This is a genomic window from Aminobacter sp. Y103A (assembly GCF_030294925.1).
In the GTDB taxonomy this organism is placed as follows: Bacteria; Pseudomonadota; Alphaproteobacteria; order Rhizobiales; family Rhizobiaceae; genus Aminobacter; species Aminobacter ciceronei.
Window position 1 is genome coordinate 1,052,235 of the sequence record NZ_AP017986.1, and the last position, 115,343, is coordinate 1,167,577.

97 protein-coding genes and 14 pseudogenes are annotated in these 115,343 nt (G+C 60.2%); 58 read left to right on the forward strand and 53 right to left on the reverse strand.

From position 1 onward, the window contains the following. Positions 1–1,000 precede the first annotated feature (1,000 nt). Positions 1,001–1,261, reverse strand: coding sequence for a transcriptional regulator (locus Amn_RS05100; RefSeq protein WP_006333988.1), 261 nt, complete (start codon positions 1,259–1,261; stop codon positions 1,001–1,003). A gap of 788 nt (positions 1,262–2,049) precedes the next feature. On the opposite strand from Amn_RS05100, the gene Amn_RS05105 reads away from it, so the two are divergent. Then, the gene (locus tag Amn_RS05105; protein WP_010913525.1) at positions 2,050–3,135 is read left to right on the forward strand and encodes a cytochrome-c peroxidase; all 1,086 of its coding nucleotides are present in this window, start codon (positions 2,050–2,052) and stop codon (positions 3,133–3,135) included. Between the two features lie 626 nt (positions 3,136–3,761). Further along, positions 3,762–4,445 carry a transposase gene (locus Amn_RS05110; RefSeq protein WP_080511922.1) on the forward strand — a complete coding sequence of 228 codons (684 nt, stop codon included), beginning with the start codon at positions 3,762–3,764 and terminating at the stop codon, positions 4,443–4,445. Between the two features lie 303 nt (positions 4,446–4,748). Here the strand turns inward: Amn_RS05110 and Amn_RS05115 are convergent, their stop codons facing one another. The 7 genes and pseudogenes from Amn_RS05115 to Amn_RS05150 form a co-directional block, all read right to left on the reverse strand. Next, positions 4,749–6,242: an NAD-dependent succinate-semialdehyde dehydrogenase gene (locus Amn_RS05115; RefSeq protein WP_010913527.1), complete on the reverse strand. Its 1,494-nt coding sequence runs from the start codon at positions 6,240–6,242 to the stop codon at positions 4,749–4,751. A gap of 551 nt (positions 6,243–6,793) precedes the next feature. Next, on the reverse strand, positions 6,794–8,443 hold the full coding sequence (gene groL, locus Amn_RS05125; RefSeq protein WP_286295021.1) for a chaperonin GroEL: 1,650 nt from the start codon (positions 8,441–8,443) through the stop codon (positions 6,794–6,796). Positions 8,444–8,508: 65 nt separating this feature from the next. Further along, entirely contained in the window at positions 8,509–8,805 is a 297-nt protein-coding gene (gene groES / locus Amn_RS05130) for a co-chaperone GroES (protein ID WP_010913529.1), read from the reverse strand. A 364-nt stretch (positions 8,806–9,169) separates the two neighbouring features. Further along, positions 9,170–9,661, reverse strand: a pseudogene (locus tag Amn_RS05135) (Tn3 family transposase); the annotation flags it as partial. Between the two features lie 268 nt (positions 9,662–9,929). After that, positions 9,930–10,742, reverse strand: coding sequence for an arylamine N-acetyltransferase family protein (locus tag Amn_RS05140; RefSeq protein ID WP_010913531.1), 813 nt, complete (start codon positions 10,740–10,742; stop codon positions 9,930–9,932). A 325-nt stretch (positions 10,743–11,067) separates the two neighbouring features. Beyond that, positions 11,068–12,387 (reverse strand): oxygen-independent coproporphyrinogen III oxidase, encoded by a 1,320-nt coding sequence (hemN, locus tag Amn_RS05145; protein ID WP_010913532.1) that lies wholly within the window; start codon positions 12,385–12,387, stop codon positions 11,068–11,070. Between the two features lie 274 nt (positions 12,388–12,661). Then, positions 12,662–13,180, reverse strand: a complete 519-nt coding sequence (locus Amn_RS05150) for a beta-propeller domain-containing protein (RefSeq protein ID WP_353622415.1) — start codon at positions 13,178–13,180, stop codon at positions 12,662–12,664. Between Amn_RS05150 and Amn_RS05155 the strand changes: the two genes are divergently transcribed. Continuing rightward, positions 13,092–13,277, forward strand: coding sequence for a hypothetical protein (locus Amn_RS05155; protein ID WP_202362419.1), 186 nt, complete (start codon positions 13,092–13,094; stop codon positions 13,275–13,277). The two genes, Amn_RS05150 and Amn_RS05155, sit on opposite strands and share 89 nt — an antisense overlap. A gap of 119 nt (positions 13,278–13,396) precedes the next feature. Here Amn_RS05155 and Amn_RS05160 read toward each other — a convergent pair. Further along, positions 13,397–13,602: pseudogene (locus Amn_RS05160) on the reverse strand (MFS transporter); the annotation flags it as partial. 104 nt (positions 13,603–13,706) lie between these two features. Between Amn_RS05160 and Amn_RS05165 the strand changes: the two are divergent. The 4 genes and pseudogenes from Amn_RS05165 to Amn_RS05180 all read left to right on the forward strand — a co-directional run. Then, positions 13,707–14,084 carry a hypothetical protein gene (locus Amn_RS05165; protein WP_199201475.1) on the forward strand — a complete coding sequence of 126 codons (378 nt, stop codon included), beginning with the start codon at positions 13,707–13,709 and terminating at the stop codon, positions 14,082–14,084. A gap of 41 nt (positions 14,085–14,125) precedes the next feature. Continuing rightward, entirely contained in the window at positions 14,126–15,643 is a 1,518-nt protein-coding gene (locus Amn_RS05170) for a radical SAM family RiPP maturation amino acid epimerase (protein WP_286295032.1), read from the forward strand. Positions 15,644–15,933: 290 nt separating this feature from the next. Then, positions 15,934–16,229 (forward strand): annotated as a pseudogene (locus tag Amn_RS05175) (acyl carrier protein). Next, positions 16,230–17,435: pseudogene (locus Amn_RS05180) on the forward strand (beta-ketoacyl-[acyl-carrier-protein] synthase family protein); the annotation flags it as partial. Here the strand turns inward: Amn_RS05180 and Amn_RS32715 are convergent. Next, positions 17,435–17,566: pseudogene (locus Amn_RS32715) on the reverse strand (LysR family transcriptional regulator); the annotation flags it as partial. The pseudogenes Amn_RS05180 and Amn_RS32715 overlap by 1 nt on opposite strands. 162 nt (positions 17,567–17,728) lie before the next feature. Here Amn_RS32715 and Amn_RS05185 point away from each other — a divergent pair. Together Amn_RS05185 and Amn_RS05190 are read left to right on the forward strand one after the other, a co-directional pair. Then, positions 17,729–17,893: pseudogene (locus tag Amn_RS05185) on the forward strand (SDR family NAD(P)-dependent oxidoreductase); the annotation flags it as partial. A 305-nt stretch (positions 17,894–18,198) separates the two neighbouring features. Next, the gene (locus tag Amn_RS05190; RefSeq protein WP_010913541.1) at positions 18,199–18,390 is read left to right on the forward strand and encodes a hypothetical protein; all 192 of its coding nucleotides are present in this window, start codon (positions 18,199–18,201) and stop codon (positions 18,388–18,390) included. Positions 18,391–18,835: 445 nt separating this feature from the next. On the opposite strand, the gene panD is transcribed toward Amn_RS05190, so the two are convergent. The 13 genes from panD to Amn_RS05260 form a co-directional block, all read right to left on the reverse strand. Continuing rightward, positions 18,836–19,288 (reverse strand): aspartate 1-decarboxylase, encoded by a 453-nt coding sequence (gene panD, locus Amn_RS05195; RefSeq protein ID WP_010913542.1) that lies wholly within the window; start codon positions 19,286–19,288, stop codon positions 18,836–18,838. Between the two features lie 58 nt (positions 19,289–19,346). Further along, positions 19,347–20,330, reverse strand: a complete 984-nt coding sequence (gene bioZ, locus Amn_RS05200) for a 3-oxopimeloyl-[acyl-carrier-protein] synthase BioZ (RefSeq protein ID WP_286295033.1) — start codon at positions 20,328–20,330, stop codon at positions 19,347–19,349. Beyond that, a complete protein-coding gene (locus Amn_RS05205) occupies positions 20,327–21,592 on the reverse strand; it encodes an adenosylmethionine--8-amino-7-oxononanoate transaminase (RefSeq protein ID WP_286295034.1) in 1,266 nt (421 codons plus the stop codon). Before Amn_RS05205 ends, bioZ begins: the two co-directional genes overlap by 4 nt. Continuing rightward, positions 21,592–22,227, reverse strand: coding sequence for a dethiobiotin synthase (bioD, locus tag Amn_RS05210; protein WP_286295035.1), 636 nt, complete (start codon positions 22,225–22,227; stop codon positions 21,592–21,594). Before bioD ends, Amn_RS05205 begins: the two co-directional genes overlap by 1 nt. Continuing rightward, entirely contained in the window at positions 22,224–23,363 is a 1,140-nt protein-coding gene (locus tag Amn_RS05215) for an 8-amino-7-oxononanoate synthase (RefSeq protein ID WP_286295036.1), read from the reverse strand. The genes bioD and Amn_RS05215 overlap by 4 nt, the downstream gene beginning before the upstream one ends. Next, a complete protein-coding gene (gene bioB / locus Amn_RS05220; RefSeq protein ID WP_286295037.1) occupies positions 23,360–24,355 on the reverse strand; it encodes a biotin synthase BioB in 996 nt (331 codons plus the stop codon). The genes Amn_RS05215 and bioB overlap by 4 nt, the downstream gene beginning before the upstream one ends. A gap of 503 nt (positions 24,356–24,858) precedes the next feature. Beyond that, positions 24,859–25,740 carry a carboxylating nicotinate-nucleotide diphosphorylase gene (nadC, locus tag Amn_RS05225; protein ID WP_202308799.1) on the reverse strand — a complete coding sequence of 294 codons (882 nt, stop codon included), beginning with the start codon at positions 25,738–25,740 and terminating at the stop codon, positions 24,859–24,861. Position 25,741: 1 nt separating this feature from the next. Beyond that, positions 25,742–27,283, reverse strand: coding sequence for an L-aspartate oxidase (locus Amn_RS05230; protein WP_286295038.1), 1,542 nt, complete (start codon positions 27,281–27,283; stop codon positions 25,742–25,744). Continuing rightward, the gene (nadA, locus tag Amn_RS05235) at positions 27,280–28,254 is read right to left on the reverse strand and encodes a quinolinate synthase NadA (protein WP_286295039.1); all 975 of its coding nucleotides are present in this window, start codon (positions 28,252–28,254) and stop codon (positions 27,280–27,282) included. The genes Amn_RS05230 and nadA overlap by 4 nt, the downstream gene beginning before the upstream one ends. 64 nt (positions 28,255–28,318) lie before the next feature. Further along, positions 28,319–29,275 carry an NUDIX hydrolase gene (locus Amn_RS05240; protein WP_172352497.1) on the reverse strand — a complete coding sequence of 319 codons (957 nt, stop codon included), beginning with the start codon at positions 29,273–29,275 and terminating at the stop codon, positions 28,319–28,321. Between the two features lie 566 nt (positions 29,276–29,841). After that, positions 29,842–31,557: a nif-specific transcriptional activator NifA gene (gene nifA, locus Amn_RS05250; protein ID WP_202334545.1), complete on the reverse strand. Its 1,716-nt coding sequence runs from the start codon at positions 31,555–31,557 to the stop codon at positions 29,842–29,844. Positions 31,558–32,211: 654 nt separating this feature from the next. Further along, on the reverse strand, positions 32,212–33,243 hold the full coding sequence (locus Amn_RS05255) for a LacI family DNA-binding transcriptional regulator (RefSeq protein ID WP_069091033.1): 1,032 nt from the start codon (positions 33,241–33,243) through the stop codon (positions 32,212–32,214). 318 nt (positions 33,244–33,561) lie between these two features. Continuing rightward, on the reverse strand, positions 33,562–34,995 hold the full coding sequence (locus Amn_RS05260; protein WP_096453579.1) for a dicarboxylate/amino acid:cation symporter: 1,434 nt from the start codon (positions 34,993–34,995) through the stop codon (positions 33,562–33,564). Positions 34,996–35,269: 274 nt separating this feature from the next. Here Amn_RS05260 and Amn_RS05265 point away from each other — a divergent pair, with 274 nt between their 5' ends. From Amn_RS05265 to Amn_RS05290, 6 genes and pseudogenes are all read left to right on the forward strand, one after another. After that, a complete protein-coding gene (locus tag Amn_RS05265) occupies positions 35,270–37,123 on the forward strand; it encodes a sensor histidine kinase (RefSeq protein ID WP_502874765.1) in 1,854 nt (617 codons plus the stop codon). Further along, complete coding sequence (locus Amn_RS05270) at positions 37,120–38,487, forward strand: sigma-54-dependent transcriptional regulator (protein WP_172352494.1); 1,368 nt, start codon at positions 37,120–37,122, stop codon at positions 38,485–38,487. Before Amn_RS05265 ends, Amn_RS05270 begins: the two co-directional genes overlap by 4 nt. Positions 38,488–38,546: 59 nt before the next feature. Further along, positions 38,547–39,086, forward strand: a pseudogene (locus tag Amn_RS05275) (IS3 family transposase). Between the two features lie 370 nt (positions 39,087–39,456). Continuing rightward, a complete protein-coding gene (locus Amn_RS32580; RefSeq protein WP_353622430.1) occupies positions 39,457–39,654 on the forward strand; it encodes a hypothetical protein in 198 nt (65 codons plus the stop codon). Further along, complete coding sequence (locus tag Amn_RS05285) at positions 39,647–39,784, forward strand: methionine adenosyltransferase domain-containing protein (protein WP_425280318.1); 138 nt, start codon at positions 39,647–39,649, stop codon at positions 39,782–39,784. The genes Amn_RS32580 and Amn_RS05285 overlap by 8 nt, the downstream gene beginning before the upstream one ends. Positions 39,785–39,911: 127 nt before the next feature. After that, positions 39,912–41,078, forward strand: a complete 1,167-nt coding sequence (locus Amn_RS05290) for an NAD(P)/FAD-dependent oxidoreductase (protein ID WP_044551214.1) — start codon at positions 39,912–39,914, stop codon at positions 41,076–41,078. A 73-nt stretch (positions 41,079–41,151) separates the two neighbouring features. On the opposite strand, the pseudogene Amn_RS05295 reads toward Amn_RS05290, so the two are convergent. Continuing rightward, positions 41,152–41,547, reverse strand: a pseudogene (locus Amn_RS05295) (transposase family protein); the annotation flags it as partial. Positions 41,548–42,009: 462 nt separating this feature from the next. On the opposite strand from Amn_RS05295, the gene Amn_RS05300 reads away from it, so the two are divergent. The 3 genes from Amn_RS05300 to Amn_RS05310 all read left to right on the forward strand — a co-directional run bounded on the left by Amn_RS05300 (position 42,010) and on the right by Amn_RS05310 (position 45,282). Then, positions 42,010–42,999, forward strand: a complete 990-nt coding sequence (locus Amn_RS05300) for a nodulation protein NodZ (RefSeq protein ID WP_096453585.1) — start codon at positions 42,010–42,012, stop codon at positions 42,997–42,999. Positions 43,000–43,140: 141 nt separating this feature from the next. Then, a complete protein-coding gene (gmd, locus tag Amn_RS05305) occupies positions 43,141–44,241 on the forward strand; it encodes a GDP-mannose 4,6-dehydratase (RefSeq protein WP_286295051.1) in 1,101 nt (366 codons plus the stop codon). A gap of 72 nt (positions 44,242–44,313) precedes the next feature. After that, positions 44,314–45,282, forward strand: coding sequence for a GDP-L-fucose synthase family protein (locus Amn_RS05310; RefSeq protein WP_010913562.1), 969 nt, complete (start codon positions 44,314–44,316; stop codon positions 45,280–45,282). Between the two features lie 1,079 nt (positions 45,283–46,361). On the opposite strand, the gene Amn_RS05315 is transcribed toward Amn_RS05310, so the two are convergent. The 13 genes from Amn_RS05315 to Amn_RS05375 form a co-directional block, all read right to left on the reverse strand. Further along, positions 46,362–47,273 carry an SIR2 family NAD-dependent protein deacylase gene (locus tag Amn_RS05315; RefSeq protein WP_044548978.1) on the reverse strand — a complete coding sequence of 304 codons (912 nt, stop codon included), beginning with the start codon at positions 47,271–47,273 and terminating at the stop codon, positions 46,362–46,364. A gap of 41 nt (positions 47,274–47,314) precedes the next feature. Next, positions 47,315–47,527 (reverse strand): putative nitrogen fixation protein NifT, encoded by a 213-nt coding sequence (gene nifT, locus Amn_RS05320; RefSeq protein ID WP_010913564.1) that lies wholly within the window; start codon positions 47,525–47,527, stop codon positions 47,315–47,317. Continuing rightward, complete coding sequence (locus Amn_RS05325) at positions 47,524–47,850, reverse strand: nitrogen fixation protein NifZ (protein ID WP_096453587.1); 327 nt, start codon at positions 47,848–47,850, stop codon at positions 47,524–47,526. Before Amn_RS05325 ends, nifT begins: the two co-directional genes overlap by 4 nt. A 90-nt stretch (positions 47,851–47,940) precedes the next feature. Then, positions 47,941–48,135 (reverse strand): 4Fe-4S binding protein, encoded by a 195-nt coding sequence (locus tag Amn_RS05330; protein ID WP_010913566.1) that lies wholly within the window; start codon positions 48,133–48,135, stop codon positions 47,941–47,943. Between the two features lie 32 nt (positions 48,136–48,167). Continuing rightward, the gene (gene nifB / locus Amn_RS05335) at positions 48,168–49,649 is read right to left on the reverse strand and encodes a nitrogenase cofactor biosynthesis protein NifB (protein ID WP_096453589.1); all 1,482 of its coding nucleotides are present in this window, start codon (positions 49,647–49,649) and stop codon (positions 48,168–48,170) included. A 250-nt stretch (positions 49,650–49,899) separates the two neighbouring features. Further along, on the reverse strand, positions 49,900–51,660 hold the full coding sequence (gene nifA / locus Amn_RS05340) for a nif-specific transcriptional activator NifA (RefSeq protein WP_044548983.1): 1,761 nt from the start codon (positions 51,658–51,660) through the stop codon (positions 49,900–49,902). Positions 51,661–51,816: 156 nt separating this feature from the next. Then, the gene (locus tag Amn_RS05345; RefSeq protein WP_006333856.1) at positions 51,817–52,116 is read right to left on the reverse strand and encodes a ferredoxin family protein; all 300 of its coding nucleotides are present in this window, start codon (positions 52,114–52,116) and stop codon (positions 51,817–51,819) included. Between the two features lie 12 nt (positions 52,117–52,128). Beyond that, positions 52,129–53,436: an FAD-dependent oxidoreductase gene (locus Amn_RS05350; protein WP_286295057.1), complete on the reverse strand. Its 1,308-nt coding sequence runs from the start codon at positions 53,434–53,436 to the stop codon at positions 52,129–52,131. Between the two features lie 11 nt (positions 53,437–53,447). Further along, a complete protein-coding gene (locus tag Amn_RS05355) occupies positions 53,448–54,554 on the reverse strand; it encodes an electron transfer flavoprotein subunit alpha/FixB family protein (protein WP_010913570.1) in 1,107 nt (368 codons plus the stop codon). Between the two features lie 20 nt (positions 54,555–54,574). After that, a complete protein-coding gene (locus Amn_RS05360; protein ID WP_010913571.1) occupies positions 54,575–55,426 on the reverse strand; it encodes an electron transfer flavoprotein subunit beta/FixA family protein in 852 nt (283 codons plus the stop codon). Positions 55,427–55,612: 186 nt separating this feature from the next. After that, a complete protein-coding gene (gene nifW / locus Amn_RS05365) occupies positions 55,613–55,993 on the reverse strand; it encodes a nitrogenase stabilizing/protective protein NifW (protein ID WP_202308795.1) in 381 nt (126 codons plus the stop codon). Further along, positions 55,974–57,230: a cysteine desulfurase NifS gene (gene nifS, locus Amn_RS05370; RefSeq protein WP_286295058.1), complete on the reverse strand. Its 1,257-nt coding sequence runs from the start codon at positions 57,228–57,230 to the stop codon at positions 55,974–55,976. The genes nifW and nifS overlap by 20 nt, the downstream gene beginning before the upstream one ends. A 530-nt stretch (positions 57,231–57,760) precedes the next feature. Further along, positions 57,761–57,916, reverse strand: a complete 156-nt coding sequence (locus Amn_RS05375; RefSeq protein WP_286295059.1) for a hypothetical protein — start codon at positions 57,914–57,916, stop codon at positions 57,761–57,763. Positions 57,917–57,950: 34 nt separating this feature from the next. Here Amn_RS05375 and Amn_RS05380 point away from each other — a divergent pair, with 34 nt between their 5' ends. The 4 genes from Amn_RS05380 (at position 57,951) to Amn_RS05395 (ending at position 61,629) form a co-directional block, all read left to right on the forward strand. Continuing rightward, a complete protein-coding gene (locus Amn_RS05380; protein ID WP_286297862.1) occupies positions 57,951–59,849 on the forward strand; it encodes an ABC transporter ATP-binding protein in 1,899 nt (632 codons plus the stop codon). Positions 59,850–60,467: 618 nt separating this feature from the next. After that, positions 60,468–60,671: a CCE_0567 family metalloprotein gene (locus Amn_RS05385; protein WP_027033180.1), complete on the forward strand. Its 204-nt coding sequence runs from the start codon at positions 60,468–60,470 to the stop codon at positions 60,669–60,671. Further along, positions 60,668–60,985, forward strand: coding sequence for a ferredoxin III, nif-specific (fdxB, locus tag Amn_RS05390; protein WP_286295060.1), 318 nt, complete (start codon positions 60,668–60,670; stop codon positions 60,983–60,985). The genes Amn_RS05385 and fdxB overlap by 4 nt, the downstream gene beginning before the upstream one ends. Then, a complete protein-coding gene (locus Amn_RS05395; protein WP_010913578.1) occupies positions 60,982–61,629 on the forward strand; it encodes a nitrogen fixation protein NifQ in 648 nt (215 codons plus the stop codon). Before fdxB ends, Amn_RS05395 begins: the two co-directional genes overlap by 4 nt. On the opposite strand, the gene rpoN is transcribed toward Amn_RS05395, so the two are convergent. Both rpoN and Amn_RS05405 read right to left on the reverse strand, forming a co-directional pair. Then, positions 61,626–63,080, reverse strand: a complete 1,455-nt coding sequence (rpoN, locus tag Amn_RS05400) for an RNA polymerase factor sigma-54 (protein ID WP_096453603.1) — start codon at positions 63,078–63,080, stop codon at positions 61,626–61,628. The two genes, Amn_RS05395 and rpoN, sit on opposite strands and share 4 nt — an antisense overlap. A gap of 74 nt (positions 63,081–63,154) precedes the next feature. After that, the gene (locus Amn_RS05405; RefSeq protein ID WP_096458527.1) at positions 63,155–63,703 is read right to left on the reverse strand and encodes a peroxiredoxin; all 549 of its coding nucleotides are present in this window, start codon (positions 63,701–63,703) and stop codon (positions 63,155–63,157) included. Between the two features lie 1,001 nt (positions 63,704–64,704). Between Amn_RS05405 and Amn_RS05410 the strand changes: the two genes are divergently transcribed. The 12 genes from Amn_RS05410 to asnB all read left to right on the forward strand — a co-directional run bounded on the left by Amn_RS05410 (position 64,705) and on the right by asnB (position 77,490). Then, entirely contained in the window at positions 64,705–65,136 is a 432-nt protein-coding gene (locus tag Amn_RS05410; protein WP_010913581.1) for a hypothetical protein, read from the forward strand. Positions 65,137–65,153: 17 nt separating this feature from the next. After that, entirely contained in the window at positions 65,154–66,371 is a 1,218-nt protein-coding gene (locus Amn_RS05415; protein WP_010913582.1) for a cytochrome P450, read from the forward strand. Positions 66,372–66,409: 38 nt separating this feature from the next. Further along, entirely contained in the window at positions 66,410–66,655 is a 246-nt protein-coding gene (locus Amn_RS05420; RefSeq protein ID WP_027056547.1) for a ferredoxin, read from the forward strand. Between the two features lie 211 nt (positions 66,656–66,866). Beyond that, positions 66,867–67,406: a nuclear transport factor 2 family protein gene (locus Amn_RS05425; RefSeq protein WP_286295064.1), complete on the forward strand. Its 540-nt coding sequence runs from the start codon at positions 66,867–66,869 to the stop codon at positions 67,404–67,406. A gap of 183 nt (positions 67,407–67,589) precedes the next feature. Continuing rightward, entirely contained in the window at positions 67,590–69,230 is a 1,641-nt protein-coding gene (locus Amn_RS05430) for an SDR family oxidoreductase (protein WP_286295066.1), read from the forward strand. Positions 69,231–69,480: 250 nt separating this feature from the next. Further along, complete coding sequence (locus Amn_RS05435) at positions 69,481–70,524, forward strand: LLM class flavin-dependent oxidoreductase (RefSeq protein ID WP_010913587.1); 1,044 nt, start codon at positions 69,481–69,483, stop codon at positions 70,522–70,524. Positions 70,525–71,031: 507 nt separating this feature from the next. Beyond that, complete coding sequence (gene aepX / locus Amn_RS05440; RefSeq protein WP_010913588.1) at positions 71,032–71,940, forward strand: phosphoenolpyruvate mutase; 909 nt, start codon at positions 71,032–71,034, stop codon at positions 71,938–71,940. A gap of 44 nt (positions 71,941–71,984) precedes the next feature. Further along, the gene (locus tag Amn_RS05445; protein ID WP_286295069.1) at positions 71,985–73,175 is read left to right on the forward strand and encodes an aminotransferase class I/II-fold pyridoxal phosphate-dependent enzyme; all 1,191 of its coding nucleotides are present in this window, start codon (positions 71,985–71,987) and stop codon (positions 73,173–73,175) included. A gap of 30 nt (positions 73,176–73,205) precedes the next feature. Beyond that, positions 73,206–74,024, forward strand: a complete 819-nt coding sequence (locus tag Amn_RS05450; RefSeq protein WP_286295070.1) for a phosphocholine cytidylyltransferase family protein — start codon at positions 73,206–73,208, stop codon at positions 74,022–74,024. Then, a complete protein-coding gene (locus Amn_RS05455; RefSeq protein WP_286295071.1) occupies positions 74,021–74,620 on the forward strand; it encodes a CDP-alcohol phosphatidyltransferase family protein in 600 nt (199 codons plus the stop codon). Before Amn_RS05450 ends, Amn_RS05455 begins: the two co-directional genes overlap by 4 nt. Positions 74,621–74,650: 30 nt before the next feature. Beyond that, a complete protein-coding gene (locus Amn_RS05460) occupies positions 74,651–75,565 on the forward strand; it encodes a class I SAM-dependent methyltransferase (RefSeq protein WP_202296329.1) in 915 nt (304 codons plus the stop codon). Between the two features lie 32 nt (positions 75,566–75,597). Beyond that, positions 75,598–77,490, forward strand: a complete 1,893-nt coding sequence (asnB, locus tag Amn_RS05465) for an asparagine synthase (glutamine-hydrolyzing) (RefSeq protein WP_202296327.1) — start codon at positions 75,598–75,600, stop codon at positions 77,488–77,490. A 38-nt stretch (positions 77,491–77,528) separates the two neighbouring features. Here asnB and Amn_RS05470 read toward each other — a convergent pair whose 3' ends face one another. Then, a complete protein-coding gene (locus Amn_RS05470; protein WP_199201500.1) occupies positions 77,529–78,836 on the reverse strand; it encodes an alkaline phosphatase family protein in 1,308 nt (435 codons plus the stop codon). Positions 78,837–79,002: 166 nt separating this feature from the next. On the opposite strand from Amn_RS05470, the gene Amn_RS05475 reads away from it, so the two are divergent. The 7 genes from Amn_RS05475 (at position 79,003) to Amn_RS05505 (ending at position 87,097) form a co-directional block, all read left to right on the forward strand. After that, positions 79,003–80,709, forward strand: coding sequence for a pyridoxal phosphate-dependent aminotransferase (locus tag Amn_RS05475; RefSeq protein WP_286295078.1), 1,707 nt, complete (start codon positions 79,003–79,005; stop codon positions 80,707–80,709). A 54-nt stretch (positions 80,710–80,763) separates the two neighbouring features. Next, positions 80,764–81,555 (forward strand): DeoR/GlpR family DNA-binding transcription regulator, encoded by a 792-nt coding sequence (locus Amn_RS05480; protein WP_286295080.1) that lies wholly within the window; start codon positions 80,764–80,766, stop codon positions 81,553–81,555. A 218-nt stretch (positions 81,556–81,773) separates the two neighbouring features. Next, positions 81,774–83,306: an ABC transporter substrate-binding protein gene (locus Amn_RS05485; RefSeq protein WP_286295082.1), complete on the forward strand. Its 1,533-nt coding sequence runs from the start codon at positions 81,774–81,776 to the stop codon at positions 83,304–83,306. A 5-nt stretch (positions 83,307–83,311) separates the two neighbouring features. Next, the gene (locus Amn_RS05490; protein ID WP_202330545.1) at positions 83,312–84,343 is read left to right on the forward strand and encodes an ABC transporter ATP-binding protein; all 1,032 of its coding nucleotides are present in this window, start codon (positions 83,312–83,314) and stop codon (positions 84,341–84,343) included. Beyond that, entirely contained in the window at positions 84,340–85,299 is a 960-nt protein-coding gene (locus tag Amn_RS05495; protein WP_199201504.1) for an ABC transporter ATP-binding protein, read from the forward strand. The genes Amn_RS05490 and Amn_RS05495 overlap by 4 nt, the downstream gene beginning before the upstream one ends. Further along, positions 85,299–86,240, forward strand: a complete 942-nt coding sequence (locus Amn_RS05500; protein WP_010913600.1) for an ABC transporter permease — start codon at positions 85,299–85,301, stop codon at positions 86,238–86,240. The genes Amn_RS05495 and Amn_RS05500 overlap by 1 nt, the downstream gene beginning before the upstream one ends. Then, positions 86,237–87,097, forward strand: a complete 861-nt coding sequence (locus Amn_RS05505; protein WP_010913601.1) for an ABC transporter permease — start codon at positions 86,237–86,239, stop codon at positions 87,095–87,097. Before Amn_RS05500 ends, Amn_RS05505 begins: the two co-directional genes overlap by 4 nt. A gap of 44 nt (positions 87,098–87,141) precedes the next feature. Here Amn_RS05505 and Amn_RS05510 read toward each other — a convergent pair whose 3' ends face one another. The 3 genes and pseudogenes from Amn_RS05510 to Amn_RS05520 form a co-directional block, all read right to left on the reverse strand. Then, the gene (locus tag Amn_RS05510; protein ID WP_286295085.1) at positions 87,142–87,528 is read right to left on the reverse strand and encodes a 3'-5' exonuclease; all 387 of its coding nucleotides are present in this window, start codon (positions 87,526–87,528) and stop codon (positions 87,142–87,144) included. Between the two features lie 80 nt (positions 87,529–87,608). Beyond that, a pseudogene (locus Amn_RS05515) lies at positions 87,609–88,623 on the reverse strand (nucleotidyl transferase AbiEii/AbiGii toxin family protein). Then, positions 88,616–89,209: a DUF6088 family protein gene (locus Amn_RS05520; protein ID WP_044551219.1), complete on the reverse strand. Its 594-nt coding sequence runs from the start codon at positions 89,207–89,209 to the stop codon at positions 88,616–88,618. Before Amn_RS05520 ends, Amn_RS05515 begins: the two are co-directional and overlap by 8 nt. Before the next feature lie 464 nt (positions 89,210–89,673). Between Amn_RS05520 and Amn_RS05525 the strand changes: the two genes are divergently transcribed. After that, entirely contained in the window at positions 89,674–89,973 is a 300-nt protein-coding gene (locus tag Amn_RS05525) for a hypothetical protein (protein ID WP_286295086.1), read from the forward strand. Beyond that, the gene (locus Amn_RS05530; RefSeq protein WP_202296314.1) at positions 89,970–90,401 is read left to right on the forward strand and encodes a PIN domain-containing protein; all 432 of its coding nucleotides are present in this window, start codon (positions 89,970–89,972) and stop codon (positions 90,399–90,401) included. Before Amn_RS05525 ends, Amn_RS05530 begins: the two co-directional genes overlap by 4 nt. A gap of 164 nt (positions 90,402–90,565) precedes the next feature. On the opposite strand, the pseudogene Amn_RS05540 reads toward Amn_RS05530, so the two are convergent. Continuing rightward, positions 90,566–91,124, reverse strand: a pseudogene (locus Amn_RS05540) (transposase); the annotation flags it as partial. Between the two features lie 371 nt (positions 91,125–91,495). On the opposite strand from Amn_RS05540, the gene nifH reads away from it, so the two are divergent. The 10 genes and pseudogenes from nifH to Amn_RS05590 form a co-directional block, all read left to right on the forward strand. Then, positions 91,496–92,389, forward strand: coding sequence for a nitrogenase iron protein (gene nifH / locus Amn_RS05545; protein ID WP_010913608.1), 894 nt, complete (start codon positions 91,496–91,498; stop codon positions 92,387–92,389). A gap of 104 nt (positions 92,390–92,493) precedes the next feature. Then, entirely contained in the window at positions 92,494–93,999 is a 1,506-nt protein-coding gene (gene nifD / locus Amn_RS05550) for a nitrogenase molybdenum-iron protein alpha chain (RefSeq protein ID WP_286295089.1), read from the forward strand. A 131-nt stretch (positions 94,000–94,130) separates the two neighbouring features. Further along, complete coding sequence (gene nifK, locus Amn_RS05555) at positions 94,131–95,672, forward strand: nitrogenase molybdenum-iron protein subunit beta (RefSeq protein WP_286297875.1); 1,542 nt, start codon at positions 94,131–94,133, stop codon at positions 95,670–95,672. A gap of 59 nt (positions 95,673–95,731) precedes the next feature. Next, entirely contained in the window at positions 95,732–97,222 is a 1,491-nt protein-coding gene (gene nifE, locus Amn_RS05560) for a nitrogenase iron-molybdenum cofactor biosynthesis protein NifE (protein ID WP_286295091.1), read from the forward strand. Between the two features lie 9 nt (positions 97,223–97,231). Then, positions 97,232–98,614: a nitrogenase iron-molybdenum cofactor biosynthesis protein NifN gene (gene nifN / locus Amn_RS05565; RefSeq protein WP_286295093.1), complete on the forward strand. Its 1,383-nt coding sequence runs from the start codon at positions 97,232–97,234 to the stop codon at positions 98,612–98,614. Next, positions 98,580–99,077: a nitrogen fixation protein NifX gene (gene nifX / locus Amn_RS05570; RefSeq protein WP_010913613.1), complete on the forward strand. Its 498-nt coding sequence runs from the start codon at positions 98,580–98,582 to the stop codon at positions 99,075–99,077. The genes nifN and nifX overlap by 35 nt, the downstream gene beginning before the upstream one ends. Positions 99,078–99,093: 16 nt before the next feature. Further along, a complete protein-coding gene (locus tag Amn_RS05575) occupies positions 99,094–99,573 on the forward strand; it encodes a NifX-associated nitrogen fixation protein (RefSeq protein ID WP_096453648.1) in 480 nt (159 codons plus the stop codon). A 105-nt stretch (positions 99,574–99,678) separates the two neighbouring features. Further along, positions 99,679–100,383 carry a response regulator transcription factor gene (locus Amn_RS05580; RefSeq protein ID WP_286295096.1) on the forward strand — a complete coding sequence of 235 codons (705 nt, stop codon included), beginning with the start codon at positions 99,679–99,681 and terminating at the stop codon, positions 100,381–100,383. Positions 100,384–100,481: 98 nt separating this feature from the next. Further along, a complete protein-coding gene (locus Amn_RS05585) occupies positions 100,482–101,369 on the forward strand; it encodes a universal stress protein (RefSeq protein ID WP_010913616.1) in 888 nt (295 codons plus the stop codon). A 173-nt stretch (positions 101,370–101,542) separates the two neighbouring features. Continuing rightward, a pseudogene (locus tag Amn_RS05590) lies at positions 101,543–101,857 on the forward strand (FAD-dependent oxidoreductase); the annotation flags it as partial. Positions 101,858–101,895: 38 nt separating this feature from the next. Here Amn_RS05590 and Amn_RS05595 read toward each other — a convergent pair. From Amn_RS05595 to tnpA (Amn_RS05610), 4 genes are all read right to left on the reverse strand, one after another. Next, positions 101,896–102,513, reverse strand: coding sequence for a plasmid pRiA4b ORF-3 family protein (locus Amn_RS05595; RefSeq protein ID WP_286288506.1), 618 nt, complete (start codon positions 102,511–102,513; stop codon positions 101,896–101,898). Beyond that, on the reverse strand, positions 102,510–104,093 hold the full coding sequence (gene tnpC, locus Amn_RS05600; protein WP_286297879.1) for an IS66 family transposase: 1,584 nt from the start codon (positions 104,091–104,093) through the stop codon (positions 102,510–102,512). The genes Amn_RS05595 and tnpC overlap by 4 nt, the downstream gene beginning before the upstream one ends. Before the next feature lie 93 nt (positions 104,094–104,186). After that, entirely contained in the window at positions 104,187–104,534 is a 348-nt protein-coding gene (tnpB, locus tag Amn_RS05605) for an IS66 family insertion sequence element accessory protein TnpB (RefSeq protein WP_286288509.1), read from the reverse strand. Then, positions 104,531–104,932, reverse strand: coding sequence for an IS66-like element accessory protein TnpA (gene tnpA, locus Amn_RS05610; RefSeq protein WP_286288512.1), 402 nt, complete (start codon positions 104,930–104,932; stop codon positions 104,531–104,533). The genes tnpB (Amn_RS05605) and tnpA (Amn_RS05610) overlap by 4 nt, the downstream gene beginning before the upstream one ends. Before the next feature lie 79 nt (positions 104,933–105,011). Here tnpA (Amn_RS05610) and Amn_RS05615 point away from each other — a divergent pair. Beyond that, positions 105,012–105,326, forward strand: a pseudogene (locus tag Amn_RS05615) (NAD(P)/FAD-dependent oxidoreductase); the annotation flags it as partial. A 341-nt stretch (positions 105,327–105,667) separates the two neighbouring features. On the opposite strand, the gene tnpB (Amn_RS05620) reads toward Amn_RS05615, so the two are convergent. Together tnpB (Amn_RS05620) and tnpA (Amn_RS05625) are read right to left on the reverse strand one after the other, a co-directional pair. Next, a complete protein-coding gene (gene tnpB, locus Amn_RS05620) occupies positions 105,668–106,015 on the reverse strand; it encodes an IS66 family insertion sequence element accessory protein TnpB (protein WP_286288509.1) in 348 nt (115 codons plus the stop codon). Further along, a complete protein-coding gene (gene tnpA, locus Amn_RS05625; RefSeq protein WP_286288512.1) occupies positions 106,012–106,413 on the reverse strand; it encodes an IS66-like element accessory protein TnpA in 402 nt (133 codons plus the stop codon). The genes tnpB (Amn_RS05620) and tnpA (Amn_RS05625) overlap by 4 nt, the downstream gene beginning before the upstream one ends. A 76-nt stretch (positions 106,414–106,489) precedes the next feature. On the opposite strand from tnpA (Amn_RS05625), the pseudogene Amn_RS05630 reads away from it, so the two are divergent. Continuing rightward, a pseudogene (locus Amn_RS05630) lies at positions 106,490–106,807 on the forward strand (NAD(P)/FAD-dependent oxidoreductase); the annotation flags it as partial. Between the two features lie 1,042 nt (positions 106,808–107,849). Here the strand turns inward: Amn_RS05630 and pyrE are convergent. After that, complete coding sequence (pyrE, locus tag Amn_RS05635; RefSeq protein WP_096453656.1) at positions 107,850–108,446, reverse strand: orotate phosphoribosyltransferase; 597 nt, start codon at positions 108,444–108,446, stop codon at positions 107,850–107,852. Positions 108,447–109,157: 711 nt separating this feature from the next. On the opposite strand from pyrE, the gene Amn_RS05640 reads away from it, so the two are divergent. After that, positions 109,158–109,481 (forward strand): hypothetical protein, encoded by a 324-nt coding sequence (locus Amn_RS05640; RefSeq protein ID WP_286295101.1) that lies wholly within the window; start codon positions 109,158–109,160, stop codon positions 109,479–109,481. 33 nt (positions 109,482–109,514) lie between these two features. Here the strand turns inward: Amn_RS05640 and Amn_RS05645 are convergent, their stop codons facing one another. Further along, on the reverse strand, positions 109,515–110,258 hold the full coding sequence (locus tag Amn_RS05645) for an acetoacetate decarboxylase (protein ID WP_286295102.1): 744 nt from the start codon (positions 110,256–110,258) through the stop codon (positions 109,515–109,517). Between the two features lie 1,212 nt (positions 110,259–111,470). Between Amn_RS05645 and Amn_RS05650 the strand changes: the two genes are divergently transcribed. Next, positions 111,471–112,316: a radical SAM/SPASM domain-containing protein gene (locus tag Amn_RS05650; RefSeq protein WP_036241273.1), complete on the forward strand. Its 846-nt coding sequence runs from the start codon at positions 111,471–111,473 to the stop codon at positions 112,314–112,316. Between the two features lie 85 nt (positions 112,317–112,401). On the opposite strand, the pseudogene Amn_RS05655 reads toward Amn_RS05650, so the two are convergent. Beyond that, positions 112,402–113,175: pseudogene (locus tag Amn_RS05655) on the reverse strand (GDP-mannose 4,6-dehydratase); the annotation flags it as partial. A gap of 529 nt (positions 113,176–113,704) precedes the next feature. On the opposite strand from Amn_RS05655, the gene Amn_RS05660 reads away from it, so the two are divergent. Then, entirely contained in the window at positions 113,705–115,009 is a 1,305-nt protein-coding gene (locus Amn_RS05660) for a lysine N(6)-hydroxylase/L-ornithine N(5)-oxygenase family protein (protein ID WP_027056518.1), read from the forward strand. The last annotated feature ends 334 nt before the right edge of the window (positions 115,010–115,343 follow it).

The window sequence follows — 115,343 nt, forward strand, 5'->3', positions numbered from 1 at the left end:
GGTGGCTGGCAGACCGAACCTGCGTCGGCATGTGGGCTGTCAGGCGACCGGCGGCTAGGCAAGGCGAGGCAAACCAGAACAGGTTTTATGAGTATGGCTAGTGAGCGATGTCGAAACGACAGGCTGGCCGAATTGTTGAGACGGCAGTTTTCCGGCGAGATTGTCAGACGACACTTGCGCATCCGATGTAACGGCATGCGCTGCTACAGCCGCTCGAGTTGCGGAAGGTGATCGGCAATATCAGTCGATCAGATGCGCGATAAGGTTCGTTGCCATGTACGGCAGGCGCGACATGAGCGGCCTGGCACTCTGACGGGGGTAGGCCAGCATGCGCCGGGCCTGACTGGCGGGGGCTCGCAAGAGAAACGCGGCACCGGCTGACGAAGATAATACGCTCCTGCGCGCCGGTGACGGACCGGGGCCATTAGGCGTAGGCGCATCGCTATCGCCATGCCACGTGGACAATCCTATTCGGGCTGGGCAGATGGACGGTAATTCCAGCTTTCGACGGCGTTGACTTCGTCGATGCAGACCGGCCCCGATGCACCGCAGTCCTCGCATTTCATCACAACGCGCGCCTCGTCCGTTTCATATGGCCTAACCTCGCAGCTTGTGCAGAACGGGCAAGGGATCGCTTTCATCGTGACGAATCTTCCTGATGGCCTCGGGTGGTTCCGCCGAAATCTTTCGCCTAAGCGCTCGACTTCGCAAGCGCTGATCGTTGTGCCGTAGTTCGGCGCCACCATCGGGTAGGGATATTTTGTCCACATGCCCTCGTACCATCAACGCGGCTAGCCGGTTCTCTCTATCCACAGATCTGGCCTCTCGTGCGGGCCAAGGTTACATCCGTGTCGCCCAGCATGAGGCCGATCTCCCGCAGAGCGAATCGATTCCGTAGAAATAAGAATTCTGCCACCGCCCCGCCGCCGTAAGGGTATTGATATACCCTTGGGATTTTGATCCGACCTGGCAGGCGGCGGGTAATCTTCAGAGGCCGACGTCAGGCAGCGTTCGGGATACCCGAGATTTCATCGAAGATACTCTCAGCCAAGCCAAGCGCCCGAGCGATCCGATCGCGATAGCCCTTGTCGAAACAATGGCCAGATTCGATCAGCCCGACCTCCTCGACTGTCAGACCGCTGGTCACGGCAATGTCCTCGGTCGAATAGCCAAGATGTTCCCGATATGCCTGAATTACGGGTTTTCCGTTTGAGATTGCGGTAAGCACTGCCTCGGGCAGCGCGAAAGGCGTTGCGGTCATTTTGCCTCCAAATGCAGAGAACGGCCATTCGATGACTCGAAACAAGCGGCGGCCGATGTTGAAATAGGATGCCGAAACGGCCCGAGCCGGCGGCATCCAAAAATGCGATCACTCTCGAACGTGTGAGAGGCGCTACGTTAATATGGCGGCCGCCGCCGTTTAGATCAAGAACCTTGGCTCGCTTTACGAGGATTGCTCCAGTGGCCACAATTCGACGACACAGTGCGCAGCGCCGTCATCACGCTCACATCGATGATTGCGCGGCCGCTTTAACGCGCCGTCGGCTTGCGGCGCGATTGAGGAGCCGCGATCTGGCGGTCGGGCACTAGGCGCACCAGCTCGCGGACCAGCGTCAAAGTATCTGCGGGGACTGTCTAGCGATGCTTGCCGGCGGCGTTCATCTTGAGCTTTAATACCGTGTGGTCCCCTCCCGCCCATGCAGGAGGCCGGGTGCCCATCGGACAAGACGCTGAGGGACCAACATCTCTCTGTTTCAGCCCGACTGTTGGCTGTCAGATCCGCGACACCGGAGTAGGGCTGCGCTTTGCTGCGAATTCCTTCAACCTATTGAATGATGACCAGAAAATCCCCGGAGGTTCCTTCTGCTCAGTTGGCACGACTTTTGATGCTTCTCGAGAGGCGACAGGAGATACCGACTGGCGTTCATCGTGGGTGATATCGCGCAATGCAACGAAGGAAGACAATATGTCAGGTCCGCGTCAGAATCGATTTTATTCAAAGAGGATTGCCGCCTTTAGCGCAAGGCGTTCACGAACCGCATATCAACAATGGCTTCCGTGCAAAACGCAGGGAGATCACTTGTGAAAATCCTATTCACTACGGTGGCTGTCGCGTTGCCGGCCATCGCTTTTGCTGCGCAAACGATCCCCGTATACCTCAGAGAAACAGCACGGGCCACCTTCAAGCCTCTACCATCCATCACGCCGACAGTCGCCAACAACCCGATCACACCGGAGAAGATAGCCCTAGGCAAGGCAATGTTCTTCGATCCACGCGTCTCGGCGTCAGGCGTCTTGTCGTGCAATTCGTGCCACAACTTGGCCACCGGGGGCGACGACAATCAAGAAAGCTCGATCGGCCATGGTTGGCAGAAGGGACCGCGCAACGCGCCGACGGTACTGAACGCTGTCTTCAACATAGCGCAGTTCTGGGATGGTCGTGCTGAAGACCTGAAGGTTCAGGCCAAGGCACCGATCCAAGCCGTTGTCGAAATGGCCAACACACCAGGTCAACTCATCGCCACGCTCAAGTCGATGCCGCAATATGTCGAGTGGTTCAATTCAGCTTTCCCGGGCGAAGCCGATCGCGTCACCTTCGAAAACGTCGCCAAGGCAATCGAAGCCTTTGAGGCGACACTGGTCACACCGGCGCCCTTCGATGCCTTCCTCAACGGCGATGACGCCGCTATGACTTCCGAACAGAAACAGGGCCTGACGCTTTTCATGGACAAAGGCTGCTCGTCCTGCCACGGCGGTATCAACGTGGGTGGGGAGGGCTATTCCCCATTCGGCCTCGTTGAAAAGCCCAACACCGATGTCCTGCCGGAAAACGACAAAGGCCGATTTGCCGTGACCCATGAAGCCGACGATTCCTATGTTTTCCGCGTGGCGCCGTTGCGCAACGTAGCACTCACCGCGCCATACTTTCATTCGGGCAAGGTTTGGGATCTGAAACAGGCCGTCGCCATTATGGGGACCACCCAGCTCGGCCAAGAATTGACGGAAAAAGAAGTCGACCTGCTCGTTGCCTTCCTTAATTCGCTGACCGGAAAAGTACCGGAGGTCGCCTATCCCGTCTTACCCGCCGAAACGCCGACAACGCCTCGACCTGTATTGCATATCCTCCCGCAATGATTGGCCGGAGCTGGCTAGCGAAGGTCGCAATCACGAATGATTGCGACCTTCACTGGGACGAGACGATCATGACTTCCGGCGAGGCCTATCCAACTGGAAAGCTAGGGGGACTTTCATTTCCGAATTCAATTGAAACGCTAAATGAAAACCTGACCCGTCGACGCCCACTTGCGTCACGACAGCATGACCCGCCTTGCCGGCCACGTCGATCAGACGCTCCGACTAGCCGACTGTGTCGTGATGTGTCGTTACATGTACCCCCTACCCCCGCTTTAGATCCGCTGACAAGCTCGCAACCACCTGATCGAGCCATCGCGGACAATATTCCGCGAGCCGCTGGCGTGCGCCCAGCAGAAACCGGATGCCTTCAGATCCACCCCTTCAAAACGTGCTCGATGGCGTTGCGACGCGCGAGCCGCTGTTCCAGCTCTGCAAACGCATCGATATGAAAACAAAGCTGCGGCCAGCCAGCGACGTGGCCCGAGCATTTGTCAATGCACACCGCAAGTGCCGCTTGCTCTCGGGCTATCTCATCCATATAGCTCGGCGCAACAGAGGAAGCGCCAGTTGTTCAGTCATCGTCAGCCGCGACCTCCTGTGCAATTCGTTCTAACAAGGAAGAAACTATGAGGCGGCAGACCCGACCGTTCACTGTGGAGGTCAAACAAAAGCGCAATTATCAAAAACGGGGCCATTCCATCTGGAGCGATGTCGATCTCTCCGCGGCTATAGCCGACACAACAAGGGAGCTCAAAGATATGGATCTGCCAAATCGTCGGCTGATTGACTCTAATGTCATAGCCCTTGATGCTGAACACGCCCACAAACCGCGAGCGGAGTATCTCATGGCAAATCCCCTAGAAGCTGAATCAGTAGAAGCTGCAACCGAACACGCTCCCAAAGGAAGGACGCCGGAAACGAAGAAGAAAACCCAACCTTCGCGGAAGGCCAAGACTGATCCTGGTCGCAAGAATGGCGCCAATGCGGCGTCCCCGGCGGAAGCAACAGCAACAGCAGCGGCCGTGCGGAGCGCCCGGAAGGTCTACTCCGGAAAAGAGCGCGCCCAAATGCTCGCTCAGGTCGAGACGTCGATCAGCGGCGGCACCACTCTCAAGAGCGCCGTAAAGCAGGCGGGTATATCGGAACAGACCTATTATCACTGGAAGAAGGCCGCGGCGCCTAGATCCGATGGCGACGATCTGAAGGACCTGGTCGCCCTCGAGAAAGAAAACAAGCGATTGAAGAGCCTGCTCGCGGAACGCCTACGCACAGAGAACGCGGAACTGAAGAGGAAGCTAGGACTGCAATAAGGCTTAAGATGCCGCCATTCGACCAGACGGTAGAACTGTGATCGAAGGCTCGCCGGCTGTCGGATGGACGGAGATTTTGCGCACCAGCACCCTGATCTGTCGCGGCCGAGACAGGACAAACCACTCCCGGCGGATTGAAGCGGCACATGGCAAGCACGTGTCAATCAGGGATCGGTGAACGCGGCCGAAGGCAAGGATGACAGCATCAAGGTTTTACGCTGGGCCTTGATCGAAGGCCACCATTCCATCGATGGCCGCGGCGGATTATCAGGGCGAAGTCAATGGGACGCGGATGCTGTGGGATTATAGCCCACCCATGCACAGGTACTTCATTTCGAGATAATCCTCGAGGCCGTGGCGCGACCCCTCACGACCGATCCCTGATTGCTTCATTCCGCCAAAGGGTGCGGCCTCGGATGACATGCGTCCCGTATTGATGCCGACCATTCCGTATTCGAGGGCTTCAGCCACGCGCCACACGCGCTTTAGATTGGAAGCGTAGAAGTAGGCTGCAAGACCGTAAATCGTGTCATTCGCCTCGCGCACCACCTGGTCGGGATCGTTGAAGCGGATTATGGGAGCCAGCGGTCCGAAGGTTTCTTCCTGAGCGACCCGCATTGTCCTTTCGACGTCGGTGATCACCGTGGGCTCGAAGAAGGTTCCCGATTCGCCGATACGGTTGCCACCGCAACGGATCTTCCCACCCTGCCGCACAGCATCGCGAATATGATCTTCAATCTTTGCAAGCGCGCACTTATCGATCAGGGGACCGATCGCAACTTCTGGCTCGAAACCGTCACCGACGCGCAATGCACTGACGCGCTTGGTGAATTTGTCGCAGAATTCATTATACACGCTGGACTGTACGTAAAGCCGATTGGCTGAAACGCAGGTCTGGCCTGCATTCCGAAACTTTGCCTGTAGCGCACCATCGACGGCAGCGTCGACGTCTGCATCATCAAAAACAATGAAAGGAGCGTTACCACCAAGTTCGAAGCTGGTTCTTTTGATCTGATCCGAACACTCCCTCATGAGCAGCCGCCCGACCTCGGTCGACCCAGTGAAGCTGATCTTGCGGACCTTCGGGTTCGAGCAAAGTTCACGCCCAACCGCATCGCCTTCCGATGCGTAGATCAAGTTTAGAACGCCATCGGGAAAACCTGCCATCCGGGCAAGCGTGAACATAGCACCCGCGACAAGCGGTGTTTGCTCCGCGGGTTTCAGAACAATCGCGCAGCCGGCAGCAAGCGCAGGCGAAATCTTGCGAGCCACCATCGAGGCGGGAAAATTCCAAGGAGTAATGGCGCCGACAACACCGATCGGCTGTTTGATTACCAGCATACGCCTGTCGTTAGAAGGCGGCGAAATCGTCTCGCCATAGATGCGATTGGCCTCCTCGGCATACCATTGGAGGTAGGCTGCGGCATGGGCGATTTCAGACTTCGCCTCTGCAAGCGGCTTACCCATTTCAGCCGTCAAAATGGCTGCAAGATCCTCGCTGTGGTCGAGGATCAGTTGGTGCCATTCCCATAAGATGTCGGAGCGCTCGCGCGCGGTGAGCGCCGCCCAATGTTCCTGCGCAGCTTCAGCCTTATCGATTGCCTTGGAAACGTCCCGGACATCCATATCTGGAAGCTCAGCCAACAGCTCGCCCGTTGAGGGATTGAACACCGAAAAACGCCTCGTGGATTGCTCCGCCTTCCGACCAGGCACACCGGCCAGATCGTCAAATAGCTCGGGATTTTTGAGACGTCTCGTCAGCGACTGTGTCACGGTCAAACCGTCGTCCCCCTTCATGGTTAAGTTACTAGCTTCGCAACGTACTAATAAGCACAACTTGTGCCAGATGATCGGACGAAATCGTTCCGGCCCTCCGTCATTGCAAGCGCAGCTTCCCGACTGATTAGCCCATAGCAATGACAGCCTCAATCACGAGTCGCGCTAAGGCTTTCGCTCCATAACAGGCAAGCGCGGATAGAGCTCGTGAAGAGCTGGCATAGGCGGAGTCGATCATCGAAATCGCCGACGTTGGCAACAGCACTGCGGTATCATTCTTTGAGCGGCTTCCACGGCCGCTCATATCAGGCATATCGAAAACCGACCGCCATGGTCGAACGTGCCATCGATGTAGTGGCTTAAGCGCTGCTAAGTCTTGATAGTCGCGCACAAAGCCATGTTTGTTCAGTTCGCCACCCGAAAGCTCCACTGCGACGATGTAGTGTGGCCGTGTAGGCGCGCGCACGACAATATCACGCGAGCCCAAACCTTTTCCGACCGGCTCCGTCCCAAAAAAAAGGGGGCGGCGTCGGTGCCGCCCTCTCGGTATCCGAAAGCTGATAGAGGCTAGATTAGAAATCCATGCCGCCCATGCCGCCGCCGCCCATGCCGCCGGGCATGCCGCCGCCGCCAGCCGACTCCTTCTTCGGAGCCTCCGCGATCATGGCTTCGGTGGTGACCAGCAGGCCGGCGACCGAGGCCGCGTCCTGGAGAGCCGTGCGCACGACCTTGACCGGATCGACGATGCCCATGGCGATCATGTCGCCATATTCGCCGGTCTGGGCGTTGAAACCGAAGGTCGCGCCCTTGTTCTCAAGGATCTTGCCGGCAACGATCGAGGCTTCCGCACCGGCGTTGGCCGCGATCTGGCGGGCCGGAGCCTGCAGCGCACGACGCACGATGCTGATGCCAGCGGTCTGGTCGGAGTTTGCGCCGACAGCGTTGATGCTCAGCGAAGCGCGCAGCAGGGCAACGCCGCCGCCGGGAACGATGCCTTCTTCGACGGCTGCGCGTGTCGCGTTCAGCGCATCGTCAACGCGGTCCTTCTTTTCCTTGACTTCGACTTCCGTCGCACCGCCGACGCGGATCACCGCAACGCCGCCCGCGAGCTTGGCGAGACGCTCCTGCAGCTTCTCCTTGTCGTAGTCCGAGGTGGTCTCCTCGATCTGCTGCTTGATCTGGGCGACGCGGCCCTGGATCTCTTCCTTCTTGCCGGCACCGTCTACGATGGTGGTGTTCTCCTTGGAGATCGACACCTTCTTGGCGCGGCCGAGCATGTCAAGGCCGACGTTCTCGAGCTTGATGCCGAGGTCTTCCGAGATGACCTGGCCACCGGTGAGGATGGCGATGTCTTCCAGCATGGCCTTGCGGCGATCACCGAAGCCCGGCGCCTTGACGGCGGCGATCTTCAGGCCGCCGCGCAGCTTGTTGACGACCAGCGTGGCCAGGGCCTCGCCTTCGACGTCTTCCGAGATGATGAGCAGCGGCTTCGAGGTCTGCACGACGGCTTCGAGAACCGGCAGCATCGCCTGCAGGTTCGAGAGCTTCTTCTCGTGCAGCAGGATGTAGGCGTCCTCGAGATCGGCAACCATCTTGTCGGCGTTGGTGACGAAGTAGGGCGAGAGATAGCCGCGGTCGAACTGCATGCCTTCGACGACTTCGAGTTCGGTCTCGGCGGTCTTGGCTTCCTCAACCGTGATGACGCCTTCGTTGCCGACCTTCTGCATCGCTTCCGCGATCATCTTGCCGACCGACTCGTCGCCATTGCCGGCGATTGTGCCGACCTGGGCAACCTCTTCCGAGGTCTTGATCTTCGTGGCGTTCTTGATCAGCGTCGAGACGACGTCGCTAACCGCGAGGTCGATGCCGCGCTTCAGGTCCATCGGGTTCATGCCGGCGGCAACCGCCTTGTGGCCTTCCTGGACGATCGACTGCGCCAGAACGGTTGCGGTCGTGGTGCCGTCACCGGCGATGTCGTTGGTCTTCGAAGCAACTTCGCGGACCATCTGTGCGCCCATGTTTTCGAACTTGTCTTCAAGCTCGATTTCCTTGGCGACGGTGACGCCGTCCTTGGTGATGCGCGGGGCGCCGAACGACTTGTCGATAACGACGTTGCGGCCCTTGGGGCCGAGCGTCACCTTCACCGCGTCGGCGAGGATGTTGACACCGCGCAGCATGCGCTCGCGGGCGTCACGGGAGAATTTTACGTCTTTGGCAGCCATTTTGTACTCCTGGGCATTTCGCCCGAAATTCAGATTGTATGGTACGGATGAAAGGCAGCGGCGTGTTAGCCGATGATGCCCATGATGTCGGCTTCCTTCATGATCAGAAGGTCTTCGCCATTGAGCTTGACTTCGGTGCCCGACCACTTGCCGAACAGGATGCGGTCGCCGGCCTTGACGTCCAGCGGAACGAGCTTGCCGGCTTCGTCGCGGGCGCCGGAACCGACGGCGATGATCTCGCCTTCCTGCGGCTTTTCCTTTGCCGTGTCGGGTATGATGATCCCGCCGGCGGTCTTGGATTCGGATTCGACTCGGCGAACGACCACGCGGTCATGAAGCGGCCGCAAATTCGACTGTGCCATTTTTACTATCCCTGGTGCGCAGGTTGAAAGGTTCTCCGTTGCCGGAGGGTGGTTAGCACTCGCTATTGGGGAGTGCTAAGATGATCGTGAGATAGGCTGTAGGTTCGTACTTAGTCAAGACGGGCGGGGGGACGGACCGGAGGGCAAAAGATGTGGAATCGGCGCGGAAGCCGGACCCCCATTTACGGCGCAATCCCACTGCCTACGCGCGTTTCGGCCGTAAGCTTTGGGCCGACTTTTGTGTCTTATTTGGAATGTGAAATTATGTGAAATTAACGGCCGAGCAGTCGGCCGGAATCGACGGCCAGCCGAACAGTCTTGAGCCTTTTGCAATTCATCCCTAACCTCGGGTTGCATCGCCAAAAGGAGCGCTCATCGCTTCGGAGAACGTGCGGAACTTCCGGTCCTTGAGGTTGCGTAGTCGCGGCGCGAAGCGTTTGCCGATCAGGGCAAACAGCCCGAAGACGTGATCGCTCGCGCCGCCCGTATCGGTGAAGTGTTCCTGGATGTCGAGGATCGTGTCCTGGTCGAACAGCCCATCGAGCACATAGGCTGCCTCGCTTTCGGTCGGGCTGATCGGCAGGATGCTGAAGTAGCCGTACTGATCTGACAGATGGCTATAGAACTTCGAGCCCGGCTCGCTGCCATAGTGCAGATTGACGTCGCCGCGCTTCGCCGCTCGGTCGCTCGCGCGAAAGAACTGCCCATCGGATGACGCGGTCGTTCCATTGCCCCAAAATCGAGAATGTGGATGCCGGGTGTGCGCATCGGTGATGCATGCTTGCGCCGCGCGATAGGTCTCCGACCGGGCATGGAAGGTTCTCATCCAGCCGATCTGGTGAGCGCTAGTAGCGCGCGGTGGACACGGCAGCGCAGCCTGATGCTGGGTCGACTGGTATGCTTGATCGCTTGTGGCGACACCGTAACCGACGCTCACCTTTCCAATTCGGAGATCATGGTTAGAGCTGCCGATTGGCTGCCACCGCTGACGGCTGGTGAGCGGTCTTAAGCGAGCAGGGTCATTTACGTATGGGGCTTCGAGTGATGCCACACACGGTGCCTGCAAAAAGGGCAAATCCGACTGCTGAAAACCGCCGCAGTGCAAGGCTTGACGGCCTTCTTTCCTATACCCGTCCACGCGACCCAAGCTTTTCCCACAACGAATCAATCGTGGACCGAGGAAGGTGCAGCCGAAAAACATCGGACAAGACTCGCTGCAGTTCGCTCTTCGTTTTGAGGGTTTCTGTTTCCTCAATTTGGTTCCGAATCAAGCTGAAATCCTTGTTGAACAAGTTCGCAGGCCCTTCGGCTGTCAGCACGCTCATCATGAGGCTGGATGGAAACGGCGAACGGTCCCAGCGAGCGCAGATGAAGTTGGCGCCCTCAAAATCTGAGGGCAAGGCGGTGGCTCGATCGAAACCATAAAGAGGGAACCATTCATTCCCGTTCTTGCGTTCAACGACGAGTTCTCCGCTGGCGGAGTCAGCTCGCAGGCGAAACACGTCACGGCCAGCTGTTTGCAGTTCCTCTGTATCGATCCGTAGCGGTGCAATCGGTGCTGGACCACCGAAGCCAGCGTCGGCGAGCCAGTCGACGCCCTCGATGGTTAAGATGAATGCCTGGTGTGTGCGTGGCCCACCCTCCGCAGCACCCATACGCACTCTGCAAAGGATGGGCTGGATCGTGAAACCGAGTGCTTCGAGCGCCAAGCCAAACAACTTGTTCAATTCGAAGCAATACCCCCCTCGCCGGGCATTGATCAGTTTGGCCCAGATCGAATTCTCAGTCAGATTGGGTATATCACCCAACAGCACATCGATGTTTTCAAAGGGAATCGCGCGCATTTGAGCCTGCTGAAGGGCAACAAGACCGTCGACCGTTGTCGGCACTCGAGCAAGGCCGATACGATTCAGATAGATCGCAATATTGAATGCCATGGGATGTCCTTAACACTTAGGATTCGTATTCGTTGAACGCCTGCCGAAAGCGCGATGACGTCCCAGGGTTCACGGAGCAGAGTAAGGTGGCCATCTCCCCCTATAGAAGTGAACATGCCGACCATTCCTCGTGTTCGCACTGAACCAAAGCGGCGGTTCGAGCGCTGCAAATACCCCTCGTGATCCGGAAACGCGGGCATTGCTCGTACAGGGCACTGAACATCACGGTGCTGCAAAAACGGGTACACAAAGGACTTCCGATCCACAGCGGATTGCAACAGTCGACCTTCTCAGGCCTCCGCTCATGGTGACTCGCTGTGGCTCACTACGATTGGTCGAGATAAGCGTCGAACGCGGCAGCAACAGAGCGAAGCAAAATGCGATGGCCATGCCGCACGCGGATGAAGCCATTCTCGACGTCCACTATCCCGTCGTCGGCCAGCATCGCCAAGCGCTCAGCTGAATCGAGAAAATGGGTCCAATCAAATCCGTGGGCGGCACAGATTGCCGGTACGTCGGCCTCGAGATCACACATCAGTCGCTCGATGATTGCGCCTCGGACGCGGTCTTCGCCGATGAGACGGTAGCCCTTCGACGTTGCCAAGCGACCAGCTGCGATATGCTGACTATAGGCCTCCAGCGCGCCTGCGTTCTCGACGTAACCCTCTCCAACACGCCCGATAGCCGACGCACCAAAGGCGATCAGGGTTTTGCAGGTGTCGGCAGAGTAACCTTGGGAGTTGCGCCGCAGGCGACCGGTTTTCTGAGCCAATGCGAGCTCGTCGTCCGGCAAGGCGAAGTGGTCGACCCCAATCTCTCGGTAGCCGGCAGCAACCAGCGTCTCGGCGACGGCCGCAGCTTGTTCGGCGCGGGCAGCGCTGTCCGGTAGTCCTGCCTTTTCGATGAGGCGCTGATGTTTATTAGAAGACGGCGTGTGAGCGTATCCGAACACGGCAATCCGCTGCGGGCGCATCGCCACCGCCACCGTGGCGGTCTGGACGCAGGACTGCATCGTCTGATTGGGAAGACCGTAGATGAGATCGATGTTAATGCGGTTTATTCCCTGCTGGCGCAGGTTTTCGACGGCAGTCGCCGTCTGCTCTACACTCTGGATACGATTGATCGCTTTTTGAACACTGGGGTCGAAACTTTGCACGCCGAGGCTCGCGCGGTTCACCCCGGCTGCACTTAAGGCTTCGGCCATCTCCGCGGTGAACGTGCGCGGATCGATCTCGACGGCGATGGCGGTCTTTTGCCTGAACGCGAAGCGGCGGCGTAGAAGCTCCGTCAAGGCGAGGAATTCCGTTGGCTCAAGGAGCGTGGGCGTTCCGCCGCCAAAGTGCACGTCGCTCACGGGCAGCGCCTGCGGCGTTAGCTCTGAGACCAAATGGATCTCGCCGCGCAGCGCCGCCACGTAATTTTGGTTCGGCGGGTCCCGCTGGGTGATGGTAGTAGGGCAGCCGCAATACCAGCACATCGACCGGCAGAACGGAATATGGATATAGAGCGATACGGGATCGTTAGCCGATAGGCCGCCGAGCCATTCCCCATAGGCCTCCGCGCCGATCGCTGCGGAGAACTGCGGTGCAGTTGGATAATTGAAATACCAAGGCAGGCACGCCTCGCTATGTTTTGTCTGTAGCATAGCCGTTTCTCATCTTGATGTTAGCTCCATACCTGCCGCGCTCTCCTATGTCTCTGATCTTCAACTGTCGCGGCGCAACTTGTATTTCCGTCGTGCCAATTAGCCTGTGTACAATAGTCTCCATGGAAGCGCGCACGGGTGCGCTTTATTGGGGCGCTGTTGGCGAAGGGCGGATTTGGTCGGCGCATCTGGTGCAGGTGTTCGATTCCACCCGTAGTGCGCGCCACGTCTCCGCCCTCGCCGCCGGCTTCATCTCGCTTCAATCCACACGGTCCTAAGGCTTGCGCACTATTGTCCATGAGTTTTTGAGACATGTGGGTGTATTCGAGGGCGTAACGGCGGGCGTATCCCTGCAGGTTGCCCTCGGCCTTGGACAGTGCATCGACATCGAGGATGGTGCGCCATTGCGGCTTGCCTGACCTGTAGGATTCCCAGTTCGCACGCCGCCACAAGGCTTGCACGTGCGTCCCGTCCTGCTAGAGTTGTCGATCATGTCGCCTTGCGCAAGGCCGGGCGAAGCAATACGATCGGTGGCCTGTAGGATCTTCAGAATGTCGGCTTGGTATTCTCTGTAGCGCGGATCTTTCGACAGCTTATTGACGGTCGATAGGTTATGCGCCCTGACCCAGGTCATCGCCTCGACGTCGTCGACCTCGTTCAGATAGGCGCGGGGGTCGGTGGCATCGTTAGGAGCCTCGTTGGGGTTGGAACCGATCGCCTTGGCGATGGTGGTCATCTGGGGCTGGGCGGAAGCCGTCATGGCGGTCGCCGTAGCTAAGGCCGTCGCCGTCATTAAGCTGTTCATAGATGTACTGCTGATGGTTAGCTCTTTCGAAAGCCTCGAAAAACGTAGCCGAAGCGATGGAAATGAACCGCTTCGCCTCTTCTAGGCAAGAGCTGTGCCAGTAAGACACGCTTGAATTCAATGGATTATTCTGGGGCGGTGGGCGGCCGTCTAGGATAAGTCGCACCGTAATTGTCGCAAGCGCGACACGCTTGTCGCTTGGGAGCATGCTGCCCAAGCGACAGAGGCGAACGCCACCAGCTTGTTTTGAGACGTGATTCGCCTCAGGTAGCCGTTGCTCATGCCCGCGATGAAAGCACCGGTGCCGAAGCCGCCAATAAAATGCCGTAGACGATCCGTCCGCTCTTCAATTGATTCCGGACGACGAGAGGGAGCAGCGCCAGTATGGAAATGCTGGCCAAGCCGAAAATCAGAGATGTGAGGTTGGTACGGAGCTTGCTGGTACATCAGCCGATCGCTTGTGAGAGCGAGATGGCTGGATAGCTCGGACACTGAGCAGAGGCGGGAATTAGCTATGGCGCGAGCTGACGTAGAGCGATTCATCAACGAGTTGGGAAAAAAAGGCAGTCCGCTTGAAAACCTCAAACGGCGTGCTGGAGGGCTTGCATCGATTGTAGAATTTGCAAAGGACCTCGACTACAACATCACACTCGACGAGGTTAAAGGTTTTATCCGATCGAACAGCCGAGAAAAACCAAATAGCAAGAAGCTTCGCGCGACTGCGGGCCGCAAGGGTGGTTCGAGTGTTTCGACCTTGACCAGCCTTGTACACACCAATGCGTTGGCTAATTGCGCTCCGTGTACGTCCATGAGCCCTGTTAAAGTCGATGGAAAAACTGCAGCGGTCGCGGTCGTTGTCGTTGTTGTGATAGTTGTAGCTGTCGCGAGCTAGCTCTGATCGCATTGGCTCGAAGGAGCCGGTCTGAAGAGAACATGATCGCAAAGCTTGTCAACGAGATAATGCCATCAGGCGGACAAGGGACCGCTGCAAGGGCTCATCTCTACCCTCGGAGCGAACGCTGGCGGCAGATTTTTGATCGGCGCACGCCTAAGGAACGGCGCAGTTTGTCACATATCAAGCGCTTCATGGAGCGGCTGGCCGGTGATGGGAAATTCCGTACGGCGCTTTCCGAGAACCTCGACAACCCTCGGATAGTGACCGCGCGATACGGCATCGAAGTTGACCCAATGGAGATGCTGCCGCTCTGGTGCGGTGACTACCTGAAGTATCGCTTCAAGCCGGAGTCTGCCCCGTGGCCGCTGGCTATGATGTGGGATGAGTATACGCGGGAGATGTTGCGCCATCGCGACCTCCTGCGCGGCCAAGGCGAAATGTCGACTATCAATCCTCGCTTTCATGCCTGGCGCGAGCGCCAAATCCGGCGCTGTAACGACGAAATGGGCGAATTGGCGCCGTCAATCGCGCACTCTGTCATCGCTTTCGAGCTGAGCGAAGGCTGCACCGTCGGTTGCTGGTTCTGTGGCCTCTCGGCGGGTACCTTCAAAGGTTACTATGAATACACTGAGGAGCATGCAGAGGTTTGGCGCGGCGTGCTCCGTGCGGCGAGCGAAATGTTTGGTTCGGCAGTCCGCACTGGCTTCTGTTACTGGGCCACAGACCCGATCGACAACCCGGAGTACGACCGTTTTCTGTTCGACTACCATCAGATCACGGGCGAATTGCCACAAACGACGACGGCGGCCCCGCTCAAGGATCAGGCACTCACCAACCGCGTGCTCGAACTGTTCGAACGCTACGGTCGCGTGACCAATCGTTTCTCAGTGCTAAGCACGGACCATCTTAATCAGATACACGCGGCGTTTTCGCCCGAGGACCTGATGGGGGTCGAACTCATCTTGCAGGGCAAGGACGGGCCGACCGCAAAGGCTTTCACCGGGCGCGCACGAGCGCGGAAGGAGAAACTCAGGGCAGCCGGCAAAGACGCCGCAATCGCCGTGCCGGAGGGCTGTCCCACGACAATCGCCTGTGTTTCTGGCTTTCTCGTGAACATGCGGCAGGGACGTTTACAACTGGTGACGCCGGTACCGGGTAGCGAACGCTGGCCTCTTGGGTGCCGAATCGTGGCTCAACGTTTCTTCAGCACGCCCGACGAGTTCCTGGAAGGTCTCGATAGCATCATCGACGAGAATATGCTCGAAAGCCCCCCTCCCAACCGGCCAATTCGCTTCCGCGGAGACCTGCAATACGAGGCAGGGGACCACTGCTTCCATCTCCGCTCACGCAACAGTGAGCATCGAGTGCTCGACGGGGTGGTTCCGATTCCCATTGGCCATCTAATCGCGAGCGGGAACTGTACAGCCTCGGAGCTGATTATGCGGGCCACGGACGGAGCGAGCGTCCTTGCAGTCGCCGACTTGCTCGATCAGCTATACGCGGCTGGGGTGATCGAAGAGGACCTCGACGACATTTCGCTTGGCAAAACGGGATGACGGGCGCGGGCCGCGGGCTTTTTTGTCCGCAACGCCACTGCCCTGCGTCCCGCTCGGGTGAAGCGGGCTATCGCGGCCGGCCTCGACGAAATCGAGGTGCTCGCCGAAGGCTTCGCCAATGACAATGGCGCCAAGCTTACCGGACCGCTCTATGCCGACGGTTGGCATTGAAGTCATTGGCGAGCCAGGCCGGCGTGGCGTTCCCCTCACGGATCATCTGGTCCCACCTCCAGGTCATCGAACGCGATGTTGCCCGCTCGGCTCTCGCGGATGAAGGCGTGAAGCGGCTGATGACCATTCCCGGCGGGGCTGCGAAGCCCCTGAGCCACGCGACCGAAAGCGGCGCAACAGGGAACCGCGTCGAATCGGAAAGCGGCGAGAGTGTGTCCACCATCGGCGAAATAACGACTGCCACGGAACTGACCTCGCTCGGAGTCGATTCGCTGGGTCTGGCGGATCTCCTCTGGGATGTGGAGCAGGCCTACGACATCAAGATCGACATGACGCGGCTGACGCCTGGTCGAATCTCAAGAATGTCGGCGACATGGTGGAAGCCGTCCGCGGTTTGCTCGCGAAGGAGGTCTGATTGGACAGGCGAGTCGTCATTACTGGGATAGGGGGGCTTTGCGGCTAGGCAACAACGCCGCCTCTATCTGGAAAGAGATGCGCGAAGGTCGCTCCGCCATCCGCCCGATGGTCACTTCCGCGCTTCATGAGATGAAGGGGACTGTCGGTACCGAGATCAAGGAGCTGCCCCAGCACGACATCGGCCGCAACCAGCTCGTCTCCATGGACCGCCACAGCTTGCTCGCTGTGCTTGCAGCGCGTGAAGCCATGCAGCACGCCGGACTTTCCTGCGATAAGGGAAATCCGTATCGCTTCGGCGCGACAGTGGGCGTCTGCGGCTGGGGCTGGGGAACGGTCGAAGAAACCTACCGTGACCTCCTTTTGGGCGGCGCGAAGCGTGCTGGCATTTACACTGCACCAAGGGGGTTGCCGAGCGCCGCTGCCAGCCAGGTCAGCATGAGTCTCGGCCTGCGCGGCCCGGTCTTTGCCATCGCCTCCGCATGCGCATCAGCCAACCATGCGATCGCTTCGGCCGCGGATCAGATCAAGCTCGGCCGGGCCGACGTGATGCTTGCCGGAGGCGCCGAAGCGCCGCTCGTATGCCTTCAGATGAAGGCATGGGAAGCAATGCGCGCGCTCGCTCCAGATACGTGCCGGCCCTTCTCCGCCGACAGGAAGGGAGTGGTGATAGGCGAGGGTGCGGGCATGGCCGTGCTGGAAAGCTATGAGCATGCCGCCGTGCGCGGTGCCACAATCCTTGCCGAGATCGCAGGCATCGGCCTTTCCGGCGACGCCTTCCACATCGTCGCGCCGTCTGTCGAGGGGCCGGAGGCCGCGATCCGCGCTTGCCTTGCCGACGCCGGGCTGAATGCGGAGGACGTGGACTACCTAAACGCCCACGGCACCGGCACCAAGGCCAACGATCAGACTGAGACGGCGGCGATCAAGCGCGTCTTCGGAGACTATGCCTATTCGATGTCTGTCTCGTCCACCAAGTCCATGTACGCGCATTGCCTGGGCGCAGCGAGCGCACTTGAAATGATCGCCTCCGTGATGGCGATCCAGGAGGGCATTGTGGCCGCCGACCGCGAACTATCGCGAGCCAGACCCCGATTGCGATCTCGACGTCACGCCCAATGTGGCGCGCGAGCGCAAGGTGCGCGTGGCACTGAGCAACGCTTTCGCCATGGGCGGCATGAACGCAGTTCTGGCGTTCAAGCAAGTAGAAGGCATGCGAGATGCCTCCAGTAACTCTATCTCTCGTTTCCAAATGCTTGCCGGATCACGATTGTGAAGGACGTGCCCTTGGACCGCCTCGGTGAATGCGCCAAGTGGCAGCGGAAGCTGGACAAGCCGGGGCCCCATCTTTTGCAAAATTCTCAACTGTTGAAGCGACGTCGACGTACCGCTACCCGGAAGGTTAAGCGAGCCCTTCGAGTTCGGCTCGATGGCCTGTCCAAAGCTGTATCCGATAATATCTGAAAGGCGCATGGCCGCCAGTGACCGCTTCCGTGGAAGACCGGCCGCAACGCGCTCGTCACCGGAGCAAGTGGTGGAATCGGCGAGGCCGTGGCGCGGACGCTGCACGCGCAGGGCGCAACCGTCGGCCTGCACGGCACGCGTGTCGAAAAGCTCGAGATGTTGGCTGCCGAGCTTGGCGGGCGGACAAGACTGTTTCCGGCGATTGCCGGGTGATCGCGCTGAGGCACCAGAGCGGCAGATTTTTTGCAGAGGTAATCTCGGACTGAATACGCGTTCCCATTCACATTAGCTGTGGATAACAAGGCTGAATTAACATGCAAATCTGCGCATCTAAATCGATTTGAGCACTCACGGACGTTGCGGACCAGAATCGCCGTCACCCTGAAATCGACAAGGCATCGGCTATCCCAAAATCGGGGCTTGACGTTACGTAAGGTCCTATGTTTTCCGATGTGCGGGAACGACTTCCAGTCTCAGCCCAAGGGCGACGAAAATGAGGGGCAGCAATGGTGGCTGGCGAACCTAATGACGTGCGCGTCAAGCGTTGTGGTGGGGGATGGGTTGTTCATATTGTCGAGGACGGCAAACTGACAGTTCTTCGGTTCAAGACACAGTTTCCCGCCGAAAATTACGCCGATGGCCAACGAGCCAGGCTCGGTCTTGCTGCCAAGCCACCGATCGACGAACCTGATATGTAACCGGATCAGGCGTCGGATGGCTGGTGAGCCTTGGCGCCGGTGGGAAACACTTGCCGAAGGCCCACCTCAATGCTGCTTGCGGCCGTTCGGCTAGCCATATTCGCGATGATGGTTGGCACCGCTGCCGATGCGGAAGACGGTAGCCTGCTTGATCGACACGGCGGCAAAGATCATGAAAAGCCAGGTCGTCAAGGACCCGGCCGCGGCGCTTGAGAAAGCAGCAAGAATTTGCAAGCCGCCACCGCAAGTAACCTGAGACAAGGGTCAGACATGCAAACCGCTGTTCGCGGATCAGCAGCTGCGAGACATTGCGCCATCCCACGAAGGCCCACGGTGCCCAAGGCGTGGTGGGCATCAGCCTTTCGAAGCTGAGCATCAGCAACTTCGTCGAGTCTTAGACCAGACGCTCTTCAGTGCCGAGGCTCGCACATCTGTGGAGCGCGGCTCACGCCCCGGAGACCAGGGCAGGAATGACCAAAGGCTCATCCGCCTCGTCAAGAATGGCGAAACTGTAACGGCCGTCTGTGTCAATATCGACGGAGTAGCTCAGGCGGTCGAGTATGTGGTTATCCTGGTCGAACGTGACGATGCGCGGCTTCAGCGAAGTGATATGCGCTTCGTCCAGGTAGATGGAGTTGCAGACGATAATCGGGTCGTCGGGCTGACAGGTGCGAGCCGCCGCTCCGTTGAGGATGCAGCACCGTGAGCCGCGCTCGCCGAGGATGACATAGGTCGAAATCCGCGCACCGGAATTCTTGTTCCATATCTCCACGAATTCCATCGGCAGGATCCCGGCTGCCTCGCAGTGGTCGGGGTCGAGCGTTATCGAACCATGGTAGTTGAGGTTCGCTTCTGTGACGTGGATGCCGTGCAGCTTGCCGGCGACTAGTTTTCGCATTGGTCGTTGTCCCTGTATTCATCGTTCAAGGTCAGTCTTGGCAGTTCGGTTCGCGCGGCTAAATTCCAACGACGAGCGCACCGCCGCTAAGACCCGCACCCGCGGCCGCCAGAAGAACCTTCTCCCCCGGCCGGAACGGCGCCGCCCGATGGGCGAGCGACAGCGAAAGCGGGATCGTCGCGGCGGAAGAGTTGCCATACTCGGCGATCGTCTTGACGATCGCTTCATCGGCGATGCCGAGGTTTCGCCCGACCGCATCGAAAATGCGGGCATTGGCCTGGTGCGGCACGAACCGATCGATGTCCTGCGGCTGCGTTCGGGTTGCGGCGAGCGCGTCCTTTGAACATGCAGTCATCATGTCCACGGCCCTGGCGAACACTTCGCGGCCGTCGATCATCGTCATTCGGGTTTGCCCGAGATCCAGGCCACTTTGGAACGGGACGTTGCTTCCGCCCGCCGGGATCTGGATCAGCCCGTAGCGCGAGCCGTCCGAATCCACCGAGGCGCCGAGGATGCCCCGGTCGGGATCCTCGCAGGGACCGATCACCACGGCGCCGGCGGCATCGGCAAACAGCACGGCACTGGCGCGCTCGGCCGGGTTGATGCGACGGCTGAGGATGTTGGCGGCAATCACAAGGGTCGCCTTGCCATGCAGGCGGGTGAAGCTGTCCGCGAACATCAGGGCATAGATGAAGCCGGCGCAGGCGCCGGTCAGATCGATCGCACCCGCGCGTGTCAGTCCCAGCCGATGGGCGACCAGGGGTGCGCTCGGCGGCAGAAGGTGATCAGGCGTCGAGGTGGCGAGCAACAGCAGGCCGATGTCGCTGCGGTCAATACCGGCGTTCGCCAGCGCCATCTCGCCAGCCTGCGTGGCAAGGCCGGACAGCGTGTCTCCGTCCGTTGCCCAGAAGCGCGAACGGATTCCGGTACGCCTTTCGATCCAGCCCGGCTCGAGGCCGAGATTGTTCTCGATCTCGGCATTCGCCACCTTGCGCCCAGGCGTATGATGACCGAACCCGAGAATGCGCGACGACTTGCTCATGGCCTAGACCCGAAGCGTTCGGCGGCCTCCTCGATCGCGTCGTAGAGTGCGTCCAACTCGCCGCCGGTGATGCAATAGGGCGGGAGAAGATAGAGGACATTGCCGAGCGGACGAACAAGCAGGCCGCGCTCGAGGAAGAACGCGCGCAGTTTCGGACCAATCTCGGCGAGATAGCCGGCTGAGCCGGTGCGCAGGTCGAGGGCAGCGATCGTGCCAGTGGCTCGGCAGTCGGTGAAATATGGGTTGTCCCGGAAGCGTTGCAGCCCGGCGGCCTGCTTCGCGCTCAAAGCCGCGACCCGCTCGGCCACCGGCTCGTCGCGCCAGATCTCGACATTGGCGAGTGCTGCCGCGCAGGCAATCGGATTGGCGGTGTATGAGCTCGAATGAAAGAAGGTTTTCTTACGGTCTTCGGAATAATGGGCCTGGAAGATGGCATCGGTGGCGAGCGTGGCCGCCAAAGGGATCGCGCCACCGGTCAAGCCCTTCGACGTGCATAGGATGTCCGGAGAAATGGACGCTTGCTCGCAGGCGAACATGGTTCCGGTCCGCCCCCAGCCGGTCATTACTTCATCGGCGATCAGCAACGTGCCGGAGGTTTCTGCGATCTTCTTCAATTCGGCCAGAACCCAGGCCGGATACATCAGCATGCCGCCGGCGCCTAGCACGAGCGGTTCGACGATCAGCGCGGCCGCGCGCCGGTCGCGGGCAACTGCCTCGAACCGATCCAGCGTCTCTTGTTCGCGTCCCGCGGCCGGGAAGGGGATGGTGTCGACCTCGAACAGCAAAGGTTCGTAGGCGGCGTTAAACGCGCCACGGGCACCGACGCTCATCGTCCCGATGGTGTCGCCATGATAGCTGTGCTCCATGACGACGAAGCGCGAGCGCGGCGCGTCGATGTTGCGGAAATAGCCGAGCGCCATCTTCAACGCGACTTCGACTGAGGTCGAGCCGCTGTCGGAATAGAACACCCAGTCGAGGCCGGAAGGAGCGAGACCGACAAGCGCCTTGGCCAGACGTTCGGCCGGCTCGTGCGTGAAGCCGGCGAAGATGATCTGGTCGAGGCTCGCCGCGGTCGTCTCGATGGCCTTGATGATGCGGGGATGGCGGTGGCCGTGGGTGACGACCCACCAGGAGGAAATGGCATCCAGGATGCGCGTGCCGTCGGCCTTGTGGAGGTAGGCGCCTTCCGTCCGGACGATTTCAGGGATGGCGAGCTCGAGCGCGTGCTGGGTGAAGGGATGCCAGACTTGAGACTGCGACATCATTCGCCTCCCGCGATTGCTGTGAGGTCGAAGCCGGCAATCATCGCTTCCCTCAGCGTCCCGCTCGTCAGCGGATCGATGTGCGGCAGCCTGCCAAGCTGGCGCACGCCGCTGAATTCCACGATTGTTCTCTGCGTATCGGCCACCTCGTCGCCGATGAAGGCAATGCCGATGAGCGGGATGGAACGGGCCCTGAGCGCCTCGATCGACAGCAGGGTGTGGTTGATCGTGCCGAGCTTGGTACGGGCGCACAGGATGACCGGCACCCGCCACTGCGCGAATATGTCGATGAACTTGGTGCGCCGATTGAGCGGCACCATCAGTCCCCCGGCACCTTCGATGACGAGCGGACCCGGCAAGTCCGGAAGCGAGAGCCTTGCCACGTCTATCGCGACGCCATCGAGTTCGGCCGAACGATGCGGCGACAGCGGCTCCTTCAGGCGATACACTTCCGGCAGCACGCGCCCCGGCGGAAGGCCGGCAAGCCGCGCAACAACCTCGCTGTCGGTCTCGCCGTCGAGGCCCGACTGCACCGGCTTCCAGTAGAAGCCGTTGAGGAAGCCGGCCAATCCCGCCGAAAACACCGTCTTGCCGATTCCGGTATCTGTTCCGGTGATGACGATGCGCTTGGTCATGTCGAGGCCAGCACCTCGACGAGCGCCTCGAGCATGGCCGAAATGTCGGCTTCGTCGACGTTGAGCGTCAGCGAAATGCGCAGTCGCGATGTGCCCTCGGGTACGGTCGGCGGACGAATGCCGCGTATGTCGAAGCCGCGCGTCTGCAGCGCCGCCGCCACCGCCATGGTGCGCCTGTTGTCGCCGATGACAAAGGACTGGATCTGCGAGCCGCTGGGCTTCACGCCGCAGCGCTCGGCCAATTGGCGGCCCGCGAAGGCTACGCGCTCCTGCAGCTGGACACGGCGTTGGGGCTCGTCGGACAGCATGGCCAGCGCTTCGCGCACTGCCACCGCCATCAGAGGCGACGGCGCGGTGGCGTAGATGAATGGCCGGCAGCGGTTGACGAGATAGTCGCATAGCGTTCCCGGCCCGGTGACCAGTGCGCCGGACGCGCCGAGCGCCTTGCCGCATGTGTGAAGTGCGACAGTGTTGTCGCGGCCCTCGAAAGCGGCGGCCAGCCCGCGGCCGTTCGGTCCCCAGATGCCGGTGGCATGCGCCTCGTCGACGACGAGGAATGCCTCGTGCCGATCGGCAAGCGCGATAAGGCGGGCCATCGGGGCGCGGTCGCCATCCATGCTGTAGAGGCTTTCGACCGCGATCCAGATGCGGCCCATGCCGCCTTCGGCGCGCCAGCGGGTGATCGCATCCTCGACAGCATCGATGTCGTTATGCGCGGCGAGCTTGAACTCGGCGCGGCCAGCGCGGGCCCCCTCATGCATACTGGCATGAGCAAGGTCGTCGAGGATCAAGAGGTCGCCCTTTTGCGGCAGCGTCGTCAGCAGAGCGAAGTTGGCGATATAGCCGCCGCTGAAGAACAGCGCGCGTTCGGCGCCGAAGAACGCGGCAGCGTCTGCCTCTAGTTGCTCATGTTCCGGCGCGTTGCCCCTTAACAACCGCGATCCGGTCGCGCCGACCGGCGTGCCCTGCGCGATCGCCGCGGCAACCGCGTCGCCTAGCCTCCTCGAAGCGGCAAGCCCGAGATAGTCGTTCGACGAGAAATCGAGTCCGGCGCGCGGCGACAGCGTCCGCAGCCGGTCCTTGCGCGCCAGTCCCTGCAGGGTGGCGTCATAGCGGGCAAGCGGTGCCCCGTTCATTGCGTGCCGATTTCCATCGGCTCGATGCCGAGACGCTGGAACAGCAGAGTATCCTTGTCTTCGCCGGGATTGTCCGCCGTCAGCAGTGTGTCGCCGACGAAGATCGAGTTGGCGCCGGCAAAAAAGCACAGCGCCTGCATTTCATCGGTCATGGCGGTGCGGCCGGCGGAAAGACGCACGTGCGACTTCGGCATCATGATGCGGGCCAGCGCGATCACGCGCACGAATTCGATCGGCTCGATGGGTTTGGCCTCGGCCAGCGGGGTGCCCTCGATCGGGATCAGCATGTTGATCGGAACGCTTTCGGGATGCTCCGGCAGGTTGGCCAGCGTCACCAGCATGTCGATCCGGTCCACCGGCTCTTCGCCCATGCCGACAATGCCGCCGCAACAGACCTTAATGCCGCTGTCGCGGACATTGGCGAGCGTATCCAGCCGGTCGGCAAACGTGCGGGTCGAGATGATCTCTGAGTAATAGCGCTCGGAGGTGTCGATGTTGTGGTTGTAGTAGTCGAGACCGGCCTGTTTCAGACGAGCGGCCTGCTCAAGATCGAGCATGCCGAGCGTCATGCAGGTCTCCATGCCGAGTGCCTTGACACCCTCGACCATCGCCACCACCGCGTCCATGTCGCGCGCCTTCGGGTTTCGCCAGGCCGCGCCCATGCAATAGCGGGTGGCGCCGGCATCGCGTGCCTTGGTCGCCTCGGCGATGACGCGCCGGACCTCCATCAGCTTTGACGCCTTCAACCCGCTTTCGTGATGTGCCGATTGGCTGCAATAGCCGCAATCCTCCGGGCATCCGCCGGTCTTGATGCAGAGAAGCCGGCTCAGCTGGACCTTGTTGGGATCGAAGTTCTGCCGGTGAACGGTCTGCGCCTGAAACAAAAGGTCGTTGAATGGCGCGTCGTGGAGCGCTTGGGCTTCCGCTCGCGTCCAAGGGGGAAGCGCCCAACCGATTGGATCCGAGGTCAGGTCTGGGCTGAGTTCGTTCATAAAATCTTGTTCTCCATAATCTTCCGTCCTTGACCTGGAACGTTGCAGTGGATGCTGAAGACCAGGCGCATGCCAGCGGGAAGTCTTCTATCGAAACGCGACTGGTGGCGCTCTTGAGCGGACTCTCCAACTGCTGCCCGCAGGCTCAACTCACGTCATCCGTGGGGATTACGGTTTCCGTTATATTACTCTGAGCACAGGAATGCTCCTTTCTGATCGCGTCGCAGGATTCGGTGAAGGCGACGTCCAGCAGATAACCCAGAAGTTCCAGCCCGTGAGAGGCCGCCAACTGGCGCATCTCGTCGAGTCGGCAGATGATGACGCCAAGGGCTGCGACGCGGCTTTCTGTGCCTTGCTGGTCCGTCCCTCCCGCCTCCGTTGTTGAAGCGTGTCGCCTGGCGCCGAGAAGGCTTGCGTCGGCTGTTGGTGGAACCTGGGACGTGCTGACGCAGGTTAGCCTGCGACCAAAGGAGTTCCTGCGATCCCGGTTCATGTCCTCTCCATCAGTTCAGATGCCTGTTGCAATTTCGGTCGGCCGGCATGTCGAGACCAATGTCGAGGATGGGCGCGCTGTGGGTAAGCCAGCCGACCGATATGAGGTCGACGCCTGTCGCCGCAATTGCCCCGGCGCTCGCCCGCGTCACCCGGCCCGAAGCCTCGGTGATCGCGCGGCCACCGACCATAGCCACAGCCTGCGTAAGGTCCTCGACCGACATGTTGTCGAGGAGCACGGCGTCGACACCCGCTGTAAGCGCGATCTCCAACTGGTCCAGCCTGTCGACCTCGACCTCGATCTTGACCATGTGACCGATGGCGCTGCGCGCCCGCTCGATTGCGGTGCGGATATCGCCGGCAATGGCGATGTGGTTGTCCTTGATCAGCACGGCGTCGTCGAGCGCGAAGCGGTGATTGGCACCGCCGCCCACTCGTACCGCATACTTTTCCAGGACACGCAGGCCGGGCGTCGTTTTGCGTGTGCACACGATTTTTGCGTTATTGCCCCTCACCGCGTTTACGAGCGTAGCCGTTGCCGTCGCGATGCCGCTGAGTTTGCATAAGAAATTGAGCGCCGTCCGCTCCGCCGTCAGCAGGCTGCGCGCCGGCCCGTTTACGATCGCGATGGTCTGGCCGGCCGAGACCTTGCCGCCCTCAGGACACCGCAGCTGGATGCTGATCCCGGGATCGACCAGCAGGAAGGCAAACATGACCAAGTCGAGCCCGGCAACAACGCCTGCCTGCCGGGCATTCAACGCCAGCGTCGCTTTGAAATCGGCGGGGATGATCGCATCGCTCGTGATGTCGCCGGCTCTGCCCAGGTCTTCAAGCAGGGCAGAACGCACGATGGGCTCCATGATGATCTGGGGAAGTGGTGCAAGTGAAGTCATGTCAACGGCTCCGTTCGGATGCTTGCCATCTGAGCGTGACGGCATTCTCAAAAGCTGTGCAGAGCGTCAATCGTGAGGGGAGGGCGGCGGGATCGCGCCCGGGGAAATCGGATCGAAAGTGGGAGCCGCGGCTCTCCTCGCGCCGAAGGGCGGCGATCGCCATCAACAATGCCACCAGGGCCGGATCGGCCGCGGCCGTCTCGCAAACAGAGATCGGCAGCAGTGTCGCGACCGTGTCGCACAATGATTTCCCATTCCGAACAATGCCAAGCGCATCGGACACAATTGGGCGAATAGGTGAAGGGTCGGGCCGGATGGGAACAGTTGCCGGAAGCCTAGGCCACTGCCCACCCGCAGAGGTAGCTGCGACGCTTTCAGCCACCCAGGCGGCGGTTGCAACCGCTTCGGTCAGCGAGTTGCTGGCAAGCCGGTTGGCGCCATGCAGTCCTGTGCATGCGACTTCGCCACAGGCCCACAGGCCGCTAACGGAAGTTCGCCCCTCGGCGTCAACGGCCACGCCGCCCATGTGATAGTGAGCAGCGGGCCGCACGGGAATGGGTTCCACCGCCGGATCGATGCCGGCATGCTTGCAAATAGCGTCGATTGCCGGAAAGCGTCTTGCGAATTTCTGCCCGAGACAATGTCGGGCATCGAGATAGACGCCATGCCCGGCGGCGAGCTGATCGGAGATCGCCCGCGCGACCACATCGCGCGATGCGAGTTCTGCCCCGGGCGTGTCTGCCAGGAAGCGATGGCCGTGCTCATCGATCAGCACCGCGCCTTCGCCACGCACTGCTTCGCTGACAAGCGGCATTGGCCGGCGCGCAATGTCGAGGGCCGTCGGGTGGAATTGCACGAATTCGAGATCGGCTAGTTCCGCTCCAGCACAGGCTGCCAGCGCCAGGCCGTGCCCGAATGAGGAGAGCGGATTGGTTGTATCGCAAAACAGGCCGCCTATCCCACCGGTCGCCAGCACCACGCGGCGTGTGGGCAATGCGAACACGGCGCCATGCAGGACAGTCAGCAAGCCAACAATGCTGCCCTCCGCGACAACCAAGCGAAGCGCTGTCATGCCTTCCATGATCGTGATCGAACGGGTTCGCCGCGCCACGCCGAGTAGCGCCCGAAACAACTCGCGGCCAGTTGCGTCGCCGGCGGCGTGCACGATGCGGCGACGCGAATGCGCCGCTTCCAGGCCCAGCCGTAGCCTCCCGTCTAGCGACCGGTCGAAAGGAGCACCAAGACGAATAAGGTTCTCGACGGCTTGAGGTACGGCCTCTACCACCCTCCTGGCCATTTGTTCGTCGCAAAGCCCATCGCCGGCAGCAAGCGTATCGGCGAGGTGCAAGTCGGGGCTGTCGTCCTCCCCCAGACTCGCTGCGAGCCCGCCCTGGGCTAGAATGCTCGAGGCTTCGGTTCCGAGCGAGGTCCTTGACAGAAGGACGACTGGTTGCGGCGCCAAGTGTAGCGCCGTCATGAGCCCGGCGATACCAGCGCCGATGATGACCGGCGCTCCGCCAATGTGATGGATGTCCGCCGTCATACAAAGAGCATGCGTTCCACAGCCCAGCGGGCCCGTTCAGCGACATGAGGATCGATCGTGACGACGTGGCGGTTCTCCTCGAGCGCGGTCCGGATGTTGGCGAGCGTGATGCGCTTCATATGCGGGCACAGATTGCATGGGCGCACGAAATCTACTTCCGGATGCTCGACCGCGACGTTGTCGCTCATGGAACATTCCGTCATCAGCACCACACGCGCCGGCCTATGCCGCGCGACATAGTCGGACATCGCCGCCGTCGAGCCGGCGAAGTCGGCTTCCGCGACCACTTCAGGCGGACATTCGGGATGGGCAAGTACACTGATGCCGGGATGGGCCTCACGCAGCTCGCGGATGTCGGCCGCGGTGAAGCGTTCGTGCACCTCGCAGCGCCCCTTCCAGGCAATGATCTCGACCTTGGTCTGCGCCGCGATGTTCTTCGCCAGATATTCATCGGGCAGCATGATCACACGCGGCGCGCCGAGCGATTTCACCACCGCGAGCGCATTGCCCGAGGTGCAGCAGATGTCGGACTCAGCCTTCACCGCGGCGGAGGTGTTGACGTAGGTTACCACTGGAACGCTCGGATAACGCTGCCGCATCAGGCGCACGTCTTCGGCGGTGATCGACTCGGCCAGCGAACAGCCGGCGCCGAGATCCGGGATGAGCACGGTCTTGTCCGGATTGAGGAGCTTGGCGGTCTCGGCCATAAAATGCACGCCCGCGAGCACGATGATTTCGGCATCGACCGTCATGGCCTTGCGGGCCAGCGCCAGGCTGTCCCCGACGATGTCAGCCACGCAGTGAAAAATCTCCGGCGTCTGGTAGTTATGCGCCAGGATGACTGCGTTGCGCTGTCGCTTCAGTTCCTGGATCGCGTCGATGTCCTCGACGAAGAGCGGCCACTCGATCGGTGGGATAACGCGCCGAACGCGGTCGTATAGTGAGGCGCTCGAAGGCAGGACGGCGCTCATCGAGCCTCCAGTTATAGTCAACGCGATTATAAAGCCTATATAATCGTTGTGACTATAAGTGGTGTCAAGCCCGTGCGAGCGGCAATTTTGTGCCGGCCACAGGCCTCTCGTCTAGAATGGCATGGTGGAAGCGGTAGAGCTGCGCCGGCCGGCCGCCGGTCTCGGCGGTCGTCGCGCCGGTCTTCTCAACCAGCTCCTGCTGCTCTATGAGCCGGCGAAAGTTCGGCTTGTTGATGAGCCTGCCGGAGAGCGCCTCCACGGTTCGTTGTAGCTGTAAAAGCGTGAAGAGCGGCGGCATCAGTTCGAACACAACAGGCCGGTATTTGATCTTGGAGCGCAGCCGCGCAATAGCCGTTGCCAGAATGCGGCGATGATCGGCGCTCATCGATCTGCCCGGCACCGGAGCGAGGATGGCCGAATCTCCGCCGCGTTTTGCTTCCTCCACCAGGGCGGCTTCATACAGCAGCTCGTAGCGCTGCAGTGTTAGCTCTTCGTTCCATGCCCGGTCGTCCAAGGCAAAGGCGACCGCCGCTCGCCGCCGGCGATCGAAGCGCGTCGCGCCGTCGTCCGCGCCGTCCGCCCATTCGATAAGGCGCGGCCACAATTCTTCCAGCATCGGGGGCCTGCCGGAGCGATGATCCTCCCAGGGGAAATAGTCGTACCAGCTGGCCCAGCTGCGCCTGCCCGAGGCGCCCGCATCTTCTTCGCGGGTGAGTGCGAGATAGCTGATCGAGATCACGCGCTCGTTGGCGCCGATCCGATCGCGATCGGCGAAGGTGTAGAGCTGCTCGATATAACCGAGAGGCTGACCGGTCTGCAGTTCCACCCATGCCCTGAGGCCCGACTGGAGCGAACGATGAGCGAGCTCAAACGGGCCCGAGGGAAGGGCGCCCCCCTGTTCGATGGTCAGAACACAAGGTCCAGCGTCGTTCACGGCAACGACGACTGCGATGAGGTCCGCATTGACGTCGTTGGTCTTGCCTGTGACTCTGCCTTTCCTTGGTCCCTTTGCCTGATCCATAGTTCCTGACCTACTTGGCAGAGCTCCGCCTGTCTAAACCGATTTAGTTCTGTTCTTTATCATTCCACCCGTCGCGTCAACACCACGCGCTCTGGCGATTTTACCTCTTCGCACCTCGACAAAAATATGCCAAACGCGACACTGGCCGTGGGTGACGCTGGGTGAGGAGAGACGTGGATTGAGCGCCGCTGGTGTCGTCAAGGCGATCACGCCGCCGAACATCCGTGCGCGAAAGGGCAGCACGCCGCTGGTCTGCCTGACGGCCTACACCACGCCGGTAAGGTTGGTTGACGGCGTACTGTTCTCCGTTTCAATGGCGAGACATCCGGCACGGGGCCGGCGGAGCGACACCATCGGACCGACCATGACGGCGCTGCGTTTGCGCCAACTTGACTGGGATACCAAGCGCCGTGCGGTCGAGCGGGCCGTGGATTGCGGCCGGCGCCAACAGGAGGGCTGCAACGCCTCACCGACGGAGGTCCGAGCCGTACCAATCAACGCTAATTTGTCCCAGCTATTCGCCTCGCGCGCTATCTCGTGGCCCCGCTTGAAATCCGACAGCAGGTTCAGAGATTCTTGATCTCGATACCGTATTTCCTCAGCGCGTAACCAATCTGGCGCGGCGTCAGTCCAAGCAGGCGCGCTGCCTTTGCCTGTACCCAGCCGGATCTTTCCATGGCCGCGATGAGACGCTCGCGATCGGTCATCTTCGCGTCGCTTACGAGGCCTAGCCGAACAGGCGCTGGCAGTGCCTGCTCGCTGTCGTCATGCGGGACCCCAATGGCGGCCGAAGCAAAAGCACCAGACGATTGCATGGCCGGGTTCAGTGGCAATGGTGCGATCGGCTCCGATTTCGGCGCAGTCTCCTTCGATGCGTGCTTCCATAGCATCGCGGAAAGGCATCGGCCATGGCAGCAGTCAAAGTCGTTTCTGCCGATTGACGCTCCCGCTGCCAGGGTCGCCGTCCGCTGCACGCAATTTTCAAGCTCGCGGACATTTCCGGGAAAAGCACAGTTCATCAGCACTTCAGTCGCACTCGCATCGAAGACCATCGTACGGCCGTTCTCGCTGTTGAAATTCTTGAGAAACTCAGCAGCAAGGAGCGGAATATCACCGCGCCTTTCGCGCAATGGCGGCACCAGCAAGGGAACAACGCTGATGCGATAATAAAGGTCGGCGCGAAACTCGTTCCTTGCAACCGCGTCTTCCAGGTTCCTGTTCGTGGCGGCAATCACGCGAACGTCGACCTTAATCGTCTGGTTGCTGCCGACGCGCTCGAACTCCTGCTCCTGCAGCACGCGCAGCAGCTTTGCCTGGAACGAGGCCGAAATCTCACCGATCTCGTCCAGAAACAACGTTCCCTTGTCGGCGAGCTCAAAGCGCCCCTTGCGCGAGTTGAATGCACTGGTAAAGGCACCCTTTTCGTGACCGAACAGTTCGGATTCCAGGACTGTCTCAGGGAGCGCTGCGCAATTGAGCTTGATGAACGGCCGCTTGGCGCGTCCCGACATCTCGTGAACGGCCTTGGCGACCAGCTCCTTGCCGGTCCCCGATTCCCCGCGCAGCAAAACGGTGCTGTTGGACCTGGCTACTAACGCGACCTTCTCAAGCAGCCCGCGCAGCGCCGGGCTGTCGCCAATGATCCCCTTGACATGAGCCCTTTTGCCCTCATGCCCAGGCTGCTTGAGTTCGCCGAATTGCTTTTGCATCCGGATTTTTTCGGCCATCAGTCGCTCGCGGTCGGACGCGAACAGGCGATGCAGCTTCACTGTCTGTCCAACCAGATTAGCGATTGTGGTAAGGAGGCGCAGGTCGTAATCGAGGAGGGAGCCTGATTTGTTGTCCAGGATGCGGTCGATGGTCAGCGTGCCCACGACGTTCGCATCGACGCGAATGGGTACGCCGATGAACGACACTTTCATGTTGTCGGACGCCCCGAGCACCTCCTTGTCGGCGGCGTTGAAAGCCGGATCCAACGCTATGTTCTCGGCGACGAGCGCCATGCCCGTCGTTATGATCTGGTCGATCGCCGCCCGTGGCAGATGCTTGCGGTAGCGCTCATCGCTGCCTTCGCTCCAGCCGGCGCCGACGGTCATGTCCGGTATGCCGGCACCGTCGCAGAGCGAGATGATGCCGTGCCGCACCTGCACCAACGATGGCAGGAGGTCGACGACGTTGGCCAACGTGGCTTCCAGCCCAGAGGGAGCGGTGAGCGCTGTCGACGTTTCAAAGATGTCCGGCGCCCTCTCGTGCAACGGCACAATAGGGACCACGTTATTCATCTCGGACTTTGAATTAGGGCTTTTCATTTTTGGAAGCGATATGCAGCGCGACGAGATCTGCCTGGCACTTTGCTCGCAGTTGCGAGTATCGTGCATGTGATCATCCATCTCGCGCCATGAAATCGACGCCCGAGGCAAGTGCGCCTATTGTCCAGCGCGTGGATGTCCTTGGCGAATCGCATTCGTCGGCGTCTTCGCTCCGCAGGCCGCTGCACAATCGACGAGTTTGCTCGCCTCGCCCTTGCACGCGGGGATTCATTGAAACACGAAAAGGCGTTGATGAAGATAGTCGTGACGATTGATCCGTCAGCAAGACGGACGTCTGCAGCCGGCTTTTCGCGCGCAATGAAATTGCCATCGAGATGATAGCTAATGTCGATGCCAGTCAGGCCCCGGCCGCGAGCAAGTGCGGCCCTGGCAAGATGGGGCGGCGTCATGCGGTCGATAGCAAAGCGGAGCGATGCTTGACGCATGGCTTTCCTCTCTCTTCATGAAGTGCGGGTCGTCGTTCTCGGCTGACTGGCTTCCGCCGCGCAGCAATCATTCGTTGTTAAACGAGACCGGAATGAGGCAGGTGAGTCAATCAAACTCCCGCTGCTTTTCTTTCATGAATGAAAGGAAATTAGGCTCTCATGATAGTATTTTATCAGTTTTTCAGATGTTTTCCGGCAGATAGATCTCAAACGGCAGAAAAGTCTGCCCGAGCGTCTCCGAAGTGCCGACCTTGATGGCCTGGGCCATCAGCGTCATCAGTTCCTGGCAAAGCAGGCGCTGGGGCGTGGCGACCGACATCGTGATCATGCCATCTGCGAGTGCAGCCCGTGACTCCGGCGTGATCTCGTTAACGATCGCGACGAGACCCCGGCTTTCGCCTTCTTCACGGAGCGCGGAGATCGCTCCCTCCATACCTCCGCCGGCCACATAGAAGCCGGTGAGTTCGGGTTCCCGTTGCATGAGATCCAGCGTGGCCTCGTAGGTGATCTGCCGTGCCTCAAGGTTCACGAGCGGATCGAGCAGCTCGAATGCCGGTGCATTCTCACGGAAATAGGAGCGAAAGCCGACCTCCCGCAGCTCCTGCCCCTGAAAACGGTGGCTGCCGACAAAAACCGCCACCTTGCCCGGCCGTCTTGCGACCTTTGAAAGCATCCACGCTGTCGTCCGCCCGACCTTGCGGTTGTCGAGGCCGATATAACCCTCACGAACACCTTCGGCGAAATCGGAAAGCAGCGAGAAAACGGGGATGCCTTTTGCCTTGAGTTCTTGGACGGCTGCCGTGATCGCCGGATGGTCCGGCGCCACCATGGCGATCGCGTGGCAGCGCGCTCCGAATTCCTTGAGCAATGGAACAAGGTCGCATGGCATGTGCGACGGCGCGAATTCGATGAGCGAAGTGCCATGGAAGCACTTCGCCGCGTTGACCGCCGCTTCGACCTCACGCGCGAAGCCCTGGTAGAAGTGGTGAGTCGGTTTTCTCAAGATGAAGCCAAGCCGATATTGCGGCAGGTCCGGCTGCAGGCGCTGCTTGATAAGACCTGCGGCGTGATATCCGATGGCCTGTGCCGCCGCTAAGACCCGCTGCGCAGTCTCCTTCCGCACCGGATGACGGGCATTCAGAACTCGGTCAACGGTGGCAACACTAACCCCGGCTTCCCGGGCGATATCAGCAATTATGGGTCGCTTCGCCATTGTTCGAGTCTGATTAAACGACATCAAGAAGAAATCCGGCAAAGGTCGATTCAGTAAAATCCGTCATTCCTGCATTGATCCTGTTCGCTACCGAATTCTGGTCGTGGCATGGTGCGAGGTAGAAGCCGAAATGTAGAGCCTGGGCGAATTGTTCAGCCGTGCCGACGGCTCCGACCCAGCTCCGCGCCCGGTTCGACGAACCGTCGCAAACTTCGGAGGCATTAAGCGCATCATCGAGGGCTTGTGTGTCGTGACCGGTGCAAGACCTTCGCAAGGCGCAGATGATTTTGCACCCACTGCATTTCGGGATTGTTGATTTCATCGGCCCGCGAGAGTTTGTTTGGAACCCGCGGCCCGATCGTCCGGCGTTTGGGACCAGCCAGGCGATTCAACCGGCAGCGATGCTGCCGAGTTGCTCGGCGCGGGCGTTATCAGTGGCTGGCCGGTTGATGTCTCGGCAGGCTGGTGGCCGCAGAATGCAGCTTTCAATTGCGCCTGATCCAGTTCGCCTTCCCAGCGGGCGACGACGAGCGATGCCACCGCGTTACCGACCAAATTCGTCAGTGCCCTGCATTCCGACATGAAGCGATCGACGCCAAGGATCAGCGCCATTCCAGCAACGGGAACTGCCGGCACTACGGAGAGCGTAGCGGCCAACGTGACGAAGCCGGCACCTGTGACACCTGCTGCACCCTTGGAGGAAAGCATCGCGACGAGCAGCAGCAGGACCTGATCGCCAACTGACAAATCCGTATTCGTCGCCTGCGCGATGAAAAGGGCCGCGAGGGTCATGTAGATATTGGTGCCATCCAGATTGAAGGAATATCCGGTCGGGATAACCAGGCCCACGACCGAGCGCTTGGCGCCGGCCTTTTCCATTTTCTCCATGAGAGAGGGCAGCGCAGCCTCGGAGGAGGACGTTCCGAGGACCAGCAGCAGCTCTTCCTTTATGTAGCGGATAAGAGAAAAGATCGAGAAGCCATTGTAGCGACAGACTGCACCGAGAACCCCGAATACGAAGAGGAAGGCCGTGAGATAGAAGGTCCCGACCAGCATCGCAAGGTTGGCTACCGAACCGATGCCATATTTGCCAATCGTGAAGGCCATTGCTCCGAAAGCACCGATCGGCGCGGCTTTCATCAGGATGCCGACCAATTTGAAAACGGGTGCAGTGAGGTCCTGAAGGAAGGAAAGAACCGATTTGCCCGATTCTCCGACCATCGCCAGCGCGATGCCGAAGAGGACGGAGAAGAACAACACCTGTAGAATGTCGCCTTCCACAAAGGCGCCGACAATCGTGGTCGGGATCATGTTCATGAGGAAGCCGGTCACGGACTGCTCATGGGCCTTTGAGGCATAGCCATTGACGGCTTGGACGTCGAGCGAGGTCAGATCGATGTTGAGGCCGGCGCCAGGCTGAATGACATTGCCGACGATGAGGCCGACGATAAGCGCGAGCGTCGAGAAGGTGAAGAAATAGACCATCGCCTTGCCGGCAACACGGCCGACCTTCTGAAGATCGCTCATGCCGGCAATTCCAGTCGACACGGTCAGAAAGATAACGGGCGCGATGATCATCTTGACGAGCTTGATGAAGGCATCGCCGAGCGGCTTCAGGTTTTCTCCGATTTGCGGATAAAAATGGCCAACCGCGACTCCGAGCAGGATTGCGACAAGCACCTGCACGTAAGGCTTGGCAAAAAGGGTCTTGCGGGGTGCGCGCTTTACGCTTGGAGCCAGTGGGGTCAACATGTAAGTTTTCTCTCCCTGACCGGTTTGGGGCGGGCTGTTCCTCCCCGCGGCTTCTCCCATCGCGGCGCCCCGGTCGAACGCTGCTGCGTTGTTGACCGCAATAGCCGTGCCAAGCCAAGAGAGCGCGGAAATCGCCGGAGCCTCAGGTATCTTCAACAAATCGCGCAGCAAGATTGTGCGGTTTTCCGCACGGATCGCCTTCCCTTCTGGCGGAACCCCGCACTATGGTTCGTCAATGATCGGTTTTAAGAATACGATGGCAGAAGAAGAAGACATGGGTAATGGCGCCTTCCAGCGCGCCCCATTGGTCTTCCCTGGTAGATCCGGCGGTCGATCTCTCTGGCTTGTGGTTTTGCTTGCAATTCTTGGTGCGGCGCTCTGTTTCGTCGTCTTTGCAACGGGACGCATCGCCGGCACCAGAGCAGAGTATGCCCTACGCGACCGTGCTCTTGCCGCGTTCCCGCTTGCAGCCGACAGTTTGAAAGGAGAGATCGAGAAGCAGCGAATGATTCCGCTGGTTCTGGCACGCGACGGTGCCGTTCAGGAGATGCTTCGCAGTCCGAGCACTGCCAACGAAGCCGCGCTTGATGAGAAGCTTCGCGCCATCGCGCGCGACGCCGGCTCTTCTATACTCTACATCATTAATCCTGAGGGCGTAGCGGTCGCTGCGAGCAACGCCGGCGAGCCGACCAGTTTCGTCGGCAGCGATTACCGCTTTCGCCACTACTTCACCGAGGCGATGGCGGATGGCGCGGCTATGCAATATGCGCTCGGCACGGTTAGCGCGCGCCCTGGTCTCTATCTGTCGAGCCGGGTCGATGGGCCGGAGGGGCCGCTCGGTGTGGTTGTGGTGAAGGTGGAGCTCGACCGCGTCGAGTCGCGTTGGCTGGAGAGCGGCTTCGTGGTCTTCACGACCGATGAGCGAGGCGTGGTTCTTGCCACGAGCGTGCCCCAATGGCGTTTTGGCGCTCTCTCACCGCTTTCCGCAAAGGAGAAGCAAACCGCTCGCGATCGTCTGCAGCTACCGGGCGTGACTTTCGAGCCGGTGCCGCTTTCCCGCCGCGGCGACAACCTGGTCACCGCAACTCCTGAGAGTCGATCAGCCGGTTTCGTTGCGGTTTCGCAGGATCTCGGCAAAGCAGTTCCGGGCTGGCGCATGTCGTTGCTCATCCCCGCCGACACCGAGATCTCCTCGGCGGTCATGACAGCCCGCGTGACAACGCTGCTTGCCCTCGTTCTCGTTGGATTCGTCATTTTCATCATTGTTCGACGGCGGCGGGCGGCCCGGCAGCGGCAAGAAGTGCTTGTGTTGCTGAATGCGGAACTGGAGCATCGCGTCGAACTGCGCACGGCGGAGCTCCAAAGCTCGAACGCAGCGCTCGCCGGTGAGATCGCCGAGCGAGAGAACGCTGAAGCAAGAGTGCGTCGCCTGCGCGACGAACTCGCCCAGGCGAACCGCTTGTCAATCCTGGGACAGATAACGGCCGGGGTCGCCCACGAGATCAACCAGCCGGTCGCCGCAATCCGCACCTATGCTGAAAATGCCGCGCGTCTTCTAGGGATCGGCCGGTCGCAAGAAACCGCCGAGAATCTGACCTCGATCGTCGCCATGACCGGCAGGATCGGCACGATCACTGAAACGCTAAGGTCCTTTTCCCGCCGCGCCAGCGGATCGATGGGACCGATACTGGCGGACGACGCGATCGACGGCGCTCTGTCGCTTCTTTCAGGCCGAATTCGCGATTCCGGGGTGACGATTGAACGGAAGCGGATCGATCCGTCTCCAATTGTCATGGCAAGCCGCATGCGACTGGAGCAGATACTCGTCAACCTTCTCCAGAACGCGCTTGACGCTCTGAAGGATCAACCGGAGCCCCGCGTCGAGATAGCGCTCGCCGAAAACGGGGAAATGGTCGCTATTTCCCTTCGGGACAACGGCCCCGGCCTTGCCCCCGACATTCGCAGGAGCCTCTTCATGCCGTTCGTTACCAACAAGGAAAAGGGTCTCGGTCTTGGCCTGGTCATTTCGCAAGAGATCGCACGTGAGCTCGGCGGCTCGTTGCGGCATGATGATGCCGGCCACGGGAGAGGGACTTCCTTCACGGTCGAGCTGAGGCGAGCGGCATGAGTGCTGAATCAGGACCGGTCATTTTTATCGACGATGACGAGGATGTGCTTCGCGCAGCCACGCAGATGCTGAAGCTTGCCTCGTTCTCACCGAGCGTGTTCGGTTCGGCTGAGGCCGCACTCGCCAGAATCGACGGGAACTTCGATGGCCCTGTCGTGAGTGACATCCGTATGCCCGGGCTGAACGGACTTCAGCTCTTCGAGCGAGTGAAGGCGATCGACCCGGAAATTCCGGTTGTCCTGATCACCGGGCATGCCGACGTCGAGCTGGCCGTTGCCGCCATCAAGGATGGCGCCTACGATTTCATCTCGAAGCCATATGCGAACGACCGGCTTCTCGTGACGCTGCATCGCGCTTCGGAAAAACGGCGCCTGGTCCTGGAAAACAGACGTCTTAGGGATGCGGTTGTCCGATCTGCGGGCGATATCCCGCTGATCGGGGAGGCACCGACCATGATTCGATTGCGCGAAACTCTCCGCCAGATCGCCGATACCGATGTGGATGTCCTTGTGGAAGGCGAGACGGGCACGGGCAAGGAGGTGGTCGCGGATCTGCTTCACCGCTGGAGCAGACGACGCACGAAGCCCTTCGTTGCCCTGAATTGTGGAGCGCTGCCCGAAAGCGTCATCGATAGCGAACTTTTCGGGCACGAGGCAGGCGCCTTTACTGGCGCGCAGAGGCGCAGGACCGGTCGCATCGAGCATTCGAACGGAGGGACGCTCTTCCTCGACGAAATCGAGTCGATGCCGCCAGCACTCCAGGTGAAGCTTCTGAGGGTGCTTGAGACCCGGCAGATCACGCCGCTTGGCACGAACGAAACCCGCAGCATCGACCTTCGTGTCGTGTCGGCTACCAAGGCCGATCTCGGCGATCCGGCCGCCCGCGGAGATTTCCGGGAAGACCTTTATTTCCGGCTGAATGTGGTGACGCTCCGCATCCCGCCGCTTCGCGAAAGGCGCGAAGACATCCCGATGCTCTTTGGGCATTTCCTGGAACGCGCCTCCAAACGCTTCAGCAGGCCAGTTCCGGACATCAGCGCTGGCGTGCGCGATCGCCTCGTGAGCCACAATTGGCCCGGCAATGTCCGTGAACTCGTGCATTTCGCCGATCGCGTTGCATTGGGACTTGAAAGGCTAGGCACGCCCATTGCATCAGGTCGAAAGGAACAAGCGGTATCAAGCCTCCACTTGTCCGAGAAGGTCAGCCTTTATGAGGCGACTGTCATCCGCGATGCCTTGCAGGAATGCGGCGGCGACGTGAGGCGAACGATCGAAGTCCTGGGAGTTCCCCGCAAGACCTTCTACGACAAGCTGAAACGACATGGGATAGACACGGCCGATTATCGAAAAACCGCCATTGGCTGAAGCCTTCTTGCTTGCATGTCGCGGAAAAGAAATTTCGCCATTCTCGTCCGACTCAAAGGATGCACTATGGGCTAGGTGAAGCGAGCCTGAGGTCGCTTTCGGAGCGCTATGGCATCAACCCCAAGACGGTCGCGAAGTGGAGAAGCGGAATTCGACCGCGATCTGTCCACCGGCTCCAGGGAGTCGACAGTTCTGTCTGTCGAGGAAAACCGTTGTTGTGGCCTTCCGCCGCAACAAGGCTGCTGCCGCTCGACGATTGCCTCTACGCGTTGCAGCCGACGTCACGCATCTGACGCGCTCCCACCGCTGCCTGCAGGCAAGCATCGGCCGATTGCCAGATGTCGACGGCGACAGGCCGGCGAGAAGAGTCAAGAGAATGAACCGGACCATCAAGACGCAACCGTCAAGCGCTTCCACTACGACGATCGCGACCAACTGCGTCGGCATCTTGCCGACTTCGTCGCGGCCTACAATTTCGGCCGCAAGCTGAAGACCCTCAAGGGCCTCACGCCCTGCGAGTTCATCTGGAAGGCATGGGCTTCCCAGCCCGAGCGTTCACTTTCAATCCGCTCCAGCAAATGCCGGGACTAAACATTTAGCAAATGGCGGATGAGGTGCACGATGCAAGTTAGCACGTCGCCTGGGGAAAGGTGCGCCGATCGCCTCCCTCTTGGCCAACCAGTTCGAGCTTGCCGTCTTACCAGGCCCCCGCCAATCTCGTTGCGTTGTTGTTTAGCGTTGCAACAGATCCTTCAAAGAAATTCATGGAATCGTTGCGAGCGCAAATCGCTGTCAATGGTACGCTCATCACAACTTTCGAGATCAGTGGCGGCAGAAATCTGGTGTCGTTTTATGTTCCGCCGCCAAACAGCATTTGCGAAGAGCGCGAAATGACAAAGCCAGCAGGACGAGGGTACCAGCCATGCGCACATCGATTACACCCAAGTCGCCCGCGATACGATACTCGATATTGGCTACGACGATGCCATCGGCTTTGATGGTCGAAATTGCGCCGTCGTTCTGGCTCTCACCGAGCAGTCGCCCGGCATCAGCCAGGGCGTTGATGAAGGACGATGGCAGGATCTCGAGCAAGGGCGGGATCAGGGCCTCATGTTTGGATTCGCATGTTTTCGATCTCCGACCGAAAGGCATCATCAAGATGCTTGATCTCGTACGCCCGATATACCGCAACACGGCGACATACGGACACTTCGGCCGTGAAGAGCCTGAGTTCACCTGGGAGAAGACGGACAGAGCCGACGACTTGCTGCGTGAGGCAGGACCGGCAGCTGCGTGAGCGCCGCTGGATCAAGCGCATGCGGCCTTTCAACTCGCTAGGCCCGCGCCCGCCGCGGCACGCGCTTCGACATCATGCTGACGGCTGTGTGATCGACACGGGCGGTTACCGGAAAGGCGACAAAAAAGTGCGTTACGACATCGTTATCATCGGAGGAGCCATCGTCGGCTCCTCGATCGCCTACTATCTGCGCGAGGAAGGGTTTTCCGGCTCGATCGCGCTGATCGAGCGCGATCCGCAGTTCGCGCACGCGGCAACGACGTTGTCCTGCGCCTCCATTCGCCAGCAGTTTTCGATTCCTGAAAACATCCGCCTGTCGCAATTCGCGCTGAAGCTGTTCCGGCGGCTGAAGGAAGAATTCGGCACGGATGCCGATATCGGGTTCCGCGAGAGCGGCTATCTGATCCTCGCCGGAGAAGCCGGGCTACCGATCCTCAAGGCCAATCACGAGGCGCAGATCGCCGAGGGCGCCGACATCGTGCTCGAGGATGCCGAGCAGTTGACGCAGCGCTTCGCCTGGCTGTCGACCGAAGGCATTTCTGCCGGCGCCTATGGTCGGACCGGCGAAGGCTGGTTCGACGCGCATGCGATGCTGACGCTGTTCCGCAAGGCGCTGCGCGGCAAGAACGTGGACTTTATGACCGCCTCGGTCATCGGCATCGAGCGGCAGGGCCACCGTGTCACCGGCGTCAGGCTCGACAATGGCGAGACGATCGAAGCCGGCACCGTCCTCAATGCCGCCGGGCCGAATGCCGGCAAGGTCGCCGCTCTCGCCGGGCTGGCGCTGCCGGTCGAGCCGCGCAAGCGCAATGTCTTCGTCTTCGAGGCGCGCGAAAAATATGCCGACATGCCGCTGCTGGTCGATCCCTCCGGCATCTATGTCAGGCCGGAAGGCCCGGTCTATCTCACCGGCGGCGCCGAGCCGGAAGAGGGCGACGGCCCGGCCGATCCCCAGGATTTCGAGGTCGACTGGCCGCTGTTCGAAGAGGTGATTTGGCCGGTGCTGGCGACCCGCATTCCAGCCTTCGAGGCCATCAAGCCTACCCGCGCCTGGGCCGGGCACTACGATTACAACACGCTCGACCAGAACGCGGTGATCGGGCCGCACCCCAAGGTGAAAAATTTCCTCTTCGCCAACGGATTTTCAGGCCACGGTCTGCAGCAGGCCCCGGCGGTCGGCAAAGCGCTGGCCGAGCTTCTCGTGCATGGCGGCTACCGCACGGTCGATTGCTCCGCGTTTGGGTACATCCGTGTCGCCGAAGGGCGGGCGTTTAGGGAATTGAATGTGATCTAGCAACAACGGCGCCGCGACGGTCTCCTTTGGTGCCGGCGGGACAGAGGGGCGCGAAGGTTCGCGACAGGCGGTGCCGCGGTACAAAGGCCTTGATGTTTAGCTTGCCCTGTTCGGTTGGGATCTCCGCAATATCAATGTGGAAGAAGCCGATGCTTGCGCTGCAGACATCGGTGCAATGAAGAGCGCGTCAGATGCGGGATCGTCGGCTGCAAGGCCGTAGAGGCAATCGTCCAGCGGCAGCAGTGTGTTGCGGCGGAAGGCCACAACAACGGTCCTCTTCTACGGCAGACAGCACCTTCGATCTCGGCTCCCTGGGGCCGGTGGGCAGATCGGCGGTCGAACTCCGCTCCTCCACTTCGCGACCGTCTTGGGGTTGATGGCATAGCGCTTCGAAAGCGAGCTCAGGCTCGCTTACAGCTCGACGCATCGCCTCTTTCTTTGTGGCGCTCCCATGCAGAACCTGGCCCAGTCGAAGCTTCGTGGCCGCGGCCCGCGCTCATGGCCGGCTTACTTAGGTCGATGCTGCGTGCTGTCACCGTGAGGTTCCGCTGGGGTTAGCGGTGCGTCGAGCACAGCGAGAGGGTTCACAGCCAACGCTCTGGAACCCATGTCACTAGCCATCCATGGCGTGGATGCGTTTCATCGAAACAGACGATTTTACCGATGTTACGGCACGATGCATAGAAAGAATTCAAGAATGTAGCAGCCTTAAGGAAAGTGGTTGATGTTTGCGTTGGCTCCGAAGAGCATTTTCTGGTCTGCGCGGAAGACCAGCCCAGGCGCGCGTCCATCGCGGCCAGGCACTTCCGCGACAGACGCAAGCTACATCGCATTGGCACAGCACGACAATCTTCCCCGAATTGCGCAGGCGCTTGCCTCAAACGCAGCAGCAAAGCTGAGGCTTGTGGTGTTCTGGAGAGAGGCAATTTAGATGCTTGTTGATCGCTCAAGGAACGATCGGTTCGTTGTTTCTCGACGGCGCACGGGTCTCGGTGATTGCCTGTGGTCTCTCGCGTCGGCTTGGGACTACGCACATCGGACGGGACGAGCTTTAGCAATAGATTGGCGCGGCTCTTGTTACCTTGACAACCCGTTTGCGAATGCCTTTCCAGCTTTCTTCAAGCCAATTGAGGATATCGGTGGTGTACGGGTCATTTGCGATGACCAGATCAACCACGTCTCATTCCCTGGTCCCTTCTTCCCGTCGTGGTGGAACAAGCCATCCATCGACTGCGTGTACCGTCCGGATGAACAGATTTTTCAAGAACGTGACGAGCTTAACGATCTTTTCCAGGCCCAAGATGATTGTGAAGCCAACACGGTAGTGTGTGATGCTTGCTTGATGTGGCGCTGCGATGAAAAGGCCGAGCGAACCATATTTAGGAGCATCACACCGAGGGTCGAAATTGAGGATCGCATTGAAGCGCTCTACCAGGAACATTTTGACGGGCACAGCATAATTGGAGTCCATGTCCGCCACGGCAACGGCGAAGATATTATGGATCACGCACCTTACTGGGCTGATCCGAAGGTTGCCTTAGAGCAGGTATGCACTGCCATTCGTATGGCCAAGGCGCAACCGCATTCAAGACCTGTAAGGGTGTTCTTGTGTACAGACAGCGCCAAGGTTGTTGATCACCTGTCGGGCGTATTTCCCGAACTTTTCACCGTCCCAAAACGCTTCCAGGCGGATCAGGCCGGCCCCTTACACAGTGCAGCACTGGGCACCGACGGGGGGTTTTCCGCGCTCGTTGAGATGTATCTCCTCGGTCGATGCGACACTGTTATTCGCTTTCCTCCGACTAGCGCCTTCACCCGCTACGCCCGCCTCTTCGTGCCACGAATTGTCGAATTCGATTTGAATGACCCGCGTCGTTTGATCTTGATCGACAACACTTTCGAACGTTCCCCGGCTCCATGAAAGGCTGGCATCCCGATCGAACTCTCCCTTGCCTTCGCGCAGAGGCCCCCGTCGCCCTGCCCAATACGCCCCTTTCTCGCCACGCAATCCCGCCGCAGGCGAGCGTTTTCATAGGCGCGTCAAAATCAAAAGGATTCAAGCTTGTCAAAGAGAAAAGTAGCTTTAATCACCGGGGTTACGGGACAAGACGGTTCCTACCTCGCAGAATTGCTTTTAGAAAAGGGCTATTCTGTGCATGGGATAAAGAGACGATCGTCTCTTTTTAATACGGGCCGTATAGACCATCTCTATCATGACCCTCATGAAAGTGGCGTTGATCTTACACTTCACCACGGGGACTTGACAGACTCGTCGAGCCTTACGCGCGTCATCCAACTGGTTCAGCCGGACGAAATTTACAATTTGGCAGCTCAGAGCCACGTTGCAGTCTCCTTTGAAGAACCAGAATACACCGCGAACTCCGATGCCTTGGGTGCGCTGCGTATCCTCGAGGCAATTCGGATCCTGGGGCTCGTCAAGCATACGCGCTACTACCAAGCCTCGACGTCTGAGCTCTACGGGCTGGTGCGGGAAACGCCACAGACCGAGACGACACCGTTCTACCCCCGGTCCCCCTACGCTGTTGCCAAATTGTATGCTCACTGGATCACCGTAAATTATCGAGAATCTTACAATTTGTATGCATGTAACGGCATTTTATTTAATCATGAGTCACCTGCGCGCGGAGAAACATTTGTAACTCGCAAAATCACGCGCGCCTTGACTCGGATTAAGCTTGGAACGCAACGCACTCTATTCCTCGGCAACCTTAATGCGCGTCGCGATTGGGGGCACGCTCGAGACTACGTCCAGATGCAGTGGTTGATGCTGCAGCAGCAGCAACCTGAAGACTTTGTGATCGCTAGCGGTGAGCAACATTCGGTGCGCGAATTCGTCACCGTCGCGGCCGCTGAACTCGGCATCGATGTTCGTTGGGTGGGGGAAGGGGTCGACGAAGAGGGGTACGATGCAAAGACGGGAGCTCTGATCGTAAAAGTAGATCCCCGCTATTTTCGTCCTGCAGAAGTCGAGACACTTCTCGGCGATGCCCGCAAGGCGAAAGAAAAACTTGGGTGGGAGCCCAAAATCTCCTTCATCGAATTGGTTAGGGAGATGGTTCGGGAAGATTTGCGCATGGCGGAGCGTGAAGCAGTGCTGATGAATCAGGGTTATTATTCACACAGTCCACGAGAGTTATGCTGACAACGGCGGCGCCATGCGGGGTTGTTGTCAGTGCTATGGTGGCCTTCTTAAGGAGCGCCCAGAGCGTTAATAATGGAAAACAAAAAGATGAAGAAAGTCTATGTGGCAGGCCATCGCGGCCTTGTTGGATCGGCCACGATGAGAGCCCTCGAGGCGTTAGGATCCTATGAGATAATAACACGTACTCACGACGAACTGGATCTATTTGACCGGAGCGAGACGCGCAGGTTCTTCATGTCGCAGCGGCCAGATTACGTCGTTATGTGCGCCGCGAAAGTTGGTGGTATACTGGCGAACGCCAGCTCCCCTGTCGATTTCCTTCATAACAACCTCGCGATTCAAGTCAGTGTTTTTGATGCCGCTTACGCTTCCGGCGTCGAACGGATGATTTTTCTTGGCTCCTCGTGTATCTATCCACGCGACTGTCCGCAGCCGATACGGGAGGAATACCTTCTCACCGGTCCGCTTGAAGCGACGAATCGTCCCTACGCTTTGGCAAAAATCGCAGGTGTCGAATCGTGCTGGTCTTTCAACCGGCAGTACAAGGCGCGCTATCTCGCGTTGATGCCGACCAATTTATATGGTCCCGGCGATAATTATCACCCCGAAAATTGTCACGTTCTGCCTGCTCTGATACGCCGCTTTCATCAAGCTAAAATGAACGGCGACTCCTCTGTGGGGGTCTGGGGATCCGGAAATCCTCGGCGAGAGTTTATGTATTCGTCGGATGTAGGCGATGCCATTGCGTTCCTGCTTGGCCTGCCAGATTCGGATTTTGACGCCTTGACAGCCCCCGACACTGCGCCCCTGATTAATGTTGGCGTTGGTGAGGACGTCACAATTCGCGAGGTGGCGGAACTCGTCAAGGCGGCGGTCGGCTGGGAGGGCAATTTGGTGTTCGACACGACGAAGCCAGACGGTACTCCGCGCAAGCTACTGGACGTAACGCGCTTGCGTAACCTTGGCTGGAAAGCCAAAACGTCTCTTGGTGCCGGGTTGCAAGCGACGTATGAGGATTTTCTTCGCCTTCATGCGGCTTGATGTGGAAGCGCGCATCCAGGTTGGACTGCATGTCCGACCGGGTGCAAGCTCGCCCAGTCCGGCCAAACAGATGAGAGGGACGCATACATCTCGAGGCGGCCGCAATAGTGGCCTGTGCTGACTTTGCAGACCGGACCTCTCTGCGACCGGCGATGCAGAGGATCACCCAGAAGCTTGCCCAAGCCAAATGGGAAGGGGAAGGCCGCATAACTGGCCGCATCTGGAACGGCTGTGCGTGAGCGCCGTCAACTCAAGCCGCCAGTTAGAACTGCTCGACCTCGCGGGAGCCGCTGCTTACGAAGCTGGCATCGACAGGAAAGCCAACCAGGCCCGCATCATGCCTCGAGGCAGGCCTTATCCAAGGCGGTGCATGCGGAAATGGCGGGCGTCGACGTATGCTTTTCAACTCGCGCTTAGCCGCAGGCGGGATCGTGTCCCCCTGCGTGGTGGAGCTGGCGGCATTGGTCGCCGTGCTCTCCGGCATGGGCCGGGCTGATCGGATTGGTTCAGTCTGCGTTGTTAGCGCCGAACTCACTCGCCTCAAGGTCATGGCGCCACAAGCGCGGATTCGCGGCCGTGGTGCGGGCGTTACAACTCATGCAGCAGCGGGTCTCGTTGATGGCGAAGCGGGCTGCCCTGAACCCATCGCTCGCGTCTGCGGCGCGCCAAGCTGTCGCGCAACGCGATCATCCTGACGCTCTGGGATGGCAGTGGCAGGTGACCGCCTATATGGCAGTGGCAGGTGACCGCCTATGCGGTGAGCACGCTTGGCCTTAGCTCGATTGGCATCGACCCCAACCGGCCCTGGTCATCGCGCCGTGCCACAGCTTTTACCGCCAAGTGAAGCCGATCAGCTGCGACCGCTCGCCGCGACAACCCTGGCGCCAGGCTATGCTCTGCTCGGCTGGTTCGGGCCCGTCGCCGCTGTGTTCATCCGCAGCATCGAATGCCATATCCGCTGCAGCCTCGAATGCAATAACCGTCGTAGCTTTTCAGAGTGCCTCTCGGAGTTGTTGAAAAACCCGGAAGTCAATTGCCCGTTTTACCTTTTCGGCAATGTTGAGGTGTCTGAGAATGGCTCAAACGATACCCCGTTTGGCTTCATGCAATGTCTCGCCCAGTCCGACGAGACGGGCTGCGGCCTGACCCGTCGGCATGTCAATGACCGTGATTGCGCTTGCCGCAAGGAAACGACGCTCGTTCTTGGTCAGCGTCGCTGTATCGATTGCCGCAAAATGTGGGCCATTGGAGCGCTTCATGATCTGCCGGGCATAGGTGCGCAGCATCTGATCGTTGAAGCGGCAGCCGATGAAGAAAAGACCACGACTAGCTCGCCGTTCCTTCACCAGGTCAGGGATCGGCGTCTGGATGTCGATTTCGCTCAGCACTTCAACGTAGTCGGAATCTGCGACGAGGAAGTTTGCGGCCGGCCTGGCACCGCCGTGAGGGGCGTAGAGAACCGTCTTCGCCGCTGGTGCGGATTCGAGTAATATCCCGGACAAATCGTAGGCTTTCGTCCAAATGTCACCGATCTCGTGCGCCCGTGTTACGCCCTGTATTTCGACGACGTCCGTTCGGCGGGTCTGTATTAGAGCCGCGCGCATGGCACCGTCGTACCAGCTGTCGACGATCACGGAGAGCGGCAGCGTTGCAAGCCAGGCATGCAAGATGGTCGGCACCACCGGGGCCGCGAATATTTCGGCCATCCAAACTTGAAGCGTCCGGCGGTGCCGGCGCTGTTCGATATACTGCGCTACCGACCACATGTTGGTGCGAATCTTCGAAGGGGCTGGCGCGCGCTTGTTGAGCGCTGCGGCAACGGCTTCGGGGGTATGCGGTACGGGCGGTCCCGCGGAGCGGATCTCAAGCAGACCCGGGCCGAGATAGGGAATGACCTGATCGGCCGCGAGCCCTTTCTTCAAAAGGTCAAGCTGCCTTTCGGCAAAACTGTCCCGAATGACGACGAGATGGCCCGAGGTCATTGTGTTCATGCTCGTATCCCTTTGCCGCTCTCTTTGTGTCAACCCGAAGGTCAGTCCTCGTCGGAAATCTTCCTTGCTTCCACGGTAATCGGCAAAGGCGTATCGCGCGGAAGGTCGGGCAGGACTAGCCGCCAGCCGTTCTTCAGCGTCACGGCGCCACCCCATAAGTGTTCGTTGTCGACCTTGATGATCGGCTCTTCGAGATCCTTTTTGGGAATATATGCCGACAAGCCAGCACGGGTCCTGCGGATCATTACCCTCATCGGGCCGTTCCTTCGTCAAACCCAGCACCGATTTCGGCACTGGAAGGAGTCCGGGCCGTCTCAAGGCTCATGAGTTCACGCGCACGCATGCCGACGACGGTGCCGCGATCGACCCATTCGACCGCATAGATGTAGAACTGCTGGAGAAAGGTGCCGATGTCGCGCACATAGCCCTCGTCGCCTTTGCGCACCAGATTTTCACCGATCTCCTTGCCCGGATAGGTGCCGTCATTTTTTATGTGGCGTGTGGCGCGGACCCGCTCACCCGGCATGAATCGCGGGGGTGTACGGATTTCGATGTCCTGTTCGCGTCCGAGGCTCATGGCCGTTCCTTTCTCTCGGCTGCAGCTTTCCAACAGGAGGTCGATGGTCCTGCGGAGGCGCCTCGACCGTGTCAGTAGCCGAAATGGAGGTCAGGCAGGGACGCAAGTCTTCGACACCGGACATACCGAGGCGCATTGCTGCGTTTCGAAGGTCCCCTCGCATTCGGTGCACTTTTTCGGATCGATCACGTAGGTCTCGCCCTTGAACTTAATCGCGCCCGAAGGGCATTCAAACTCACAGGCACCGCACTGGGTGCATTGGGAAGCGATGATCTTAAAGGCCATTTTCAACTCCGGTTCGGTTAGAATGAGGCGGCTCAGGCCGTCGCAGCCAGTGGCTCACTCCCAAACTCGGCGGCGTAAAGCGCGCCGATCGCGGTCTCGATGTAGTCATACCCGTAAGCCTCCGTTGCTCGGATCCCACCTTCCTTGAGACGATCCTCGGGGCAATTTCCAATTCTCGCGCACAGCACGATGTCTACGCCTTCGAGCGTAGAGATGACGCCGTCGAGGCTCTTGTCCTCGGCCCGGCCGCCGAGGCAATACTGTTCGACCTTGCGATGACCGACGAAACTGATCCCTTTCGGAGAGGCCTCATAAACCTGGAATTCCTTCGCATGGCCGAAATGCTCGTTGATGCGGCCGCCACCCTTGGTCGCCACCGCTACCAGAAGCGATTTGCCGGAGCCTGCGGTCTTGACCATCCCGAGCGCCTCGCTCTTGGCCGCCAGGCGATCGCCCCGCTCGCGCGCGACCACTGCCCGATATGTCTCGCGCTTGCTGGCGTCGTACGTGACCTTGTCGGGAAGCCGGTCGAGCGTGAATTCCTGGCCACGATCCTCGCCGAGCAGGCCGACAGCATCGGCCCGGCACTGCCGGCAGTGGCGCATCAACTTGGCGCCGCCTTCGAGACGATCCTGAAGGGCCTTCAGCTCCATTGCCTTGGGGCCGCGCTGCCCACTCAGGCCGTAATGCGTACCGTGCGCCGGGTCGGAAATCAGCGGCATGACATTGTGCAGGAACGCGCCGCGCTCCTTGACCCATTTATTCACCTCGATCAGGTGCTCATCGTTTACGCCGGGGATCATTACCGAATTGATCTTGGTGAGGATGCCGCGCGCCGTCAGCATCTCCAGCCCCGACATCTGTCGTTCGTGCAGGATCGTGGCGGCCTCAACGCCGGTATAACGGCGGTTGCCATAGAAGATCCACGGATAGATCTTGGCACCGATCCGCGGGTCGACCATGTTGATGGTGATCGTCACGTGATCGACATTCATTTCCGCAAGCTCGGCGACGCGGTCTGGCAGCGCGAGCCCGTTGGTTGAGATGCACAGCTTGATGTCGCCGATTTCCTTGGCGACCCGTTGGAATGTCGCCTTTGTGTTCTTCCAGTCGTAACAGGCATCGCCCGGTCCGGCGATGCCAAGCACGGAAAGCTGCGGCACTTCGTTGGCAACCCCGATCACCTTGCGCAGCGCCTGGTCGGGCGTCAGCCTTTCCGAAACGACCCCAGGCCGGCTTTCGTTGGCGCAGTCATATTTGCGATTGCAGTAGTTGCATTGAATATTGCAGGCTGGGGCGACCGCCACATGCATGCGCGCGAAATAGTGGTGCGCTTCCTCTGAAAAGCAGGGATGATCCTTGATCTTCTCCCAGACGGCCGAGTCCATCTCGTGCGGCTTCGCGGAGGAGCCGCAGGATGAAGATGCGCAGCCACCGGATTTCGCTCTCGCCGGCGACTGATCGAAGACTGTCGTGCCGGAAAGGCCCTGTAGCGAAATCATCGGTGCGGACATGGAGCGGCTCCGTGCGTGGTGTGAACATCGCACTTCAGAGCGCAAGAGATATGCCAACCCCAAAAGCGGTCTTATCCGTCATGTTGGCTTTTACGTCGGCCTTTTGTGTCCAATTGTGTCCGTTTCCTGCGACACGGTTTTGTCAGGTCGCCGACAACGGTCAAAAGCAACGCGAAAAGTGACGTCTTGTCTCAGTTACGCCCGGTGCGGGCAGCAACCGCGCCCCCACGTTTGATGTCATCAGGGACGTTTAGAACTTCTTCACTTCGATATGATGCCGGCGCAGAGCATAGCCGACCTGCCGCGGCGTGAGACCGAGGAAACGAGCCGCCTTGGCCTGAACCCAGCCGGCTTTCTCCATCGCATCGATCAGTCGGTCGCGTTCCGTCAGACGCTGGTTGATTGCTGGGCAAGCTGGATGGTTGGGGTCGCAGGTCTCGCCGGGCGATGCCTCATTCTGGGAGGGGCCGACTCGCATGGCAGGCAGCGGCGATCCAACCGGCATCATATTGCCACGTGCGAACTCGTCGACGGCATAGGCGCCGTGCGAACGGCCGACTCCTTTCCACAGAAGCGAAGAAAGGCACTGGCTGTTCTGGCAGGCGAAATCCGACGGAGTTATTGTCATTGAACGCGCAAGTGTGGCCGTCCGTCGCACACAATTCTCCAACTCACGCACGTTGCCAGGGAAATAGCATTGCGAGATCAGGTCAAGCGCCGACGGCGTGAAGGCAAGATCGCGATGGTTCTCCTTGTTGAATCTATCGAGGAGAGCTTTGGCAAGGCGTGGAATATCGCCCGGCCGCTCTCTGAGGGGAGGCAAGACTATTGGCACCACATTGATGCGGTAATAAAGGTCGGCCCTGAACTCTCCATTCCGGACAGCCATCTCGAGGTCCTTGTTGGTGGCGCATATGAGCCGCACGTCAACCTTTAGGGTCCTGGTGCCGCCCACTCGCTCAAGTTCTCCTTCCTGCAAGACGCGCAACAGCTTGGCTTGAAAGGCAGGCGAAATCTCGCCGATTTCATCAAGCAGCAGGGTTCCGCCATTCGCCAATTCGAACCGGCCGGCGCGCTGCAGGATAGCCCCGGTGAAGGCGCCCTTCTCGTGGCCAAAGAGCTCCGATTCCAAGACGCTTTCGGGCAATGCGGCGCAGTTCAATTTGACGAAGGATTTCTCCCTCCGATGCGAAAGCTTATGGATGGCCTGTGCAAAGAACTCCTTGCCGGTACCGCTTTCGCCTCGCAGAAGCACGGTGGAATTGGTCCTGGCCACGACCGAGACGATCTCCAGCACTTGCTTGAGTGCGGGACTTTCTCCGATGATTCCGTCGATCTTGACATGCGGATGTCGGGCCGGATGGGTCCTGTCCTCGTCGAGCGATTGCTCTGGTCTCGGTTGCTTCTCGATAAGTCGCTGACCAGCCGTGCTCAAAGTGCGATGCAGGCGGATGGTCCGGCCGACCAGATTGGCGACCATGGCCAGGAAACGTAAGTCCTCCTCGTAACGGAACTTGGTGGTACCGTTCCTGACCCGGTCGATCGACAGCGTCCCGAAGATCTTTTCCTCAGCCTTTAGCGGGACACCGATAAACGCAGTTGCGATCGTGCCGCTGGTCGATTGAGGATCGGCCTGAAACAGCTCCGACGTGCTTGTGTCTTGTATGACGATCGGCACTCCAGTAGCGACGATTTTGTCTATTACGGCCTGGGGTATGACACTGCCGATGGCTGACTGAGGCACAGCGCCGCCGGTAGTTGCGCTAATCTGCGGCTCTCCTTCAGCGTCCAGGACGACAATTGCGCCATGACGCATTTGCACAAACGAGGAGAGGATATTCGCGACATTGGCAAGCGTAATCTCCAGCCGGGTCGGGGCAGTCAGAATCTTCGATATCTCGTAGATTCCCCCGAGCAAGCTGTCCGCATTGCGCGCCGCTTCGACCGCAGGTTCAGGCGGGGTGTTCCGAGATACAATTTCACCGACCTGATCTGGAAGCATGTGAGCCATGCAAACACCTCAAGGGTTGTCCAAGGTGCTCCTCCCAGGCCCTTTTTTGTATTTTGAGTTCCAGAAACATAGTATTTTCAGCCTTTCGGCAATTGTGAACAATATTGGCGGTCTTGACCGCATTCCGAGCCTCTCGTTTCCCGCTCTTTGCGCCAGTCATCCGAACTTGAAGAGAACGCCGAAGCCGCCGCGCGGGTAATTCCACACGATCTCACCGCTGGCCTCGCACAGCACGCGACAGGTGCCGCATTCCATGCAGCCGTCGGAAGTGGTCTCCACCTGTCCCTTGTCGTTCAACTCATAGCATTTGGCCGGGCAGATGTGTGTCAGCGCGAGCAGGTTCGCGCTCGGCCTCTCGTGCGGTCGCACTTTGATATGCGGGCGGCCCGGATCGACCAGATAGCGGTTCTGATAAAGCTTCTCCTCGACACGTAACTTCGTCACGGCCATCGTCATCCTGTTTCTCCTTCAGCGCCAGGCGAGTGCCAGGCGGACCACATCGCTGATCAGCCCCCAGCGCGAACGCACCTTGATGAAGGCAGCAGTGGTCGCCTTTTCCTTCTCGATTTTCGGGGTTCCGTCGACCCGCATGAAGTTCTGCGCGGCCTGCGACATCAACTGCGGGTAAGTCATGAAGAAATTGCGGGAATTGGTGTGTATCAGGGCCGGCATGTCCTTATATTTCATCAGGTCTTTGACTACGAAGGACTTGTCCAGCATGGTCTTGTAGAGGGCGAGGTTCCTCCTGATCATCGGCTGGTTGCGGCCCTTGATCTCAATGATTGCCTCGCCCGCGATGCGACCGGAAGTCATGGCAAGGTTCGAACCCTCGCGGTGAATAGCGTTGTTCAGTTGGGCGGCATCACCGACCGCCACCCAACCGTCGCCGAAGAGCTGCGGAATTGCCTTGTAGCCACCTTCGGGAATGAGATGCGCGGAATACTCCTTGACTTCCGAGCCCGCGATCAGCGGCCGGATCGAAGGATGGTTTTTGAAGTTGTCGAGGAGGACGTAAGGGCTCTCCATTGTCTGGGCGAAATCGGAGACGAGGCAGCCGATGCCGAGAGAGATCGACTCCTTGTTGGTGTAGAGGAAGGCCAGTCCGGCCATGCTGCGGGAAATCGTGCCCGCCGCTTCGATCACGCAGCCTTCGTCGCCCTGGAGGCCGAACCGCTGCTCAATGACCTCATCGGGTAGGAAATGCATTTCCTTGACAGCGAGCGCCACGCTTTCTGGCTTCGGCATCTTGCGCAGGCCGGCCCGTGTACCGAGCAGTCCGTTGACACCTTCTGCGAGCACGACGACGTCCGCGTAGATCGGCCCGCCAGCCCGGTCGGTGCGCACGCCGATCACCTTGCCGCTGGCATTGCGGACAAGTTCGGTCACCGTCGTCTCGCACAGCACCGTCGCGCCGGCCTGGCGCACCTTGCGCGAAAACCACTTGTCGAATTGGGCGCGGATGATCGTGTAGCGATTGGGCTTCGCCTCGTTGAAATCGTCCGATCGATACTGCATCCCGGTGTGGGAGGTGTCGTCCATCACCCAGAATCGCTGCTCGACCAGATGCCGCTCGAGAGGCGCATCATCCCGGAAATCCGGAATGATTTGCTCCAACATGTCGGCGTACATGATGGCGCCCTGGACATTCTTGGAGCCCGGATACTCGCCGCGCTCCAACTGCAGCACCGTCAGGCCCTGGCTTGCCATGGTGTAGGCGGCCGCGTTTCCGGACATACCGGCCCCGACGACGATGGCGTCGAATTCTTCCTCGATCATGGCCCTCTCCCTTAGCTCGCAAGCTTGTCGTGGCTGTGCGGCGACAGCCGCCGGGTGAAAGCTTCCGTCAATGCCGGCAGGAAACGGATTGCGTCGGTGACGATGCCGAGATGGGCAAATTCGAAGATCGGGGCGTTCGGGTCGGTGTTGATGGCTACGATCAAATCAGCCCCCTCCACGCCAACCCGATGCTGAATGGCGCCGGAAATCCCGGCCGCTATGTAAAGCTTTGGCCGGATGGTCTTGCCCGTTTGGCCAACCTGCCGATCGGCAGGCATCCAGCCCTTCTGGACCAACGGGCGCGAACAGCCATATTCGGCGCCGATTGCCCGCGCTAGATTCTTCACAAGCTGCAAATTCTCCGCTGAGCCGAGACCGAGGCCTCCGGCAACCACGATGTCGGCGTAGGCGAGATTTGCCTTTGCCGATTGGCGATCGAGGTTGAAGCCAAGGACTTTGGTGATGATCTCTTCCTCGGTCATTGACAGCTTGTGCCGGATGACACGCCCGACCGGCTTGTCCGTCCGCGGTGGCATGGCCATAACCCTCGGTCGTACCGTGGCCATCTGCGGCCGGTAGTTGAGCGTATAGATCGTGCACAGCAAGGAACCCCCGAAAGTCGGACGGGTCGCGGCGAGCGAACCGTCGACATCTACATCGAGTTCGGTACAGTCGGCAGTGAGCCCTGTCAGCAAGGTCGTCGCTACTGAGCCAGCGAGATCCCTGCCGAGCGTGGTCGCACCGAGAAGCAGGATTTCCGGCTTGTGGGTATTGACCAGATCCGTCATCGCCTTAGTGAAAGGCTCGTTGCGATAGTCGGCAAGCAACGGTGCCTCGACGAGGTAGACAAGGTCGGCGCCGTAAGCGAAGGCCTCGGCAACGGCATGCTGCGTCGCGTCACCCGGCGGTCCAAGCACGATCCCCGCAAGCTGGATGCCTAGCTTGTCGGCGAGCTTGCGGCCTTCGCCAAGCAGTTCGAAGGACACGGGATGGACCTCGCTGCGTTCCAGTTCGATGAAAACCCAGACGTGCCGATAGTCCCTAAAGTGCTCAGGCAATTCCCTCTTGATGCCGGCACGGCCGGCGGAAGGAGGGGCTTCGCGGTTAGCGTTCGACATCATCTCTCCTTGCCGTCCCGTCACTGGCCGCCGTCGAAGGCGAGTTCGTGTTCCAGCGCTGGCTGGCGGGTAAAGATTGAGGCGATCAGTTCGTCAGCGAGGTCGTGCTGCGTCTTGTCGGTCATGTCGATCTGCGTCGCCTTTTCCGCCCGCGTGGTAGGGGCGAAAACGCGCTTGACGACCGTCGGCGAGCCGCGCAGGCCGCATTTGTTGAGGTCCTCAATGCCAGCTTCGGCCGCGCTCCATTTCACGATCTGGCTGCGCGCGGCGCGCATGGCGTCCTCGAGCGAGCCTCTGCGGATTTCGTTGGTGCCTTCCAGCATTGTGATGAGGCAAGGCAGCCTGCTTTTCAGCATCTGCGTACCGCCTTCCGAACGGCGCTTGACGGTGATCTCGCGAGCATCGACATCGATAGAGTCGATCTTCGCCACATAGGTGAACTGCAGGAGGCCGAGGCGCTTGGCGATGCCGGGCCCGACCTGGGCGGTATCGCCGTCAATCGTCTGCTTGCCGGCGAAGACGATGTCCGGCGCGCCGAAGGTCTCGCCAATTCTCACGATTGCCCGAGAAAGCGCGAAGGAGGTCGCCAGCGTGTCGGAGCCGGCAAAACAGCGGTCGGTCAAGAGTACCGCGCGGTCGGCGCCATAGGTTAGCGCCTTGCGCAGCGCATCTTCTGCCATCGGCGGACCCATCGTAAGCACGGTGACCTCGCCGCCATGGGCGTCGCGCAATCTCAGTGCCTCTTCGAGGGCGAACAGGTCGTAAGGGTTGATGATGGTCGGCACGCCCTGGCGCATGATCGTGTTCGTCACCGGGTGGACACGTATCTGCGCGGAGTCCGGCACCTGCTTGATACAGATTACAATGTGCATTGCGTCTTTCTCGGCTCCAATCCGCAAGCGGCCCTGGCGTTCATCTCCTTCGCAGCATCATTCGTGCCAACCGCTTTGCGTTGCTCTGTTTCCTTTTGACATGGGGTTGTTTTCTTCCGAACGGTACCGTCGTGATGACCGAGTTTGTCGGCTTTTCGACATTGTCGCGTCGCACTCGTGTCGCGTTCATTCTGTCCCGAACCGCCTCAGGATCGACTCGAACGGGACAAAGGTGTGGTCCCGAGTGGCCGGTTTGTCGGGATCGTGCTCTTTGAGCACCTTGAAGACCCGGTGGGTGAGTGGCGAGGATGTCGCGAAATCCTCATAGGCGCGTTCCAACGTCGCACGCGCCCGCGCGGCGATCACCCCGTCGGGAAGACCGGCGAAATCCTCTTCAGCGAGATATTGGCCCATGCGCTTCAGGATATGCAGCCGTGAGACATTGAGCACCTTCGGATCATAAGAGATGCCAAGGACTGCGAAGAACTCCTCCGCAGCCGACAGGCTCTTCAGCCGGGCGAGGATGTCGGTGACAACGGCGCGGCTTTCAGCGAAACAACTGCGCATTGCATTCTCCTGGGCCGGAAACGGTTGTCGGGTTTGCCTTGTCGCCCAGGCCTGGAGTTGATTGAAGTTCTCTCGCCTGGCTGGCAGATGGGGAAAGCTCACGCAGCTTCTTCACGATCCCGGGCATGACCTCGAGCACCCGGTCGACGTCCTCCTCGCCGTTGTTGCGCGAAAAGGAGAAACGGATTGCGCCGTGTGCCGCGTTATTGGGGATATTCATCGCCACCAAGACGTGGCTCGGCTCCAGCGAGCCGCAGGCGCAAGCAGAGCCGGAGGAGCAGGCAATGCCCTCGCGATTGAGGAAATGCAGTATGCCCTCACCTTCGATATCTCCAAAGGCGATGTTTGCGGTATTCGGCAACCGCTTTAGCAAATCGCCGGCGACGAAGGCGTGTGGGATGCGCTGGAGAAGTTCCTTCTCCAGGCGGTCGCGCAACCCCTTTACCCGTGTGTTCGCGTCGTCCATGAAGTTCAAGGCAAGATCGGCTGCCACGCCGAGGCCGACGATGCCTGGCGTATTCTCCGTGCCCGCGCGGCGGTTGCCCTCCTGGCCTCCCCCCTTGATCAGCGGACAGAAGCGCACGCCGCGCTTTATATAAAGTGCGCCGATCCCTTTCGGTCCGTGTAATTTGTGACCGGAGAGAGACAGCATATCGATTGCCATCGATTTCAGGTCGATCGCAAGCTTGCCGACCGCTTGCACCGCGTCGGTATGGAAAAGGGCGCCAACTTCTTTGGCCAACTCAGCAAGCTCGACCACCGGGAAGATCGTTCCGGTCTCGTTGTTCGCCGACATGATCGAGACGATCGCCACGCGCGGGGTGAGGGCGGCCTTATAAGTGTCGAGGTCGAGCCGGCCGTGGCGATCCACCGGGATCCTATGCACCTTGATGGCGCGCGTCTTCTCCAGGTGGGCGCAAAGCGTCAGCACGGCCGAATGCTCGACTGCGGAAGTCACGATCTCTGTGCGCTCAGGCATCACCTCGAGCGCAGAAAGGATCGCCGCGTTGTCGCTTTCCGTCCCGCCCGAGGTGAAGGTGATCTCGTCGTCGAACTCCGCTCCGATCAGCGTTTGCACCCGCAGGCGCGCCTTTCTCACCGCCGCCCCGGCGGAAGCGCCAAAATCGTGGCTCGACGAAGGGTTGCCGAATTGGTCGATAAAAAACGGCAGCATTGCTTGAACGACTTCAGGATCGACCCGTGTCGTTGCGTTGTTGTCCAGATAGACAGGTCTCATGGATGTGATCCTTCTCCTGAGCGCAATCACACAAGGCGCACGCCCGGTCTGTCATGATGATGATGATGATGGTTAGCCGAAGGAGTTGCCGCCGCCACATTCGGCCTGCGCGCTTCTTGGCGCCGGCGCGGCAACCCGCCTCGACCTTGGTGCGCCAGCGTTGCGCCGGCTCGGCCCACGGCAAGCGCGGTCTTAGGTCACGGCGTTTTCGGTGCGCTTGATCATGGACTGTCTCTCCTTCAGGCCGGACGCGTTCGCGAACAGCTACGCATGGACCGTGCCAAAGAAGGGAATCATTTCAAAACAACATGATGGCTCTAACACTGGTATGTCGCATGTCCGACATCGGCGGGAATTGTTCAACGCGGAACGCCGTTGAATCGGGCGGGCGTAGATTCCGCCTCGCGTGAGGAGCAATCCTGTCGGGCCGTTCGCCAAGGATGCCCGCGCGACCGAGGCGTCCTGTCGGGTTTGTCGAGTGCGCGACACGGCACTGTTACGCCCCCGTTGCCCTGCTGAGATCTCGTTTGTCATTGTAGAATATGCAGAAAATTCTTCTGAGCTTCTTTCTGAACCTTTGGCGCGGCTTTTGCGGTTCTCTCCTCGTAGGGCAGCGCGTGCCCGCGGCCGATATTCATCTCGCGGGTGACATCGCGATCGATGGAACGAAGGAAAGAAAGCAACATGTCAGGTCCAGATCAGCCACCCGCATTCCGAGCGATGTTTTCGTCCTCACGCAGACCTTCCATTTCGGGTTTCTTGAGACCGAGCGGCCTGCTGCGCTCGTACAAAGCCACGCGGCGTTTTCACATCGATCTACGCGGCGCCGCCTTTCGCGACGTTTTCGCCTTCACCATGCGCCACTGGAGCAAGCAGCCGGTCCGGCTCGCGATCATTATGATCGCGGTGCTGGTGGCAACGCTCCTTGACGTTCTGACGCCGCTCTATTCCGGACGGCTCGTAAACGCGGTCGCCCAAGGAGCGGCAGCCGACGCCGTCGTGTGGGATGCGGCTCTTGCGGCCTTTTCAATGTTGATTGCGCTCGCACTCGGCGCCGTCGTCATGCGCAACATCGCCTTCATTGCCGTCAATGACTTCATTCTGAAGATGATGTCGGACATCGCCAGCGACGCGTTCCATCGCGTCCAGCGCTTTTCGACCGATTGGCATGCGAAAACCTTCGCCGGCTCTACGGTGCGCAAGATCACGCGCGGCATGTGGGCGTTCTGCCTCCTTAACGACACGATCCTTCTTGCCTTGTTCCCGTCGCTCATCATGCTCGTGGGGTCGAGCGTTCTGCTCGGCTGGTATTGGCCGATGATGGGGCTGATCATCGCTTGCGGCTCGGTTGGCTATGTGGGGCTGATCATTGTCCTGTCGCTCGGCTATGTGGCGCCAGCCGCAAACCTCGCCAACAACTGGGACACGAGGCTTGGCGGCTCGCTTGCGGACGCGATCAGCTGTAACGCGGTGGTCAAAGGCTTCGGCGCCGAGGTGCGGGAAGATCATCGCTTCGCGAAAGTCATCTCCAAGTGGCGGCACCGCACCCTCCGGACCTGGGTGCGCGGGACGGTCAGTGCTGCATTCCAGGGGATCATGCTTCTTGCGATGAGAGCGGCTTTGATCGGCTATGCCTTATTTTTGTGGTCGCGCGGCCAGACTACCCCAGGTGACATCGCCTTGGTGCTCGGGTCTTTCACCGTCCTATATGGCTACTTGCGTGATGTTTCCATACACGTGCGCAACATCCAGCGCTCTGTAAATGAGATGGAGGAACTGGTCCAAACCTACAGCCAGCCGCCCGACGTGGCCGATGTTCCGGGCGCCAAGCCGATCCGGATCACGAAGGGTCACATCGATTTTGAGAGCGTCCACTTCCACTACGGCGATCATTGGTCGCCCTTCTACAGCGACTTGTCGATTTCGATTGAGGCCGGCGCACGGGTCGGTCTGGTCGGCCCCTCTGGCTCCGGCAAGACCACCTTCGTCAAGCTCATCCAGCGGCTTTACGACCTGGATGCTGGACGAATCTTGATCGATGGGCAGGACATCTCGCGGGTGACGCAGGGCTCGCTGCGCTCCCAGATCGCGATCGTACAGCAGGAGCCCCTCCTGTTCCACCGCTCGCTGGCCGAGAACATAGCCTATGGGCGGCCGGGTGCTTCTCGGTCCGATGTCGAGCAGGCGGCGCGGCTCGCCAGCGCGCATGACTTTATTGCGCGCCTGCCGAACGGCTACGGTACGCTGGTCGGCGAGCGCGGCGTTAAGCTTTCAGGCGGCGAGCGCCAGCGTGTGGCGATAGCGCGCGCCTTCCTCGCCGATGCCCCGATCCTGATTCTGGACGAGGCGACATCAAGCCTCGACTCGGAATCGGAGGTGCTGATCCAGAAGGCGATGGAGCGGCTCATGGTCGGGCGCACCACGCTCGTCATTGCGCACCGGCTTTCGACGGTGCGGGCACTCGACCGGCTGCTTGTCTTCGACCGTGGTTGCATCACCGAGCAGGGCGACCATGCCGCGCTGATCCGTCGCGACGGCATCTACCGCCGCCTGTTCGAGCGGCAGGCCTTGGAACTGACAAAGGGGGGGTGGGATGAGACCAATGTGCAACGCGGTTGAACGCGGCGTGAATTCAGCTTGCCTCCCCAGCAATCCTGTCGGACCGGTCCTGAAAAGGCGGCCGCAACCTGTCGTCGGGCTTGTCCAATCCACGACACGCCTGGTGCCGGCCTGTCTTCCTGCCGCGCTCTTGAGCAAACCCATGAATGGGATGAAGACAACTTTTTATGAGCTGCGTCCTGCGTTCCCGGCACGGCGCTTGAGGCTTCCTCCTGAGGCGGCAGCCGCCTCGCGATTATTTAGATCCTGGTTGATGCGATCAATGGAGCGAAGGAAAGCAACGCGCCGGATCCACGCGAGATCCGCCTTCTCTGGCATAGGGGCGTCGCCAAATCGACACCCTCACAATATGCGCTCACCGCCCGCGTCGACGTCGGGAACAAGATCTTGATTGTCGTCTGCGCTCAACCGCTCTTATGCCGAACTCGAAGGATACGGACCTGCGTCTCGCCGCGCGGGATTGCATAAGCTGGCTGCAGCGTCCATCGGCATCACCGGTTCGGCTTCGAGACGTTCCGGAAACCCGCCGAGGCCGGCGCGCCGGCGATGCGCTCGTGGCCATCGAAGCGCGTCCCGACATGGCGCGGGCGTAACGACCGGCTTGCGAGGAAGGGGATCATGTCAGACCTTGCGCTGTTGCAGAAGAAGGTCCGCAAGCTGCAGTCGCGCGCGGGAGCCGCCAAGATGGAATTGCACGACCTTGCCGAGGACCTTCCGGTCAACTGGACCGAGATCGAGGCGGTCGCCTGGAAAGCCTTCGAGGTTTTTGCCGAGTTGGATGCGGCAAAGGAAGAACTCGCAGCGTTGGAGAATTCACAATGACGGGCGCTTTCGTCACCCGCGACGGCTCTCCCTGGACGCCGCACTATCTGACGGCGATCGATGGCGCGACCTGCATCGGCTGCGGCCGCTGCTTCAAGGTCTGCTCGCGCGAGGTCATGCACCTTCATGGCGTCGATGACGCAGGCGAAATCCTCGGCATCTACGCGGGCGAGGACGACGACTTCGACGGCGAGCTCAACCGCATGGTCATGATCGTCGACCATGCCGGCCGCTGCATCGGCTGCGGCGCCTGCGGCCGCGTCTGCCCGAAGAACTGCCAGACCCACCTTGCGGCCGACCAGCTTGCTGCATGAGCTGGGAACAAGACCAGCAGAACGGCGCCACATTCGCCCATCACCGTGGCTGTTTCAGCACCAGCCAATGGCCGCCGACAGACCAGGCGGCGGCGTTCGACCGGCATGTGCTTGCCTGTGTTTTCTACCTCGCGTTCGAGGAGGTCGAGGCCGGCAAGGCGACCGCGACCGAAGCAACCGGCCTTTCGCGTGCCGACCTGCGAGATGTCATGACACGCTATTTCCCGGCTGTTCCCGTCAACGCCTTCGCGCTGGAAAAGCTGACCGATCCCGAGCCGGATATGGAGGAAGGGCTTCTGCGCGGCTTGCTTATTGGGCATGCCAGGCCAGGCGATCCGGCGAGCACCCTCTTCGCCAAGATCATCGCCAGGCGCAGTTTGCGCAATGACCATCTGTGGCAGGACCTTGGCCTTTTCAATCGGGCCGAACTCAGCCGCTTAATGGCCAGGCATTTCCCGGCGCTGGCGGCCGGCAACACCAAAAACATGAAATGGAAGAAGTATTTCTATCGTAAGCTCTGCGAGGCTGAAGGCTTTTCGCTATGCACCGCGCCCAGTTGTCAGGAATGCGGCGATTTCGAAAGCTGTTTTGGCCCGGAGGAAGGCGAAAGCCACTTGGCACGGATCAAGAACGGGCTCGCTTAAGAGCCGCTTTCGTCGCCGCCGCCGACCGGGCTTGATTGGCATCGAAGACGCACGCGCTTTTCCCGGCGACGTCGCGCGGAGGACGGGATGTTCAGCGCCTCACGATATTTCGCAACGGTGCGGCGAGCAATGTCGATCCCGGTTTCCTTGAGCCGGGTGGCAATGTCGTCGTCTGAAAGCACTTCGTTGGGCGATTCCACGGCAACCATCGCCTTGATTTGATGGCGAACAGCTTCGGCGGAGTACGCGTCGCCGCCTTCGGAGGAGCCGATCGCGACAGTGAAAAAATACTTCAGTTCGAACACGCCGCGCGGGGTCAGCATGTACTTGTTCGACGTTACCCGGCTTACCGTCGACTGGTGCACGTTGATCGCATCCGCGACAGTCCTGAGATTGAGAGGCCGCAGGTGGGCGACCCCATGTTCAAAAAAGGCGTCCTGCTGGCGGATGATTTCAGCCGCTACCTTGAGGATCGTCTTGGCGCGCTGATCAAGGCTGCGGATTAGCCAGTTCGCGTTTTGGAGGCATTCGTTGAGAAATGACTGATCTTTCGAATTTTGAGCGCTTAGGCGGGAGACCTGGGCAAAATAGTTTTGGTTCATCAGCAGCCTAGGCAGCGTGTCTGGATTGAGTTCGATTTGCCACCCACCTCCGGGAGAGGGCTGGACCAAGACGTCGGGAATGATCGATTCAGGCCCTCCGGATTGGAATCGGTTTCCGGGCTTGGGATCGAGCGCGCGGATTTCGTGCAACATTTCGAGAAGGTCGTCTTCATCGACACCGCAATGGCGCTTCAATGTTTGAAAATCGCGTCGCGCCAGCGCTTCAAGATTGGCGACCAGCGCTGCCATTGCCGGGTCGAACCTGTCTAGCTGCCGCAATTGTATCTCAAGGCATTCGCTGAGAGTTCGCGCAAAAATACCCGGTGGATCGAACTGCTGCAAGGTTCCGAGAACCCGTTCCACAACAGCCTCCCGGACATTCAGGCTGCGGGCCAGTTCCGAAAGGTTCACCGGAAGGTATCCGGTGTCTTCCAGATGACCGGCAAGCTCGCCAGCTATTCGCCGCTCCAGCGGCGCGAATGCGCTGAGAGCGATCTGACGAGCGACATGGTCGTGCAATGTTTCGATGGACGTCCAGGAATCTTCGAACGCATGGTTTCCCCCCGGTTGGACATTGTTTTTGCCGCGGATTGATTTCCACTGCGAGGCCCGATCCGATATTCCGCCCGTGGTCGGCCCGATGCGCGGGTTCCCGGCCGAAATCGACGGAATGTCCTTCGGCGCCCGGTTTGAGGCCCGTTCCAGAAAGGGGTTCTTCTCGATTTCCTGCTCGACGAACTGATGCAGTTCGGGATGCGCCAGTTGCAACAGGCGAATGGATTCCATCATTTGCGGCGTCAAAACCAACGATTGCTTCTGACGCTGAAGCAGGCTTGCTGAGGACTCCATGGCTAGCGTGAAACTCCTACCGAGCGACCCTTCGCCTTGTGCAAGGGGATTTTCGAGACGTTGACTCGTCTAGATCATGCAGCCGTCACGGCTTTGGCGGCTCTCAACGTTTCAAGGACGTTCTGCGGCGACGATACGCCATAGGGATCGGCCTCGCAGTTGTCGCAGAAACCGTCCTCCTCGAAGCACTGCTCCACTACGCCATTGTTGATCACGGCAGCGTAGCGCCAGGAGCGCATGCCGAAGCCGAGATTGTCCTTGGCAACCAGCATGCCCATCTTGCGGGTGAACTCGCCCGAGCCGTCTGGGATGAGCTGGACTTTCTGCAGCCCCAGGGCCTTGCCCCAGGCATTCATGACGAAGGCATCGTTGACGGAAACGCAGTAGATCGCGTCTATTCCCTCCTTCTCGAACTCGTCGTAGAGCATTTCGAAATCGGGCAACTGCAAGGTCGAGCAGGTCGGGGTGAAGGCACCGGGCAGCGAGAACAGGATGATGCGCTTGCCGCGGAAATAGTCGTCGGATGTCTTGTCTTCCCAGCGGTACGGGTTTGGCCCCTCGATGGAGTCATCGCGAACACGCGTGCGAAAGGTGACGAAAGGAACCTTTTTTTTGACGGTCATCAATGTGCTCCTGGAGGAAAACTGGTGCGCTGCTTTTTCGGTTGAAACTGACACGGCATCGACCTCGGCCGGCAATTCGGCCGGGCGCCGCGCGTTTTGTGTCGTCCTTGGATCAGCCATGGCAAAACCGCTCGCAAGCACGGGCGTCTGAAGAAACGAGCTCTCGATTTGCCGCGGCAACGAGAACGGTACGCGCTTGTACGGGGCGTCGCGATGTCAGCAATGGTCTTACTCCTGGCCACCTTGTGATGGGTTCTGCCGAGTACGACGCAAGCGCCATGCCATTTGATTTTAGGCTTGGGTTCACACTGTCTTTTGCAGCGACCCTCTTTGCCTTGAGCGGCCAGAACCATGCCTTCGCCGAGACCGAGCGCGCCCATAATCACCAGATCGTGGGCTCTGGGCGGAGGGCATCCCCTTTATGGGTATCAAGCCGCGACCCTCTTTGTCCGAAGCTGGACAAAAATGTCGGAAGTCGGACCGGAGGGTCGCCGGGTCCGGGTCGCCGGCGCGGCGAACACGTGGCTCGTATTCGAAGCGAAAATCTGGGCTCAAACTCGGAACGAGGGACAGGAGTCGATCGGGGTTAACCTGACGAGGGTCCCTATGGCCTCCGTTCTCAGGATTGAGACGGCTGACAGGCCCACGCGCTTCGCCCTATCGACGCTCGCGAGACCGCTTCGAAATCGACAACGGGTACAAAAAAGCCAGCACGTCCATTAGCAAGCTGGCCATGTGATCTTTCTGAACCGCGCTTGCGTGAGGCGGGCACGGTCCCAAGGTGATGGAAAAAGCCGCCTTGTGCTCTCGGAGCATTTTGAAGCTGCCGCGACTTTGCTGTCGGGTTTGTCATGTCCGGGACAGCCAGGCTTGCGGCTGCGCATTCGTTCAAGCTGTTGAATAATATGTAGAAAATCTCCTGCAGGGCTCTTTCCGCGCCGTTGGCACGACTTTTGAAGCTCTCATGTGAGACGGCAGGAGATACCGACTGGCGTCCATTCGTGAGTGATATCGCGCTCAATGCAATGAAGGAAGACGACATGTCAGGTCAGCGTCAGTTCAGATTCTATCCGAAACGGGCATTGCCCGCGGAATGCAATATCGACCGGCGTGACTGGCGTCACCGTCACAACCGCCCGGCACCGGCCAATGGCCACCGATCGATCTGCAGATACGGTTCGACCAGAATGTGCTTGCTCCTGCCCTCTCGCCGGCGCTTGAGGAGACCGGCGAGCACTTCGGCGGCCAACCGGTCTTTCGCGTGCCGCGCTGCGGATATCCTCGCAGAGATGATCGACCCCGAACCGCTGTGGAGCAAGAGCTTCATTCCGGTTCGCCGTTCGAAGCTGGAAAACGCCGGGTCTCCGACGATTTCGCTCGTCGGCTCTCTAGATGACCAAGATGCCATGGTGCGCGGCCTGGTTAGTGGTTAGACGGCAGGAGAAATGCAATGGCGATCAACCCGGTCCCAGATCATGTCCCGCCCGAAATGGTGAGAGACTTCAGCCTGTTCACATCGCCAGGCATGCCACCAACGCCCAACGGGGATCCACACGCAGCCGTCGCTTGCGCCCATGACGGGCCTCCGATCTTCTATTCCCCCTACAACACGCAAGATGGCCGGGGCACCTGGGTCATCACCCGCGCCGCAGATCAGCGTAAGGTGCTGCAGGACACTGAAACTTTTTCCAGCCATCGCAGCATCTTCTCCTCCATACTGGGCGAAACCTGGCCGACGATCCCGCTTGAGCTCGATCCACCGGCCCATGGCGCATTTCGCTCACTGCTCAGTCCGCTGCTTTCGCCCAAGCGGGTGACGGCACTGGAACCGGCTGTCCGTGAGCGAGCGATAGCCCTGATCGACCGGATCACCGCATCGGCCACGAGCTGCGACGTCATGAAGGATTTTGCCTTTCCGTTCACTGTCAGCATCTTCCTTCGGTTTCTGGGGTTGCCGGATCAGGGACTCGATACATTTGTCGGCTGGGCGAAAGATCTGCTCCACGGCGACGATGTGGAACGACCTGTGGCTGCCCGCAAGATTGTGGCCTTCATCGATGAACTTGCAACCAATCGCCGCAAGGATCCGGTCGACGATCTCATGACCTTCATCGTGCAGGCACAGATCGAGGGCCGCCGGCTAACCGACGGGGAGATCCGTGGCATCGGCGTGCTTGTGTTCGTCGCGGGACTTGACACTGTCGCAGCAGCTATTGGCTTTGACCTGGCTTATCTAGCGCGCAACCTCAAGGATCAGGAACTGCTGCGCAGCGAACCGGCCCGCATCCTGCTCGCAACCGAAGAGTTGCTGCGGGCCTATCCGCCCATTCAGTTGATCCGCGTGGCTACGAAAGATATCGACTTCGAAGGCGCGCCGATCCGAAAGGGGGACTATGTTTCGTGCGCCACGATGATTGCAAATCGCGACCCGGAGGAATTCGAATCCCCCAACACGGTCGATCTGGCGCGAGATCACAACCGCCACGCCGCCTTTGGCTATGGTCCCCACCGTTGCCTTGGCTCACACCTTGCCCGGCGCGAGATTGTCATTGGCCTGGAGGAATGGCTGGCGCGCATACCGACCTTCCGGATCAAGGAGGGTACAGCGCCCATCACCTGTGGCGGCCATGTGTTCGGGATCGAAAATCTGATCCTGGACTGGTCATGACCATCGCCGAGCCATGCCAAGACAATGGAGGCAGCGCTATGCGCATTATCGTCCACAATGCCAAATGCCAGGGTCACGCGCGATGCTGGGCGCAAGCGCCGGACATCTTCAAGCTTGATGACGATGGCTACATCCTGCCCGGTGACATTCAGGTTGCGGAGGGGGAGCAACTGCTTGCGTCACAAGGCGCGCGATCCTGCCCCGAACGTGCGCTGGAAGTCGATCGCACCTCGGCAGCGCGGTTCGAACCAGCCGCCATGCAACCAAGAACTGGGGAAGCTTAGGTGGAATCGACGAGACGTGGCCCCACACCGCAAAGCAAGATGTCCGGCCGCTTCCCTGCCAACCTCCTCTCCGGCATCGAGACCTCAATGACACGCACGCGACACGTGAAGTTCGTCTCCGTTCTGGCTTCTTCAGTTGCCGATCGGTTCGACCTTGCACGCACCTAGAGGCACGAAACGCCTCTTCCAATCTCAAATTTGCGACAGAGCGATGGGCCAGGCAAAAATCACCGAACTGCGCGACCGCGAGGCGATCCGCGACTGCCTTTATCGGTACTGCCGCGGCATAGACCGCGCGGATGAGGCTGCGCTGCGCAGTGCATATTGGCCCGATGCGCATGACAATCACGGTGCCTATCGCGGCTCAGCCGAGGGCTTCTTTGAGTTTGCGCTTGGTCTCTTCAAAACCGGACCGCGCTTAATCCACCAGATCACGAACGTCTTGATCGAATTCATCGACCCGTCGGAGGCCGTGGTCGAAAGCTATTTCACCGCGCTGCAACGCGGACCAGACAATGACGGAGAAGCACGCCAGGTGCTTCTCTGCGGCCGTTACTGCGATCTTTTTCAGAAGAAGGAAGGGGCGTGGCGCATTGCCGAACGGACCGTCGTTTACGATTGGCTCGAAGAGCAGACCCCACCAGCGGTCCCCGAGGCAGAACGGTTCGGCTTGCGGCAACCGATCGGAGCAGCGCATCCCAATGACCCGGTTTACGCGCTCAGGAAGCGCCGCAGCTCGTCATCAAAATGAAAATGCCATGCATGTCACCACAATGCTTTCCAAGGCTCCCAATTGCGGAGCCGCGTCGCGGGAGCGGTCGCGGAACGCAACACGTCTACCCGGTATGGAAACTCGCCGTCACCAGGACGTCCGCGACCGGTCTTGCGGCTGACTCGCGTCGATATCTCTGACGCTGGCTGCGGAGAGGTTCATATGAAGCAGGCAGGACGGGTCGTCATCATAACGGGAGCGGCAGGCGGAATCGGCCGTGCGCTGGTCGAGATCGTTGCCGCCGATGGAGACATCGTCGTTGCGGTGGACCTTCCTGGCAGCGGCGTTCTTGAACTGGCCGGCGGTCTCGGCCATCCGCATCTGGGCCTCGAATGCGATGTCTCACGAGAAGAGGACATTGTCGCCCTATACGGCCGCATCGAAGCGCAGTTCGCGAAAATCGATGTTCTCGTCAACAACGCGGCGATAGGACCCGCCATGGCTGCGACTATCGACACCGGTTTCGAGGCCTTCCGACGCGTGCTGGCAACAAATCTGATCGGGCCTTTCATCATGGCCGGCGAAGCGGCGAGGCGCATGCAGCCCGGCGCTGCCATTGTCAACGTCGCTTCGCTGGCGGGCGTGCTCGGCAATCCCAAGCGCAACGCCTATGCCAGCTCGAAGGCAGGCTTGATCGCTCTCACGAGATCGCTTGCATGCGAGTGGGCCTCGCGCGGCATCCGCGTAACGGCGGTAGCGCCAGGATACGTGCGCACGCCGATGGTGGCGGAACTGGAACGTGCGGGCAAGATGGACCTCGCGGCCGTGCGCCGCCGCGTGCCCATGGGGCGAATGGCGCGCCCCGACGAGATCGCTCGGGCCGTGCGTTTTTTGGCCAGCGCACAGACGGGCTACATCACAGGATCGGTGCTGACGGTCGACGGCGGTTGGATGTCGTTCAACCAGCCGGGCGACGCGCACCCGCCGGTCGACGAGACGCCTCGAGCCGAACTCTTCCGGCCGGCCGAACGAACTGGCGCGCGCACAGTGGTCGTGACGGGCGGCGCGAACGGTATAGGCGCCGCCGTCGTTCGCCGCTTTGCCGCGAACTCCGACACAGTCGTGATTGCTGATAAAGATGGTGCTGGGGCGGCAGAACTCGCTGATTTGCTGGGCGGCAGGCACGTGGCGAAATCCGTCGACTTGGCGGTCGAGAGCGACCTGGTGGCGCTGTTCGAGGAAATACGGGGGCGCTTCGGTCGCATCGAGGTCCTCGCCAACTGTGCTGCTATTGCCGATACGTTTGTGCGAGGGATCGAAATCCCGCAACAGATCGAGCGGGTGCTGGACGTCAATCTCACCGGCACCTTCACCTGCGCGCGCGAGGCGATCAAGTCGATGGACGCCGGCGGCGTAATCCTCAATCTTGGATCGATCAATAGTTTCCTGCCCTTCGTGCCGCGCCATGCCTATGGGGCGTCCAGGGCGGGTATGAACATTCTGACCCGGTGCATGGCGGCCGAACTCGGGTCGGTCGGCATCCGAACGGCCACCGTCGCTCTTGGCTATATCCGTACGCCTGACATTGCTCAGTTGGTCGAGTCCGGCTGCATCGATTCCGTAGCGATCAAACGGCGCATCCCGATGGGGCGGATGGGAGAGCCCGAAGACGTCGCCGAGGCAGTGTTCTTTCTGGCCTCGCCTGATGCCTCATACGTAAACGGCTCGACCCTCTACGTGGACGGCGGCTTGACCTCGTTGGCTGACGCGCGAAACGCCCAGCCAACCGATCAAGAAAATCCAACGGAATGTTCGCCGGCGACGGGTTGCGGTTCGTCGAAGCCGACGAGGTTCGAGGATTGAGACTGCGGCTGCATGGAACGTGCCAAGCGCGGCTTGCCAAGTGATCGTCTTCATCGGTGACGGAAAACTCGTCATCAGGGTCGAATGACTAGCCAGGTTTTGGCGCTTGCCTGCGGCCGCCGAACGATAAGCGGCTTTGCGCAAGATCGTCGACTACGTCGTCGCCAGGCCGCATCGATACCGCGACCCACCCGCAATCGGCACAAGTCGAAGGCTTGATTGGCCACTTTGTGTAAACGAGGGACACGCCATGGAATTCGCGACGTTCATCTTGGCGGCCCAGCGAGGCTATCATCAATCGTGCGACAGCGTCATCGGTAACTCCATTGAACAGACAATCGCTTCGGAGCAGGCTGGCTTCAACACCGCTTGGTTCGCCGAGCACCACTTCAACAATTACAGCCTGGTTCCCTCGCCCTTGATGATGGTGGCGCACTGTGCTGGCCTTACGAGCACCATTCGCCTTGGCACCGGTGTGTGTGTGCTGCCGCTATATCAACCGCAGCGCCTGCTCTCCGAGATCGGCTTTGCCGAGATCGTTTCGAACGGCCGCCTCGAACTCGGCGTCGGCTCGGGATACCAGCAGTTCGAGTTCGAGCGCTTCGGCGTCGATGTCGATCAGGCGCCGGCCGTGTTTGCGGAATACCTGGATATCCTTCTCAAGGGCCTTAACCAGAAGGTCTTCGAGCACAATGGCCAGTATGAGAAGATACCTTTAACGGCGATTTCGCTGCGCACCATCCAAAGGCCAGCCCCACCGATCTGGATCGCCTGCGGGTCCGCGCGAAGCATGTGCCGGGCCTATCGTGAGGGCCACAATCTTTTCGTCACGGCGTTCCACAACGGCTTGGAAAACTTAAGAACGCTGCGTGAGACCATCGAGGCAGCAGCGGCCTCGCGGGGTAAGGATGTCACCGCCGCCAAGATAGGGCTTCTGCGCTGCTGCTATGCCAGCGACGATCAGGCGGAGATCGACAGCTATCTCGACAACGCCCGCTTCCAGCGCCGGCTATCTGAAGCACTTCATCAGCGCCGCCAGCAGAGCCGGGACGGCTATCTGCTGCAGGAAACACCGACGCAGCAGGATCTGTCGTTCGAGACCATGCGCCAGAACCTGCCGATCGGCAGCGTAAGTCGCGTCATCGATCGCCTGCTGGAAGAGATAAGTATCCTGAAGCCGGACCAGATCGCAATTCAGACCCAATTGGGAGATTTCGACCAAAAGACGATGCTACGCCAGATTGAGCTCTGGGGAGACAAGATCATCCCATCGATCAACAAGTCGCTTGGTTAGGTCAAGGCTTGAAGTTCGGAACGGCCACTGGGGGAGCTGAAATCTCGCATGCCGATGCTCGACACTTCGTCCATGAGGCATGGATAAATAATCAAGCCGACCGGCGATCACCGGGATCGAAGACCAACGTCGTCCGTCCTTGCCTGCACGGACCGCCGGTCTTCCGCTCCCTGTCCATCTCGCTTGAGACCGTTGATCGGCAGCCTCGGAACGGCCGCCATGGCGTAGACGAATAGCCACTCCCGCTACCCCTCTTGTGTCCGAAGTTGGACGTGGATGTCGGAAGCCCGACAAATGTCGAGAGGGGACCTGGCCCGCCGGTATGGAGAACTGGTGCGGCGCAGGTGGTTCGCCAATTCGGCACGCGCCTTGCTTCATTGATTCTGTATGTGTGCACGACAGTGGCAGATCGCCGATCGGTGGGCAGAGCGGTTCGCCTCTGAAAGTACTTCGTCGGCAGCAATGACAGGCTTGTCGGCTGGACAGCGTCGGTGGAGGTGAGACCGTATGGTGGAGAGGCAGTCTGGTGCGCAGACGCGAGAGAGCTTGCGCCGAATGATCGCGTCCAGTGAACTCGCCTTCGCAATGGAGGCTCATGACGGCCTTTCGGCGGCGATTGCCGAGCGCGCTGGCTTCAAGGCGCTCTGGGCGTCCGGCCTCTCGATTTCATCCAGTCTCGGATATCGAGATGCGAACGAAGCTTCCTGGTCCCAACTCGTCGATGTCGTTGAGCGAATTTCCGACACGGTGGACATTCCAGTCCTCGTCGACGGGGACAGCGGGTTCGGGAACTTCAACAATGCCCGTTTGGTCGCCCGCAAGCTGCGCCAACATGGCGCGAGCGGCATATGTATCGAGGACACGGCGTTCCCGAAAATGAACTCGTTCATCGGTGATCGGCACCCGTTGGCCGATATTCCCGAGTTCTGCGGCCGGCTTAAGGCGGTGAAGGACCAAGTGCCGGATGCGGAGTTCGTTCTGGTCGCCCGGATCGAGGCGCTCATCGCCGGCCGCGGAGAGGATGAGGCGCTGGCGCGAGCACAAGCCTACGCTGAGGCCGGCGCCGATGCTATTCTGATTCATTCCCGCAAGTCCAACGCTGAGCAGATTTTCGCCTTCACGCGCGCCTGGCAGAACCGCCTTCCGGTCGTGATCGTGCCTACGAAATATTACCGCACACCGGTCTCCGCGTATCGGGCGGCCGGAATCTCCACGGTCATATGGGCGAACCACAACATGCGCGCGGCGATCTCGGCCATGCGCCAGGTCTGCGACCGCATCCTCCGCGAAGAAAGTACCGCCGGTATCGAGGACGAGGTGGCGACGCTCGACGAACTCTTCGATCTGCTCAATTACCAGGAACTCTCAGCGGCGGAAGAGAAATATCTGCCGCAGACGGCGACCGGCGTGCGGTAGCAGGCCCAGCCCGTCTTTGAAAGCAAACGAAAACGGGAGCGCACATGCTTGCGCATCGGACAAACCTGTTCGGTACATCGGGTACCGCCGCGGCGCGCGCTGCCGCAAAAGCGGCGGCCGATGCTGGCAAGGAGATCATCGATCTGACCGCCGGCGAGATCTGGAGCGAGCTTGCTCCCACGATTCGCGACGGCGCGATCGACGCCATCAATAAGGGCGTCAATCGCTATACCGATACGGTTGGCATGGTGGAGCTGCGCGAGGCACTGGCGCGGAAGATCTCCCTCGATACCGGACAGATCTGGAAGGCCGAGGAAGTTGCCGTGACGTCCGGAGCGAAGCAGGCCTTGTTCAATGCCGCAATGGTGCTGCTGAACCCGGGCGACGAGGTCATCATCCCGGCGCCTTACTGGACAACGTTTCCGGCCCAGGTACTAATCGCCGGCGGGACACCAGTCTTCGTCGACACCAAATCCAACGGTTACGTCCCGCGCCCCGAGCACATCAAGGACGCAGTCACCGAGCGCACGCGGGCGATCGTCATCAACACGCCCAGCAATCCGGCCGGTGCGGTCTACGATGTTGAGACCCTGATGGCCATCGCTCAATTGGCGGTCAGCCGCAACCTGTGGATCATTTTCGACGAGTGCTATGGCGACTTCGTGCACGGGGGTCATACCCACCATCCGATCGTCTCGGTCGCTCCCGAAATTCGAGCACGCGCGCTGATCGTCAATTCCTTCAGCAAATCTCTGGCATTGACCGGCTGGCGCATCGGTTATCTGGCGGGTCCAAAAGAGGTGATCAATGCCGTCAAGGCCCTGCAATCGCACACTACCTCGAATCCAAACGTAATTGCCCAGCACGCGGTACTCGCCCATTTGCAACGGGGCGGCTCGGACTATGAAAGCAAGCTGCGTTCACGCCTGACAAGCGCCAGACGGGTGGGTCTTGACGTGCTTGCTTCGTTGACGCGTGTCCCGGTCGCCAGGGCGCAAGGCGGCTTCTATTTCTATCTCGACCTTTCCCGTCTGCTGCGACCGGGATCGGAAGACGGCACCTCAACGACAGCCGACGATATCGTGACGGCTCTGCTTGCCGAAGCTGGCGTCGCAGCGGTGTCGGGCACCGCGTTCGGTGACCCCGCCGGCCTGCGCCTGTCCTATGGAATTCCACCTGAAAAACTCGCGACCGGCCTGGCCCGGCTCGTCGAATTCCTCAACGCCTGGAAATGACACCGCAACAAAACGAAAGAGGTGAATGAGATGCCTCCCGCTGCTCCCAGGAAAGCCGTCATTCTCGCTGCCGGCTTCGGCTCCCGCCTGCGTCCGCTGACCGATCTGTGTCCCAAGCCCCTCGTCGAAGTCAACGGCACACCGATACTTCACAATGCACTGTGGAACCTTCAGACGGTGGGAGTTGAAGAGGTGACGATTGTTGTCGGCTATCGCAAGGATGCCATTCGCCATGCGTGTGGCGAACGCTTCGGCAGACTTGACATCAACTATGTCGAGTCCTCGGTCTTCGACAAGACAGGGAGCGCGTACTCGCTCTGGCTGGCACGCGACACGCTTCTTTCCGGCGACTGTTATCTCCTCGAAGGTGACGTCTTCTTCGAAGAAGATGCACTGCGCCACCTGATCAGGGTCGAGGCGCCCAATGCCGCTGCGGTCGCGCCCTTCGATCCATCCATGGAAGGATCCGCGGCCGTCCTTTCCAGCGACGGCGTCATATCCGAAGTCCGGTTGAAGCAGACGGCGGCAAATCTGGCATCAGGCACCCCGGTGCTCTTCAAGATGATGAACCTCATCCGGTTCTCTGGCGCCGAACTCCAAACGGTGATCGTCCCGGTCCTCCACGACCTGATCGGCTCGGGCGCAATCAAAGCCTATACCGAGGAGCTGCTCGCGCATCTCATCGAGCAGCGCGGACTGCAACTCGCCGCGGCGCGATGTGACGATTTGCGATGGTACGAGATCGACAGTGAACAGGACCTGCGGGTGGCGGAAAGGATTTTCGCCCTCGAGCGACCTCACAGACATAGTGCCGACGCGCCGGCCGCCGTGGCGGGGGTAGGAGGATGATCCGCTATCTGTTCGACGCTGCAAATGCCATTACAGCCCTTGGGCTGATATTGGCCACCACGGCGATCTACTTTGCTTTGATCGGGCGCTTCGAGATTGGCATCTGTTTCGGCTTGTGGGCTCTTTTGGCAGATGATGCCGACGGCATGGTCGCGAAGAGTTCCCCGAACCGGTCCGCTTTGATGGCACAGCTGGGTGGCGCGTTGGACGGGCTGCTTGATTTGGTCTACGCAGCCGTCTTTCCAGCGGTTCTGATTTTGTCCTTCAACGCGTTCTCCGTTCTCGCATTGTTGGCTGCCAACTGCCTCATCCTGTCAGGGGCTCTGCGCCTCAGCTATTTTTCGACGTTCGGACTGGACGCTGACGGATTCGGCAGAGGATTGCCGTTGAACAATAATCTCTTCGTGTTGGCGTTCCTCTTCGTCGCCGACCATCACTTGCCGGTGCAAGGCCTGGGCAACCTATTGATCGGTGCAGGGTTTGTGCTGTCGGTCCTGCATCTTTCAAACTTCAAATTTCCGGGTACCGGCAGTGCATTGCGCTTGGGCAACCTTACACTCGCCGCAGCCGGATCTGTCGCCTTGCTCACAGCGTGAATCAGTTTGTAGCCATAGGGAAGAGAATACATGGAAAGCTCTTTCGAGGTCGAAACTCGCACCGTCTTTGATCGCTACCAGCGCCAGCAGGAGAACGATGACCACATATTCGACAGGTTGGTCTCTCTAATCGAGGAGGAATATTTCGGCCTGCCAACCGGTAGCTTCCGCGGCCTTGATGTCCTGGATGCGGGCTGCGGCTCCAACGCGAATGCGTCCTATGCGTTTCTCGACAAGGGGGCACGAAACGTTGTTTCGCTTGAATTGAGCAATGATTGGATGGATTGCGCGCGCAAACGGCTCAGCCGATTTGGGCCGCGCTCGGAACTGGTCGCTGGCAGTGTGCTCGATCTGCCGTTTGACGACTTCAGTTTCGATTTTGTCCATTGCGCAGGGGTTTTGCCGCACACCAGCAATCCGAAAAAAGGCTTTGAAGAGCTTGCCCGTGTAACCCGCCCCGGCGGCAGCTTCTTTTTGACGATTATGGGTACCGCCAACGGCGTCATTTACCGATGCATCAATCACTTGCGAGAACTCTACCAAAGCGACGAACAATTCCGCAGTTCCATTGACAATCTGGATGCATCCACCGCACGCGAAGCCATCAACTGGCTGTTGCGAATAAAGGACGGCGAAGAGAAAGAATATATACCCGGCGAAAACGAATTCTTTCGGAGTCTTTTTGACGATGATTTGTTCGTGACGATCCGGGATCGTTTCCAGGCGCCGACCTATCACGGGTTCGCATTCACAGAGGTGCAAATCCGAGGCTGGTATGGCGAGTGCGGCTTCGAGAAGATCCGCAGGATCTCAAGGTATACAAAAAATTTCCATAATCTTCGGCGCTTTCTCGCTCCGATGTACCGTCATTATGACCACCCGCTGGCCCGCTTCTGGTTCGGCGATGGCTGCATCCAGATGATCGGCGAAAAGCCGAGCACGTAGTTGGCGTTATTCGTGCCAAGAGAGCGACCCCAATGTGCGGAATCTTTGGGATAGTCCTCAAAAACGAGGGAACACCCGTTTGTGCTGAGGCCGTTGAGCGTTGCGCTGAGGCTCTCGCTCATCGCGGGCCTGATGCCAGCGGCCTATACATTGATCAATCGGTCGCATTCGCGCATCGACGGCTATCGATTGTCGACGCTCATTCTCGCGCCAATCAGCCCTATCGCGATGACAATACCGGAGTTGTGGTGACGTACAACGGCGAGATATTCAACTATCGGGAAATTAGAGCTGAATTGAGGGATATGGGTTTTTCCTTTTCGACGGTGTCCGACACCGAGGTTCTAATTCTTAGCTATATTGCTTGGGGAAAGTCATTCTTAAACCGCCTTGACGGGATGTTTGCCTTCGCGCTTTTCGATCCCCGGAACTCGCTTGCTCTCATCGCCCGAGATCGTTTGGGGGTAAAACCCCTTTACTACACGATCTGCGATGTTGGCCTTCTCTTTGCGTCGCAGCCGAACGCTCTCATTCGCTGGCCGGGCGTCATGCGCGGACCCGACATCATCGGCGCGCTCAGTTTTCTTTCCTATCGCGCGGTTGTCGGTGCCAGGACGCTGTTCGCCGGGATCTCCAAGTTAGAGCCCGGCCATCTCCTCGCAATAAGGAACGGGCGACACACGTCCGAACGTTGGTGGAATCTGTCGGAGCGCATTTCGCGATCGAAGCCGGACTATTCCGACATAAGGAGACTATTTGGAAGCGCCGTCGAACGTCAGCTGGTGTCTGACGTACCGGTCGCCGCATTGTTGTCCGGTGGACTTGACTCGAGCATCCTCGCCTATGAGGCGTCCACCCGCTCCCAAATCCGTCCGATCTGCTATACCGGCAAGGTCGAGACCGCCGATTATGACGAGACGGCCTATGCGATGGAGGTCGCCGCAGAATTTGGGCTCACTCACCGGGTCGTCCCAATTGGAGAACCTTCCGATATCTACGCTGTGTCAGAGCTGGTTCGCCTGCGCGGACATCCGCTTGGGATGCATAACGAAATCGCAATGTTTACGCTCGCAAAGGCGATTTCGAAGGAGCATAAGGTCGTCCTCACCGGCGAGGGGGCCGATGAGATTTTTGCTGGCTACAGCCGATTGTTCCGTACGCCGTATGATTACAATCGAAGCAAGATCATCGCCGCATTACCACGTGCTCTTGCCCAGGTCGCACGCCGGCGCCTCGGACTCGACGTCCATGGCAGTCAATTGCAGTTCTTCCTGGCGCGTTACAGCTACTTCCCGACCGATGAAATCCGCTCGCTTGTCATCGATGGGCGGGTACGAAGGGAGCACGAGATGGCTCTGTTCGATCACTTCTCGACTCAATTTGCAGAGGCCGGCGGAGATTTCTTTAGCAAGATCTCATATGTTCTCGTCTCTACGCATTTGCCCGCATTGCTGGAAATGGTTGACAACACCACAATGGCAGCTGGGCTTGAAGCTCGCGTTCCTTATACCGATCACCAGCTCGTTACCGCCGCAATGGCGATGCCCGGCTCACAGCGGTTGAGGTGGAGGTCTCCAATCGCTTCGGTCCAGGCACTGTGGCATCCGGTTGCTTCCTTCAGCGAACGTCTCGATGTCTCAAAATTCCCCTTAAGAAGGGAATACCGGAGCGTCTTGCCCAGATCTGTTCTATCTCGCAAAAAGATGGGATTTCCGCTGCCACTGGGTCAGTGGGCCGTTGGCGAGGGAGCAACGGAATATCGAAGGCTGCTATTTGATAAGGACTCTCCACTGGGAGATTTGTTCGATCCTGCTGCTTTGCGGCGTTGGTTCGAGGCCGGACGACGAAATCCTTCAGACTCGTTTGGTCGGAAGTTCTGGCTGTTGGCCAACCTTGGGATATTCTTCAAAGAGGTATTCTCATGACGAATATGCGAGCCCGCAGGCGGTCGCTTGCGGGCATGTTACAGAAGACCCCTTGCCGAAAACGGGGCGTCGGACAATCCCAAGATCTGAGCAATGGTTGGCGTGAACTCTTCAGCGGAGCCCCAGGCAATATTGCAAGGTTGCATTCCAGGGATGCTCAACAGGCATATCCGATCGTCCTCCGCGCTGCCCGGTCGAAAACCGTGGGTGGACAAGTATCGAGGTCTGCCCGTCGGGCCAGCTTCTTGCGTGTCTCCAACGGTCTCCTCGAAGGAGTGTCCAGGAGGTGCGACATAGGTCGCTATGCAATCGCGTTCATTTACCGGAACATGGTCGCTCGACCACGGCTCCACTTGGAAGCGCGCCAACAGTCCGTCTGCGATTCTGCGGTCATGAGCTCCGTCAACCAGGACATGGAGCGTCGCTCCTTCACTTTCCCAAAGCAAGTCAGGGATGATCGCATCCGGATAAATGGTTGTGTGGACGGCGCTATGTCCATGGTCACTTGCGACTACGATCGCGTAATCGTCTTTCCGCCCGACTCGCCTCAGTCCTTCGATGAGAGCGCCAATCATCATGTCGGCCGCGGCGATAGACCAATGTGCCGCCTCGCTTTCGTATCCGAACTGATGCTGAATCGAATCCGTCATGTCGATCTCGGTCAAAATGAGATCAGGCGGGTTCTCCGAGCAAGCCAGCGCTCCTGCAGCCCCGATCATGAGATGATCCGCGGCCAGGCCCGCAACGAGAGCAGTGCTCGCAACGGTGTCGCTACTGGACGGGAAGCCGAAGAGATCGAGCACGCCGGCGGCTCGCAACCGCCCATTTGGATCTTTGATCATGCGCGAGCGAGCGATGCGGTTTTCGGGCAGGCTCTTAAATGACCGGCTTCCCTGGAGAAACCCTCGTTCCCACCAGGCCGGCACGAAGACATCGCAATCGGCTGGGTCGATCAACCCAGCGCCGATGGACGCGACATCAAGCCCGCTATTTTTGGCAAGCTTTGCAATGGTCGGAACCCGCAGATCAGACGCGTCGGCGCAGACAAACGAGCCATCTCGCACAATGTGGTTTCCGTAGATCCCGTTCGCTTGAGGCGCCGCGCCGGTTAGCATGCTTGCGCGCCCCGGCATCGACGTTCCCGGCACCGTTGAGCGCAGGCGAGTGATGGACAGACCGTCTCCTGCCAAACGAAGAAGCGTCGGCAACCGATGTTTGTGCTTTTCGAAATAGTCCGCGCTTACGCCGTCCATGAGGATCAGAATCGCTTTCGTAGGAGCGCGCGGCTTTATCGAGGCAGGCGTCTGAAAACGAGCGGTAGGCCTGGATGGATTGGTGTGGGTCATGTTGCACCTGGAAGAGACCGATCGAAACCAAAGCCCCCTATAGGCTTCGGATGACGCCGGTATGAACGCATCACGGGATACTTCGAGCGCCAGTGGGTCGTTTTGATTTTGGGAATGGGCGCTTCTACGCGCTCTTTTTGCTTCCTTCAGAAGAAAGGAGTCCGAGATGGCCGATACGACCCGTGCTATTTTTATCCTCGATTTCGCAGGGCCAAAAATACATCTGTGGAGTGGCAGCTACGATGCACCGTTGGTTCCTATCAACGGTCAGCCGCTCTTGGACCGTCTCGTCAACGCCTGTGTCGAAAACGGCATTGAAGATGTCACTCTCGTTGAAAACTTGAGTAGCGGCACATTCGATGGGTTCCGCCTGCAGGACAGCACAAATACGCTTTCGTGGCACGACGCGCATGACGGCGATCTCATTGAGAAGTTCCGCCAACATGATGGCGATACTCTCCTGATATGGGGAACACCGCTTTTCGACAGTGAGGTTCTTGACGGTATCAATACCAACAAGGGTTTGCGCGGCTCCGCTTGGCGGCCCGACGCGCCGACCGGGATTTATCGATTGAGTGCTGATGTTCTACGCAATCTTCTGGCCGAAAGCCGCGCCGCGGCATCTCTGCATCAGGCCTTCAGCAGGTTAGTCGCGGGCCTGTCCCAGCTGGACGTAGCGTTGCCTGGCAATGTGCTGACTGCCGGCTCCAAGCTGCTCGATATTTGCGACGGTGTCGACGCATCCATCGCGGAATTTCGGTGTGACAAGGAGAACGTGCTGCGGCGTCTGGAAACGAGCGTCGGAGGTTATTGGCGCAAGCCAATCGCCGAGCACATGCTTCTTTGCAATACCCGCTTCCCTCCCAAGACTTTTTACGATCGGCTGGCGGCGAGGCTCGAAGGCGTGTTGACATGCTATCCTTCTCAGCAGATCGATATCGCTTCAGTTGTTGGCACGATGACCTCGCAGCAGCCGGACTTTATTGCAGTCGGAAACGGGGTGACCGACCTCATCCAGGCGCTCTATTCAACGCTGAACCCAACAATCGCGATTCCCGTGCCGACGTTCGCCGGCTTTCAAACACCTCTCGATGACGAACAAAAGAACAACTTCGTCCTCACCCCGCCCTATTTCGATCTCGACGTTCGAGCTTTCCTGGAATTCGTACTGGCGACAGGCGCGGATACGGCAATCGTTGTAAATCCAAACAATCCGACCGGTCGACTTGTTGATCATGCTGACGTGGCATGGCTGGCGGAGGCCCTAGGATCTCGAGGGCGACGGCTGATCGTGGATGAATCGTTCATTGATTTTCCCGCTGATGGCCGACCAAACAGCGTTGAGAATCTGGTTCCGTCCTGTGCCAATTTGATCGTGGTGAAGAGCCTTGGAAAGGTCTTCGGACTTGGCGGAATCCGGCTCGCCTACCTAATGGCTGGCGATCCCACCCTCGTTGCCGCCGTGCGCCGGAAACTGCCGCTGTGGAACATTAACGGCATTGCGGAATACACACTGTTCCTGCTTCCCGAATTCGCAGAGGAATTGGAACACAGTCTAGACATGTTGCGAGAAGATAGAGAGCTGTTCATCGAGGAGCTGCGGACGGTACCGGGCCTCGACGTCGTACCTTCGCAAACGAATTTCATCTTGTGCCGGCTGCCTGAAAATTCGCTATCCGCTGCCGAGCTCAAGCGCCGCCTCGTTCTGTTCGAATCCGTCCTCGTAAGAGAATGCGGCTATCAAGCCATGAACGACGCAGATCGATATCTGCGCCTGACGGTTCGAAGTCGGACGGAAAACGAAAGGCTGGCAAAAGCTCTGCGGCGCACCTTAAGCCGCTCAACGGCCTCTGAGAGTGACGCCCTGACGTGACATTTGCGCAGCGAACTGAATAGTCTTTTTTCGAATGCCGCGAGAGAGAGAAGCATGTCGCTTAGTTACAATCGTCATAAAAGGCTCGTTGAAATCATCCAGGCGAATGGCGAAGTGCGCATCCGAGATTTGATGCAGCGGTTCAATATTTCAGAAGAGACTGCGCGGCGGGATATCAAACGGCTCGAGCAGGATGGCTTGGTCGCACGGGTCCATGGTGGCGCGGTCGCAACGCAACAGCCAAAGCTGCTGGCCATCTCATCGCGAGCTGTTTCCGAGCGCGCGGAAAAAAGCACCATCGCTGAGATCGCCCTGGGTCTTCTGAAGCCCGGTCAGAATCTCTTCTTCGGGGGCGGCAGCACCATTCTGTCGTTGGCCAGCCGCATATCGGCCCTCCCGGAAATGCGCGTCGTCACCAACATGGTCGATACTGCCATCGCCGCGGCCGAAGGCTATCGGCATCGCGTTGTCATGCTGGGGGGCGATTTCAATGTCGATTTCCGGACCGTAACCGGATTCACCGCCTTGCGTACACTCCGCGAACAGCAGATCGACATCGCATTTATCGGCGTCAATGCGGTGCATCCGAATGGCGTCTTCGACCATGAACAGGTCGGACAGGAGCTTGCTGCGACGCTCTGCGAGCAAGCACGGAAAATTGTCATTCTCGCCGATCACAGCAAATTCGGCTTGTCGGCGCGCTACCGCATCCTGCCCCATTCGGCGATTACCGCGATCATCACCGACCGGAGGCCTGCATCGGACATGCTGGACAAGATCGAAGCCGCCGGTGTTGAAGTTCTATATCCGAAAAACCGTCACAACCCCGCACTGGTCTCTACTTGATCCTCTTCTTTCAGCCCGCACGGCTGCCCCAATCGTGAAACATTTTTTCCATTTATTTCAATAACCAACACAATCCGTCTCAAACCTGCAAAAAACCGTCACATAACCGCGCTATGTCTCATCCCGTCTCGGGAGCGGATTTCATTCGCTCCGATTGTCATCCCGACTGAAAGAGAGGGGATTTTGATATGCAAACGACACGTCGCAGATTTCTCGGCATGACCGCCATGGCGGCTGGCGCAATAGCATTGCCGAACACGATCATGGCGGCAACCGGCCGGCGGCCGAACCTCAATATTGCCGTTCAGGACCTGCGCACAATTCTGGAACCGGTGGACGGCTCCTCCATCGCCAACGTTTCCTGGCGGGTGCAATACAGCATTTTCGATCAGCTTTTACGGACCGACTACAACGACAATTTTCGCCTGAATTTCGCGCTCGCGACATCATTGAAGCAAATTGACGCCACGATCCATGAGATCACGTTGCGCGACAATGTGAAGTTTCATGACGGTTCCACAATGACGGCGGATGACGTTGTCTTCTCGCTCGGGCCGGATCGACTGCGCGGCGAAAATGCGCCGGGCGCGGCCGTGTTTGCCAACTTCCTCTCCTCGCTTGCCGATGTGCAGAAGATCAATGATCGCACTGTCCGTTTGATCACCAGGACAGAGGATCCGGTCTTCGCCCAGCGGCTCGGCGCGTGGGGCACGCAGATCATCAGCGCCAGAGCACGGGCTGGCGCCAGCAGCTATGACGCCTGGGCGGCGAAGCCGATCGGCACCGGCCCTTACAAGATCGGCGAGGTCCGCAATGGGGACGAGATCACACTGGTGGCGCACGACGAATATTGGGGAGGCCAGCCGCCATTTGCCTCGATCCGCTTCAAGCGGCTGCCGGAAATCGCCGCGCGCATCGCCGGACTGAAGTCGGGCGATTACGATATCGTCACAGACATCACTCCGGACCACATTGCCGAAATTGAGGGTGTCAACGGCCTCTCGATTGTTGGTGGCGAAGCCATGTGGTTCCGCTTTCTCACATTTGCTCCGCTCAGGACTCCCATCCTGAAAGATGTCGATCTGCGTCGCGCGCTCGCTCTCGCTATCGATCGCGGTGCGCTGGCGGACGGCCTCTGGGACGGCCGGGCGAAAGCGCTGACCAGCTGGCAGCTACCGATCTTCGGCGAGATCAACGACCCCAACCGCAAGGGGGTGTCCTATGATCCGGCGCAGGTCAAGGAACTGCTCGCCAAGTCATCCTACAGAGGTGAGGAAATCCCATACCCTTCCGTCGGCACCTATTATCCGATGCAGCTCGCCGAGAACCAGGCGCTTGTCGAGATGTGGAAGGCTGCCGGAATCAACGTCAAGCTGATCATGTGTGAAAACTGGACGCAGGTCGGCGACATTGGCGGCATCAATGACACGTCCGGCGGCGCCTTCTACGCCGATCCCGTTTCCATGCTGTGGCAGATTATCGGTCCGACCAATGACCTCCAGTCAACAGGCGGCTGGACCAATGCCGAGTTTAACGCGCGCGGTCACGAGCTTGAAACGACGACCGATCTCGCCAAGCGCCAGGCGGCCTTCAAACGGATGCAGGACATTGTCGAGATCGAGGACCCTTGCATCACGCCGCTGCATTCCATGCCCTTTATCTATGGGCAGCAGGCGGATGTCAGCTGGCAGCCCAACCCGTTGCCGCAAATGTATCTCGGTCCGAAGATGCCGCCTGAGCCGGTGGCCTGAGTTCCATGCTGCATAAGTCTTTCCAGAACAGCGCGGGCGCCGCGCTGTTGCCGGCTCATGGCGTCGGGGCTTCCGCCACCAAACCTGCCATCAGCATTGCTGGCTTGAGGGTGGCGTTCGGCGATGTGCCTGTGCTGCACGGTGTCGATCTCGCTGTGAACAAAGGCGAGGCCTTGGGTATCGTTGGCGAATCCGGCTGCGGCAAGTCCGTGACCTGGCGGGCGGTTCTTGGCCTGCTGCCGAAATCCGCCGAGATCGGGGGCGAGGCCAGGATTGGTGATCTCGATCTTGTGGGCGCACGACAATCCGTTTTGGATCGGGTGCGCGGCGGACGCATTGCCATGATCTTCCAGGATCCGGCCAGCGCGCTGAACCCGGTGCATCGCATCGGCGCGCAGATCACCGAAGCGCTTCGCCTGCACCGTGGCCTCAGCGGTGCCGCCGCCCGTGCCCAGGCCTGCCGCCTGCTCGACCAGGTCGGGATAGCCGCTGCGGCAAGCAGGCTCAACGCGTACCCCCACGAACTGTCGGGCGGCCAGAACCAGCGGGTGATGATTGCCATCGCGCTCGCCGGCCGGCCCGAACTGCTGATCGCCGATGAGCCAACGACCGCGCTCGACGCTACCGTGCAGGCGCAGATCCTGCTGCTGCTCAAAGATATTCAACGCGACACAGGCATGGCGCTGGTCATGATCAGCCATGATCTCGCCGCGGTGGCGGCCGTCTGTGACCGGGCATGCGTCATGTATGCGGGCCAGATCGTCGAAACGGCACCGAAACACACGCTTCTGACCGCGCCGCAGCACCCCTATACACGCGACCTGATCGGTGCCATTCCGCCCTCGCACGGTCCGCGCATGCGGTTGACCGCCATTGCCGGCGCGCCGCCACAACGCAATCTGTCGCCGGGATGCGCCTATGCGCCGCGCTGCCGGCACGCGATCGCGGCATGTCGCACGAGCCGACCGGAACCGCGGCAGGTCGCCGCGCGGCATTCGGTGCGTTGCCTTCGTTTGGACGCCGGCACGTATCAATGACCCTGCTGCGTCTCAACAACATCACCCGTCGCTTTCCGCTCGGCTCGCCACTCTACGGACCGCGGAAATATCTTGTTGCAGTCGATGGCGTGTCGCTGGATGTCGAGATGGGCCGGACGACCGGCATTGTCGGCGAATCCGGATGCGGCAAGTCCACCACCGGCCATATTGCGCTCGGTCTGGAGCCGCCGGACAGCGGAGGTGTGCTGTTTCAGGGTTTGCCGCTGCCGCGCATCGACAGCAACAGGTGGCGCGCGCAGCGGCGCCAGATGCAGCTGGTCTTTCAGGACACCTTGGCAGCGCTTGATCGCCGAATGACTGTCAGCGCTCTCATCGCCGAGCCGCTGGCGATTCACGGGATTGGCGATCCGGCAAGCCGCAAGCAACGTGTGGCCGAGCTTCTCCACGGCGTCGGCCTCGGCGAAGACCATGGCGTGCTCTATCCGCATCAGCTTTCCGGCGGCCAGCGCCAACGCGTCGTGCTTGCCCGGGCGCTCGCGCCAAAACCCTCGCTTCTGGTTTGCGATGAGCCGGTCTCGGCGCTCGACGTGTCCGTCCAGGCGCAAATCGTCAATCTGCTCATGGATCTTCAGCAGGAGCTCGGGCTCGGCCTCTTGTTCATCAGCCATGACTTGCGGGTCGTTCGCCATGTCAGCGACCGGATCGTCGTCATGTATCTTGGTCGCGTCGTCGAGCAGGGGCGCGCCGACGCCATTATCGATCAACCCGCCCATCCCTATACGCAGGCGCTCGTCTCGGCCATGCCGAGGCTTCCGGGCGGATTCGATCATTATGTGGCGTTGCCAGGCGAACCGCCGAGCCCCACCGATCGGCCGAGCGGATGCCCGTTTCATCCACGCTGTCCACTTGCGCGCGATGTCTGCCGCCAGAGCCTGCCCGAACTCCTGCCGCTAGGATCGGAACGGCAGGTCGCCTGCCATTTGGTGAGGCATTGATGAGTGCTGTGTTTCGTTTCGCCGGCCCCAAGATCCTGCGTGCCGGCCTGTCGATCCTGGTCGTGGTGACCTTTACATTCGTGGTGCTGCGGGCCTCTGGAGACCCGGCGCTGCAGATACTCGGTCCCAGCGCCCGCGCCCCGGATCTTGAGGCGTTTCGCCGGCATTGGGGGCTCGATCAGCCTCTGTATGTGCAATATGTTCGCTATGTCCTGGCGGCACTTCACTGCGATTTCGGGAATTCCATGCTAGCTGGAAAACCGGCCCTGCAGCTTGTGTTCGAGCGCGCGCCCCTGACATTGGCGCTGATGCTGCCGGCACTGGCGCTCACGATGCTGATCGGCATTCCGGTCGGCGCCTACGCCGCCATGCATCGCGACACCTGGGTCGACCGATCGGTGATGATGGTGACCGTGTTCGGCTTCACCGTGCCAAGCTTCGTGCTCGGGCTATTGCTGATCCTGATCTTTTCCGTGACGCTCGGCCTGTTCCCGTCCGGCGGCGCGGATCGGCCGGAAAGCTTCGTACTGCCGGTGCTCACCCTTGGTTTGGGCGGGGCGGCCATTATCGCGCGCTTCACGCGTAGCGCCATGATCGAAGTTCTGTCGCAGCTCTACATCGTGGCGGCCAGCGCCAAGGGCGTGACGTGGCGGCAGGTGGTTCGCCACCATGCCTTTCCGAATGCGATCATTCCTGTGCTGACGCTGTTCGGCCTGATGCTCGGCGGCCAGGTCGCGGGCGCCGTACTGGTGGAAAGCGTCTTCGGCTGGCCCGGCATCGGCCAATTGCTGGTGGTTTCGGTTGCGAACCGTGATCTCGCCGTGGTGCAGGTCATCCTCCTTCTCGTGGCGCTGACCATGACGTCGGCCAACCTGCTGATGGACCTGCTTTATGGCGTGTTCGATCCGCGCTTGCGTGGAACAAACTCAGGATCGCAATGAAAACGGCAACTGTAAAAACCAACCGTCCGCCGCCTCGCTCGGTGGACCTGCCGACACTCCTTGCTGTGGGCTGGGTTCTCCTCATGCTCCTCACGGCGCTCGCCGCGCCGCTGATGGCTCCCCATGAGATCACTTCCATCGACCTGCGCCATCGCCTGGCGCCGCCCGTCGGCTTTGGCGGAACGATGCTACACGTCCTGGGAACCGACGATCTGGGCCGTGACGTGGCCTCGCGTCTTTTCTACTCGATCCGCACCAGCTTGCTGGTCGCCTTCGGCGCCACTGCGATCAGCGTGTTGGTCGGTACCGGGATTGGCTTCATCGCCGCGTATTTCCGCGGGCTCGTCGAGCATGCCCTGCTGCTAATGATCGACGTACAGGCTTCGCTACCATTTCTAATCGTGGCGCTGGCAATGCTCGCCTGTTTCGGTAATTCGCTGACGCTGTTCGTCGCCCTGATGGGACTTTATGGCTGGGAGCGGAATGCGCGGTTGGCACGAGGACTGGCAATCACCGCCAGCGCGCAGGGCTATGCGAGCGCAACGCGCCAACTCGGCGCCCATCCGCTGCGTGTCTATCTGCGGCATATCCTGCCCAACAGCGCGGCGACGCTTCTCGTGGCGGCGACGGTGACCTTTCCGGAAATCGTCCTGGTGGAAAGCGGACTCTCCTTCCTCGGCCTCGGCGTCCAGCCGCCGATGACCAGCCTGGGTGTCATGGTCGCGGCCGGCCGCGAGTATATCACCCGCGCCTCCTGGATGCTGCTCGCTCCAAGCCTCGTCATTGTCATCACGGCCGTTGCCGTTAGCGTCCTCGGCGACTGGTTGCGCGATAAGCTCGACCCGACCCTCAAATAACGGTTTCCCAATGCAAAGGAGCTGATCTCCACACTTGTCGACGGCTACGCTCTTGCACGGGACGGGGTGCCGAACCTTCGCCCGCGGCCGGTATCGACGTAACCGGAATACAGCATATGGATCTCGTCGCGGGCCCGCGTCAGGCCAACATAGAACAGCCGTCGGCTTTCGCGTCGCGCCGCCGGCTGCTCGTTGCGCCAGGGCAAACCGCCCAGATCGAGTCCCGCCATGATCACGACATCATATTCGCAGCCCTTTGCCGAGTGCGGCGTCAACAGATTAAGATGGAGAGGCGACGCGTCGCGTCCACCGAGGCTCGCCAGATCCAGGTCGGCGAGCGGCCCGCCGACAGCGAGCGCCGCCGACATGCGCACCACCTGTTCGCGTTGATCGGCGAGGCTTTGCTCTGCCGCCATCAGCGCATCGAGCATTCCCGGCCGCAGCGCGCCGATTGGCGAAGTTTGTAATTTTGATCCGCGAAATTCGCACGGCGCCGTCCCCCCAGTTTTTTCTATTCGCGGATGTAATTGGCTCGCTCGGCGATATCGGCACATCGCGCCATCAGCGCTTCGAAAGGCTCCGCGTCTTCCAGAAGAAGCCCGTCGTTGACCATGCGGGCGTAGTCCTCTTCAAGCGCCTTCAGACCATCGCCTGCGGGCACAAGCCGCAGACCGCCGTTGACAGCCGCCGCGTAATCGATGGGCGTTCGATCGGGCGCTTTCTCGGCGAAGAACATGGTCTTGTGGCGCGCCACTGCGTTCGCCAGATCGCGATCAGCAAAGGCGGACGGGGTAAAACCGGTTTCGTCCAACCGCGCGACATCGTGCCAGTGACGAGCAAAGCGATCGCCGCGCAGGCGCTCCTGCAGGCAGAAGACATGGATGGCCGTCGCCTTCTCCCAGAAGGTTCGCTCCGCATGCATCACGCGTGGACGAGCCGTGGGAAAGGTCACGCCCTCGATCAGGCCAGACGCGTCGCAGGCGATGTCGCGCAAGCTCGCGGGCTCGCCCGTCGATCGTGCTCCGAATTCGAGGATCACGCTCGGCGCCACATAGCCGGAGCCAGCCGTCGCGGCTGCGTAATCGATGAACAGCTTCTCGCCCTCGACGCGGATGGCGGCCGCCAAAGCTTCAGCCGCGAGCGCATCTGCGATGATCGGCTGAACGCTTCCTTCAACCCAATTGGGCAGGCGCTTGCGCACCTCGCTGGACCAGCGTTTTTCCTCGCTACGGGTCTCCGGCAACGCTTCGCCGTCGTCGCCCACCAAGTCGGGTGCAATCGCCCGGATGTCGTATGTTAGGTCGACGTCCTCGGAAAACCGCTGGATAACCTGATAGGCTTTGGACAGCGACGTGCCGCCCTTGAACACCAGATGTTCGCCGAGCGCCGAGCCGTAAAGGTGGCGAGCGCCCAGACCACCCACACGTCCTTCTCGAGGAGATGCGCCGGCCGGCCGGACCGATCGGCCGCGCGCCGAGCGCCTCCCGCCGATCCTCGATCGGGAGGTGGAGAAAGGGATCAGCCATGTGCGGCCTTGCCCACGCTGCGCGCCATCCAGGTAGGAAGCTGCGGCGCTACCGCGACCAATTCGCTGAAGGCGCCCGGCGGGAGTTTCCGCTTCAGTGTCTGGAGGGCGGCCTCAGCCTTCTCCGGCCCAAGCCAAGCCAACGCTCGCACCGCCTCGCCAGCGGGCCGATGCGCCATGGCGAGCTGCCAACGAGGCGCGTGGCGAAGCTCGACGACCTGCTTGCCGAGGCTCATCTTCCGGGTGCGGCCGGAAGTCAGATAGACCGACCGGACCGGCACCTGTGTCGTGAGACCGAGGGTGTTGGCGGCAACGGCCCCACTCGTGACGATGATCTCCCCGCGCTGGCTGGCAAGCGCCTCGACCGCTTGCTCCACGGAGGGAGCCCGGGTGCCGAACCTGCTCGTGACCGGAAGGAGATAGACGCCGCGACCCGCCCGGATCAACTGCGTGCGCTCGGCTAGACGCGACAATGCCTGATCCACCGCGGCGCGATTCCCGAGGTGAAGCAAGCTCTTAGCTGCGACCGGCGTGCCCTCTGGCAGCCCTTTCGCGTGCGCAAGAATCTGTTCGGTCAACCGTTGCATGGCCATGCTCCTGTCAGAAATGTATGCGATTTTCTGACAGTTTTTCAAGGCGGGCAGCGACGGGCACCTGCAAGCGGAACCCGTCCAGCAGGCGTTGTGGTCAATCATCGCCGCGCGAATCGACCAATCCCTGTTTCGCGCCGTTCTCCGAACGAGCCTCGCCCGTCCTGGGGCCGACGCCCTCTGGTCGGCGCCGAGATATTTCTCTTGTCAGCGCAAGAACTCGACGCTGGTCAAAAAGTACCGTCGCGTAACATATATCGCGCGTCCCCCACCGATGCCATTCAACCGAAAGAGAGCACTGCCCGGACTGCCTGCACCTTGATCAAACCAAGTATTCTGGTTATATTACTGGAAATGAGAAATGAAGACTGTCTTTCTATTTAGATCTGTATGTTCCTTCTTGTTGTAGTTATGATGTATGTCGAATGTATTATGTATGTGTGTTGTAGTCGGAGGCAGCTATGAGCAGCTCGCAAAAACGCGCCATTCAAAACTATCGATCTCGCCTCAGCGAGCGCGGCTTGGCGCGCTTCGAGGTGCTTGGCCGCAATGCCGATCGCGACCTCATTCGATCTTTGGCTCGCCGCCTGGCCGAAGATGGACCGGATGCCTCTAGCCTGCGCGCTGCTGTCAGCCAGACCATCGCCGGCGAGCCACCCAAGCTCGGCGGGATTCTCGCCGCATTGCGTCGTTCGCCGCTCGTGGGAGCTGACCTCGATCTTTCCCGCCCCCATGAAGAGGGGCGGAAGATCGACCTTTGACACGCTACCTCCTCGATACCAACATCATCAGCGATGTCGTCAAATCGCAGCCTTCGGAATCGCTCCTGGCATGGATGTCGAGACAGCCTGACGAGGATTTGTTCATCGCTTCGCTGACCGTTGCGGAAATTCTTCGCAGGGTTCTGGAGAAGCCGCGCGGGAAAAAACGCGACGCACTCGACAACTGGTTCTCTGGGCCTGAGGGGCCGCAGGCGCTGTTTGCGGGCCGCATCCTCTCGTTCGACGACAAGGCAGGGCTGATCTGGGCGCGGCTGATGGCAGGAGGAAAACTGGCCGGCAAGCCGCGCAGCGGGCTCGACATGATCATCGCCACTGTCGCCGGAGCGAACGAGTGCGTGCTGGTAACGGATAACGAAAAAGACTTTGCCGGGCTCAAGGTCGTCAATCCGATACGCGGAGCGGTCTGATGCGGCGGCGGGTTAAGGAATGCTCGGGAGGGCAAGATGGCTGAAACTCAGATAGAGTGGACAGAATCCACTTGGAACGCTCGCGGATTTGGCTGATCCCCGCTCCTTCAGCGCGCCAAATCCAGCGGGACGAGCTCCCAGATGATCTACAGCCAAGGGAGGGTCTTCTCGAGCTCGGCGATCTTCTCGCTGTAGATGGCGATCTGCTGGAGGTAGAGACGACCAACGTCGCGGACGATCGGCTGGATGAGGCCTTCCTCGTCTTCGATTGCATCCGCAAGGCGCTTCACGTGGGCCGGGCCGTGTGGGGCGACGACCCCGTGCTTCGGCGAGGTGGCCGCGCAGGGCGTTTATCAGCTGCGTGCGCTGGCGCACCAAGAGGTCGCGCGTGCGGAAGATCATCGACCGCGCCTCTTGCTCCTCGGTTTTGACAGCCACGAAGCGCATTGTCGGCCTGAGGGCCGCTTCCGCGTGCCGCTTTACAAAGGACTTCACATAGACCGGCGGCAGGAGCCGGACCGCATGCCCGAGCCCGCCGATCGTACGCCCCCAGTCGTGGGCGGTCGCGCTTCCATCGCCACCGTGCACCGGGGCTGTCCGGCGAGAAACGGCAGCAACTGCGCGCGACAGCTTCTTGCGAAAGACAACCTTCCCGTCACTCGCCGCGCCGTGAACCTGGAAGACCCGCTTTGCGAGATCGTTTCCAATGATGGTAACTTCCATGGATGCCGTCTCTGTCTTGGTCGATTCTGGCAATCACCAAACTGGCACATTGCGATGGCGTCGGGAGGGGGCATCTACTCCATCAGATTTTGACAACTAGCTTCTTTCCGGGCTCCGCGGCCGACGTCTCACTCAACGCTATCCGACATCTCCTGTCGCCTTTGTCGGGCCCGCGACACAAGTTTATTTAGCCAATTTAATATTTTTGCCAAATGTTAAACAGCTGAAAAGCAATCATAAAATTTCTTCTTCGATCCAACCAGCCAAATTGGCACGAGTTTTGAAACGATTGGTGCGAGGCGGCGGGATCTGCCGACCGGCATTCAAGTCGCGGGTAGCCGCTATGGATGGAAAGAAGGAAGGAAAGCAACATGTCAGGCCTGCGTCAGATCGCATTCTACGGAAAGGGAGGCATCGGCAAGTCCACCACCTCTCAAAATACGCTAGCCGCCCTGGTCGACCTCGGACAGAAAATCCTGATCGTCGGCTGCGATCCCAAAGCCGACTCCACCCGCCTGATCCTCAACGCAAAGGCGCAGGATACCGTTCTGCATCTCGCCGCCCAGGAAGGTTCTGTGGAAGACCTTGAACTCCAGGACGTGCTCAAGATCGGCTACAAAGACATCAAGTGCGTGGAGTCCGGCGGCCCCGAGCCGGGTGTCGGCTGCGCCGGCCGCGGCGTCATCACCTCTATCAACTTCCTCGAGGAGAACGGCGCCTATGACAATGTCGACTATGTCTCCTACGACGTGCTGGGCGACGTGGTGTGCGGCGGCTTCGCGATGCCGATCCGCGAAAACAAGGCCCAGGAAATCTACATCGTCATGTCCGGCGAGATGATGGCGCTCTATGCCGCCAACAACATCGCCAAGGGTATCCTGAAATATGCCCATTCGGGCGGCGTGCGGCTCGGCGGGCTGATCTGCAACGAGCGCCAGACCGACCGCGAGCTCGACCTCTCCGAGGCGCTGGCCGCCAGGCTCAATTCCAAGCTCATCCACTTCGTGCCGCGCGACAACATCGTCCAGCATGCCGAACTGAGAAAGATGACGGTAATCCAGTATGCGCCGGACTCCAAACAGGCAGGGGAGTACCGCGCGTTGGCCGAGAAGATCCATGGCAATTCGGGCCAGGGCACCATCCCGACCCCAATCACCATGGAGGAGCTCGAGGACATGCTGCTCGACTTCGGCATCATGAAGACGGACGAGCAGATGCTTGCCGAGCTTCAGGCCAAGGAAGCGAAATTGGCCGTCGCTCAGTAATCGCCGCTACCGACAGGGGGCGCAGACCGTGACCTGACGCCCCTTTCTACGAAACAAGGCCTCGTCGGCGAGGCGTTACCCGAACCTTGAAAGGGGCAGGTCCCATGGGCCTCGACTATGAGAATGACGGCGCCTTGCATGCGAAGCTTATCGAAGACGTGCTGTCCCAATATCCAGACAAGGCGGCGAAGCGTCGCAAGAAGCACCTCAGTGTCGCAACGAGCAAGGACGAGGCCGGAGGGGAGGACAAGGGCCTTTCCGAATGCGACGTCAAATCGAACATCAAATCCATTCCGGGCGTGATGACAATCCGCGGCTGCGCCTATGCCGGCTCCAAGGGCGTGGTGTGGGGTCCGGTCAAGGATATGGTCCACATCTCGCACGGGCCGGTCGGCTGTGGGCAATATTCCTGGTCGCAACGCCGCAACTATTACGTCGGCACGACGGGCATCGACACATTCGTGACAATGCAGTTCACCTCCGACTTCCAGGAGAAGGACATCGTTTTCGGCGGCGACAAGAAGCTGGAAAAGATCATCGACGAGGTCGAGGACTTGTTTCCGCTCAGTGGGGGCATCTCGGTGCAGTCCGAATGCCCGATCGGCCTGATCGGGGACGATATCGAGGCAGTGTCGCGCAAGAAGGCCAAGGAGCACGAAAAGACGATTGTACCGGTGCGCTGCGAAGGTTTCCGCGGCGTTTCACAATCGCTCGGCCACCACATTGCCAATGATGCGATCCGCGATTGGGTCTTCGACAAGGACGATGTCCCGTTCGAGTCCGGCCCTTACGACGTCAACGTCGTTGGCGACTACAACATTGGCGGCGATGCCTGGGCTTCGCGAATCCTGCTTGAGGAGATTGGACTTCGGGTGGTCGGCAACTGGTCGGGCGACGCCACGCTCGCCGAGATAGAGCGCGCGCCCAAGGCCAAGCTCAATTTGATCCACTGCTACCGGTCGATGAACTACATCTGCCGGCACATGGAGGAAAAGTACGGCATCGCCTGGATGGAATACAATTTCTTCGGCCCCTCCCAGATCGAGGCCTCCTTGCGCAACATCGCCAAACACTTCGGCCCGGAAATCGAGGAGAAGACCGAAAAGGTCATCGCCAAGTACCGGCCCTTGGTCGATGCCGTCATCGCGAAGTACCAACCGCGCCTCGAAGGCAGGACGGTGATGCTCTATGTCGGCGGCCTGCGCCCCCGTCACGTCATCACTGCCTACGAAGACCTCGGTATGGTGATCGTTGGCACCGGCTACGAATTCGCCCACAACGACGACTATCAGCGCACCGGCCATTACGTGAAGAGTGGCACGCTCGTCTATGACGACGTCACCGGTTATGAGCTGGAGAAGTTCATCGAAGGCATCCGCCCGGATCTCGTTGGCTCCGGTATCAAGGAGAAGTACCCGGTACAGAAGATGGGCATCCCGTTCCGCCAGATGCACTCCTGGGACTATTCCGGCCCGTATCACGGCTATGACGGCTTCGCCATTTTCGCCCGCGACATGGATCTGGCCATCAACAACCCGGTCTGGGATCTCTACCGCGCGCCGTGGAAAAAGATGAAGGACGCGCCGCCGACGGCGGTCGCCGCCGAATGAGGACTGGCCTGCCTCCCTGGCAGGGAGGCCGATAAATGCTTGGGGCGCGCTCGATCCACGCGGGATGCCCTTTAACGCTTTGATGTCTCTGTGCTGCCGCTTGCCGCAGCCAGATGGAAAAGGTGACCACCATGCCGCAATCGGCCGAAAAAGTTCTCGACCATGCTCCCCTGTTCCGCGAGCCGGAATACAGACAAATGCTTGCCGACAAGAAACTGAATTTCGAATGTCCGCACCCTGATCAGATCGTCACCGATCAAGGCGAATTGACCAAGACTTGGGAATACCGCGAAAAGAACCTCGCTCGCGAGGCGCTTGTCATAAACCCCGCCAAGGCCTGCCAGCCGCTCGGTGCGGTGTTCGCGGCCGCGGGCTTCGAGCGCACCATGTCTTTCGTCCACGGTAGCCAGGGCTGCGTTGCCTACTACCGCTCGCATCTGTCGCGACATTTCAAGGAGCCTTCGTCAGCGGTTTCCTCCTCGATGACCGAGGACGCGGCAGTGTTTGGCGGCCTGAAGAACATGGTCGACGGACTCGCCAATACCTACAAGCTCTACGACCCCAAGATGATCGCCGTCTCGACCACCTGCATGGCTGAAGTCATTGGCGACGACCTGCGGAGCTTCATCGAGAACGCCAAGAACGAAGGCTCGGTCCCGAGCGACTTCGACGTGCCTTTCGCGCATACGCCTGCCTTCGTCGGCAGCCATATCGATGGCTATGACGGCATGGTGAAGGGCGTGCTGGAGCATTTCTGGAAGGGCAGCGAGCGCTCGCAAGCCGCTGGGACCATCAACATCATTCCAGGCTTCGACGGATTCTGCGTCGGAAACAACCGAGAACTCAAGCGCCTCCTCGACCTGATGGGTGTCACTTATACCGTCATTCAAGACGCCTCAGACCAGTTCGACACGCCGTCTGACGGCGAATACCGCATGTATGACGGTGGCACGAAGATCGAAGACTTGAAAGGCGCACTCAACGCGGAGGCGACACTGTCGCTGCAGCATTACAACACCCGCAAGACGCTGGAATATTGCGACGAGGTCGGGCAAGCGACGGCATCCTTCCACTATCCGCTGGGTGTCCAGGCGACCGACGAATTCCTGATGAAGGTCTCGGCGATTTCCGGCCAGGAGATCCCCGAGGCAATCCGGATGGAGCGCGGCCGACTGGTTGACGCCATGGCGGACAGCCAGTCATGGCTGCACGGCAAGAAGTACGCAATCTATGGGGATCCGGACTTCGTCTACGCCACGGCCCGCTTCGTCATGGAGACCGGTGGCGAGCCGACACATTGCCTCGCGACCAACGGGACATCGGCCTGGGAGGCCGAGATGAAGGAATTGCTTGCATCCTCGTCCTTCGGCCAGGATGCCCAGATCTGGGCGGGCAAGGATCTCTGGGCGATGCGTTCGCTGCTGTTTACAGAGCCGGTGGACCTGCTGATCGGCAATTCCTATGGCAAGTATCTGGAGCGCGACACCGGCACGCCGCTGATCCGGCTGATGTTTCCAATCTTCGACCGGCACCATCACCATCGCTTTCCCCTCATGGGCTACCAGGGTGGATTACGCGTGCTGACGACGATCCTCGACAAGATATTCGACAAGCTCGATCGCGAGACGAGCGAAACAGGCGTGACGGACTATTCCTATGACCTCACCCGCTAAGCCCGTGCCGGCCTTTCGCCGAGGCCGCCCATGCCCAATGGACTTCGGAGACTGACGCAATGACCTCGCTCAGTGCCAAGATCCAGGACGTTTTCGACGAGCCCGCCTGCGATACCAACCGCGGCAAGGATGCCAAGGCGCGCAAGGAGGGCTGCTCGAAGCCGCTGACCCCCGGGGCGTCAGCCGGCGGCTGCGCCTTTGACGGCGCCAAGATCGTCCTGCAGCCGATCACCGACGTTGCGCACCTGGTCCATGCGCCGCTCGCCTGCGAGGGCAATTCCTGGGACAACAGAGGCGCAGCTTCGTCCGGGCCAACCCTGTGGCGGACAAGCTTCACAACAGACCTCACCGAACTCGACATCGTGATGGGGCAGGGCGAGCGGAAGCTATTCAAGGCGATCCGCGAGATCAAGGAAACATATGCGCCGCCGGCAGTCTTCGTCTATTCGACCTGCGTGACGGCGCTGATCGGCGACGACATCGAGGCCGTGTGCAAACGCGCGGCCGAAAAATTCGGTCTGGCCGTGGTGCCGATCAACGCGCCGGGCTTGGCCGGCTCCAAGAACCTCGGCAACAAGCTCGCCGCCGAAGCGTTGCTTGATCATGTCATCGGCACGGTGGAACCGGACGACGCCGGACCCTACGACATCAACATCCTTGGCGAATTCAACCTCTCCGGCGAATTCTGGCTGGTGAAGCCGCTGCTTGATCGGCTTGGCATCCGGGTGCGCGCCTGCATACCGGGCGATGCGCGTTACATCGACGTTGCATCCGCGCACCGCGCCCGGGCGGCTATGATGGTGTGCTCGAGCGCACTGATCAATCTGGCCCGCAAGATGGAGGAGCGCTGGGACATCCCGTTCTTCGAGGGCTCTTTCTACGGCATAACCGATACCTCGGAAGCACTTCGCAACATTGCTGAGCTGCTGGTGAGGAAGGGCGCCGATGCGGAGATCCTCGATCGCACGGAGACGCTGATTGCTGAGCAGGAGGCGATTGCGTGGAAGAAGCTCGAGGCCTACCGCCGGCGGCTTCAAGGCAAGCGCGTGCTGCTCAACACGGGCGGTGTGAAGTCCTGGTCGGTCGTCCACGCGCTGATGGAGATCGGCATGGAGATCGTCGGCACCTCGGTCAAGAAATCCACAGTCGAAGACAAGGAGCGGATCAAACGGATCCTCAAGGACGAAAACCACATGTTCGAGCAGATGGCAGCGCGCGATCTCTACGCCATGCTCTCAAAACACAAGGCCGACATCATGCTGTCGGGCGGGCGTACGCAATTCGTCGCCCTGAAGGCCAAGACACCCTGGCTCGATATCAACCAGGAGCGCCAACATCCTTATGCCGGCTATGACGGCATGGTGGAACTTGTCCGGCAGATTGACCTCGCCATTCATAACCCGATCTGGGGTCAGGTGCGGGAGCCGGCGCCATGGGATTGCCAGCCTGCCAGGGAGGACGATCTGGCGAGCGCGAAGAACGGGACAGCGACTGTGAACGCTTTCAATGAATTCGCCGGCGCGATGGCTCACCGCTTCGGCGACCGATGAGGAAATTCGATGGTCCGCATCCTTCGCAAAATCAAATCAGCGGCGGTCAACCCGCTGAAGTCGTCGCAGCCGCTGGGTGCCGCCTTCGCTTTTCTTGGAGTCGAGGGTGCGATGCCCCTGTTCCACGGCAGCCAAGGCTGCACCAGCTTCGCGCTCGTGCTCTTCGTGCGGCATTTCAAGGAAGCGATCCCCTTGCAGACAACGGCGTTGGACGAGGTGGCAACCATACTCGGCGGAGCGGACCATCTGGAAGAGGCGATCCTCAACCTCAAAACCCGCACAAAGCCAAAGCTGATAGGGGTGTGCACGACCGCGCTGGTGGAGACCCGTGGCGAAGATTGCGCGAGTGATATCGCCAACGTCAAGCTGAAGCACGTGGAAGAGCTCGCGGGTACGGAGGTCGTGCTCGCCAACACGCCCGATTTTGACGGCGCGATCGAAGAGGGCTGGGCCAAGGCTGTCGCGGCGATGATCGAAGGGATTACACGGTCGGGCGAACGGACGCGGCAGCCGAAGAAGATCGCGATCCTGCCCGGATGCAACCTCACTGTCGCTGACGTCGAGCATTTGCGTGACATGGTTGAAAGTTTTGGTCTCAGGCCGGTTATTCTTCCGGACGTCTCCGGCTCACTCGACGGCACGGTTCCTGACCGCTGGGTAACCACTACCTATGGCGGCACCAGCGTCGAGGAAATCCGCGAGCTTGGCACGGCCGCGCAATGCATCGTCATCGGCGAGCACATGCGCCACCCGGCGAAAACGCTGCACGGGTTGACCGGCGTGCCTTACGCGGTGTTCCAGTCGCTGACCGGATTGAAGGCCGTCGACCGGTTCGTCTCGCTGCTATCGGCGGTTTCGGGCGCGGCGGTGCCGGCCCGGGTTCGCCGTCACCGGGCGCAATTGGAGGATGCATTGCTCGACGGACATTTCCATTTCGGAGGCAAGAAAATTGCGATCGCTGCTGAACCAGACCAACTCTATCAACTCGCAACCTTCTTCACCGGCATGGGCTGTGACATCGCGGCGGCGGTCACGACGACCGATCTGTCGAAGATTCTGCAGAAAGTACCGGCGGAGTGGGTTCAGATCGGCGATCTCGGCGATTTGGAAGCTCTTGCAGCGGGCGCGGATCTTCTCGTAACACATTCCCACGGTCGCCAGGCGTCGCGACGCCTTGGCATTCCGCTCATGCGCGTCGGCTTCCCGATCTTCGACCGGCTTGGCAGCCAGCACAAGCTCACAATCCTCTATCGGGGGACCCGCGACCTGATCTTCGATGTTGCCAATATCTTTCAGGCCAACCAGCACGCGCCGACGCCTGAGGCGCTTGATCCATTCCGGAAACGAGAAATGCCAGATGAGCTCCGTTCGTCGCCTCTCACTCGTCACTGACGAGGTTCACGCACCGATGACGGACCGACGGGCAGGCGCATTGCGCGTAGCCATCGCCACGCAAGACATGACGAATCTCAATGCCCATTTCGGGTCGGCCAAGCGCTTTGCTGTCTACGACGTGACGCGCGAGGAGTGGCATCTCGTGGAAGCCGTGGCCTTCGATGACGTTTCCGATGAGAGCGGGAAGCGTCGGACCGAGGGCGATGACCGCGTCACGCCGAAGGTGGAGGCGCTGAAGGGCTGCCATCTGCTGTTTTGTCTGGCCATCGGCGGGCCTTCGGCAGCCAAGGTTATTTCGGCAAAAATCCATCCAATCAAGGTGCCGCAGCCACAAACCATCCAAGAGGTGCTGTTGCGCACGCAGATGATGCTGAGAACGTGTCCTCCGCCCTGGCTGCGCAAGGTGCTGGCCGAAGCTGGTGTCGCCGAAAAGAAACCCTCCTTCGAGGACGAGGACTAAAACGAGGAAGTGCAAAATGTTTGAAGTCGCGATCAGCCCTGCTGTCAACGATGACGAGGCCGCCCTTGCCAGCCCATTCGTCAAATGCCTCGTGCGGCTGATCCGTGCTCAGGATACCCACGGGTCATGGGACGGCACAGCGGATGCCGAGTTGCTGGCCGACTTCATCGTCAGCAAGGAACAGCGCCGTACGATTCCAATAATCGGCGATCCCGATCCGGACGTGCTGTGGAGGCTCGACAAGTTTTACACTGCCGTCGCCCTTGCCATCGAGGAGCGCTCCGGCCTGATGGCATCGCCGATGATCGAAATGAGCCATGAGGGGTTCGGGCGCGTGCTTTTCACCGCCGGGCGGCTGGTCGTTTTGTCCAAGACCGTGCGCGACGTCCATCGGTTCGGCTTCGAGACGTTCTGCAAACTCGCCGCGGCCGGTACGAAACTGGTCGACGATGCCATCGCAGCCATCGACGCCTATCCCGAGGTGGCACGGGCATGAAACCGATTTTCGAGCAAGAGGGTCATGTCAGGCCTTGAGGAGCCGCGATGGCCAGCCCACGCGGCCGACGCGGTCGAGGCCAATTTGGTTCTCGGGGTAGCGCTGATGAAGCCACGCGTCCTGATCTGTTCGCAAGATGCGGAGTTCTATCTGTTCCTCAGCCACATACTGGAGGTGGACGGGTTCGTCAGTGAGCCGGCAGGCGGTGCGAAGGAAGCACTTGCAATGGCCGACGATCGCGACTTCCAGGCCGTGGTGCTGGACTGCGGTTCAACGAGCCTTACCGGGTCCGCAATCTGCGCCCGGCTCAAGCGGGAGCCCCGAACCGGCGGCCTGCCCATCATTGCCCTGATCGCGCCCGGCGCCGAGAACCAGCACCTCGATCTGTTGAAGGCCGGCATTGACGAGAGCTTTGTGCGGCCTGTGGCGCCGGCCAAGCTGCTCGATTGTCTGCGGACGAGGCTGGCGCTGCCGAAGCCGGGTTCAAACGCGATTGAAAACAACAGCTGGCTTTCCTATGGCAGCGTTGAGATGAAGCTCGATGCCCACCGGGTTTGCGGCAATGGCCATGACATCCATCTCGGACCGATCGAGTTCAACGTGCTGCGGCATTTGCTCGAGGCGCCCGGCAAGGTCTTCAGTAGGGACGAGCTGATCGGCGGGGCCTGGCCGGCCAATATCCATGTCGGTGTACGCACAGTCGACGTCCACATCAGTCGGCTCAGAAGGGCTCTGGAGGCGGCCTCGACGGGTATCGTCATCCGTACCGTCAGGTCGGCCGGCTACTCGCTCGAGAAGCTGGACGGCTGAATTGAGTGCCGAGTGTGGTGCCACTCCCTTTCCTCGCGCTGTGAGCCGGTCTTGCGGCCTGAAACGCCCTCAACGGATACTCAGGAAGAAACAGGAAAATGGGCTTTAAAACGGTACTCTGTTTGACCGGCGCTGACCATTCCGATCAGGACGTCAGAACTGCTGCCGGCTTGTGTGCGGAAATCGGCGCACACCTTTCCGTACTGATTATACCCGCTCCGATGCTCCTTATGTCGCATCGGCGGATCGGAGATGGTGTCTCCGAGTGGCCGGCAGGACGTGGACAGGCAATTGCCAGATTGAACGATCGGTTTCGGCAAATCGATCGATTTACACAGGACGCGGTCAGACTGGAAAGACACTCCAGAGATATCCAGAAACTGCTGGAATCTATGTCGCTCGCCTATGACGTTGACACCGACTATTACGATCCGGCCAGCCTCGGTGAAGTGGCACGACAGCGGGCGCTCTGCGCCGACCTCACGATTGTCGGACCAGGGCTCCTCAACGACGAGAATCTCGGACCTCCTGTGGTCAACGGCTGCTTGTTCGATACGGGAAAGCCGGTGCTCGTTGTGCCGAAGGGGGCTGAGGCGACGCTGTGGCCACGGCGCGTCCTGGTCGGTTGGGATTCGCGAGTCGAGGCGTCCCGTGCGGTTCGAGAAGCGCTGGGCCTCCTATGCGTTGCTGAGGAAGTTCGTGTCGCCCTGGTCGATCCGAAGGCCAACTACAACGGGAACGGCGCGGAGCCTGGAGCCGACATCGCTGCCTATCTCACTCGGCACGGTGCTCGGGTGTCGGTTGACCTCCTGCCAAGTGCCGGCAAATCGGCGGCCACGGTCCTTGCGCAGCACGCAATCGACATTTCTGCGGACATGATCGTCATGGGCGCCTATGGCAGCCGTCGGCTGCGTGAGCGGCTCTTTGGCGGTGTGACCAGATGGATCTTTGAAAAGCCGACATTGCCGCTGTTTTTGGCTCGATGACGGTTCCGGACCCGCACCGATGCTGTTCAAAGCTCTACTGTGACGCCTGCATTCATACGTAGAGGGGGCTCCATCGAAATAATCGATCTTACGAAGAGTAACGAACATGAAAAGCATTGCTCGGGAGGCGACGCCCGCCGGAAATCTCTCCAGTCATGCGCAAGGCGTGGAACGGCCAGAGCGTGACCAGTGTCAGCCTCGACAATGGCGACAGGCTGGAAGTCGGCATCGTCGTCAACTCAGCCGGGCCGAATGCCGGCGCGGTGGCTGCCATGGCGGGGCTGGTGTTGCCGGTCGAGCCGCGCAAGCGCAACGTCTTCGTCTTCGAGGCGCGCGACAAATATTCTGATATGCCGCTGCTGGTCGATCCCTCCGGCATCTATGTCCGGCCGGAAGGCTCGGTCTATCTCACTGGCGGCGCCGAACCGGAAGAAGGCGACGGCCCGGCCGACCCCACCGATTTCGAGGTCGACTGGCCGCTGTTCGAAGGTAAGCCTCCGGTGGGGGCCGCGGCCGCCTTGGATTGTCAGCGTGCCTGACTACGGCTTTTCTCGAAGCCGACCTTGCCGAGAGCGCGGCGTCTGGCGAGCTTTTTCATCCGGGTTTGGATTTCGTCTTCATCGGCATGTGCGGGATCGAACGGACGGCCGTGCCAGCGCTTGAGTTCGCGATGCTGCTCGTGCTTGGGATCGGCGATGGCGTCGAGGAACAGTTCGAAGCCGGGGATGCCGCCGACATCTTCGGGTGGGGCGCGGCCGGCGCCGTCGATGTAGCGGGGATACTCGGCGGCGGGATCGGCATCGGCGACCGCCTCGATCGTGATCGTGTGCCTCCAGTCGTCACCGAAGTCGTAGGTGTAGGTCAGTTGCATGATGCCGCGATCGACCAGCGAGCCGAGCCGCAAGGTCTTCGCCGAGTAGGTTTTATCGCGCAGGCTATCCCATTCGGGATTAGGGATGGCGTAGCGCCTTCCGTCGGCGCGGAACTCGAACAGGTGATAGTCGTCAAACGGCATGGCCGCCTGGATTACGTCGTGCAAGGCCTTGAGCGTTGCCGTCAGCGGCACCTCGGCGCGCCGCCAGATGGCTGGCTGCCAGTCATCGAGCTGGATCCTGATGCGGGCGATGCGATCGGCGTGGCTCATGCCGCCAATCTTGCAGATTGCGCCTTCCAGTTCCACGGCAGGAGTTCGGACAGCCGGCTTTGCGGCGTGTCGGCGATGCGGGCGAGCACATCGGCGAGCCAAGCCTGCGGGTCAGCATCATTGAGCTTTGCCGTGCCGATCAGGGTATACATGACGGCCGCGCGATCGGCGCCACGGTCCGACCCAGCGAAGAGCCACGACTTTCTGCCGAGAGCCAAGCCGCGCAGCGCCCGTTCGGCAGCATTGTTCGTCAGGCAGATGCACCCGTCTTCGAGGAAACGAGCGAAGCCCGCCCAGCGTTTGAGCATGTAGTCGATCGCCTGGGCGACCGGGGCGTGGCGCGAGAGCCTGGCACGCTCGCCACGCATCCATGCTTCCAGCTCGGCGACGAGCGGCGCGCTTCTTTCGGTCCTGACGACAAGACGCTGCTCGCCAGCCAAGCCGTTGATGTCGCGCTCGATGTCGAACAGGAGATCGATGCGTTTGACGGCTTCGAAGGCGATCGGCGAGATCGGCGGCGCGGCCTTTCCCCGACGAGCATTGGCGGCGATGTCGGCAAGCACGAAGAACTTGCGCCGCGCATGGCTCCAGCAGAGCGCCTCCGTCACCGGTCCGGGCTTGCGGTCGCGGAGGTAGAGCCGGTTGTAGCCGGCATAGGCGTCGGCCTGCAGAATGCCGGTGAACTGCCGTAGGTGCCGCTCTGGATGATCGCCGGACCGGTCGCGGGATGCGTAGAACAGGGCTGCCGGTGGTGATGCACCGCCGAAGGGCCGATCGTCGCGGACATAGATCCAGGCTCGACCGGTGGTCGTCTTGCCCTTCGCCAGGATCGGCACCGTAGTGTCGTCGCCGTGAAGCCGCTCTGCCGAGAGCACATGGTCCTCGATCAGCGCATGCAGCGGACGCAGCACCACCGCGCATGCGCCGACCTGATCGGCCAGCGTCGACAGGCTCAGCTCGATGCCTTCGCGGGCATAACGCTCACTCTGCCGGTTCAGCGGCTGGTGCTGGCCGAACTTCTCGAACAGCACCATGGCAAGCAGGTTCGGGCCGGCAAAGCCGCGCGGCGTGACGTGGAACGGCGCCGGTGGCTGCGTGATCGCCTCGCACTGCCGGCACGAGAACTTCTCGCGCACCGTCTGGATCACCTTCCACTGGCGCGGGATCACCTCCAGCGTCTCGGTGACGTCCTCGCCCAGCTTAGACAGCCGGACCGATCCGCAGCACGGGCAGCTCTCGGGTGCGGCAATTACCACGCGCTCGCGCGGCAGATGCTCCGGGAACGGCTTGCGCGACGGGCGCCGGCGCTCGAATGAGCGAACCGTCTGTGTCTGGGACGCCGCCCTCTCGGCAGCGAGTTCGTCCTCCGATGCGTCCGCCTCCAGATCCTCGAGCTGTAGTACCATCTGCTCGAGCAGCCTGGCCTTGCGTTCCGAACGGCTGCCATAGAGCTCGCGCCTGAGCTTCTCGATCTCCAGCTTCAGTCGTGCAATCAGCGCCTCCGTCCCGGAACTGACCGCCGCCGCGCGGGCGGCAAGGGCTTCGGCCTCAACGCGCGCGGCGCGCTCCGCGAGGATCATCGCGTGGGCGGCGGCGAGGTCGGAAGGGAGCGATTCAGCGGCGGACACCAATCGATGGAATCACATCCACCGCCATGTGCAAGGCCAAAATCGTCAGCCGGTCGCCGTCGGCCGCCAGGTCTTCTGCGGCATGCGCCAATCAATGCCTTCGAGCAGATAGCCGAGTTGGGCCGGCGTGATAGTGACTGCGCCGTCGGCCGGCGATGGCCAGATGAAGCGGCCGCGCTCGAGCTTCTTCGAGAACAGGCAGGCGCCCTGGCCGTCGTGCCACAGAACCTTGATCAGATCGCCGCGACGGCCGCGGAAGACGAACAGATGACCATTGTGCGGATCACGCTTTAGCGTCTCCTGCACCACCAGCGCCAGGCCCGGAAAGCCCTTCCTCATGTCGGTGTGGCCGGTCGCCAGCCATACCCGCACGCCGCTCGGAACCGGGATCATCGGGACCCGAGCGCGTCCAGAACGCGCCGCAGCGCCTCGGCATCTACGTCGCGATCGACGCGGACGCGGCGCCCGCCGCCAAGCTCGATCTCGATGATGCCGCTCTTGCGGCGACGTCGGCCGGGAGACGCCGATGGCGCCGGCGCCTCAACGGCGGGCGGCGCAGCAGCAGGAACGATCTCGACCGCGACCAATTGCGAGGGACCGGCATCGACCCGATCACACAGGTCCTTGCGCCATCGAAAGAGTTGGCTGACGTGAATGCCCGCCGATCGCGCGACTTCCGACACCGACACGTCAGGCTCAAGAGACGCCGCGACCAGGCTCTCCTTCTCCTCACGCGACCACCGCCGGCGTCTCTCGACCGACGTGATCACCTCCACCCGCGGCATCGTCATAGGGCTACTCCTAGGATTATCCCTAGGACTTCCGACGTTCGCCCTCAGCCCGCAAGGCGGTCCTCACCGGAGGGATACGTTCGAAGAGGTGATCTGGCCGGTGCTGGCGACCCGCATTCCCGCCTTCGAGGCGATCAAGCCGACACGCGCCTGGGCCGGCCATTACGACTACAACACGCTCGACCAGAACGCGGTGATCGGCCCGCATCCGCAGGTTAAGAGTTTCCTCTTCGCCAATGGTTTTTCCGGCCACGGCCTGCAGCAGGCGCCGGCGGTCGGCAAGGCGCTGGCCGAGCTGATCGTGCACGGCGGCTACCGCACGGTGGACTGCTCGGCGTTTGGGTACAGCCGTGTCGCTGAAGGGCGGGCGTTCAGGGAATTGAATGTGATCTAACGCTGGCGCGACGGCACCTCCTCTGGCCTGCCGGCCATCTCCCCCGCAAGGGGGGAGACCGGCAGCTTCCCTGGCGGCTCCATAATTCTGGCCTTGGAGATTGGCGAAAGCAGCGATGACGGCCAATCTCCCCCCTTGCGGGCGCGGTCAGCGGGTTCCTTGCCTTTGGCGATGCATGTCGTGGCCGCCGCCGCGCGGGCGGCAAGGGCTTCGGCCTCAACGCGCGCGGCGCGCTCCGCGAGGATCATCGCGTGGGCGGCGGCGAGGTCGGAAGGGAGCGATTCAGCGGCGGACACCAATCGATGGAATCACATCCACCGCCATGTGCAAGGCCAAAATCGTCAGCCGGTCGCCGTCGGCCGCCAGGTCTTCTGCGGCATGCGCCAATCAATGCCTTCGAGCAGATAGCCGAGTTGGGCCGGCGTGATAGTGACTGCGCCGTCGGCCGGCGATGGCCAGATGAAGCGGCCGCGCTCGAGCTTCTTCGAGAACAGGCAGGCGCCCTGGCCGTCGTGCCACAGAACCTTGATCAGATCGCCGCGACGGCCGCGGAAGACGAACAGATGACCATTGTGCGGATCACGCTTTAGCGTCTCCTGCACCACCAGCGCCAGGCCCGGAAAGCCCTTCCTCATGTCGGTGTGGCCGGTCGCCAGCCATACCCGCACGCCGCTCGGAACCGGGATCATCGGGACCCGAGCGCGTCCAGAACGCGCCGCAGCGCCTCGGCATCTACGTCGCGATCGACGCGGACGCGGCGCCCGCCGCCAAGCTCGATCTCGATGATGCCGCTCTTGCGGCGACGTCGGCCGGGAGACGCCGATGGCGCCGGCGCCTCAACGGCGGGCGGCGCAGCAGCAGGAACGATCTCGACCGCGACCAATTGCGAGGGACCGGCATCGACCCGATCACACAGGTCCTTGCGCCATCGAAAGAGTTGGCTGACGTGAATGCCCGCCGATCGCGCGACTTCCGACACCGACACGTCAGGCTCAAGAGACGCCGCGACCAGGCTCTCCTTCTCCTCACGCGACCACCGCCGGCGTCTCTCGACCGACGTGATCACCTCCACCCGCGGCATCGTCATAGGGCTACTCCTAGGATTATCCCTAGGACTTCCGACGTTCGCCCTCAGCCCGCAAGGCGGTCCTCACCGGAGGGATACGTTCGAAGAGGTGATCTGGCCGGTGCTGGCGACCCGCATTCCCGCCTTCGAGGCGATCAAGCCGACACGCGCCTGGGCCGGCCATTACGACTACAACACGCTCGACCAGAACGCGGTGATCGGCCCGCATCCGCAGGTTAAGAGTTTCCTCTTCGCCAATGGTTTTTCCGGCCACGGCCTGCAGCAGGCGCCGGCGGTCGGCAAGGCGCTGGCCGAGCTGATCGTGCACGGCGGCTACCGCACGGTGGACTGCTCGGCGTTTGGGTACAGCCGTGTCGCTGAAGGGCGGGCGTTCAGGGAATTGAATGTGATCTAACGCTGGCGCGACGGCACCTCCTCTGGCCTGCCGGCCATCTCCCCCGCAAGGGGGGAGACCGGCAGCTTCCCTGGCGGCTCCATAATTCTGGCCTTGGAGATTGGCGAAAGCAGCGATGACGGCCAATCTCCCCCCTTGCGGGCGCGGTCAGCGGGTTCCTTGCCTTTGGCGATGCATGTCGTGGCTGGACCGGGTGAGGTGAGCCCGGCCAAGTCTACCCAGCCTCTGCGCCCTGTCCCGAAGCCGCTCGCCCGCTCGGCGCTATGAGGGCGCGCTCGCGAGCGGCTTCGCTAAAGCTACGTTACAGCACGTGCAGGGACGCGACCCCAGTGAAGGCATACTCCAGCGTGGCTTCGCCAATTCCGTTCGTTGGCCCGCCTCAAGCCGGTCTTCCAACCGAAGGCCGAACGCGCCAATTCGCCAGCCAACTCCACCAACGATTGTCGAAATCCGCAACCCGGGGCGGTTCGCTCGAGCTCGCTTGCTTGAGAACGGCACAGACGGGATCGCGAGCATGATGCCGCGGAATGGGAACGCACCCATGCTTGGGTACGAGGGCCCCGAGCCAACGCGCATCGCGCCAATCGGCGTCGTCACGTTCGAGATTCATCACCGGCAGCTCGGCGCTTTTCGCTCGCATATGCGCCGGCACGCCGCTGGCGATCGATGACGCATTTGCCGACGAGCTGCTCGTTCCACGAAAAAGCAATAAGCGCGAGATCAATGGGCAACCTCGTCGGGACCGAAAAGAGCGCTAAACCGGGTTGCTAGATCAATCCAGGGTACCGCGTCGCCGCTCTCTGAAGCTATTCGAACGACCGCCGCCAGATAATCGGTAAAAGCCTTCAGTCTTATGGCGCCTTGCTCTGAGAGGTAGTCAATGGCGTCAAGCCGCTGGTGAACGGCAGCGAGCATATGTTGCACCAAAAGCAGGGAGGATGGGCAGGGGCAATCGCTCTTACTCGCGAGGCGCCTGCACTCACTGCAAAGCGGCGGAATGTCCTCTAAGGCTAGGTCGCCGGAAAGACGTTGTATGAGATTGTCAGTGGCGTTCCACAAATTCGCTCGCATGCAGTACGGAGTGCAGCGTGACGCCATGTTGGGCTAGCAGCGCCGTAGCTCCCTCGTCACGGTCCACGAGGCAAGCAGCGTCACCCACAATGCCGCCGACGCGGCGAACCTCTTCAATCGCCTTCAATATCGACTTGCCGCTTGTGGCAACGTCGTCAACGATCAGGACCACTTTTCCCTCGAGATCTTCTTTAGGCCCAAGTCCTTCAATCACGTCCCTTGTGCCATGGGCCTTTGGAACTTTGCGAACGAAGATCGTGTTTATGGGTTTGTTCATCATCGAGCTGACAGCCGCCATCGATCCGATTACGGGGACCGCTCCCATTTCAAGACCGCCGACGTACTCTGCTTTCACTTGCTCAGCTATTTTTAGGAATTCAAGAGCGGCAAGTTGCGCGCCTCGCGCCACCATCATGGTAGGCTTCATATTGAAGTAGATGTCGCTCTCTATGCCCGACGAGAGCGTGTAGCGTCCGAATCGAAAAGAGCGCTCACGGACAATCTCGCGGAGTTCGTCCTTGTCGTGTTGGCCGGAATCAACTGGTCTGAATTTCGCCAGTGCCGCCATAGATCAGACCTCGCCCGTAGGGAAAAAATTGGCTGCGGCATGCACCTAGTCACTACCGCTATGTGGCTTATGCAAGTGTTCGCGGGGTGTGTCAATTAATGTCAATACCGGTGCGACCGTTTCGCGCAGATTTTTCCATTATCGTTATTGGGTGCCTAAGCGTGATCACGGGCTTCGCTACGGCTGGGTAGCCTTGGCTCCTGGCCCTTGCCCAATCTCGGCTAGGCACGGGTTTTTTCGACGCGGGCCGTCTCTTTGAGGATTTGGGCGTTTCATCCTCGTCCCCTCGAGTTCCGCCACGCTCGGCCCCGTTTGCGCCAGCTTCTTAACCAGGTTGCGCATGAGGTGAGCGTTTCGGCCGCCATGTCGGCCCCGTGTCACTCTTGTGGTACGAGTGGGCAAGGCCGCGCTTTTCGTGCAACCTCCTCGTAAAGGCGAGGTAAAGGTCGAGTCGCGAGAATTTCGTTCATCAGCACCGCGGCGCAACATTCGGCTCGCTTCGTCTGACGACGGTAAAAGCCAGCAGCAAAGTCCAAGGTAGGCCGTAGTCCACCTCCCCTGCAGGCCGAGTCTCGACGCGATATCGGCGACAGGGCGAGCGTCTGCCTCTGAGGCAGACGCCGAACAGCAGACCGAGCCTTACACTGATTTTGGTGGCATTGAGTTCGCCGACACCGTGACATGGAGCCTATCACGGGCGGGAAGTGCCTGGTGGCAGAACTCGACAAGCGGCGCTACGTTCTGGACGCCGGCGTTGCTAACCAGGACATCGAGGCGCCCGAAGGTTTCGATCGCCTGCATCAGCTGCTTTCCACCTGCCCCTCTCGCTGGCAACCATTTTCTGTCAACCGATCGATCCCGGACGCCGTTGTTAGACTTCGCTGTGATCAAGATCCGCGGACCACTCTTGCTCCCTCGCGGGCGAACCGCGCTATCCTTGCCGACCCCGCTCGCGGCTTCGGTGATCAGCGCCACCTTGTCGAGAAGCCGGCCACCGGCTCCCCATCGCGTTGGTTCAATGAGATATCACTGTAAAAGTTCATGGTTTCTTCCTTTCCGATGGCGAGGCTAGGCTTTCGCGAGATAGTCGTGGACGACCTTCCCTAGCGCGAGCGTGAGATCTGCGACGAAGTGGTCGGCCGAGACTACTTCCAGCACCGGCAGTTCGGCGACGGGGGCAAGCGCATGCGACCAGAGGTTCAGGGCTGCCGGCCCGGTCCAGGCGCCCCTCAGATGGACGTCCTCTAGATGATATTCCACGAGCTCACAGATGCGCGGCGTGCCGTCGACATGCGGGATGATTTTGAGGAGGAAGTTCGGTTCAGCGAGCGAGGCCCTCACGCTCGCGAGGTCGGCGGCTCGGTGCTTGTAGCCCATGGTACCCGTCGCGACGCGGACCGGCCCGTAGTCCAGCGTGCCAACAAGGGTATCCGTCTCGGTTCGGAGCGTTGGGCTAGCGAGCTTCTTTGGAAAGCCCCACAACTCGCGTCCGCCCGCTATCGGCGGATGGTCGTCGAGAAACATGCAGTGGGTGTAGCTGCCCTTGCGGCCTCGGAAGGAGACCGGGATGACCTGCCCGCTTTCAGTGTAGTCGCCAAAGCCGGTCGAGTCCGGCATGCGAATGAACTCGAATTTGACCAGAGGCTCGCACACCTGAAGCGGCTCCGGCACAAGGTCGCGCAGTTTCTGCGGATCGGTGCGATATGTGATGATCAGATACTCCCGGTTGCCGAAGCGATATGGGCCGGCCGGGTAGGCCGGGCTGATCAGGGGCATGGCGAAAGCTTTCCCACGGACGGTATCTTGGTGCATGTTCGAAATTCCTTTGTGCTGGATCAGGTGGGGCTTAGATCGGTCTGCATGATGGCGGCGAGGCTCTCCGAGGTGCTGTCGCAGCCTCGTAAGGGATGCATGGCGTAATCGCGCGTAGCCATTTGCGCTGGGCAATTGCCTTGGGGCGCGAGGCGATGGTCGCGGACGCGGTTCCATGGCTCCGGTTGTGATCGAGAGGCAAGATTCGAGGTAAAGTGATTTTGTTCCTCATTTGAAGGCGCTGCTTCCCGTCTGCCCTCGTGGTAGGAGGAGGTGGAGTGGCGGCCAGCTCCGATTTCTCCTCGACGGGGTTTGCGGATCGACGCGCATGCGCCATGCCAAATGAGAAATCGTTCGAGGCTAGCAGGACAGACGGCCTCGGCGAGCCAGTCGAGAGAGAAGGTCTTCGCCTCACGCGGATCAGATACGAATTCCCGAGCACTGCGGTGATGTAGCAGCAAGGCCCGCGACGCCACCAAACCTCTGTCGCGAAAATATGGAGGTGACGCGGTATCCGCCGTCTAGCGAAACAGCTTACGCAGCATCCGGCAGCACGCACTCGACGGCCCGGCCTCATCGCCGGCTTCAGGAGAAAAGATCAGCTATGAGCCGGCAGGCAATCGCTGCACGCGGCGGTCAGGTCGTGTAGATCTTCCGCGCACACAGCCGGCGCCGGAATGATGCTAGATGATGAGCCGACGCCAACATTACCGCAGGGGAGACAGCCAAGTCTGTCCTCAAGCGTCTGAAATGCATGTCCAAAAGCTGACAGCGACAAAAAACATGTCTGGTCCAAAACAACCGGCCGCCTTGGGCGTGAGGTTTCTCGAAGCCTACTCGTGCAGTTGCGCGGCTAAGCGCGCTGGCACGGCCTTTGCTAGAGATGCGGCAATATTGAGTCGGGGCTGACCGCATAAGAACGCGAGACGATTGATGGTCTGCTGCGCCATCTCGGCGGCGCGTTCGCTCAACGGTCACGGCTACACCCTTGGCAACGGCTGACGCGCGACTTTGCGGTTGCGCCGCCCTGCCGCGCCGATGCGCCCAAAGTTCGTTGATAGTCCGCTCGGCCGATTGAGGAAACCGGCTGTTGACTGCTGCCAAGGCGGAGATGGCTGGGCTCATTCGGACTGTCTTGACCGTCGGTGTCATGAAGCCAAAGACACCATTCTGGACGTTATGCATGACCAAGACGAGTGGGAGTCACAACGAATGATTTTACCGGAACTGCGCTCTGCTATCCCAGCCGGCAGAGTTTTGGAGATAACGACGACCACAGGATGCATCGTGGGATGTTCATATTGTCCGCAGGACAAGTTCGCTGACCGGCAAAGAAAGGTATCTGATACGAAGCATCTTAGTCTTGGAGATTTCAAGCGCTGTCTGGCGCGCGTACCAGCCTCCGTCGACATTAGTTTTGCCGGGTATTCTGAGCCATGGCTCAATCCGGATTGCACCGAAATGGTCGAGCACGCTTCCGCCAAAGGCCACGGCATCAGGATTTTCACGACGCTTGTGGGAATGAAGGGGCAGGATCTACAACGCTTGCAGGCGCTGCGGTTGGGGGTATTCGTGGTTCATGTTTTTGATGATGGCGCCCACATGAATAGCCGCCTTGTCGGAGCCAAGTATCGCGATTTGGTTGGTCAACTCGTCGACGCCGACATCCCTTCGATCCGATTCGTGGTTTTGGGTGAGCCCCATCCCGATATCGCCGACATTATCCCTGCCCAAGCCCTAGTTCGCGCGCGACCGGTGAGCAGCAGGGGTGGAAGCGTAGACCCTAAGATTGTAGAACCACGGCAGCCAGTCGTCGGAGCGCTGATATGCGTGGACGAACGGCAGTATCGGAATGTACTCCTTCCAAACGGCGAGGTCACTCTCTGCTCCATGGATTTTGAGCGGCGTCACGTATTGGGCAACCTACTATGCGACGAATATGGCGATCTCTTTAAAAGCCCAGTTTTTTGCGAAATCGTCGATCGCATGAATGGAGCGGCTGGTTTTCTGCTTTGCAGGATGTGTGAGTTTGCCGATCCAAACGATAGAACTGACTGACGCCGGCTGACCGCGGCGGGCCTGAAATGCCGACGTCCCTGAAACGGCAAGATGCACATGCCCGCGAAGTCATCGTGTTTTCACGTCACGCTAACACGATCCCGTAGGCGCGGCAGTCAGCCTCGACCATTTCCGAGACGAACTCATCGAAAGTGGTCTTCGGCTTCCAATCGAGTTTTGTCGGCTGCCTTGGAGGCATCGCCGATCAGCAGGTCAACCTCGATTGGCCCGAAACAGCGTTTGTCGATCCGGATCAGCGCTTGATTACTCATGCGTTCACGGCCCACCTCGTCAACGCCTTCGCCCTCCCAGACGATCTCCTTTTCGACTCGCCTGAAGGCAAGCCCCGACAAAGGTGCGGACCGTGTGTGTCTCGCCGGTTGCAAGCACGAAATCGTCAGGTTGATGCTGCAAGATGCGCCACATGCCCTCGACATAGGCGCGCGCCGAGCCCCAGTCGCGCTTTGCTTCCAGGTTTCCGAGATAGAGACAGTCCTGTTTGCCGGCCATGATCGAGCCACCGCACGCGTCACCTTGCGCGTGATGAAAGTTTCGCTGCGCGTCGGCCCTTCGTGATTGAACAGGATGCCATAGAGCCCGTATACCTCGCGGTAGTTCATGGTGATCCAGTAGGCGTAGACCTTCGCCACCGCATAGATCGAGCGTGGATAAAACGGAGTGCTCTCCTGCTGCGGGATGCCCTGGACCGAACCAAAGAGTTCGGAAGTTGACGCCTGGTAGAACCGCGTTTCTTTCTCGAGACGAAGAATGCGGATCGCTCGGCAGCAGCAGCGTGCCGAGCGTATCGGCATTGGCGCTGTATTCCCGGTCCCGAGGGAGACTGCACGTGGCTTTGCGCAGCCGGTGCAAGGTTTCGGCCTCAATGTCGGATACTCGACAGGATCGCAAACCTGCTTCCGTTGCTTTTCTCATGTTTTGCTCTGGCACGTTCGATGCATGGGACCCTCCCGAACGCAGCAGCGGATGTCTTCTATGATCAAACCCACGGGAAAATGCTGTCGCCGCACTCATGACCGCGCCCTCGCTGGTCGCCAAGCAGGCCGAAGGTCGGCTCATCACGGTCGAGGCGGGCAACTGAGCCCAATTGCAATGAGGGATAGGCTGCGAAAGCATGTCACTGACCACGCGGGGGTCATCGAGGCGGGATTCTCGATGCCAGCCACGCGCAACATATCGCCGGCATGAGTGCCGATCTCATCACGGAGCCGGCATCCGCGGGCGTCACACCCGATACTACGAACGCGCGGACAAACTGTTGCAAGTCCTGCGGTGTCGACGATGCGTGCGGGAAGGGCAAGCCCAGCGGCCATGGCCGACATTCGCCGCATATAGCGCCTGATTGGGAGGCGTCAGCAGGGGCAGGACAACTGGATCTCTCTTGCATTGGGATCGGTGCTGGCCCGTCCAATTTGAGCCTTGCGTGTCAGATACACGAGCAAATCGGGCACGGGGCATTGTTCTTGGATCGGCAAGTTGACTTCCGCTGGCATCCAGGCAGCGCATTCGACTCTTCAGAACTCCAGGTCAGCCACGTCAAGGATCTGGTAACGCTGGTGAATCCGCGATCCGCCTACACTTTCATAAACTACCTGCACGAGAACGGGCGTCTGTACCACTTCCTGAATGCACAGTTCGATGCTGTGCTCAGGGCTGAGTTCGAGCAATACCTGAACTGGGCGTTCCGCAGGAACCCACTTGTGCGCGGCGGCGAGACCGTCCGCGAAATACGCTATGATGGCGAGTTTCGGGTGCGGACGGACGACGCGGTGCTTAGTGCCAGAGACCTGGTGGTCGGCATCGGCAAGCAAGCATGGATTCCACCTCAATTTCAGGGCTGGATCGGACGCAACCTGTTCCATTCATCCGATTTGCTGCACATCCATCCTGAGGTGCGGCAAAAACATGTTTGCGTCGTTGGTGGAGGCCAGTCGGGAGCCGAGGTACTGTTGCATTTGGTCGGTGGGCCAAGAGAACGGCGGCCTGCCTCGATCACCTGGGTCTCGCAGCGCGAAAACTACCTGCCCCTCGACAACAGCCCGTTCACAAACGAGTTGTTCATGCCCTGTTTTTCGGATCGTTTCGCGGCAATGAGCGAGCCGCAGCGCAAGCTGTTCCTGCGGCGTTTCGTGCTCGCCTCGGATGGTATTTCGGATCGCACTTTGCGCGCCGTCTACCAGGCGCTGTATCGCCACGAATTTCTTGAGCCAGACCTATGTGACATCGCACTGCGGCCGGGTTGCAACGTTTCGCGCTGCATCAACGCCGGCGCGGGTCACAACTTGACGCTGCAGCGCGGCTTGGGCGACGTCGAAGAAGTCACGGCCGACATCGTCATCCTGGCCACCGGTTACGAGAACGCCGTGCCAAGCTTTTTGGAACCGATGGCGGATCGGCTGCAACAGACCGACAATGAGTTGGTCATCAACGCGGATTTTTCGGTGTGCTGGGACGGACCGCGTGACAGACGCATCTTCGTACAGAACGCCAATCCCGGGCAGCGCGGGCTGGCCGATCCGAACCTAAGCCTGCTGGCCTGGCGAGCTCGCCGCATTCTTGACAGCCTTCTACAGCGCGCGCCGTGCGCGAACCCTGAGCATCTTGGCTTTATCAGCCGTACCACCGTCGAGAGCTGGCCCGACCCGGTAGCCGAAGAAATGGGCAGCGGGATATGACTCAGCGACTACTGATCATCGGCGGTGGCATCCAAGGAATGATATCCGCCTCCGCTGCGGCGAAGGCCGGAGCCCGCTCCGAACTCATCGTGGCTGAACATGCCCTTGGACCTATTATGGGCGCATCGCTTTATTCTGCGGGCGTGCATTTGCCCCAGGGTCGTCGAAACCGTACCAGGTCGCTCGCTCGAAAGTGCGCAGTGGCCCTGGCGGCCATGGCTGCGTCGGCCGTCATGGGGGGGGGGCCGGGCCCATAGCGAAGCGAGTGGTGGCTGGACCGGTGAGGTAAGTGATCGGGACCAGCTTATTGAACCCGAGGACCCGGCGTGGCCTC

Excerpts from the sequence above, each read along its gene's own strand:
- asnB (WP_202296327.1), top strand. The coding sequence starts at position 75,598 with ATGTGCGGAATCTTTGGGATAGTCCTCAAAAACGAGGGAACACCCGTT.
- tnpA (WP_286288512.1), bottom strand. The coding sequence starts at position 106,413 with ATGACGATGCCGCGGGTGGAGGTGATCACGTCGGTCGAGAGACGCCGG.
- Amn_RS05575 (WP_096453648.1), top strand. The coding sequence starts at position 99,094 with ATGTTTGAAGTCGCGATCAGCCCTGCTGTCAACGATGACGAGGCCGCC.
- Amn_RS05360 (WP_010913571.1), bottom strand. The coding sequence starts at position 55,426 with ATGCACATTGTAATCTGTATCAAGCAGGTGCCGGACTCCGCGCAGATA.
- Amn_RS05110 (WP_080511922.1), top strand. The coding sequence starts at position 3,762 with ATGAGGCGGCAGACCCGACCGTTCACTGTGGAGGTCAAACAAAAGCGC.
- Amn_RS05510 (WP_286295085.1), bottom strand. The coding sequence starts at position 87,528 with ATGCTCGATGCGCTGATGGCGGCAGAGCAAAGCCTCGCCGATCAACGC.
- Amn_RS05460 (WP_202296329.1), top strand. The coding sequence starts at position 74,651 with ATGGAAAGCTCTTTCGAGGTCGAAACTCGCACCGTCTTTGATCGCTAC.
- nifK (WP_286297875.1), top strand. The coding sequence starts at position 94,131 with ATGCCGCAATCGGCCGAAAAAGTTCTCGACCATGCTCCCCTGTTCCGC.
- Amn_RS05310 (WP_010913562.1), top strand. The coding sequence starts at position 44,314 with ATGGAAAACAAAAAGATGAAGAAAGTCTATGTGGCAGGCCATCGCGGC.
- Amn_RS05520 (WP_044551219.1), bottom strand. The coding sequence starts at position 89,209 with ATGCAACGGTTGACCGAACAGATTCTTGCGCACGCGAAAGGGCTGCCA.
- Amn_RS05330 (WP_010913566.1), bottom strand. The coding sequence starts at position 48,135 with ATGGCCTTTAAGATCATCGCTTCCCAATGCACCCAGTGCGGTGCCTGT.
- nifE (WP_286295091.1), top strand. The coding sequence starts at position 95,732 with ATGACCTCGCTCAGTGCCAAGATCCAGGACGTTTTCGACGAGCCCGCC.
- Amn_RS05270 (WP_172352494.1), top strand. The coding sequence starts at position 37,120 with ATGAGTGCTGAATCAGGACCGGTCATTTTTATCGACGATGACGAGGAT.
- nifA (WP_044548983.1), bottom strand. The coding sequence starts at position 51,660 with ATGGCTCACATGCTTCCAGATCAGGTCGGTGAAATTGTATCTCGGAAC.
- Amn_RS05260 (WP_096453579.1), bottom strand. The coding sequence starts at position 34,995 with ATGTTGACCCCACTGGCTCCAAGCGTAAAGCGCGCACCCCGCAAGACC.
- Amn_RS05450 (WP_286295070.1), top strand. The coding sequence starts at position 73,206 with ATGCCTCCCGCTGCTCCCAGGAAAGCCGTCATTCTCGCTGCCGGCTTC.
- nifW (WP_202308795.1), bottom strand. The coding sequence starts at position 55,993 with ATGCGCAGTTGTTTCGCTGAAAGCCGCGCCGTTGTCACCGACATCCTC.
- rpoN (WP_096453603.1), bottom strand. The coding sequence starts at position 63,080 with ATGGAGTCCTCAGCAAGCCTGCTTCAGCGTCAGAAGCAATCGTTGGTT.
- Amn_RS05380 (WP_286297862.1), top strand. The coding sequence starts at position 57,951 with ATGTTTTCGTCCTCACGCAGACCTTCCATTTCGGGTTTCTTGAGACCG.
- Amn_RS05580 (WP_286295096.1), top strand. The coding sequence starts at position 99,679 with ATGAAGCCACGCGTCCTGATCTGTTCGCAAGATGCGGAGTTCTATCTG.
- nifX (WP_010913613.1), top strand. The coding sequence starts at position 98,580 with ATGAGCTCCGTTCGTCGCCTCTCACTCGTCACTGACGAGGTTCACGCA.
- Amn_RS05150 (WP_353622415.1), bottom strand. The coding sequence starts at position 13,180 with ATGACGGCGACGGCCTTAGCTACGGCGACCGCCATGACGGCTTCCGCC.
- bioD (WP_286295035.1), bottom strand. The coding sequence starts at position 22,227 with ATGACCAAGCGCATCGTCATCACCGGAACAGATACCGGAATCGGCAAG.
- Amn_RS05105 (WP_010913525.1), top strand. The coding sequence starts at position 2,050 with ATGGCTTCCGTGCAAAACGCAGGGAGATCACTTGTGAAAATCCTATTC.
- nadC (WP_202308799.1), bottom strand. The coding sequence starts at position 25,740 with ATGACTTCACTTGCACCACTTCCCCAGATCATCATGGAGCCCATCGTG.
- Amn_RS05495 (WP_199201504.1), top strand. The coding sequence starts at position 84,340 with ATGACCCTGCTGCGTCTCAACAACATCACCCGTCGCTTTCCGCTCGGC.
- tnpC (WP_286297879.1), bottom strand. The coding sequence starts at position 104,093 with ATGATCCTCGCGGAGCGCGCCGCGCGCGTTGAGGCCGAAGCCCTTGCC.
- Amn_RS05255 (WP_069091033.1), bottom strand. The coding sequence starts at position 33,243 with ATGGCGAAGCGACCCATAATTGCTGATATCGCCCGGGAAGCCGGGGTT.
- Amn_RS05240 (WP_172352497.1), bottom strand. The coding sequence starts at position 29,275 with ATGGATCAGGCAAAGGGACCAAGGAAAGGCAGAGTCACAGGCAAGACC.
- Amn_RS05385 (WP_027033180.1), top strand. The coding sequence starts at position 60,468 with ATGTCAGACCTTGCGCTGTTGCAGAAGAAGGTCCGCAAGCTGCAGTCG.
- aepX (WP_010913588.1), top strand. The coding sequence starts at position 71,032 with ATGGTGGAGAGGCAGTCTGGTGCGCAGACGCGAGAGAGCTTGCGCCGA.
- Amn_RS05420 (WP_027056547.1), top strand. The coding sequence starts at position 66,410 with ATGCGCATTATCGTCCACAATGCCAAATGCCAGGGTCACGCGCGATGC.
- Amn_RS05315 (WP_044548978.1), bottom strand. The coding sequence starts at position 47,273 with ATGAACACAATGACCTCGGGCCATCTCGTCGTCATTCGGGACAGTTTT.
- Amn_RS05425 (WP_286295064.1), top strand. The coding sequence starts at position 66,867 with ATGGGCCAGGCAAAAATCACCGAACTGCGCGACCGCGAGGCGATCCGC.
- Amn_RS05645 (WP_286295102.1), bottom strand. The coding sequence starts at position 110,258 with ATGCACCAAGATACCGTCCGTGGGAAAGCTTTCGCCATGCCCCTGATC.
- nifS (WP_286295058.1), bottom strand. The coding sequence starts at position 57,230 with ATGAGACCTGTCTATCTGGACAACAACGCAACGACACGGGTCGATCCT.
- Amn_RS05455 (WP_286295071.1), top strand. The coding sequence starts at position 74,021 with ATGATCCGCTATCTGTTCGACGCTGCAAATGCCATTACAGCCCTTGGG.
- Amn_RS05405 (WP_096458527.1), bottom strand. The coding sequence starts at position 63,703 with ATGACCGTCAAAAAAAAGGTTCCTTTCGTCACCTTTCGCACGCGTGTT.
- Amn_RS05435 (WP_010913587.1), top strand. The coding sequence starts at position 69,481 with ATGGAATTCGCGACGTTCATCTTGGCGGCCCAGCGAGGCTATCATCAA.
- Amn_RS05325 (WP_096453587.1), bottom strand. The coding sequence starts at position 47,850 with ATGAGCCTCGGACGCGAACAGGACATCGAAATCCGTACACCCCCGCGA.
- nifH (WP_010913608.1), top strand. The coding sequence starts at position 91,496 with ATGTCAGGCCTGCGTCAGATCGCATTCTACGGAAAGGGAGGCATCGGC.
- nifD (WP_286295089.1), top strand. The coding sequence starts at position 92,494 with ATGGGCCTCGACTATGAGAATGACGGCGCCTTGCATGCGAAGCTTATC.
- tnpA (WP_286288512.1), bottom strand. The coding sequence starts at position 104,932 with ATGACGATGCCGCGGGTGGAGGTGATCACGTCGGTCGAGAGACGCCGG.
- Amn_RS05485 (WP_286295082.1), top strand. The coding sequence starts at position 81,774 with ATGACCGCCATGGCGGCTGGCGCAATAGCATTGCCGAACACGATCATG.
- groES (WP_010913529.1), bottom strand. The coding sequence starts at position 8,805 with ATGGCACAGTCGAATTTGCGGCCGCTTCATGACCGCGTGGTCGTTCGC.
- Amn_RS05650 (WP_036241273.1), top strand. The coding sequence starts at position 111,471 with ATGATTTTACCGGAACTGCGCTCTGCTATCCCAGCCGGCAGAGTTTTG.
- Amn_RS05395 (WP_010913578.1), top strand. The coding sequence starts at position 60,982 with ATGAGCTGGGAACAAGACCAGCAGAACGGCGCCACATTCGCCCATCAC.
- Amn_RS05215 (WP_286295036.1), bottom strand. The coding sequence starts at position 23,363 with ATGAACGGGGCACCGCTTGCCCGCTATGACGCCACCCTGCAGGGACTG.
- Amn_RS05415 (WP_010913582.1), top strand. The coding sequence starts at position 65,154 with ATGGCGATCAACCCGGTCCCAGATCATGTCCCGCCCGAAATGGTGAGA.
- Amn_RS05140 (WP_010913531.1), bottom strand. The coding sequence starts at position 10,742 with ATGGCATTCAATATTGCGATCTATCTGAATCGTATCGGCCTTGCTCGA.
- Amn_RS05355 (WP_010913570.1), bottom strand. The coding sequence starts at position 54,554 with ATGTCGAACGCTAACCGCGAAGCCCCTCCTTCCGCCGGCCGTGCCGGC.
- Amn_RS05205 (WP_286295034.1), bottom strand. The coding sequence starts at position 21,592 with ATGTCGCAGTCTCAAGTCTGGCATCCCTTCACCCAGCACGCGCTCGAG.
- Amn_RS05480 (WP_286295080.1), top strand. The coding sequence starts at position 80,764 with ATGTCGCTTAGTTACAATCGTCATAAAAGGCTCGTTGAAATCATCCAG.
- nadA (WP_286295039.1), bottom strand. The coding sequence starts at position 28,254 with ATGAGCGCCGTCCTGCCTTCGAGCGCCTCACTATACGACCGCGTTCGG.
- Amn_RS05345 (WP_006333856.1), bottom strand. The coding sequence starts at position 52,116 with ATGACGATGGCCGTGACGAAGTTACGTGTCGAGGAGAAGCTTTATCAG.
- Amn_RS05190 (WP_010913541.1), top strand. The coding sequence starts at position 18,199 with ATGGTGGCTGGCGAACCTAATGACGTGCGCGTCAAGCGTTGTGGTGGG.
- tnpB (WP_286288509.1), bottom strand. The coding sequence starts at position 104,534 with ATGATCCCGGTTCCGAGCGGCGTGCGGGTATGGCTGGCGACCGGCCAC.
- Amn_RS05375 (WP_286295059.1), bottom strand. The coding sequence starts at position 57,916 with ATGTTGCTTTCTTTCCTTCGTTCCATCGATCGCGATGTCACCCGCGAG.
- Amn_RS05430 (WP_286295066.1), top strand. The coding sequence starts at position 67,590 with ATGAAGCAGGCAGGACGGGTCGTCATCATAACGGGAGCGGCAGGCGGA.
- Amn_RS05500 (WP_010913600.1), top strand. The coding sequence starts at position 85,299 with ATGAGTGCTGTGTTTCGTTTCGCCGGCCCCAAGATCCTGCGTGCCGGC.
- pyrE (WP_096453656.1), bottom strand. The coding sequence starts at position 108,446 with ATGGCGGCACTGGCGAAATTCAGACCAGTTGATTCCGGCCAACACGAC.
- Amn_RS05470 (WP_199201500.1), bottom strand. The coding sequence starts at position 78,836 with ATGACCCACACCAATCCATCCAGGCCTACCGCTCGTTTTCAGACGCCT.
- tnpB (WP_286288509.1), bottom strand. The coding sequence starts at position 106,015 with ATGATCCCGGTTCCGAGCGGCGTGCGGGTATGGCTGGCGACCGGCCAC.
- Amn_RS05490 (WP_202330545.1), top strand. The coding sequence starts at position 83,312 with ATGCTGCATAAGTCTTTCCAGAACAGCGCGGGCGCCGCGCTGTTGCCG.
- Amn_RS05595 (WP_286288506.1), bottom strand. The coding sequence starts at position 102,513 with ATGAGCCACGCCGATCGCATCGCCCGCATCAGGATCCAGCTCGATGAC.
- Amn_RS05265 (WP_502874765.1), top strand. The coding sequence starts at position 35,270 with ATGGGTAATGGCGCCTTCCAGCGCGCCCCATTGGTCTTCCCTGGTAGA.
- fdxB (WP_286295060.1), top strand. The coding sequence starts at position 60,668 with ATGACGGGCGCTTTCGTCACCCGCGACGGCTCTCCCTGGACGCCGCAC.
- Amn_RS05165 (WP_199201475.1), top strand. The coding sequence starts at position 13,707 with ATGGCGCGAGCTGACGTAGAGCGATTCATCAACGAGTTGGGAAAAAAA.
- Amn_RS05505 (WP_010913601.1), top strand. The coding sequence starts at position 86,237 with ATGAAAACGGCAACTGTAAAAACCAACCGTCCGCCGCCTCGCTCGGTG.
- nifN (WP_286295093.1), top strand. The coding sequence starts at position 97,232 with ATGGTCCGCATCCTTCGCAAAATCAAATCAGCGGCGGTCAACCCGCTG.
- nifT (WP_010913564.1), bottom strand. The coding sequence starts at position 47,527 with ATGAGGGTAATGATCCGCAGGACCCGTGCTGGCTTGTCGGCATATATT.
- Amn_RS05100 (WP_006333988.1), bottom strand. The coding sequence starts at position 1,261 with ATGACCGCAACGCCTTTCGCGCTGCCCGAGGCAGTGCTTACCGCAATC.
- nifB (WP_096453589.1), bottom strand. The coding sequence starts at position 49,649 with ATGTCCGCACCGATGATTTCGCTACAGGGCCTTTCCGGCACGACAGTC.
- Amn_RS05300 (WP_096453585.1), top strand. The coding sequence starts at position 42,010 with ATGCTTGTTGATCGCTCAAGGAACGATCGGTTCGTTGTTTCTCGACGG.
- Amn_RS05525 (WP_286295086.1), top strand. The coding sequence starts at position 89,674 with ATGAGCAGCTCGCAAAAACGCGCCATTCAAAACTATCGATCTCGCCTC.
- bioB (WP_286295037.1), bottom strand. The coding sequence starts at position 24,355 with ATGAACGAACTCAGCCCAGACCTGACCTCGGATCCAATCGGTTGGGCG.
- Amn_RS05285 (WP_425280318.1), top strand. The coding sequence starts at position 39,647 with ATGCTTGATCTCGTACGCCCGATATACCGCAACACGGCGACATACGGA.
- Amn_RS05170 (WP_286295032.1), top strand. The coding sequence starts at position 14,126 with ATGATCGCAAAGCTTGTCAACGAGATAATGCCATCAGGCGGACAAGGG.
- Amn_RS05230 (WP_286295038.1), bottom strand. The coding sequence starts at position 27,283 with ATGACGGCGGACATCCATCACATTGGCGGAGCGCCGGTCATCATCGGC.
- Amn_RS05445 (WP_286295069.1), top strand. The coding sequence starts at position 71,985 with ATGCTTGCGCATCGGACAAACCTGTTCGGTACATCGGGTACCGCCGCG.
- panD (WP_010913542.1), bottom strand. The coding sequence starts at position 19,288 with ATGCGAAAACTAGTCGCCGGCAAGCTGCACGGCATCCACGTCACAGAA.
- Amn_RS05585 (WP_010913616.1), top strand. The coding sequence starts at position 100,482 with ATGGGCTTTAAAACGGTACTCTGTTTGACCGGCGCTGACCATTCCGAT.
- Amn_RS05475 (WP_286295078.1), top strand. The coding sequence starts at position 79,003 with ATGGCCGATACGACCCGTGCTATTTTTATCCTCGATTTCGCAGGGCCA.
- nifA (WP_202334545.1), bottom strand. The coding sequence starts at position 31,557 with ATGAATAACGTGGTCCCTATTGTGCCGTTGCACGAGAGGGCGCCGGAC.
- Amn_RS05115 (WP_010913527.1), bottom strand. The coding sequence starts at position 6,242 with ATGAAGGGGGACGACGGTTTGACCGTGACACAGTCGCTGACGAGACGT.
- bioZ (WP_286295033.1), bottom strand. The coding sequence starts at position 20,330 with ATGAGCAAGTCGTCGCGCATTCTCGGGTTCGGTCATCATACGCCTGGG.
- groL (WP_286295021.1), bottom strand. The coding sequence starts at position 8,443 with ATGGCTGCCAAAGACGTAAAATTCTCCCGTGACGCCCGCGAGCGCATG.
- hemN (WP_010913532.1), bottom strand. The coding sequence starts at position 12,387 with ATGCTACAGACAAAACATAGCGAGGCGTGCCTGCCTTGGTATTTCAAT.
- Amn_RS05350 (WP_286295057.1), bottom strand. The coding sequence starts at position 53,436 with ATGATCGAGGAAGAATTCGACGCCATCGTCGTCGGGGCCGGTATGTCC.